This window comes from Thalassospira sp. MCCC 1A02898, assembly GCF_001618185.1.
Lineage (GTDB): Bacteria > Pseudomonadota > Alphaproteobacteria > Rhodospirillales > Thalassospiraceae > Thalassospira > Thalassospira tepidiphila.
This window is the reverse complement of sequence record NZ_LPXK01000012.1, coordinates 1-115,343: the sequence shown is the minus strand read 5'-3', so window position 1 is coordinate 115,343 and position 115,343 is coordinate 1. Positions and strand designations below refer to the sequence as shown.

Below are 115,343 nucleotides of genomic sequence, written 5' to 3'. Positions count from 1 at the left end.
GCATGAACGTCTTCTGGGTCGTTCTGAGCAACGCCGGATCATGATGGTGATTTCCGATGGTGCACCGGTGGATGACTCGACCCTTTCGGTCAATTCCGGAAATTATCTGGAACGCCATCTACGCGAAGTGATCGAATGGATCGAAACCAGATCACCGGTCGAACTTCTGGCGATCGGGATCGGTCATGACGTCACGCGTTATTATCGCCGTGCGGTCACGATTAACGATCCCGAAGAACTCGGTGGCACCATGCTGCGCGAATTGTCCGATCTGTTTGACGAACAGGGCGCGCGTCAACCCAAACGCCCGATGCGCCATGTGCCGGCCGATAACGCTAAGGCCCGCGATCACGCCACAGGCGATCGCGACCGCTGGTAAGGGCAGGGGTGCGTAAAGGATGACCGCGATCACCCGCTTTGCACCAAGCCCGACCGGATATCTTCATCTCGGCCATGCGGCCTCGGCCTTGTTTTCTGCAAAACAGGCCGTGCCGCATGGCCGTTTTCTTTTGCGGATCGAAGATATCGACCAAACCCGGTGCCGCCCGGAATATCTTGAAGCGATCTATAAAGATCTCGCCTGGCTGGGCCTTGAATGGGAAATGCCGGTTCGGGTGCAGTCCGATCACTTTGCTGACTACCAAGCGGTGCTGGATCGCTTGTCGGATATGGAATTGCTTTATCCGTGCTTTTGCACCCGCAAGGATATTCAGGCAGAAATCGCGCGCATTGGCAACGCACCGCATGGCCCGGATGGCGCGCTTTATCCTGGTACCTGCCGGCAGTGTTCGCCAACCGAACGCCAGGATCGCATTGCAGCGGGTGAAAGCTATGCACTTCGTTTTGATATGGCTGCGGCGATCAAACAGGTCGGCAAGGAACTGGCCTGGTTTGATCGTGCGGCGGGCAAACAGATCGCCACCCCGGAAATCTTTGGCGATGTGGTTCTGGCACGCAAGGATACCCCGACCAGCTATCATATCTCGGTCACCCATGATGATGATCTGCAGGGCATAACCCTCGTCACTCGTGGTGAGGACTTGTTTTTTGCCAGCCACCTGCATCGTTTGTTGCAGGAATTGCTGGGCTATGACGTGCCGGAATATCACCATCACGGGCTTCTGACCGGGCCGGATGGCAAACGCTTTGCCAAGCGTGACAAATCCAGGACGCTCAGATCGATGCGCGAAGAAGGGATGTTGCCCGCCGACGTGATCAAACTGGCTGATCAATTCTGATTGACCGGGGCTCGGCGGTGATCTCTTAGTAAGCCGTAATATTTTGTGTTTTTCATATTCCCGTTGTCGTTGATTATTACCTCCGTATAGGATGTTTTGATCGAACGATGATGTCGGGGGCACAAGACCAGATGAAAAAAGATGCTGGCTTGGTTAGGGGAATTGCGAAACGCATTCTCGACCCGGGCATAGAAATGAGTGCCGGGGAAGAGTTGAACGGAAAGGTTCAGCGCGACCTTCTTGATCTGGCCTATCGCAACAATTGGGCAAACATTTTGGTCAACCTTGCTGCGGGTGGCAGTCTGGTTGTGATGCTCTGGCTGCTGGGCGATCTTGCACCGATCACTGTGGTCTGGTTGATGGTCGTGACGGTGGTCTGTTTTGTGCGCTTCTGGGGTGGGTATCTGTACCGGATGGAGCGTGAAAACGTCAGTAACTTGTCCGATGCCTTGCTGCGCAAGTGGCGGTTTCGCTACCAGACTGGTGTGGTTGTAACCGGGCTTCTTTGGTCGATGGTCGGGGTGATCGAAATTCCGACGGTCCATGGTGAAAGCCAGTTTCTCACCATGATTATCATCGCTGGTATGGCCGGCGGGGCCACGGGAATTCTGGCACCCGTCTTTTGGGTCGGGCGCATTTACCTTTGCGCCCTGTTGCTTCCGCCGGCGGTTATTCTATCGCTGATGCCAGAATCGAACTACATCCTGTCGGCATTGGGGCTGGTGTTCCTTATGGTGATGCTGGTGACGCACCGGAACAACCATGCTGTCCTTTTCCGATCCTTTGTCCTGAAGCATCAGAACCATGGGCTGGTCGAAGACCTCAGGCAGAAAAACCGGATTACCGAAAACTGGAATGCCACCCTTGAAGCGCGGGTCGAACAGCGCACGGAGGAGCTGCGCAATCTGGTCGAACACGATGCCCTGACCGGTATCCTTAACCGTGACGGCATTGTCGCTTGGTTCGAACATAAAAAGAGATCGGACGCGCTTCTGGATTACGCCGTGCTGTTTATCGATCTGGACCGGTTCAAACAGATCAATGATGGCCTAAGCCACGCGATTGGTGATGAAGTTCTGCGTGCTGTCAGCATGCGGCTTCGGGAATGTGTTGATGACCGCCATGCGTTGGGGCGTTGGGGCGGGGATGAATTTCTGATCGTTCTGGCCGCCCCGCATGAAGAGCTTCACCCACTGGTCGAAACCACGGTTGAACTGGCCCAGCGCGCTGTTAATCAGCCGATCAATATTGTCGGTCATACATTGCATGTCGGGTTTAGTACCGGCGTTGCCTTTTCATCCGGACGTAATCCGTCGATATCGGAACTGATCCACTGGGCGGATCTGGCCGCGGCCGAGGTCAAGCGATCCGGCCGGGGCAGTGTGCATAACTACGACAAGATGCTGCTGACGGAACAGGAACGTCGCCTGAGTGTGACACAGGCGTTGCGCCGGGCGCTGAGTGCCGATGAGTTTTATATCGAGTACCAGCCGGTCATTGATGCAACCCGTGGCGACATCATCGCCTACGAGGCGCTTTTGCGCTGGAATAGCGCGGTGCTTGGCACTGTGCCACCCGATGAATTCATTCCGATTGCCGAGGAAAGCGCGCTTATTGCTGATATCGGGGAATGGTGCATGCGGCGCGCCTGCCAGACCCTGCATGACAATACCGAGATTCCGGGCACCACGAAAATTGCCATCAATGTCTCGATCCGTCAGATCGTGATGCCGAATTTTCCGGATATGGTTTCGCGCATCCTGACGGAAACCGGTCTTGCATCCAGTCGGTTGGTGCTGGAAGTCACGGAATCGATCTTTGAAAAACGCCAGACGTCGCAGATTTCCGCCGTGCTTGATCATCTGCACGCGATGGAAGTTGGAATTCATATCGATGATTTCGGGACTGGGTATTCATCCTTGTCGCGCCTGCACGAAATTCATGTCGATGCGGTCAAGATCGACAAGTCCTTTGTCTTGTCGATGGATGAAAATGCCCGCGTGGTGATTGAGGCGGCAATCCTGATCGCTCATCGCTTTGGTCTTAAGGTCATTGCCGAGGGGATCGAGACGCCGCAACAGCGTGCGGAGCTTCGCGCGATGGGGGTAGATGCCTATCAGGGATACTTCTTTGCCCGTCCGGGACAACTCCCGTGTCGCGACATTCACTGGCAAACTGATCCGGGTTTGCCGGGCTGACGGTGTTTCTTTGGAGCTGACGCAAAAAAAAACGGCCTGCCGCAAGCGTGGCAAGCCGTTCATAGTCCTGTTCTGCTGGGGGACAGAATCAGCGGCTAAAATCAATCAGAACAAGGAAGCTGACCGGCACAAGCGCCAGCGCGACATAAATCCAGAAGGATGCGATCGGAACGCCGAACGCGGCAAGAACATAACCGGCAAGGTAAAGTGCCAAGCCAATTACAGCGACCAGCAGAATGCCCAAAAGCGGCAGAGAAACTTTGCTATCTGATTTCATGTCCCGTCATGCTCCCGAAACGGATTTCTTAACTCATGGTGTCGAACCTACCATGCTGTGCGCGTAGGCGTTTTGATCCGTATCAATAAACGCGACAGTTTGAATCCAAAGGCCTTTGCAGGCGTGAAGCAGGTACTCTTGTTATATAAAGACAGAGAATCGATTGTTCGCACTGTCTCAGAATGGCGCAATTGCCTGTAAATGGGGTCTTTGTTATTGTCGCCCCGGTTTGGAAAACATCAGATTCTGTGCGGTTGAGTTGGGCAAATACCGGCACAAACCAAGGATTATAGTCAAAACAGCTCTGATAAGCGTTTTTGTCGCGGTTTTCGGTTGATGAAGGCTTGACGGCATGGGTTAGAGGCGGTAATAACCCGCTTCCAAGCGCGGGCCTGCATGTTCAGGCCAAGCGTCCTTTTGCGAATTTATAGACCAGGAGATCAGGTCATGGCACGTCGCTGCCCGGTATCCGGCAAAGGCGTTTTGGTCGGCATGAATGTGAGCCACGCCCACAATCGTACCAAACGTCGTTTCCTCCCGAACCTGCAGCCGACCTCGCTGCTTAGTGAGTCGCTCGGTCGTTCGGTGCGTCTGCGTCTGACCACCAATGCTGTCCGCACCATCGAAAAACGTGGTGGTCTGGATGCGTATCTGCTCAGCACTGCAAATGCAAAGCTGCCGGCAGATTTGGTGAAAATCAAACGCCAGGTCGCCAAAGCTGTTGAAGCAAAAGCTGCCTAATTTAGGCTTCTGCTTTACAGACAGAATTTACGAAGGCTCGCTTTTTAGCGGGCCTTTCGTTTTTTTCGGCTCTGGGCTTTGGTAACCGATGCATCGGTTCGGTGCTCCAGACAGGCTGCCAGACATTGTCGGGCGGCTTTTTTTGCGCCGTGTCGCACTGCAGTTATCCAAGGGTTCCTTAGGCTGCGCAAGGGTGCTGTCTCAATAAACGCGACTCGGCAGAACACGAGCTTTGCGCTTTTGGAAATTTGCTCTATACTTTGCTCTATCAGTGGTTTACGTCGCCGTGTCGCCCGGATTGGTGAAACGTCATGATATGTTCATCAACAGCGATTCCCGGACCTGCTAAATAAGGCAAGCGACTCGGTAAACACGGTGGAGCGGATGGTATGCATTTATCGCCCAATGCGTGTCCGGCACTTGTTCTTAACGCCGATTTTCGGCCGTTGAGCTACTTCCCGCTATCTCTTTGGTCATGGCAGGATACGCTCAAGGCAGTCTTTCTTGAACGCGTCGATGTTCTTTCCGAATACGACCGCGAAGTACGCTCTCCTTCCTTTAAAATGCGCCTGCCTAGCGTCATCTCGCTCAAGGAATATGTCCCGCTTAAAAGCAGCCCGGCCTTTACCCGGTTTAACGTCTTTTTGCGCGATGAATTTTCCTGTCAATATTGCGGTGACCGCCTGCCGACAAATGAACTGACCTTTGATCATGTCATCCCGCGTGCCCGCGGTGGCCGCACCAATTGGGAAAACATCGTCACGGCCTGTTCTGACTGCAACCTGTTTAAAGGCAGTCGATCGGTGCGTGAGGCCGGCCTGCGACTGCGCAGGACGCCGGGACAGCCCTCGATGCACGAACTTCAGACAACAGGACGCCGTTTCCCGCCAAACTATCTTCACGAAAGTTGGCGGGATTTTTTATACTGGGATACCGAACTGGAATACGACTTCTAGTCGACACCAAAACTTTTACAAAGTTCAGCTTGGCAACAAAAAAGCCGACGGCAGGACCGTCGGCTTCATTGTATTCGCTGGTTCAAGAAAACTTACAGATCGAGGGTAAGCTTTAGAAGTGCCGTACGTCCTTCGCCATAGCCGCAGGCCGTGGCCGAACTACAACCTGCGACATATTCCTTGTCAAATAGGTTGCTGACATTGAGGCTGAGGTTCCACTGGTTCTCAACGCCGTAGCCAAGGCCAGCGTCAAACAATGTTGCTGCCGGTACTTCGTATTGGTTGGCCTCGTCCGCATAGGATGCGCCTTGATAGCGTACACCACCACCTAGGCGAAGGCCGCTGAGCGTGCCCTGACGGATGGTGTAATCGAGCCCAAGGGTCGCCATTTCAGTCGGGACGGTGACCGGTTGCTTACCAATCACACTTGCGTCTTCGTCCTTGGTAACTTCAAGGTCGTAGGCAGTTGCGCTAGCGCTGAGCAGAAGGTTCTCAGTGATGTTCGCCTTGGCCTCAAACTCGATACCCTGTGAGTTAACTTCACCAAGCTGACGCTCGTTCTGGAAGGTGCCGGTAATCACGTTCTGACGGGTCAGGTCAAATACAGCAACCGTGAAAAGGCCATCGAAGCTATTGGGGACGTATTTCAGGCCTGCTTCATACTGGCTGCCGGTTTCCGGTTCATACACCCCTTGGGAGCTTGAACCGAGAACCGGGTTAAAGAACGTTGCAGCGCTTACATACGGGGTCAGACCATTGTCGAAGGTATATGCCAAGCCAGCGCGACCGCTCCACTCACCTGTGGTTTCGCTATAGTTGTTGTACCGGGAAATCGGATCGTCGCCATCGGTTTTGACATAATCATAACGACCATTCAGCGTCGTGATCCAGCCGTCACCAAATCGGATTTGATCCTGTGCATATACACCGATCTGGTTCATGACAATGTCCTGATCGAGATAGGCAGATCGTGTGACCTGTGCGGTGCCATGTACGGGATTCAGCGGATCAATATCGGTACCTGCGCCGGAATATTCTTTGCGCGACATATCAAACCGCTTTAGGTCAATGCCACCAAGCAATGTGTGATCAAGTGCACCGGTCTCAAAGCGTTGTTCGAGCTGGTTATCAAGACCGATGGATGTGATCTGGGTGCGGTGTTCGAACCCCCAGCGATCAAGGTCGTAATTGGTGGTTGTTGGTGATGTTCCACCGGTGGCATAGCCACTTGGGTAGTAGTAAATCTCATGAATGTCTGCATGTCCGATCCGCGCATTCTGGCGGAAGGTTAGGTCGTCATTGAGATCGTGTTCAAGTTCGTAACCGACCATAACCTGACGGCGCAGGTTTTTATCAAGGTCGGGTTCAGAGAAGTTCGTTTCCGGATCAATCTTGCCATAAGGCGCATCTTTGGCAGTGCCGAAATAGGGCAGGAAACCAAGGCCACCATTATGCTTGCCGTCCACGAAGGTAAAGCTGCTAAGCAGCGTCAGGCTGGTGTCTTCGTTCGGCGTCCAGGCGAAGCTTGGTGCAACCGTCCCCAGGAAACCTTCATTGTCGTCGGCCTGTTCGTCGCCATTGGTAAAGTTACCGGTCAGGCGGTATGCTGCAACGTTACTAAGCTTGTCGCTAAAATCGATGCCTGTGCCATATTTCCCCGTCTCGGTGACGGAAAACTCAAGACGGCGCAGTGGCACATCGGTCGGGCGTTTGCTGACATAGTTTACCATGCCGCCGGGATTGGTGCTGCCATACAGGACAGAGGCGGCACCGCGAAGAACTTCTACCCGTTCAAGATTGTAATCATTGACCAAGAATGCGCCAAAGCCATAGGCGTAGTTTTGCAAGCCATCAAGATAAGCTCCGCTCTGGGTTGCTTCAAAGCCACGAATGAAGAACCAGTTGGTATCCGTGTCGGAGCCATAAGGCTGGGTGAATACGCCAGCGGTATATCGCAATGCTTCATCGACTTTGTCGACACCGCGGCTGTCCATCTCTTTGCGGCCGATAACGGATACGGATTGCGGGATTTCCTCAATGGCGGTGCCGGTTTTTGAGCCGGTTGCACTGTGTGTAGCAACATATCCGCTTACAGGAGCATGTGCAGGCTCTGCTTCGGACTCAATGATCAGAGGTTTAAGGGTAGTGCTTTCGCCGTCACGTTCTGTCGCGTCATCTGCAGACTGCGCCAGCGCAAAATCGGGTGCGGCAAAAACCAACGCAAGTGCCGTACCCAGCAAAAGGGTCGAAGACAGTTTCTGTCCTGTAAAACGCATTTGGGATTCCCTGTATTGGTTGTCTTTGACGACGACCTGTCGGGCGGGAACCGGCGGGCCATCTATGATGATGGCCTTTTCGATATCACGCGGTGGGGGATAGAATATTGAACCGGATTTCGGCGTATTGAACGGAATTTGGCTTAAGTTACGCGATCTGTTCCTTGCGCCATGCACCCGGCGTGGTGCCAACGATTTTGCGGAACACGCGGGTCAGATGCGCCTGATCGGCAAAGCCGACCCGAAGGGCGACCGAGGCAAGTGGCGTGTTGGCATCTTTAAGCAGGGTTTTGGCGCGCTCCACACGGGCTTTCATCTGCCACTGTTGCGGCGGCATGCCGGTACTTTCGCGAAAGGCCGAGCAGAAATAGGACTGTGAGAGCCCGGTGAGCTGTGCCAGTTCATCAAGGCGGATGGTACGTCCGCAATTCTGTTCAATGTAGTCGACCGATTTGCGCAAATGGTAGGGTGCCAGTTTGCCGCGTTTGCGTTGCGGTTCACTTGCCGCGCGCGGTTGCAGCAGGGCCGCGGTCAGCGCGCTGATCAAACCTTCGCCATAGATTTGCGGGCTTTGATGTTCGCTTTGCAGGTCGTCGGCCAGCAACCGGACCAAGGTATTGATGCGTGGATCGCAAAAACCGATACGCGGTGTTTCCAGGGTCGCGCCGTCAAGTGGCAAGCCCATGCTGTTTTCAAGGGCATCGACATCAAGATGGATATCAAGATGTCGCAGACGGCACGCGCCGAAAACCTCGGATGAGACCTCCATCCCGGCCGGGATATAGGACAGGCATCCTTTGCCGCGACGTTGCTGATCTGCCGCGTCATCTGAGGAGCGGACGTTGATACGCCCATCGCCCACGCAATCAAGGATCGCCACCAGACGCGGGGCTTGCGAAACATAGGTTCCCCCGGCCTCTGCTTCACATTCCACATGCCATAAATCGGAAATGGCGGTGTTCCAGCGACGGAACCGCAGGTCATCAAGAAGAGAAATACCTTCGATGTGGCTGGTCATATGCGGATGGAATGCCATGGCGCTCACGACAATGGGGTCCTTTGTGTGGTCGAAACTTATGGTGCGAATGGGTCTCAATATAACCGGGAATTTTCTGCAAACAATAACAATTCTCATTATCATGCGAAGAATTGTCAGATTCCTGAGCAATTGTTCGCGCAAAAGGTGATCCTCGGAGATGCAAAAACCCGCCTGACGTGTCAGACGGGTTTTGTGAGGATTGGTTTCAGCAGCGTCGAAGGTGTTCGCGGCTACTTTTTCATCCAGCGCGACGGTGCGATCAGGCAGAAAACAGTGAGCGCTGCTGAAAAGAACACGTTGACGGTCGGCATGGTGATGCCAAACAGGGTCCAGTCGATCTTGTCACAGCGAATGATCGGTTGCGCCATAAGCTGCGCCTTGAGGTCTGCCAAGGATGCGGCACCGCTTTGAACACCGCCACACATGGCGGGCCCTTCCCACCACAATTCCTGAACACCAACGTGGTAAAACGCGATTGCTGTCCCGACGGCAAAGGTCGCAGCACACAGATAAACCACCGCCCGTGCGGCGGCAGGAAAGCGGATCAGCAACAGCGCGACGATCGAAAGACCGGCAACCACATAGAACGGCACACGCTGATAAAGACACAGCACACAGGGAAGCAACTTCTGGACATATTGCGCATAAAACGCAAATCCGATGCTGCCCGCTGAAACCAACAGCAGGGCAAGGGGCGGAAAGGCCGGGATGAAGCGTGGGCGCAGCAAATTGAACATCAGTGGGTCCGTTTATTGGCGTGCATCAGAATTTGGTGTCGGGTCAACCATGCGGGATCAGCTTGATCGCGGCAAACCCACCGACAAGAACCACAATAAATATGGTGAAAACGAGGCCCAGTCGACGTTCGATGAAGTCGCGGATGACAGGGCCGAATTTCCAGATCAGGGCGGCAATGACAAAGAACCGCAATCCACGCGCCAGGATCGATGCGAGTGTAAATACAACCGGGTCAAGTGCTGTCACACCCGACAGGATGGTGATCACCTTGTAGGGGAATGGTGTTACACCGGCAATGAACACCGCCCAGGCACCCCATTCATTATAATAGTCGCGGAACTGATCAAACTTGTCGGCATAGCCATATAGCTCCAACACAGGCTGTCCGACCGTTTCAAACAGGAAGAAGCCGATACCGTATCCGACAAGCCCGCCAAGCACCGACCCGACGAGGCAAATCAGTGCATAGCGCCAGGCGCGCGTCGGGGCGGCTATGATCATCGGGATCAGCAGAATGTCAGGCGGGATCGGAAAGACAGAGCTTTCAATTGCTGCAATGAAAAACAGGGCCCAGCCGGCATGGCGGTGGCCGGCAAGGTTCATGGTCCAGTCATAGAGGCTGCGGATCACGGCAATAGCGCCTTGTCATGTTGTCTGCGATTTGGGAGCGGCGCTTGGCCTTGAAAACAGGCCAGATCAAACCGCATTTTGCCGGCAATCGCAATGGCGCAGTTTATCCGCATCTACGCAGACGTATTTTTGCACAAAGCCCCATTGACCCGGCGAAATTTACGGCTATTATCCCGCCCGTTGATGGAGGGTGCGCACACGCACCCGAATTGCCTGCCCCTGTGGCGGAATTGGTAGACGCGGCAGACTCAAAATCTGTTTCACTTAGTGAGTGGGAGTTCGATTCTCCCCGGGGGCACCATCACTTTTCCCAAAAGATAGAATGACAAAAATTGCGAGCTTGGTGAGGCAGGCTGATCGCCTGCATGTTTTGCTGGAGCGATAATCGATCATGTCAGGTGTTCGATTGATCGGTTGCCGCTCAAATTCCTTTTGACGATCGCCGTTTTAAGCCATTTTTTTGTTGGCATTAGAATTGCTGTTCCCTGAGTCCTTATCAACTTAGGGAGGAAAAAATGCAAAAAGCAAAAATGCTTGTCTCTGCATCCATGATGCTTGGTCTTATCGGCGCAATTGGTACCGCTTCGGCCGATGACCGGTTTACATCACCGTTTGGACCTGATGATCAAATCGGGGCAGCGAACTATCTGACTTCGGAAGTAACACTTGCAGCCAGTAAGCTGATTTCCGAAGGCAAGGTCTATTCACTGGGGATGGAAATTTCACGTGATACGCCGGCCTTTGCACCACGTGGTGTCGCTGTGACGGTTTTCTCGCCAGGACAAAGCGGTAACAAAACAATCGGCAGCAATGCAGGAACCTATAACGATGACATGTTCACCGGCTGGCTCGGTGTCGGGACACAGATTGATGGTCTGGGCCATCTGGGTGATCATCATACCTATTATAACAATAACCACGCCGAAGACATGGTCGCAGCCACCGGCCTGACCAAGTTAGGAATCGAACATGTGCCGCCGATGGCAACACGTGGAGTCTTGCTCGACGTTGCTGCGATCAAGGGGACTGACCGTCTTGAAGGTGGCTATGTCATCACCCTTGAGGACATCATGGCGGCTCAAAAAGCTGCGGGTACCGAAATTCGCAAGGGAGATGTGGCTCTGATCCATACCGGATGGCTCGACCTGGTTGGGAAAGACAATGAGCTTTACGGAACGACCGAACCGGGCCTCGGTCTGGAAGCAGCGGAATGGTTGGCAAGTCAGGGTGTTGTGGCCGTTGGTGCCGATACGTGGGGGCTTGAAGCTGTTCCCCATGAAGATCCCAGTGCTTTTTTCCCGGTCCATGTGAAGCTTCTGGCAGAAAACGGTGTCTATATTCTTGAAAATATCGTCACTAGGGACCTGGCCGCAGACCGGGCGCACGAGTTCCTGTTCGTTCTCGGGCAGGCCAAGCTTAAGGGCGCTGTACAGATGATCATCAACCCGGTTGCCATTCGCTAAGCCGGTCTGATCATTTTGAAAACTTTAGAACCGGCGGCCAAGCGACCAAACAGGCCGCCGGTTCTTATGCCACGATACAAACCGAAGTTTGCAGACGGGCAAATTAATAGACGCTGCGGTAAATCGCCTCGATTTCCTTGGCGGTCATGTCGCGCGGATTGCTGTCGATCAGGCGATGGATCTTGGTAAAGACTTCCTCGGCCATTTCCGGCAGGGACTCTTCGGTGACGCCAAGATCGCGCAGGCGGATTTCAAGACCGCTGGCCGGGACCATTTCCTCGATCCGTTTGACGAACGCCTCGGCGGCGGCGTCTTCGCTGTCGAAATCGACCCCTTCGATCAGGCACGGTGCGAGTTCGGCATACAGCTTTTTCGCGGCTGGCAGGTTAAAACGGATCACCTGCGCCATGACCAGCGCATTGGCATGACCATGCGGGATGTGGAAACGTGCGCCCAGCGGATAGGCCAATCCATGAATGGCGGCAACCGATGCATTGGCAAATGCCATCCCGGCAATCAGCGATCCCTGCAACATGGCAGAGCGTGCTTCCTTGTCACCCGGATTTTCAATCACCTTCATCAGGTTCTTGCCAAGCAGCGAAAGGGCAGTGACCGCCATGCCATCGGCAATCGGGTTTTTGCGTGTGCGGCTGGTATAGCCTTCGATCGCATGGACCATGGCATCAAGGCCCGTGGCCGCTGTGACCTTCTGCGGCAGGTCATAGGTCAGTTCCGCATCAAGAAGGGCGATATCGGGCATCAGTTGCGGGGTGTAGACAACCTGTTTGAGGTGGTCGTTATCGGTAATCACCGACACCCATGTAACTTCCGATCCGGTCCCGGCAGTGGTCGGGATCTGGATCAACGGCAGGCGATCACCGGTTGCCTTGTTCACCCCATATATCTCTTCGATGGTCTGATCGCTGTTGGCAAGCAATGCAACCAGCTTGGCGCTATCAAGCGAGCTGCCGCCGCCAAGACCGATTACGCCATCCGCCTTCCAGTCACGTGCACCGGCAATGGCGGCTTCGACGATTTTCTGGGGCGGGTCGGCTTCGACGTCAGAAAAGATCTGAACCGCGATACCGGCGGCCTCAAGTGCATCTTGCGCCGTTTGCGCAAAGCCCAGTTTGACGATGCCCGGATCGCAGACAATGGTGACACGGCTGGCGCCGAGTTCTTTCATCAAGATACCGGTCTTGGCAATGCCACCGGCTTCGCAGACGATGCGCGGCACGCTTCGGAACATGAAACTCATGATGTGTCTCCTTATCCGGGATCAGTTGGCATTCCCGGCGAGACCGCCGAGGCACATATATTTAATCTCGACGAAATCATCGACGCCGTATTTCGACCCTTCGCGGCCGATGCCGGATTCCTTGACCCCGCCAAACGGTGCGGACTCGGTCGAAATGATGCCTTCGTTGATGCCAACGATGCCGTATTCAAGCGCCTCGCCAACCCGCCAGATGCGGCCGATATCGCGGGCATAGAAATAGGCCGCCAGACCAAATGGCGTGTCATTGGCCATGCGAATGGCGTCGTCTTCGCTGCTGAACTTGAACAGTGGTGCAACCGGACCAAAGATTTCCTCGGAGAAAATCCGCATATCCGACGTAACCCCGGTCAGGATGGTCGGGGTAAAGAAGTTGCTGTCGGGCTGAGCGCGATCACCACCCAGAACAGCCTTTGCCCCACGAGAAACGGCGTCTTCGACCAGTGCTTCGACCTTCTCAATCGCCTTGGCATTGATCAGCGGGCCCTGGGTGATGCCTTCCTCGGTGCCCAAACCGACACGCAATTTGCCAACGGCCTCGGCCAGTTTGGCGGCAAAGGCGTCATAGACACCTTCCTGAACCAGAATGCGGTTGGCACAGACACAGGTCTGCCCGGCATTGCGGTATTTCGAGGCAATCGCGCCTGCAACCGCCGCATCCAGATCGGCATCGTCAAAGACAATAAACGGCGCGTTACCGCCAAGCTCCAGGCTGACTTTTTTGACGGTATCAGAACATTGACGCATCAAAAGTTTGCCGACCTGGGTGGAGCCGGTGAAGGACAGCTTGCGCACGATCGGGCTGGCAGTCAGTTCACCACCGATTTCCGCCCCGTGTGATGCGGTGACGATATTGATTACGCCATCTGGGAACCCGGCGCGTTTGGCCAGTTCGACCAGTGCAAGCGCAGTCAGCGGGGTATCTTCTGCCGGTTTGATGACGACCGTGCAACCCGCGGCAAGGGCCGGGGCACATTTGCGCGTGATCATTGCCATCGGGAAGTTCCATGGCGTGATCGCGGCAACAACACCAATCGGCTGTTTGACGGTGATGATGCGTTTATCCGCGCCATGCGACGGGATAACATCGCCATAAATGCGTTTGCCTTCTTCGGCAAACCATTCAAGGAAGGACGCGCCATAGGCCACTTCGCCGGATGCCTCGGCAAGGGGTTTGCCCTGTTCGCGGGTCATCAGCAATGCAAGGTCGGCCTGTGCCGCCATGCAGAGGTCAAACCATTTACGCAACACATTTGCACGTTCCTTGGCGGTTTTGGCCCGCCAAGTTGGAAGGGCGGCATTGGCGGCATCAATCGCACGATTGGTTTCGGCCGCGCCCATATCGGGCACATCGGCAAGATGTTCGCCGGTGGCCGGGTCAACAACAGCAAAGGTCTTGCCGCTGTCGGATGCAACCCATTTGCCGTCGATATGCCCCTGGGTTTGCCAAAGGCCAGTATCATTTAGCTGGATGGTCATGGTGGCTATTCCTTTTCGTTACAGCACGGCGGCGTAGATCGCGCGTGCGGCGTCGAACGTCATTTCACGCGGGTTGTTGATCAAAAGGCGTTCCACCTTCATCGCATCGGTCGCCAGCATATCTAGATCGCTTTCCGCCACGCCGACTTCACGCAAGGTGCGGCTGAATGGCATGCGTTCGACCATGTCGGTCATGAAAGCAATGAAGCGATCACAGGCAGCATCGTCATTTGCGAACTTTTCATCCGGCAGAATGGCGCGGGCAAGTTCGGCATATTGTGATACGGCCGCATCCCGGTTGAATTTCAAAACCTCGATCAGGACCAGCGCATTACTGTGTCCATGCGGGACATGGAAATGCCCGCCCAAAGGATAGGCAAGGGCATGAACAGCCGCGACCGGGGCATTGGCAAAGGCCATTCCGGCCAGCATGGACCCCTGAAGCATGGCTTCACGCGCTTCGCGTGACGGGGTGGCAGAAACCGCATCATCGATATGGGCGGTCATCAACTGCATCGCGCGGATGGCAAGTCCGTCCGACAGGGCATTTTTCTTGTGCTTGGTGGTGTAGGCCTCAATGGCGTGCACCATGGCATCAATGCCGGTCATGCCCGTGATCGGGGCCGGAAGGCCCATGGTCAGCTTGGCATCAAGCAGTGCGATATCGGGATAAAGCAGGCTGGACACCACACCCTTTTTCTCGTGCGTTGGGGTGGTGACGATCGAAATCGGCGTGACTTCCGAACCGGTGCCAGCCGTGGTCGGCACCTGAATTAGCGGCAGGCGCGGGCCCGTCGCCAGACCGATGCCATAGATCTCGTCAAGTTTCTGATCCTTACCACACAGAAGGGCGACCAGTTTTGCGGTATCAAGCGATGAACCGCCGCCAAGGCCGATGACGATATCGGCCTTGAAGTCACAGGCACCCTTGACCGCGGCAAGGATGCTTTCCTCGGGCGGGTCTGCCTGAACATCGGTCCAGAGCAGGGTTTCAATCCCGGCTTCTTTAAGGGCTGCATAAGGGGCGTCGATCAGCCCAACCTTCTGCAAGCCCGGATCGGACAGGAGAACGGCGCGTTTCGCGCCGAACTCCTTGCAAAGGGTGCCGAGTTGCAAGGCACCGTCGAACTCGCAGATGACGCGAGGGGTGGTTTCAAACACAAAGTCTGACATGGGGACCTCGTCTTTTGACATGTCTGTTATCGGGGCTGTCGTCGGGATCAGGCGGTTTCCAGTTCAGCCTTGGAAACGGTGCCACGTTCGATGCGATAACTGCCCGCCACCAGATCGGCGGAGTGGCTGTCATCAGACTCAGAGATCAGAACGCACAGCCCGCTGCTGCCAAGATCGGAAATGACTTCCGACAGGCGGCGTGACAGGACGGGTGCGACCCCTTCGAACGGTTCATCGAGCAACAAAAGATTGCGACCGGGCATCAATGCACGCCCGAGCGAGACCAGTTTCTGCTGACCGCCGGAAAGCTGCAGCGCACGGCGATCCCGGAACTGGGCGATTTCCGGCAGCAGGTCATAGACCCATTTCAACCGTTCCGCGGCGTCCGCAATACCGTTGGTCCAGGCCGGAAGAAGAATGTTTTCCTCGACCGTCAGGGACGGGATCAGACGGCGATCTTCGGGCATATAGCTGATGCCGGCTTTGGCTCGGGCAAAGTCAGCCATCTTGCGCAGGTCCTGCCCATCAAAGGTGATGGTGCCCTGATCTGCGTCCAGAAGGCCCATGATTGCACGCATCAGCGTGGTCTTGCCCGCCCCGTTATGGCCGATCAGGCCAAACATCTTGCCGGACGGCACCGAAAGCGAGACATCGCGCAGGATCGGAATATTACCGATCGATACATCGAGATTACTGATTTCCAGGGTCATGATGCGCCATTCCCTTGTTTGGTTGTGGGACGATGGCCGGTCACAAGATCGCGGACCTGCTGATCGGCGAGAACAGCCGCAGGTTCGCCATCAGCAATGATTTCGCCGCTATAGAATGCCAGAACGCGCGAGACATAGCGTTCGACGACATCCATGTCATGTTCGACAAACAGCACCGTCACGCCATGCTGACGCACGGCATTCATGACCGTATCCATAAGGTCGGTTTTTTCATCCACGCTGACGCCACTGGTCGGTTCATCAAGCAGCAGCATCTGAGGATTGCCGATCAACGCCATGGCGATATCAACCAGTTTACGCGCACCCTGCGGAACGGCGGTTACCAGTGAATCGCGATAGTTTTCGACACCGAATTCCTTAAGGATTTCCTCAGCTCTGGCGATGCGGGCATCGCTGCGAAGGGGGCTTAGGAAACTCGGACGGGCGCTTTCGGCCGCAGCCAGCGCGACAATCAGGTTGTCGAGCACGGTCATTTCCGGGAACAGCTGCGCAACCTGGAAGGAACGCGCCATGCCGGCCCTCGTGATCGCGCGCGGGGAATGGCCCATGATAGACTTGCCGTTAAACAGGATCTCGCCGCGCGTCGGCTTGAGGTAGCCCGTCACCATGTTGATGAAGGTCGTTTTGCCAGCCCCGTTGGAGCCGATCACACCAACGACTTCACCCTTGTTGATCTGAACGTTCAAATCCTTTGCGGCGATGACCGCGCCGAATTCCTTGTTCAGCGAACGTGTTTCAAGAATGCAGGTCATGCCCGTTCTCCTGTTTTTTCACGGCTAACAAGGCTCCACAGCCCTTTGGGCAGGAAGATAATGACCGCAAGCAGCGTGAAACCGAGGATCATCTGCCAGGTATGGGGAACGAATTCGATGGCGTAGGTCCGCACGAACGAGAACACGATGGCCGCAATAAACGGTGCCGCCACGTGGCCCAAACCACCCAAAAGCGCGATGAAGACAAATTCGCCCGATGTGGTCCAATAGGCCATCTCCGGATCAACGTGGCCGGTGGCAAGGGCCGTCAGACCGCCGCCAAGGGCCGATACCGCAGCCGCAGCGACATAGTTGCCATAAAGCAACCAGCGCGGTGACAGACCAAGATATTCAACACGAACTTCATTTTCGCGAACAGCCTCGCAAATGACGCCAATGCCTGCCTTGGTGTACCGATGGATCAGAACAGCAACGATCAGACCAGAGACCACAGTCATGGTAAAGACGGTGTGCTGGCTGCCAGCGCCTGCTTCGGGGGCCCAGCCAAACAGGGTCCAGTCGTGAACGTTAAAGCCGTCCGTGCTGCCCAGTTCCTGACTTTTGACAAGGATGCCAAACAGGATCATCGAAAATGCCAGCGACAGCATGGCGAAGAAGATTTCTCGATAGCGCGTCAGCAACAGACCCAACAGCATGGCAACAACGATTGCGACAAACATGCCAAGTGACAGGGCGGCAATCGCATCATGAATGCCAAAGAACTGGCCACCCATGCCAACGGTGTAACCACCGATGCAATAGAACAGGCCCTGACCAAAGGATACGAGGCCGGAACGCATCTGCATGACGACGCCCTGGACGACAAGTGCCTTGGCCAGTGCGATGGTCAAAAGAAAGATCAGCCAACCCGGCGAAACGAAGCCGAACAGAACGCAGGCAAGCGCCACCAGTCCGAGCGAGATTTCAGTTTTATCAAGACGCATGTCAGATTTTCCTCGCCAAAGTACGGCCAAACAGGCCTTCGGGACGGAACGCCAGAACCAGTGACATCACGCCATAAATGACGAACAGTTCGAATTCGGGGGCATAGTGAACGGCGGCTGCACGGCTTAGCCCGACCAAAAGGGCACCAACAGCGGCCCCCCCGATGCTGCCAAGGCCACCGATAACCACCACGGCAAAGGCCAGAACGATCACCTCGATGCCGATCCCCGGCACGACAGAGATCGCAGGCGCAGTCAGCGCACCGGCAAGTGCGCCCAGTGTGGTGCCCAGAACGAAGGTGATGGTGAACATCAGTTTCACGTTCACGCCCATGGCAACCGCGATTTCGCGGTCATGGATCACTGCACGCAGGACCTTGCCCTGATTGGTGCGTTCAAGCCACGCCCACAGGCCAAGCCCAAGCAATGCGGATACCCCGACCAGGGCGACGTCGTAATTGGAAACCTTAAGCAAGCCGAGCGATGTTCGCCCAAGTTCGGAATAAGGCTGATAGGCAAAATACGGGCTGACACCCCAGACGATTTTCATACCGTCTTCAAGGATCAGAAGAAGGGCATAGGTAATGATCACCATCAGGATTTCGTCGCGGCCATACATGAGGCGCAGCAATCCGCGTTCGACGATCACACCGACAATCAGACCGGCAACCAGCGCGGCACCAACCAGCAACAAATAGCTGACCCATGCCGGGCCCATGCCATTGTTGAAATACCAGCCAACCAGTGACGCTGCCGAATAGGCGCCGATGGCATAAAAGCTGCCATGCGCCATGTTCAGGATGCGCATCACCCCGTAAATCACGGTCAGGCCGGCAGCCACAAGAAACAGCCACGATGCATAGATCGAGCCATCAATCAGGACGGCAAGAAGACTTGTCATCACAAATATCCAGTGTGCAGGGAAAGGGGCGGACACCCCAAGGGAGACGGGATGTCCGCAGGATCAGGAAGCTCTGTGAAACAGAGCGGGCAACTTAGTTACACTTGGCGCCCGGGAAGCCGTCTGCGATCCAGTCCGCAGCAGCAACACCTTCCGGGGGTGTTACGCATTCGCCATCAAACGAAACAGCGTTCTTGATCGAGGCAACGCCGTCTTCGTAGTGGTATTCACCATAGGTGATACCCTGCATGGCCTGATGACCATTGCCGCGTGCCATTTCAACCGTGCCCGAAACCGACTCAAAGGTTGCACCTTTCATCGCAGCAGCAAGTTGCTCTGCCGACGGGATTTCCTTATCGGCGACACCGGCATTCTCGGCGGCATACTTCAGACCTAGGATCGCCTGGGCCATCTTGGTTGCCGGATAGACCGGCTCAAGGTCATAGGCGTTCTGATAGACACCCTCAAACCAGGTGTTCAGTTCGTTGTCCGGGGCAAACTGGCCAAACGGGCCACGTGCACCGATGATCATGCCGTTCGGGGCCTGATCCTTGTAGGTGGCAAAGGATGCTTCACCGCAGGTCAGAAGGCCGGTTGCATCTTCAAGCAGGCCACGGGCATTTGCCTGCAGAACCAAGGCTTCCATGTCACCACCCCAGAAGGAGCTGTGAACGATTTCCGGGCGTTTCACGGACAGGGCAGAGATTTCAGCACCGTACTGGCCCTGATAGATTTTCGGGAACTGTTCTTCGACAACTTCTGCTTCAGGGAGGAGTGCCGATGCAGCGGCGGTGAAGTCAGCCCAGCTGTCCTGACCCCAGGAATAGTTCTGCTGGATGCCGGCAAGACGGGTAACGTCCGGGCGGGTCGCGGCAAGGTAACGAACAGCACCGATGTTATCGACCGATGCATCAAGACCGGTACGGAACATGTAGGCCGCGTCCGGGTTATCAGCAAACAGGCGGGGAGTACCGCAATCATATGCGATGGTGAAGGTTTTCAGTTCTTCGGCAACCGGCGCAATTGCCAGGCAGTCACCCGAAGAGACATAGCCGATGACAGCATCGACTTTCTGACGCTGAACAAGGTTGCGGTATTCTTCAACCTGCTTGGTTGCACCACCGGCTTCGTCGATGATCACGGCTTCGATTTCAGCGCCATTGATGCCGATCTTGTCGTATGGTGCGGGCAGGTTGCCCTTGTTCAGTTCTTCAACAAGAACCTTGGCGGCATTTGCCGACGGAACGCCGAACGGACCAGCTGCCGGACCGGACAGGAAGGTCACGATTCCGACGCGGAATTTGCCGTTTTCAGCAGCCGATGCAGAACCGGCTGCGCCAGCTGCAAGGGCAAGCGCTGCGACGCCCGATACAAGGTATTTGCTGAATTTTGATTTATTGTTCTTCACTATTTCCTCCCTTGGGAAAGGTCATGGAGTTGGCGGTGGAACTGCCTCTGACCCGCCGGCCACGGCATCGCGGCGACGTTTGACCATCTCTTTCGATGGTTTGAGGTCTTCGGCATCGTAGATCGCCCAGTTCCCCACCATCAGTTTCGATGGCGGAAAGTCTTCGTTGTGGACGACCGTGCCCACGGCTTGCGCCTGGACAATCTGGTGAGTTTCGGGATCGATATAGGATGCAAAGCCCGACGGATCTTCGGGCAGGGCCAGTTGCAATCCTTCAAGTGCGGTGATGAGCGCGCGGTCATCGTCAACGCCGCCAGCCTTTTCAATGGCGCGTGCAATGGCGATGATCCCGGTATAGGCGCCTTCGGCAGCATAGGTCGGATAACGCCCGGTCATGTCGTGAAACTGTTTGACGAACCGCTTGTTACGGCCGGTGTCGGGCCAGTTATTGTGATGGCGCGCCGACAGGATCAAACCCGGATAGGGCTGATCACCAAGGGCCATCATCACATCGTAATTTGCACCGGTATCGAAATTGGCCAGACGGGTGGTTTCAAAGAAACGGGTTGATGCCGCCTGTTTGATAAAGGCGATGAAATCCCCGCCCCAAAGGGCGGTTACGACCACGTCGGCCTTTGCTGATTGCAGGGCGTTGATATAGATCGAATAATCCGGCTCATAGAGCTTCGGCCACAAATCGCCGACGGTTTCATATTCAACATCCAGTTCATCAAGGGCGAGTTGCAGATCCGTCCAGGAAACATGGCCGTAATCATAATCCGGTCCGACAAAGGCAAGGCGTTTCCAGCCGGTTTCCTTTTGCAGATCGCGTAAATAACGCGCACCGGCGGCCATCGACGTCCAGCTGTCATTGGTGACGCGGAAGTAATAATCGTGGCCGGCCTCGATGCTGAGCCGCGATGACGCATGATCGGTACCGACCATGATGATCTTTTCGTTCTTGGCGAGATCGCTTACGGCGTGGGCCACACCCGATGACACGATGCCACAGAAGAACTTGGCATTGTCATTGGTGATGAAATCCTGTGCCAGCCGAACTGCATAGGATGCCTTTGATCGCGGGTCATCGGCGATGACCCGCAGATTGGGCACATCCAGGCCGGATTTTGCTTCGGCTTCGAGGTCCTGAAGGGCGATCTTGATGCCGGAAATACTGTCGCGGCCATAGGTGGCCGACCGTCCGGTCATCGGGTACAAACAGCCGATGACAGCATCTGCGTTCTGTGCAGATGCGCCCAGCTCAAAACGTTCTGCCTGTGCGGTATTGGCCGCAAACAGTGCGAACGTGGCTACAATAATGGTGATGCACCCGGAAACCGGGTGTTTGAGCATCTCCATGACTTTCCTCCCTGCGAATGGTTGTTCCATCCGCGTTTGTACCTTTGTCTCGCTATTCCGCAAAGGCTGTGCCAGTTGCGAAATTTCGGCGCAAAGTCAGGAAAGCCGCGCGATTGACCGTTTTGGGCCAAAACCATGGAGCGGTCTTGAGCGCGAATTTGAGCGTTAGGCGCTCAAACAGCAAAACACTCTTGAGCGGAAACCGCTCAAGAGTGCATCGGAAATGCTTCGGTTTGGGGATAAGTTATTGCAGGCCCAGCCTTTGTAGTCGGCGTTTCAGGGCATGACGTGAAATACCAAGTATTTCTGCCGCACGGCCTTTGTGACCGTCGGCCTGATCAAGCGCATCTTGCACCAGATGACGCTCGGTGTTGTCCATGCGGTCCTGCAATTGCGCATTACCATCGGAAAATCCGCCATGCAGATCATCCGGGTTATCATCCGTGACGTGGAATTCAGCCGGTAGCAGGTCCGGCGAAATCTGTTTGGATGGATAAAGAATGGTCAGACGTTCAATCAGGTTTTTAAGTTCGCGCACATTGCCGCGCCAGCGATGGTGGCGCAGCAGATCAAGGGTTGCATCGTCAAAATGGATCGGATGGCATCCTTCGGCCTTGGCCTGATGATCGGCGAAATGGTCGACCAGTTTGATAATGTCCTCGCCGCGGTGGCGCAGTGCTGGAATATCAATGGTGATGACGTTCAGGCGGTAAAACAGGTCTTCACGGAAATTGCCCAGACGGACTTCCTCGGCAAGGTCGCGGTTGGTCGCGGCAATTACGCGGACATCGGCCGATGCTGAATGTTCGCTCCCGACCGGGCGATAGTCGCCGTTTTCAAGGAAGTGCAAAAACTTCGCCTGCAGCGCCAGCGGCAATTCGCCGATTTCATCCAGAAACAGACTGCCACCATCGGCAAGACGGACAAGGCCGGTGCGTTTCTGATGCGCACCGGTGTAGGAGCCCTTTTCGGCGCCAAACAGTTCGCTTTCAATCAGCTGTTCTGGCAGGGCGGCACAGTTGACTTCGATAAAGGCGTTGGAAGCACGCGGGCTTTGGCCGTGAATGGCACGCGCAACCAGCGCCTTGCCGGTCCCGGACTCCCCTTGCAACAGGATGCGGCTGGCACTGCTTTGTGCGACACGGTCGATCGTTGTGCGCAATTCGCGCATCGGCGCGCATTCGCCAATCAGACCGTTGGTCGGGACATTGCGCTTGCGGTGGTAATCAAGCTCAAGCGCGGTGCGGTTCTGATCAAGTGTGGTGTTGATTGTGTGGATCAGCTCATCAAGCTCGAACGGCTTGCTAAGGTAATCGGCGGCACCAAGTTTGACGGCCTTCACCGCCGCACGGGTATCGCCATGGGCCGAAATCATGATGACGGGCACGTCGATATCAAGTTTGCGGATGCTATCAAGGACCTCCATGCCATTGGCACCGGGCAAGCGCAGATCAAGCAAGATGATATCGAACTTGTTTTCACGGACTTGCAAAAACGCATCTTCACCGGAATGGACGCCGGTGACATCCATGCCTTCGGTACGAAGCGCAAAGCTTAGTGATCGGACGAACGATTCCTCATCATCAACGATCAGAATCCTGATCTGGCGGGGCATTTTTCGATGTTTCCTCCTTTGAAGTTTCCGATTTCGTTGCCGGGAACTTCAATGTGATTGTCGTGCCCTCTTGCGGGGCACTTTCAATATTGATTGAACCGTTATTTGACTCGACCAATTGTTGGCTGATTGTCAGGCCAAGTCCGGTTCCTTTGCTTTTCATGGTAAAAAATGGCTGCACGACGTCAAGCAAATGCTCTTTGGGGATGCCCGAACCATCATCGGTGACGCGGATCTCGACCTGATCCTGGTGGCGTTCTGCGCGCAGGCTCACCGTGCCGCCGGGCTGGCAGGCCTGAATGGCATTGATCCCGATATTCAGCAGGATCTGCAGCACCTGATCCGGGTCGACAAAGATCGTCAGGCGGGAATCGCCGCTGGTGTAAAACCGCACCTGGGCCTCTTCGGCGACCGGGATCAGGACGCGTGATGACTGTCGGAACAGATCCCGTATTTCGGTTTCCTGCGGGCAGGCTTCACCGGGTCGGCCATAGGCCAGGAGATCATTCACCACGCGTGACAGCCGATCAATCTGATGGCCCATATCATCCAAAAGTGTTTTGCGCTCGCCATCGGGCTCCTTGCGCACAAGGGCCTGAACGGTGGTTTTCATCGTCGCCAGCGGATTGCGGACCTCATGCGCGACACCGGTGGCAAACTGGCCCAGAACGGCAAGTTTTTCGGCGCGCACTGTTCGATCAATCAGGTCTTTAAGCTGCCATGCCATGGTGTTGAAGGCCTTGGCGACCGTGCTGATTTCATCGCGACGGCGACCTTCGGGCAGGCGGTAATACAGATCGCCCGACGCAATACTGTGTGCCCCCTGAACAAGTGTATCGACCCGTCGACGCAGGCTGCGCGACAGGGCAAAAAAGATCGCCAGAATAACCACAATGATGACGGCGGCTGTCACCGCTAGCCAAAAGCGCGTTTCATCAATCGGTTGCAGGATGGTGCCCGGTCGAACACTCATCACAAGGTTCCATCCCGGAAGGATGCTGGGGCCTTCAATTAGCTCGCTAGTGACCTCGGTCGGGCGCCCGGTCGCATCAAGAACAATACCGCCCGGCGTGCGCAAAAGCGGATCAATCACGCCCGACACCCCGGCACTCGCCAGAAGCTCGGTCAGGGACGCCAGACGCACATGCAGGGCGACAGACGTGTTCTGCCCCAAGCCGGTATCGCGAATGTGTGCGCGCATTAAAATCCAGCCGGAATTGCCATTTTCGGGCAATTTGGGGCCGATAAACTCAATACCTTCGTGCTCTACACGCGGCAGGCCGGAAATATCCCAACCGTTTTTCGACCAATAAGGCGGGCCGGATGCGGCTTGGCCTGCGACCAGTCGATCAAGATTATCGTACCAGTCAAAAAACAGCACGCCATAAAGGTCGGGCGAATCTGCCTCCACCCGAAGCAGCGTCAGGGCCTCTTCAGCCTGCGGGGAATTCGGCGCTTCAATAAAGGCCGGCAGGGCCGGGTGGTTGGACAGCGTAACCAGCTGATAGATGCGCGCATCAAGAAAGGCAGAAAGCTTGTTTGACGTTGCCGCGACCTGCGCGCTGAGCCGTTCACCTGTCAGACGGTCAATCAGTTCATTGGAAAAGCGCTGATAAAAGAAGCTGAGTGCCAGAAGCGCGCACACGACAACACCGACCGATAACAAGGTATATCGGCCCACAAGGCTTAGTCGTTGGTTTCGGGACCAATGAAATCCGGCCACCGGGTGCCTCCCCTAGACGGGAACTTTCAAGACAATTCTAACCGCGGCTTGGCTCTTGTGAAAGCGCTGCTGCTTGTTAAGTTCCTACTTCTTGTTGTGTAGAATTGCCGTAAAAATAGCAAGCTATCAAATAGGCGTCGTCATGACGCGCAACATTGAAGTACGCTTTTCTCACCCCAGCCAATTCGCGGGTGGGGGTGGTTGTATCAGGCTGATTATCTTTCCGGACCTAAATCAAGTCGCGGCAAAGCGCCTGTTGTCCCTATCGATAATGTTGAGAGTTTTCGCTCTGAGCTTTGCAAAGCGCTGTGACTTTAGACGTTGTCACGCGATCTTCAGGCGGGGATTCCGCCCGAAGTCATCACAGAAAAACAGGTTGAACACGATCGGCGAAAATTTATTTTCCTGCCGAAATCGTTGGCTTTGAATGCTTTTCGGGCGAACTAAAAGGTTGAAATATATTTCATGTTGACTCCCGAATTGGGATCAATCCAAATGAATGGTAGATATTTCGATCAATGAAATATCTACCATAAATAACATCGTGCGAACCACACCGTGTCCTGGAAAGCCCGGAAATTGGTTACGCATTAGGGAGGATAACATGAAAATCAAATCAATGCTGCTGGGAACAGCAGCAGCTGCCTTTATGACTCTCACTGCGTCTTCGGCTATGGCGCAGGACACAAAGAAAAGTGCGTTCCAGTGTGAGCCGGGTGAACTTTACGCGATGAATGTCATGGTCAGTGGCGTTGAATACTGGTTCCCGGTCTACGAAATGTTCAAGCAAGCTGCACAGCAGATGGGGTGTGAAACGGTTTATACCGGCACCCCGGAATATGATGTGAACAAGCAGATTGCGACCTTTGAACAGGTCCTGGCGCGTCAACCGGCAGGCATCATGGTCCATCCGATGAACTCCGATCCGTTCATCGCACCGATCAACCGCGCAGTTGAACAGGGCATTGCTGTTGTGACCTTCGCAGCAGATTCTCCGAATTCAAAACGCTCGGCCTACATCACGTCAAATAATGATCGCGAAGGCGCCGCCGCGGCGGATGCCATCGCCGAAGCCATGGGTGGATCTGGCGAATATGCCGTTCTGGAAAACCCGGGGCAGGACAACCACGATCGTCGCGTTTCGGCTTTCATCGCCCGCATGGAAGAAAAATACCCGGATATGAAACTGGTTGCCCGTGCAGCGTCAAACCAGGATCCGACCAAGGCCTATAATGCTGTCCTGACCATGCATCAGGCCCACCCGAACCTTGGCGCGGTCTTCATGCCAGAAGCAAACAGTGCGTTGGGTGCTGCGCAAGCCGCTATTGAAACCAAGGCCGATATCAAGGTCATGACCGCAGACGTCAATGCCAAGATCCTGGATATGATCAAGGCGGGCGAGGTGTTTGGCTCGATCAACCCGAACCAGGGCATTCAGGGATATATGGGCTTTATTTCCCTGTTTCTTGCGGCCCATCCGGATCTGATCGATCCGATGAACGACTACAAGCGCAGCGGCACCAACCCGATGATGGTTCCCTATATCGATAACGGCTATGCGGTGGTGACTGCCGAAAATGCCGATGACTTCTATTGGGAAGCCTATCTCAAGCGTCGCGGTACCAAAGGTATTGAAGAGTAAGGCCATCAAAATCTGGTCGCCATGCCCATGGCGACCAGAGCGCCCTTCCTTTCGATCCTCCCACGTTCAATTGGTCGGAAGGAAGGGATACCCTTCTTTTATCGCAAGGCAGCCGGTTCTATGCAGCCCATTCTAGAAGTCGACGACATTCATAAATCATTCGGTCCGGTGCAGGCATTGCGCGGTGTCAAACTGTCGCTGATGCCCGGTGAAGTCCATGCCCTGATGGGCGAGAACGGTGCCGGGAAATCAACGCTGATGAATATTCTCAGTGGTGTGTTTGCCCCTGACCGGGGACGTATCCATTTCAAGGGGCGCGATATCGTTCTGCCTGATCCGGCAAAGGCACAGGCCCACGGTATCGGGCTGGTGCATCAGGAAATTGCCCTGTGCCCTGATATCTCGGTTGCCGAAAACATTCTGATGGCAGCGACGAATTCGCGGACCGCATTCCTGATGAATGATCGCGAACTGCGTGAACGCGCCAAAAAAATTCTTGCCGATCTGGTGCCGATCCCGGTCGACGAAAAGGTCGGAAACCTGCCGATCGCAAGTCAGCAGATCGTCGAAATCGCCAAGGCGCTGACCCTTGACTGTGATGTCCTGATTTTTGACGAACCGACAGCCGCCCTTACCGATACCGAGGCCGAGGCGCTGTTTCGGATCATTGCCGACCTGAAGGCGCGCAATATCGGCATCATCTATATCAGTCACCGCATGGCTGAAATCTTCGCGATTTCGGACCGCATTACGGTATTTTGGGATGGTACGTTCATCGACACATTGATGACATCTGAAACCAGCCCCGATGAAATCGCGACCAAAATGGTCGGGCGCGAAATCCTTAATCAGTTTCCGGCAAAGAATACCGAACTTCATCATGCGACACCTTCGCTGATGTCAGTGCGGGATCTTTGTGATGACAGCTTCTTGCAAGATGTCAGTTTTGATCTGCGTAAGGGCGAGGTTCTTGGTCTTGCCGGATTGATCGGGGCGGGTCGCAGTGAACTTGCCCATGCGATCTGCGGCCTGAGCCGAAAGAAAAGCGGCACTGTCAGCATGCACGACAAGCTGTTTGACATCAGAAGCTATGCCGAAAGCATTCAAAACGGTCTGGTGTATCTGTCAGAAGATCGCAAAGGATCGGGCGTGTTTCTTGATTTGTCGATTGCGGCAAATATCACGGCCCTTGATCTCAGCCATGTCAGCAGCAGGGGATTTGTACGTCAGCGCGCCGAAGAAAAACGCGCCGAGGAACTGGGGCGTTTGCTTTCGCTACGCTGTGCAAATGTGAACCAGCCGGTCTCTGCCCTGAGCGGCGGCAATCAGCAAAAAGTGGCGATTGCCAAGATGCTTTCCGTGCATCCCGGTATCATCATTTTTGACGAACCGACACGCGGTGTTGATGTCGGCGCAAAAAGCGAAATTTACAGCATCCTGCGCAATCTTGCCGATGACGGGGTCGGGGTTCTGGTCATTTCCTCGGAGATGCCCGAACTGATCGGTCTTTGCGACCGCATCCTTGTTCTGCACGAAGGCAGGATGGCAGGCGAAGTTGCAGGCGACACCATGACCGAAGAAGAAATCATGAAACTGGCATCGGGTATTTCGTGTCAGAAAGCGGTCATGACGAAAGGGGAGGCAGCGTCATGACATTGGTCAAGGCACTGAAATCACAAACCAAATCAAAAGACGAAAACCTGAAAGCGGAGACAACCCAATTGGAAAACGGGGGGCAAAGCCGAATGCTGGGAATCTTCAAGGCCCGTGAAGCCGGGCTTGTTGCCATCATCCTGATCATCTGCATCGCCATGAGCTTTGCCTCACCCTATTTCCTGACCTGGCAGAATTTCCGCGCCATGTTGCTGTCCTTCTCGATCGAGGGGATTGTCGTGGTCGGCATGACCATTCTTCTGATCGTTGGCGGGATTGATCTTTCTGTCGGTTCGGTCGTGTGTCTGGCGATGGTGATTGGCGGCAAGTTGTTCCTGATGGGGTTGGATCCCTGGACGGCCAGTATGATTGCCGTTCTGGTATGCGGTTTCATCGGGTTCCTGATGGGACAATGCGTGACCCGCATCGGGCTTCACTTCTTTATCGTTTCGCTTGCCTTCATGGTGATTGCGCGCGGTCTTTCGCTGCTGATCACCAAGGGGACCCCGCAGTCGCTGTTCAGCCTGCCGCCAAGCTTCAAATTCATCGGACAGGGCGACATTGCCGGGATGCCGTTTGTCATCATTCTGTTCTTTGCACTGGTGGTGTTTTTCGACCTCTTGCTGCGGCATTCCACCATCTTTCGCAAAGTCTATTACACCGGCAGTAATGAAAAAGCCGCGCTGTTCTCAGGGATCAAGACCAAACGGATAAAGATCTTCTGTTCGACCCTTTGCGGGCTTTTGTCCGGTGTGGCCGGGGTTGTCTATATGGCGCGGTTTGGTGCGGCGACCCCGCAATTTGGCATCGGCATGGAACTTAGCGTTATTGCCGCCGCTGTTATCGGAGGGGCCAGCCTGAACGGCGGTTCCGGCACAATCTTCGGGGCGGTGTTGGGGGCGGCACTTTTGTCGCTGGTGACAAGTTCGCTGATCCTTCTGGACGTCCCGGTTTACTGGCAGGACATCATTCGCGGTCTGATCCTTCTGGTCGCGGTATCGGCTGATCATCTGCTTAACCGCCGCAAACGCGGCGCGTCGGCCAAATCGTAATTGCGGCAGGAATAAAAAGAATGACAAACAGCACAGAATTCGAGCGACTACGCCGTTTGCACAAGGTTCTGGTGATGTTCTATCAACAGAATATCTCCCAGGCCAAGATCGCAGAAATGACCGGACTGTCCCACACCACCGTCAATCGACTGGTGAAGGAAGGACAGGAACGTGGTCTGGTTGAAATTACGGTTAAATCGCCATTTGGCAGCATGCTGGATCTTGGCACCCTGATTGCCGAAATGGGGCGGATCGACAATGCGATCGTGGTCCCGGAAGTTTCAACCGATCCCAGAATCACAATCAAATCGACTGCTGATGCAGCAGCGGCTGCCTTGTTTGAGAAACTCGAAGACGGCATGACGATTGCGATTTCGGGCGGTGTTGGCGTCAGCGCAATTGTCGAGGCCATGAAGCCCAAGCGCACCTATGACGTAACCGTTGTTCCCGGAACCGGCGGGGTTCAGGGGAAATATTACACCGACGTCAATCAGGTCTCGATGGCGATGGCAGAAAAGCTTGGCGGGCGGGCACTTCAACTGCATGCACCGATTATTGCCGGATCGCGTGAAGCCCGCGATACCCTGCTTGATGAACGATCCATCCGTGATGTTTTCGACATCGCGCGCAAGGCCGACATTGCGGTGATGGGTATCGGTTCCGTTCGGGCAAGTACATCGACCTACCTTTCACTGGATGACGATATCGATCCGGCAGAAGTCCTTGCCGCCGGGGCGAGCGGTGAATTGCTTGCACATCTGATCAGCAAGGACGGAACTCCCTGTGACTATTCGGGCAATGACCGCGTGGTTGCCCTTACCCTCGAAGAACTGCGTCAGATCCCGCACCGTTTTGCCATTGCCAGTGGGCAACACAAGGCAGAACCGATTGCGGCCATCCTGCGCGGTGATTTCCTGACGACTTTGGCGATAGACGAGCAAACCGCCTATGCGGTCAGCGACATACTAAAAGGAGATGCCTGATGGCACAGCTTATTCGTGAAATTGGAAAATCCGGTGTATCGGCATCCGCAATCGGGCTTGGAACCTGGGCCATGGGGGGCTGGATGTGGGGTGGTCACGATGACGCCAACTCCATCAAGGCCATTCAGGCATCCGTTGATGCCGGTATCACGCTGATTGATACCGCACCGGCCTATGGGCTTGGTCGTGCCGAGGAACTGGTAGGCAAGGCCATTGAAGGCCGCCGTGATCAGGTGGTGATCGCGACCAAATGCGGCATGGTCTGGGATACGGACAAGGGCAACTATTTTGTCGACGAACATGACAAGAAGATCCATCGCTATCTTGGGGCTGAGTCTGTTCGCAGCGAACTTGAAACCAGCCTGAAACGTCTGCGCACCGATTATGTCGACCTTTACATCACCCATTGGCAGGACCCGACAACCCCGATTTCCGAAACCATGGGGGCCCTTCTTGATCTGAAAAAAGAAGGCAAGATCCGCTCGATCGGGATCAGCAACGTGAATGCCGACGAGATGAAGCAGTATCTCGCGGTTGGTCAGCTCGACAGCATTCAGGAATGCTACAACATGCTCGAACGCCAGCTTGAAGATGAGCTGGTCCCGCTATGTGTCGAAAATAACGTCGCGATACTGAGCTACTCATCAATGGCGCTTGGCCTGCTTTCGGGCAAGATCGGCCCAGACCGTGTGTTTGAAGGCGACGATCTTCGTCGGGAAAACCCGAAATTCTCGGTCGAAAACCGCAAACGTGTTGCCGACTTCATGAAGGTTCTGCAGCCGATTGCCGATGCGCACAATGTGCAGCCGGGCCAGATTGTGATTGCCTGGACCATTGCGCAAAAGGGCATAACCTTCTCGCTTTGCGGGGCGCGCAATGCCCAGCAGGCAGCAGAAAATGCAAAGGCGGGTGAAATCGTCCTGGGTGCCGACGAACTGGCCATCATCGATAAGGCCATATCAGCCCATCTTGGCCCTGTTGCGCGCGCCGCCTGATTGATCATGAGATGACACAAAATTCTCAGGATAAAGTCATCCCAAAACGGGCCACTGTCGTGGTGGTCGGGGGCGGGATCAACGGAATAAGTGTGTTCCGTGATCTTGCCCTGCAGGGGGTAGATGTTGTTTTGCTTGAACAGAGGGATTTCTGTTCCGGTGCAAGTGCGGCACTTTCACGCATGGTCCATGGCGGGTTGCGTTATTTGGAAAATGGCGAGTTTCGCCTGGTGCGGCAGTCCTTGCAGGAACGCGACTTCCTGCTGCGCAATGCACCGCATTATGTCTTTCCGCTGCCAACACTTGTACCGATTTTCGATACGGTTCATGGGTCGCTTGCATCGTTGAAGCGCTTCATCGGGTTGCGAAGCGGACCGTCGCGGCGATCGGCAATCATGATCAAGATCGGCCTGATGCTTTATGACTGGTTGTCGCGCAAAAGCCGCACCATGCCAGCGCATCGGTTTGTCTCGCGCAAGCAACTTCAAACCATGGCACCGGATCTTTCACAGGATGCGAAGTTTGGCGCGATCTATTACGACGCCTGGGTGAAGTACCCCGAACGGCTGGGTGTCGAAATGATCCTCGATACCGAGCAGGCCTGCCCGAATGCCAGCGCGCATTCCTATATCGGTGTTGAAAAGGTCGACGGTGGCGAACTCCATTGGCGTGACCGTTTAACCGGCGAAACCGGGACGATTACGCCAGACCTTGTGGTGAATGCCACCGGTGCATGGGTCGATTTCACCAATCTTGCCCTGTCCAGTGGTCAGGAAAACGACACCCCGCGTTTTGTACGCGGGACCAAGGGATCGCATCTGATGATCCGCAATGCACAGCTGGCCAGCGCCCTTGGCGATCAGATGGTCTATTACGAGAATGCGGATGGCCGAATTTGCATTGCCTTTAACTATCTTGGTGTGTCGCTTGTCGGGTCGACCGACATCCTGATCGATGACCCGGAACTTGCCCGCTGTGAGGAAAGTGAAAAGGACTACATGCTTGGCGCATTGCGCTTTGTGTTTCCGGAAATCGAGATCGCGCGCGACGATATTGTTCATGTCTTTACTGGTGTCAGACCGCTTCCTGTCAGTGACGCGGATGCAACCGGCCGGATCAGCCGCGATCATTCACACCGCGAACAGGAAGCCAATGAAAAGCGTGATTTCCCGGTCATCAGCCTGATTGGTGGCAAATGGACCACCTTCCGGGTGTTTGGCGAAGAAATCGCCGATGTTGTTTTACAACGGCTGGGGCGGAAACGCGTTTGCGATACCCGTCGTCTTAAGATCGGCGGTGGGCGAGATTTCCCCAACTCCGAAAGCGATCTAGATGACTGGATCGGTGCAGAACTGATTGATCTTGCGGTTGATCGCCCAACACTTGAACGCCTTGCCGAAAGGTATGGCAGCAGAGCACGCGATATCGCGCTGTTCTGTCAGGCCGAACCGGATGGCCCGCTTGTGGCAGCGGAAACCTATTCGCGCCGCGAGATCGAATTCCTGATCCGCAATGAAAAGGTTCGAAGCCTTTCCGACATCCTGTTGCGCCGCACGGGTATAGGTCTGGAAGGCGGGATCACTCCCAATTTGATCGAGGAAATCGGAACGTTGATGTCCGGCGTTCTGGGCTGGTCAGCAGCTGAACTTGATCATCACACACAATTGCTGCGCGAAGAGCTCGGCAAAAAACACAGCATTGTCTGAAAAAAAATAACCGGAAATGCCGGTCAGAGGAGGAAACATGTATCTATCAAAAAAAGTGCGCCTGAACCGTTTGATGAAAAACGGTCGCTGTCTCGATGTTGCGATTGACCACGGCGTCTGCAATGAGCCGAGCTTTATGGTGGGGCTCGAAGATATCCAGTCAGTCGTCAACACCCTGGTTGATGCCCGTCCCGATGCCATTCAGATGAATTACGGGCAGTCCGATCTTTTGCAAACCCTTCCGGGTGAAAACCGGCCGGCACTGGTGATGCGCGTTGATATGGGTAACCCCTATAACAAGGAACGTCATCGTTCGATGTGGGCGGTGATGCAGAATGAAACCGATCCGATCTTGCCGGCTTTGCGCATGGATGCGGCCTGTGTCGTGGTCAATCTTTTCATGTTGCCAGATGAACCTGATCTTTTCCGTCAATGCGTTAAGAACATTTCGAAGCTTGGCAATGACTGCGAAAAATACGGCATGCCGCTGATGATCGAGCCACTTGTCATGCAGCCAAACAGTGAACGTGGCGGTTATCTGGTCGACGGGGATACCGAAAAGGTCACAACGCTCGTAAGGCTGGCCCGTGAAATGGGGGCCGATATCATCAAGGCCGACCCGACCGATGATCCCGATGATTTCCATCATGTTGTGCAAGCGGCCCGTTGCCCGGTTCTTGTGCGCGGTGGTGGCAAGGCCGATCTCAGAACCGTGTTTGATAATTCAGCGGCCCTGATGGCGCAGGGGGCACATGGCATGGTGTATGGACGCAACATTTATCAGCATGACAATCCAAAGGCGGTTGTTGCGGCCCTGATGGCGATGATCCATGATCAAGCAGACGGCGCCAAAGCATGGGATATCTATCTTGGGCTCAAAGGATAGAACCATGGGACGCTATTTTCTTGGAATTGATGCGGGCAATACGGTCGTCAAAACCGTATTGTTCGATGCCAGCGGGCGGGAAATTGCCCATGCCTCGCGCGAAGCTGTTTCGCGCTGCCCGGCACCGGGATTTGTTGAGCGCGATATTGATCAGATGCGCCATGACCTTTTTGAGGTGGTGGCTAAGGTCATCGACAAATCGGGCGTTGATACCTCCGATGTCGCTGCCATCGGCAGTGCCGGACATGGCAACGGGCTGTATTTGCTTGGTGCCGGTGGCAAGGCCCTTCTGGGAATTCAATCGCTTGATACCCGTGCCAATGTGCTGGTGGATAAGCTTGCGTCCGATGGGGTGGGAGACATCACTTATCCGATTTCCGGGCAACGTCCATGGGTGTCACAAACGCCAACCTTGCTGGCATGGATCAAGCGTGAGCGCCCGGAAATGTACGACGCAACGCAGTCGGTCTTGCTGTGCAAGGATATCGTGACGCATGCGCTGACCAACGAACTGGTGACGGACATTTCCGACATGGGCGGATGTGGCATGCTGCGCATGCCAGAGAACGTTTATGATGACCAACTGCTTGATGCATTCGGCATTCTGGATGCGCGCCAAAAGCTTCCGCGTCTTGCCCATCCAAGCGAGATTGTTGGTCACGTGACAGCCGATGTTGCGGCCAAAACCGGTCTTCGTGCAGGCACGCCGGTTGTTGCCGGCTTCTTTGACGTGATCGCAAGTGCCCTTGGTTCGGGTGTCGCACGGCCGGGACAGGCATCGATGATCGTTGGCACCTGGAGCATCAATCAGATCATTGTCGAAAATGTCGATTTCCAGAACGAGAACGAGATTTTCATGTCCTCGGGCTATGCGGATCGCCGGTTCATGTCGATCGAAAGTTCGGCGACGTCGGCTGTCAATCTGGAATGGCTGGTGCGTGAATATCTTGAACATGATGCCGAAGTGGCAGCGGGAAAATCACCGTTTGATCTTGCCAACGAACTGGTTGCCAAAAGCACCTTTGGTCTCGATGGGCCCTATTACCATCCATATCTTTATGGTGCGCCGTGTAACGGTACTGCCCGTGCCGGCTTTTTTGGCGTTGGTGGATGGCACGGTCGGGCCGATATGTTGCGCGCCATTTACGAAGGTGTGACCTTTGCCCATCTGCAGCATTTGGACAAACTGCGTGCAACCGGGGCGCGGTTTGACAAAATCATTCTGTCCGGCGGTGGGGCGCGGAGCCCAATCTGGCCACAGATCATCGCCGATATTCTTGAATTGCCGCTCAGTGTGGCAAAATGTCAGGAAACCGGTGCATTGGGGGCGGCGATGGCAGCGGCCGTCGGGGTTGGAATGTATCACGGTTATGAACAGGCCGCCGACAACATGGTTTCGATGGATCGCCATTACAGCCCGAACCCGGATGCCAGCGAGATTTATCGCAAACGCTTTGCGATGTGGCATGACCTTGAAAAAGCGATGTTGCCGTTCTGGGCGCGGTTCGCGGCAGTGAATTCTTGATGCTCATTCCCGCGCCCTGTCGTGCGATGGCGTGACAGGGCGCAGGTGACTGATTAACTATCCGCGTGCCTTGCAACAGGCCAGTGTGACACGGCCCCATTCGATTACCTGCGCCAGGCATTTCTCATAGCGGCTGGTTTGATCGACTGAAAGTCGATCCGCCAGTTCCGTCCAAAGTGCCACGCCATAGGTTGCCGCGCTGATCTGCATATAGTCTTGGGCAAACTGATCTGGCGTGTCGCTGGCGATGATTTCTGATGTCATCTGTTGCCAGTATGTCAAAAGCTGCTTTGCCAACTCGGTATCACCGCGGGTGCCCGCAATCAGTTCGCTGATCAGGGCCTCGAACGCCTTGGCACTTGCGCCGTCCTTGTGGCGGGTCAGGCGACCGGCAAGGGTCAGGGCATGAATGCCGTTTGTGCCTTCGTAAATCTGGCAGATGCGCGCATCGCGCAGTGTTTGTTCCACCCGGTATTCGCGCAAATAGCCATAGCCGCCAAGGACCTGTATGCCGATCTGGGCGGCTTCAACCCCGGCATCGGTACAGAAAGATTTGCAAATCGGGGTCAGAAATTCGATCAGGTCGGAATTTGTACCCGTCTCCATCAACGCAAAGGTCTTATAGGCCATCAAGCGGCCGGTCATCGCCAGCATGTCCTGGCGGGCCAGCATGCGCGCAACGTCATGATGCTGATCGATGGAAATCGGTTGGCCGGTTTTTCTGTCGCGGCCCTGCTTGCGCTCCGCGGCATAGCTTTGGGCGATGTGATGGGCACGCGTGGCTTGTGCCACCCCTTGTAAGGCGACATCAAGGCGGGCATGGTTCATCATGGTGAACATGCACATCAACCCCTTGCCAATTGGGCCAATCGGGGTGGCAGTTGCGTCGTCAAACGCCAGTTGGCAGGTGGGTGACGCATGCAAACCCATCTTTTCTTCGATCCGGGTGACCGTGATGGTGTTGCGTTCGTTCTCGCTCGAATGTGACGGACAGAGAAAAAGGGTCAGCCCCCGAACGCCGTCTTCGCGAGTACCGGTCCGCGCCAGAACCAGATGCAGTATTTCATCACTCAGATCCTGATCCCCGCCGGAAATAAAGATCTTCTCCCCGTTCAGAACCCAACTGCCATCTTCTTGCTGGCTTGCGACCGTGCGGATATCCGAAAGGTCTGAGCCTGCTTGCGGTTCGGTCAGGCACATGGTGGCAAGGTGGCTGCCCGATGCCAGTTTGGGAAGCCATGTCTGGCGTTGGTCATCGGTGCCAAATTGGGCAATCAGTCTGGCCGCACCGGGGACTAGTCCGGTGACCATCTGAAAGGAATGACAGGCCCCAGCCAGTATTTCGCTGATCGCGCCACAGACGGTGGGCGGGGCACCCTGACCACCAAATCCCTCAGCCAGTGAAATCGACTGCCATCCCTGTTCGACATAGCTCTGATAGGCGTTGCTGAAACCCGATGGCACCCGGACCCGGCCATTTTCGATCCGGCAGCCTTCCTGATCGCCCGGCTCATCAATCGGGGCGATGACGTCTTCGGCAAAGCGGGCAAAATGATCCAGAATTTCACGGGTGATTTCCGCATCAAAGCCGTGTTCTGCAGCACCGTTTTCATCGCCGGTCACTGACAGGGCAAACAGAATATCGTCAATCGGCGCTTTGAAGGGGATCACGACGGCGTCTCTTAAACTTGCGTTTCCTGATGGAGTGTCAGGCGGATAACCTTGTTTTCTGACAAGGCGGCCTTGACCGCATCGGGCACGGGAACGGCAACCAGACTTGCGGGGTTGTCCGGGTTGGCACGGCCCCAGACGCGGGTTTGCGATCCTTTAAGCAAGGTGGTTTCACCCAGCGTAAAGCGATGGGAAAGGTCGAACGATTTGCCGCCCCAGCGTGATACTTCGACATGATGCACGATCAAATCCCCGACCCGGGCAGGCGCCATAAAGCTGGCATCACCACGCACCAGCGGCGTTCCGCGAAAATCGGCATCCTTTGCGATCATTGTGGCAAGGTCGAACCCGGCAACTGACAGCAAGGCCAGAAGGCCGCCTTCCATCCAGTCATAAAAGTTCGGGTTATAGACAATCCGGGCCGGATCGCAGTGACCCCATTCAACACGGATTTCACGGGACAGTCGCAACATGGAACCTTACCTGATCTAAGCGTTATTTGACCTGCTGAATACGGATCAGCATCTCTACAAGGTGTGCGCGTTCTTCGGGATCAAACCCTTCAAGAAGCTTGTCTTCGTGCTTTTGAACCGCACGGCTGGCCTCAAGGAAAAGCTCGATCCCCTTTGCGGTGGTGCGCAGCGCATAGACACGACGATCGGTTGGCACCTTATTGCGCACGATTAATCCGCGCGCCTGAAGTTCATCGACCATGACGACAATGTTCGACCGTTCCATGGCAAGAGCCCGCGCCAGGTCGGTCTGACTGATGTCGGGGTTTTCATTGATGATGGCGAGCGCACTATAGGTCGTCGGCTTCAGATCAAGATGCGTCAGGCTGGCGACAAAATCGCTATGGATCGACATATAGGCACGCTTGAGGTTATAGCCGACAAAGCCGCGCAGCGGACTGTCGGGCGACAATCCCGCAATACCGGTATCCGTATCGTTTTTCTTCTTTTTGTTTGCTTGCAACGGTGTCTCCATCTTTTTGGACGCGGCTATCCTGTGACGATATCCACCAGCCAGAATGTCAGTACCGGGAACGCGACGATGATCGCGATGCGCAGGCACTCGACCAGCAGGAACGGCACCGCCCCGCGGAAAATCTTGCGGGTCGGAATATCGGGTGCCATCGCCGATATCATAAACAGATTTAGCCCGACCGGGGGTGTGATCATCCCCAGTTCGACAACAATCAGGGTGATGATACCAAACCACAGCGCCTGATGGGTCGGATCCATCCCGAAATCCATCGCCATGAAGGCCGGGAAAAACACCGGCACGGTCAAAAGGATCATCGACAGGCTGTCCATGATGCACCCCATGACGATGTAAAACAGGATCACCACCATCAAAACCGTCATCGGTGCGATCCCGGCCGTGCCGACCCACTCGGCCGCCATGGTCGGCACCCGGGTCAGGGCAAGCGCGACATTGAAAAGATCCGCGCCAAAAATGATGGCAAAGATCATCGCCGTGGTCCCGGCAGTCTCGATCACGCATTCAAAAAGGCCTTTCACCGAAAGGCTGCGCATCAGAAAGCCGGTCAGCGCAATGAGCACCACACCAACAGATGCCCCCTCGGCCGGGGTGAAGACACCGCCATAAATCCCGCCCAGAACGGCAATGAAAACAAGCGCAACATGCCAGATCCCGCCAAGCGACCGGATGCGTTCGCGCATCGGAAGCCCCGCATGGGCCGGGCCTTCTTCGGGGAACAGGCGAACGTAAACGCCAATCGCCAGGATAAAGCCAAGCACGGCCAGAAGCCCCGGAATGGTCGCGGCCAGGAACAGTTTGACGATGTTCTGTTCGGTCAGAAGGGCGTAAATGATCAAAACCACCGACGGCGGGATCAGAATGCCAAGCGTACCACCCGCGGCAAGTGTTCCGGCCCCAAGTGCGCCGGAATATCCGTGGCGCCGCATTTCCGGCAGGGCCACCCGGCCCATGGTGGTTGCGGTCGCAATCGAGGATCCGCAAATCGATCCGAACGCCGCACAGCCGGCAACCGATGCCATGGCAAGTCCGCCCCGCCAATGACCAAGCCAGGCATTGGATGCGGTAAAGATCGCCCGGCTGATACCGGTTCTGGTGGCAATCTGCCCCATCAGGATGAATAGCGGAATGACCGCAAGGTCATAGGAAATGTATTTATCGACAATCGCGGTCTTGAGATAGGCCGACAGCGGCATCCATCCCGACAGGACCACATATCCGCCCGCCCCGACAACGGCCATCGCCAATGCAATCGGCATGCGCAGGAAAATAAGCGCCAGCAGGACGACGACCATAATGATGCTGATTTCAACCGGGCTCATTGTGGGGCATCCGTTTGCGATGGGGTGGTTGGGCGAACAAACTGTTCGATCACGTTCGACAACGCGGTCAGGGCTGAAAGCCCAAGCCCGAACAGTGCGAAGCCGTAGATAATCCAGGTGGGCATTCTCAAAAGCATGCTGCGGTCGTTATAATCAAACATATCAATCAGGCCGTATGCGACCCGCCAGGAAATAATCACCCAGCCACAACAGAACAGGATCTCCCAGAGTTGATCCAGAATGGTGCGGGTGCGTTGGGGGAAGGCCATGCTGAAAATGTCGACCATGACATGGTTGCCCTTGCGTTGGCACAACGGCAAAAACAGAAACGCGGCAATCCCGCATCCCATTTCGACAATTTCAAAGTCACCACGAATGCCGCCAATGCCGATATATCGCATGGTCACGGACAGCGTTACCGTGACGGCGACAGCAAGCATGACGGCACCCGCAACAGTAGCGGATGCAATGCAGGCACGATCAACAAATTGACCAAGAAAATGAATGGGCGCAGCGCGATTGCCGCGCCCATTGTGATCACGGGTGGCTCCTGACATGTCAGGCGGTCTCGGCGTCGATCAGCTGATTAAGGCGATCAATCATCGCCTTGCCATCATGTCCGGCATCATTGAGGGTCTCGATCCACTCATCGACGACCGGCTGGGTGGCAGACTGCCAGCGTTCGATTTCGTCTTTGGGAATCTCGACGAACTTGTTGCCGCGATCGGCACACATTTTGTATCCAACCGATTCAAAGCTATCGAACTGTTTGCCGATCTGGCGTGACAGATCGATACCGGAATTGGCGTCAATCACCGCTTTCAGATCATCGGGCATACTGTCATAGGCATTGCCCGCCATCAAAAGCGCAAACGAGTTGGCATAAAGACCACGTCCGCCTTCTGCCGGGGCGCAATGCACCGATGTCAGTTCATGCAGTTTGAAGGCCGGAACCACTTCATAAGGCAGGCAGGTGCCATCAATCACGCCATTAGCAAGGCCGACGGCCATTTCCGTAACCGGGAAGAAGACCGGCTCAGCACCCAGAATGGACAGGGCTTTACCGACATTCTGGTTTGGGGCGCGGATTTGCAGGCCGTCAAGATCCGCCTGATTTTCAATCGCCTTGTCGCGCATGTGGAACTTGCCACCGGCATGAACATGATAGGCCAATGGCTTCATGCCACGGTATTCGTCCTGACCAAATTCATCCATGAACTTGTGCATGGCAACCGATGTTGCCTCGGCGGTTGTCACCATGAAGGGCAGGCTCAGCGTTTCGGAAATCGGATAGCGACCCGGTGTGTACACGGTCAAGGTCCAGGCGATATCAACAACGTTGTTTGCCACCTGTTCGGCAAGCTGCGGCGGTTTGCCACCAAGCTGCATGGCCGGGAAAATCTGAATATCGATACGGCCATCGGACTGTTCGCGGATGGTCTTGGACCACGGTTCGAAGAACGCCTTGTGCATCGGGGCAACCGGCGGCAACATATGATGCAGACGAAGGGTGACTTCGGCTGCACGTGCCTTGCCAATGATTGCAGGGGCTGCAAGTGCGCCGCCCATGATGCCGAGCATCTGGCGGCGATTAACGGAAAATCCTGACATCGAACGTCTCCTCACATTATGGGCTCACCGGTTTTGGTCGGGCGGCCCTGTTCCTTCCTGATTGTTCTGGCGTCCGCTTTGTGCGGTTTCTTGCCGATCCTTGATCTTATGTTATGCGATCTGATGGCCGCAATTATCTGCGGCTCTGTTATAGGCGGTTACTTGAAATTAGGTGCACGTTTTTCAAGGAACGCCTTCAATCCTTCCTGTGCATCTTCGCTGGTTTGCGTCAGGGCGGCACACAGGCTTTCAGTAAACAGGCCATCGGTTTTTGCCATGTCTTCGATCCGTGACAGGGCCTGGATCATGACATAGTTCGAAAGCTGCGCATTTTCGGCAACTGTATTGGCAAGCTCGATGGCCTTTGCTTCGGCGGCTTCCTCGCTGTCACAGACATAATGCGTCAGGCCAAGGCGAAGGCCGTCTTCGGCGTTGTATTTGCGCCCGGTCAGCATCATCTCGATCATGCGATCCGCGCCTAGAATACGGCCGACCCGGACCGATGCGCCGCCGCCAACGAAAATGCCACGGCGCCCTTCGGGAAGCTGGAAAAAGGCGGTCTCATCGGCAATACGAATATGGGTCGCACTGGCCAGTTCAAGGCCGCCACCGATGACCGCCCCCTTAAGCAAGGAAATCACCGGCAATCCACCATACTGGATCATATCCATGATGCGGTGCCAGTTGCGTGAATGGCGCATGGTATCGGCCGCATTGCGCGCAACATGCTCGGCCAAATCAAGCCCGGCTGAAAAATGCCCGCCTTCACCAGCCAGAATAACAACCCGCACCCCTTCGGGCGGATTGGCAAAAAACGCCTCAAGTGCTGCCATCAAAGTATCGCTGACCGCGTTACGCTTTTCAGGTCGCGTGATGGTCAAACGGGCAATCGATCCGTTGATTGCGACGTTCAATACGTCATTCGCGCCGTTGGTCATGTTCTTGTTCCTTACGTAAAGCAATCTGGTCTTTATTTTGCCTGCAGGCGAACCGCGCCGTCGATCCGGACGACGGTGCCATTCAGCATGGTATTTTCGACGATATGGCGGGCAAGGTCGGCATATTCCTGTGCCTTGCCCAGCCGCTTGGGAAACGGAATGTTGGCTTCAATCGCCTGACGGGCTTCTTCAGGCAGGGTGTCGGTCATTGCGGTGGAAAAGAGTCCCGGCGCAATCGCCATCACCCGCACACCGATCCGCGCCAACTCGCGCGCGGCTGGCAAGGTCATTGACGCAATCCCGCCCTTTGATGCCGCATAGGCGCACTGGCCGATCTGCCCGTCTTCATACCCGACCGATGATGTATTGATGATCACGCCGCGTTCGCCATCGTCATTTACCGGGGTTGCTTCCGAAAGCAACTGCGCGGCATAGCTCATGGTGATGTAGCTGCCGGTCAGATTGACGTTCAGTGTTTTGATAAAATCATCAATCGGAAGGCTGCCATCGCGCGGCAAAATGCGATTGGCGGTGCCAATACCGGCGCAATTCACAAGGATGCGCGGCAGGCCAAGATTTTGTTTCACGGTCTTGAATGCAGCTTCGACCGAGCTTCGGTCAGAGACGTCGACTTCCAGGCCAATTCCGCCGGTTTCACTGGCGACTCGTTTGGCGGCGTCACCGTTGCGATCAAACACCGCGACCTTCGCGCCCGCAACCGCAAATGTGCGTGCGGTGGCGGCACCAAGGCCGCTGCCGCCGCCGGTAATGATGGCGGGAACCTGATTGAGCTGCATTTCCTTACCCAAAGTTTGTTATGTTTTATAACAATTATGTTTACACAGTAAAAGAGCGGCGTCAATCGTCATTAGTCAACTGAAATCGCATCGAAATTCGCACCTCTCGCGCGCGAGCATAAATATACTCAAGGTCAAATTGTTGGGTCCGCGTACACGCATAAAGATATTGCGCTTGATGTGATGAATTATGATTGTTATGAATTATAACAAATAAGAAAATGAAAACTGGAGGTTTCGTCTCATGCCTATGATTGCTGAACCCGGACTCCGTCCGGTTCGCATGGGAGATACGCGTGTCTCGATGTCCAAAAAGGACAACGGCACGATCTATATCCGATCAACGGAAACGCCGGATGACTATCCGCGCGCCATCACCGACAAGCTTGACCATTGGGCGAAACAAACACCCGATCATCTGTTTCTGGCCGACCGTGACAAGACCGGCGGCTGGCAAAAACGAAGCTTCCTTGAAACCCGAAACGAGGTCCGCAGTCTTGCGCAATACCTCATCAAACAGGACCTGTCCGAAGATCGCCCGGTCCTGATCCTGTCGGGCAACAGTCTTGAACACGGGCTTCTTGCACTGGCGTCGATGTATGCCGGTATTCCCTATGCGCCGGTCTCACCGGCCTATTCGCTGGTGTCGTCCGATTTTGCCAAGCTGCGCCATATCTGTGATCTTTTGAACCCCGGTCTGATCTTTGTGGATGATGGTGCCAAATATGCCAAGGCACTGGCCGCCGTCATGCCAAAGGATGCCCGTCTGCTGGTTCTGGAAAACCCGTTATCGCAATATGATTGCGATGTTTTCAAAGATGTTCGTCAGACCACACCGACCGATGCGGTCGATGCCGCCAATGGCAAAATCACCGAGGACACAATTGCCAAATTCCTGTTCACGTCCGGCTCCACCGGGATGCCGAAGGCTGTGATCAATACCCAGCGGATGCTGTGCTTTAACCAGATGATGCTGCGTCACGCGCTGGCGTTTTTGCAGGATGAACCACCGGTGATGGTCGACTGGCTGCCATGGAACCACACCGCAGGCGGCAACCATAATTTCGGCATCGCGCTTTATAACGGCGGCAGTTTCTATATCGATCAGGGCAAACCGACCCCGGACGGTATTCATGAAACCGTGCGCAATCTTTGCGAAGTATCGCCCAACATCTATTTCAACGTTCCCAAGGGGTACGAGGCACTTGTCCATCATCTGCGCGAAAACAAAACACTCCGCGAGATGTTCTTTGCCAAGCTCAAACTGATGCAATATGCCGGTGCCGGTTTGTCGCAATATGTCTGGGACAATCTGGAAAAGATCGCCGAGGACACGGTTGGCGAAAAGATCGTCATCGTCACCGGTTATGGCTCCACCGAAACAGCCCCCTTTGCCTTTACCACCACCTGGGCGGTTGATCAGGCGGGCAGTGTCGGTCTTCCGGCCGTCGGGCTTGATATCAAACTGGTGCCCAATGCCGAAAAGCTCGAAGTCCGCCTTAAGGGACCGAGCATTACACCCGGCTATTGGAAGCAACCTGATAAAACCAGCGAGTCTTTTGATGATGAAGGCTATTACCTGATTGGTGATGCCCTGAAATTTGTGGATCCGGATAATATCGAACGGGGCTTCCTGTTTGATGGTCGGGTCTGCGAAGATTTCAAACTCTCGACCGGCACATGGGTGCATGTTGCGGCCATCCGCACCGCCATTGCCCAGACCTTTGCGCCTTATGTGCGGGATGCCGTGCTGACCGGTTTGAACGAAGGCTATGTCGGTGCGCTGATCTTTGCAGATTTCACCGCCTGCAAAAAACTGTGCCCGGACCTGCCCGCCAACGCGTCCGAGCGTGACATCGCAACCCATCCGGCCGTGCAGGCGCATTTTCAGAAATGCCTCAATGAGCTGGCGACCAAATCGACCGGCAGTTCGAACTTTGTCGCGCGCGCGATCCTGCTGGAAAGTTCGCCGGAACTTGATGCGCACGAAGTCACCGACAAGGGCTCGATCAATCAGCGCGCGGTTCTGACCAAACGCGCTGACAAGGTCGCCGAACTTTATACCGACCCGTCACCCGCCGGGGTCATGATTGCCAAAAAGGGATAAGCAGAATGACTGCGAACGCCAAAGGTCTTCGGACCGAATTTGAAGATGTCTGGCTGCTGGGCGGAAAACGCACACCGTTTGTCGATTATACCGGTGCCTTCGGGCTGGTCTCCCCGATTGATCTTGGCATCAAGGCGGCCCGCGCGGCAATCGAGGATGCCGGGGTGAGCACCGCTGATATCGATTTCACCGTCGCCGGTTCCATGGCCCAGGCATCCTATGATGCCTATATGACGCCGCGCCATATCGGGATTTACGCCGGTGTGCCGGTGGATCGCCCAGCACACCTTGTGCAGCGTATTTGTGGTACCGGGATCGAAGTCATCCTGCAGGCCGCCGATCATATTTCACTCGGTCGTGGGGATCTTGCCCTTTGTGTCGGCACTGAATCCATGAGCCGCAACCCGATTGCCGCCTACACCCATCGCAGTGGTTTTCGCATGGGGCAGGTCGAATTCAAGGACTTCCTGTGGGAAGCGCTTCTGGATCCGGCGGTCAGTTGCACCATGGGCGACACGGCGGAAAACCTTGCCAAGAAATACAACATCACCCGTGAAGAAGTGGATCGCTTTGCCGAACGCAGTTTTGCCCGTGCCGTCGCTGCGCACGAAAACGGCTTCTTGGCCGGTGAAATTGCGACCGTGACCAACGAAACCTTTGAATTTGCCGACGGCAATCCACGGTCCATCCGCCTGCCGCGCAAGATCGATCAGGTCGACCGCGACAGCCACATCCGGCCATCGCCCTATGACATTCTGGCCAAACTGCGCCCGGCCTTTGGCGGGGTGCAGACGGGCGGCAATTCATCAGCCGTAGTGGATGGCGCCGCCGGCGTTGTTCTGGGCAGTTCCGATTATGCCCGCAAACACGGCCTGACACCGCGTGCCCGCATCATCGCAGGCGCCGCTGTCGGTGTGCCGCCGGAAATCATGGGCATTGGCCCGGTCCCGGCCATCAAGGCCGTTCTTGATCAAACCGGTATGACCCTTGATCAGATTGACCGGATCGAAATCAACGAAGCCTTTGGTGCGCAGATCCTGGCCTGCATCCGCGAACTTGGTCTTGATGAAGACAAGGTCAACGTTAATGGCGGCGCGATTGCCATTGGTCATCCGCTGGGCGCAACCGGGGTTCGGATCACCAATACACTGGCGCGCGAACTGGTCAAATCCGGTCAGCGTTATGGCATCGCATCGGCCTGCATTGGTGGCGGACAGGGCATTGCTGTTCTGATCGAAAACACGAAATTGGCATAGGAACGATCCAGGGTGCGATCAGCTGCGCCGGGTCGCGACAAACGGAGACGTTATTTTTGACCGGGACATTGGTTTTGGGCCCGGTTTGGCGATCAGCCCAACCCTTGGGGCAAAGGCTTCCAAGGGTGGTCTGATCAAATCGAGTTACCGACAGACAAGGCAACAAAAACAAAATTGCCGGTGTCGGTTTTCTCAGGGAGGAAACAATGAAACGACTTAAACTTGGTTCAGTGATTGCCTTGGCGTCAGTTGCCGCCATGTCTGTCATTTCTGGTGCGTCTGCCCAGGAAGTGAATTTCCGTCTGGCCCACTGGCTGCCGCCAACCCATCCGGTTCAAACCATGGGGCTTGAAGAATGGACAAACTCCATCCGCGAGGCATCCGGCGGCAAAATCGACTTCACGATTTTCCCGGCCCAACAGCTGGGCTCCGCACCTGATCACTATGATATGACCCGCGATGGCATTGCCGATATCGGCTATATCAATCCGGGTTATCAAGCCGGGCGTTTCCCGATCTATGGCCTGACCGAGGTGCCGTTCAATGTGAAGGATGCGGTCAATGGGTCGGTCGCCCTTCACAAGTGGTATGCGAACTACGCCGAACAGGAAATGCCGGAAGTCAAACTCTGTCTGGTCAACCCGCATGACCCCGGCACCATCCATTCAAAAATGCCGGTCCGCGTGCCAGAAGACATAAACGGCCATGCGGTACGTCCGGCCCATGCGACCATGGCACGTTTTGTAAACCTGCTGGGTGGGGCCAGTGTTCAGGTCCCAGCCCCCGAGGCCCGCGAAGCCATCGCCAAGGGCACGGCAGATGCGATCACCTTCCCGTGGAACTCGATCTATATCTTCGGGATTGATCAGGAAACCAAATATCACCTTGATATGCCGTTCTATGTCTCCTCGCAGATCCTTGTGATCAATCGCGGTGTCTATGACGGATTGTCAGCCGAAAACCGCAAGGTGATGGATGATCACTGCACGCCGGAATGGTCAGGTCGTTTTTCCAAGGGCTGGGCCGAGAACGAGGCATCTGGTCGCTACAAGATGATGGCATCGGGCGATCATGAACTGTATCAGCCGACCGCCGATGAACTGCAACAATGGCGCGATGCCGCCGAACCGCTTGTTGCCCAATGGCGCGAAAGCGTTACGGCCAAGGGCGGTGACGCCGATGCCATTTACAAGGCCTTCATTGACGCGCTCGAAGCCGAGAACGCCAAGTATTGATGACACTCCCTGTATCGGCGGCATCGCATGTCGGTGCTGCCGATACCTCTGAAAGTGCATAAATCATGCGGGTCCTTCATCGCTCCCTGACATATCTCGAAGCCTTTTCGCGCAAGGTGGAAATGGTCTCGGCCATTTTGCTTGCGGTGATCACGTTGCTGGTTCTGGCATCCGCAATTGGTCGTTACCTGTTTGCATGGCCGATCCCGGATGCATTTGATTTTTCGCGCCTGTTTCTGGGGGTGGTCATCATGTGGGGCTTTGCCTGTGTGGGCTATCGTGGATCGCACATCAAGGTCGATCTGTTTGCCCTGATGCTGCCCGCGCGTGTTCGTCGATGGACGGATTTCTTTGCCTGGATGGTCTTGCTGGGTTTCACCGGCTTGCTGTGCTGGAAGATGCTGGCGCGTGTCACCAGCGCCTATAACAGCGGCGAGACGACATTTGATCTGCAAGTACCCGTCTGGCCGGTCATGGGGCTGATCTGGCTTGGCGTTGCGGTCAGCATGCTGACCATTCTGGCGCGTGCCTTGATGATCGCGCTGACCAATGCCGGTCTGGATGATTTTGAACCCGCCGAGTCAGAGCCGCATATTGCCTCCGACCCGAAAAAACAAAAGCAAACTGGTGGTTCGGGGGGAACTGATGACTGAAGCCGATTTTGTCGCACTGGGCGGGTTTGTTGCGCTGTTTGCCCTGATGCTGCTTCGGGTTCCGATTGGCATTGCCATGGGGATTGTTGGGGTCGGTGGATTTGCCGCAATTGTTGGTCCGACGCCTGCACTCAACCTTCTGGCGCAATCGCCGATCCGCACCATCACCGACTTTAACCTTAGCCTCATTCCGTTCTTTATTCTGATGGGTGTTCTTGCCACCAATTCCGGCATGTCGCGCGAACTGTTTCGCGCGGGGCAGGCGTGGCTGGGATCATTTCGGGGCGGCATGGCACTTTCGACCATTGCATCCTGTGCCGGGTTTGCCGCTATATCGGGTTCATCGGTCGCAACGGCGGCAACCATGACCAAGGTCGCTTTGCCGGAAATGCAGCGCAGTGGTTATCGCGATCATGTCGCGACCGGCGTGATTGCCGCTGGCGGAACGCTTGGCATTCTGATCCCGCCGTCGGTTGTTCTGGCGGTGTATGGCTTTATCACCGAACAGGATGTCGGCAAGCTTTTCATTGCCGGTATCATTCCGGGCCTTCTGGCGATTGTGATGTATATGCTGGCCTTTCGGGTGACCTATGCCCGTGGGTTGCCAGCGGGCGAACCGTTTGATTTGCGCAACGCCATTCGATCCTTGCGTGATGTCTGGGCGGTCCTGGCCCTGTTCATCGCGATTATCGGCAGTATCTATCTGGGTGTTGTTACGGCAACAGAGGCCGCGGCGGTTGGTTCTGTCCTGACCGCCCTGATCGGGGTGATCCGCGGTCGGCTTGGCTGGCGCAGCATTCTTGATAGCCTGGTCGAGGCCCTGCGCACCTCGGTTGCGATCTATACCATTCTGATCGGTGCGATCCTGTTTGGCTATTTTCTGGCCATCACCCAGACCCCGCAAAAGATCACAGCGTGGCTGGTCGGGCTTGATATCGGGGCCTATCCGACGCTTGCGCTGATCCTTGTGTTTTTCCTGTTGCTGGGCTGCATCCTTGATGCCATGGCGATGATCATTCTTCTGGTGCCCATCGTGTTTCCCGTGGTTACCCAGTTGGGGTTCGATCCGATCTGGTTTGGCATCATCGTTGTCATGACGGTCGAGCTTGGCCTGATCACACCGCCTGTCGGGATGAATGTGTTTGTCATCAACTCAATTGCCCGCGAAGTGCCCCTGCAAAAGGTGTTTCAGGGTGTCATCCCGTTTGTCGCGGTCGACATTATTCGCCTGATCCTGCTGGTGTTGGTGCCATCCATCGTTCTTTTCCTGCCGACGACCATGAACTAAAGAGGCCGATATGAAGCTTGAACTTGAACATTTTTGCGATCTGACGGTCGAGCTGGAAGCCCCGATGGAGCTGGGCAACTCAATGCGCGGCACACGCCGGATCATTCCGATCATTGGCGGTCATGTCGAAGGCAAATCGTTGAATGGTCGCGTTCTGGCATTGGGCGCTGACTGGCAAACCGTTTTTGAAAACGGTGTGGCCGAACTTGATACCCGATATTGTATCGAAACCCATGACGGGGCACTGATTGACATCCGTAATTTCGGCTTTCGGCATGGTCCGAAGGATGTTCTGGACGCGCTTGCACGCGGCGAACATGTCGACCCATCGAAATATTACATGCGCACCCAGCCCCGCTTTGAAACCGGCGATGAACGCTATAGCTGGCTTAATCACCGGATCTTTGTCGGATCCGGGCAGCGCGAAAAAAGCACGGTCTATGTGTCGGTCTATGAAGTCCTTTGACAGCCGCTTTGGCCATGACGCAAATAAAAACGCCCCCAGAAATCGGGGGCGTTTTTTCATTTTCAGTTCTTTGCCTAGAACACCACGCTTGGCAGCCAGTTGGCCAGTGACGGCCACAGCCAGATCACGAAAATACCAAACAGCTGAAGCGCGATAAACGGCACCACACCCTGATAAATCTGGCCGGTGGTGATTTCCGGCGGGGCGGCACTGCGCAGGTAAAACAGCGAGAAGCCAAATGGTGGCGTTAAGAACGATGTCTGCAGGTTGATCGCAATCAGGATCGCCAGCCACACCGGATCGTGGCCCATCATGATCAGGCCCGGCGCAATCAGCGGCAGCAGGATCACCGTGATTTCCACGAAATCAAGGAAGAAGCCCAGCACAAAGATCAACGCCATGCAGAAGATCAGCGCCCCTGTCGGACCACCCGGCATCGATTCAAGAATTTCCTCGACATGGTCTTCACCGCCCAGCCCGATAAACACCAGCGAGAACATGCTGGCTGTCAGAATGGTGGCAAAGATCATCGAGCTGACCGTCATGGTCGACGTCAGGGCCGATTTCAGAATGTCGGCTTTCCATGCCTGACGCAGGCAGGCGAGGATCGCGATAATCCCGACAACAGCCAGCGCCACATAACCAGCACCCAATGCATAATCAATACCGGTCAGGTCACTGCGCTGGAAACGCACCGGCGCGACACCGGCCATGATCGCCAGGATCAAAAGGGCCACAGTCCCGGTCAGAACCAGATTGCGGTTCGCCCCCTGACGGACGCCCGCCATCAGGATCGCGCCAATCGCACCCACCGATGCCGCCTCGGTCGGGGTGGCGACCCCGCCCAGAATGGCACCCAGCACGGCAATGATCAGAAGCACAGGCGGCAGAACCGCCCCCACCACTTCGCCCGCGCTGGGGCGGCCATCATCACTTTGAACCGGCGGCATATCGGCCGGACGTATCAGCCCGCGCAGCAGGATATAGATGATATAAATCGCAACCAGCGTCAGACCCGGGATCAGCGCACCGGCAAAAATCTGCCCGACCGAAATGGTTTCGATGGTGAACTTGCCCTGTTCATATTGCGCCTGCTGATAGGCCGACGACATCACGTCCGACAGAATGATCAAAAGCGTCGAGGGCGGGATAATCTGGCCCAATGTGCCTGCGGTGCAAACAAGGCCCGATGCCATTTTCGGGTTATAGCCAGTGCGCAACATGGTCGGAAGCGCGATCATGCCCATGGCAATCACGGTGGCCCCGACAATCCCGGTTGAGGCCGCAAGCAACGCCCCCACCAGCACCACCGAAATACCCAAACCGCCGCGCAACTGTCCAAACAGTCGGCCCATGGTATGGAGCAAATCTTCGGCAATGCGGGATCGTTCAAGGACGACACCCATAACGACAAACAGCGGAATGGCGATCAGGACATCATTGGTCAGCGTGCCAAACACGCGCTGCCCGAACGCCCCCATCAGGCCGATATTCATCGTGTCGGTGACCCAGCCGAGATAGCCAAAAATCACCGCCGTTCCGGCGATTGAGAACGACACCGGAAAGCCCAAAAGGATGCAGCCCATCAGGGCGGCAAACATCAAAAGATCAAGATATTCCATCACTTCGCACCGCCTTGATCTTCAACATTGCCGCGCAGCAAAACCACCTGCCTGAGCAAGCAGGCGACGGACTGGATAATCAACAGAATGCAAAAGGCCGGGATCAGGGATTTCAAAAACCACACGGCCGGAATGCCCCCTACCGAAATTGCCCCTTCCATCATCGAGATCGAATTGATCACTGATGGCCAGGTCCAATACAGCAGGGCTGCCATCGACGGGATTGCCAGAACCACATAGCCAAACGCATCGATCCGCGCCTTGGTCTTGTCGGTGGCTGCGGCATAAAAAATGTCCACCCGGACATGGCCATCAACCAACAGCGTATAGCCCGCCCCCAACATGAACAAAGCGGCATGCAGATACAGAACGCTTTCATTCAGCGCGATTGAACTGAACCCAAAAACATAGCGCAGCAAGACCACGGTAAACTGCAACAGAACCATCAAAAGTGCGAACCAGCGCACAGTCATCCCGGTCCAGTGGTTTATCTGGTCAAGTGCATCAGCAAGGCGTTGCATGACATCTCCCCGTGAAAGGCACGCCTGAAAGAAAAACCGACGCTGGACGTGCCAGCGTCGGTTTCAGTGTTTATCAGAAGCCAAGCGCTTTGGCGCGTGCATTCATCTGACCGTTATCGGCATAGGTCATGTAACCACCGATCAGGTCACGATAGGCAACAAAGCTTTCGGTGACTTTTTTGGTCAGTGCATCGTCGCTTTCGCGAAGCTCCGCAATCACCTCGGCACCGGCTTTGGCCATGGCTTCAACAACTTCGTCCGGAAGCTTGCGAACCTGAACACCCTGTTCTGCAACAAGCTGTTTCAGGGCCATGGCATGCTTGGTCTCGTACTCGGTCCAGACTTCGTTATAAAGGCTGTCTGCCGCGAACTTGACGACGGCTTTCAGATCATCAGGAAGATCGGCATAAGCCTTGGCGTTCACCGCACATTCCTCGGCCGAGGACGGCTCGCCAACACCCGGCCAGTAGTAGTTCTTGGCAACCTGATAGAAGCCAAGCGCACTGTCGCTCCACGGGCCGATGAACTCACCGGCATCAAGCGCACCAGACTGAAGTGCCTGGAACATGTCACGACCGCCCATGGCCTGAACCGCCATGCCAAGCTTCGAGCACATCTCCGATGCCAGACCGGTGGTGCGGAACTTAAGCCCCTTGAGGTCATCGACCGAGTTGATTTCGTTACGGAACCAACCTGCCCACTGCGGGCCGGAGTTACCGCACAGGAACGGCTTCAGACCAAACTGACCATAGATTTCGTCATACAGTTCCTGACCGCCACCATAGTTCAGCCAGCCAACCTGTTCATCGGCACGCAGGCCAAACGGCTGCGACCCGAACAGAAGGATGCCTTTAGATTTCGAACCCCAGTATGCCGGAACCGCGTGATAGATCTCGGCGGTGCCTTCGGCAACGGCATCAAACACACCATTGCCCGGAACCAGTTCGCCCGCGGCATGAAGTTTGACTTCAAGACGACCACCCGAAAGTGTGGTGATACGGTCTGCCAGTTTCTGCGCAGCCACACCCGGCCCAGGCAGGTTTTTCGGCCATGCGGTGACCATGTTCCACTGGCGCTTGTCCTGTGCGATGGCAGGGGTTGCGAATGTTGCAGCGGCCGCTGCACCTGCGCCGGCAACACCGGCGGTCAGAAATTCACGTCTTTTCATGTTAAGAAGCCTCCTTGATTGTACCCTGATTGGGCGATGCAGGGGCAGTCGTCACTGCCCCCACGTGTGAGTTTTAATTACTTGCCGAGAATCCCGGGCAGGTTCAGCCCGTGTTCCCGGGCGCAATCCAGTGCGATGTCATATCCTGCATCCGCATGACGCATCACACCGGTTGCCGGATCGTTCCAAAGGACGCGTTCGACCCTGCGTGCGGCATCTTCTGTGCCGTCACAACAAATCACCATGCCGGAATGCTGCGAGAAGCCCATTCCAACACCGCCGCCATGATGCAGCGATACCCAGGTCGCCCCGGACGCCGTATTGAGCAGCGCATTAAGCAACGGCCAGTCACTGACCGCATCCGAGCCATCTTTCATGGCTTCGGTTTCGCGGTTCGGGCTTGCGACCGAACCACTGTCAAGATGGTCACGCCCGATGACGACCGGGGCTTTCAGTTCACCATTCTTGACCATTTCGTTGAACGCCATACCCAGGCGATGGCGCTGTCCCAGACCGACCCAGCAAATACGTGCCGGCAGGCCCTGGAACGAAATGCGCTCGCGCGCCATGTCCAGCCAGTTATGCAGGTGCGGATCATCGGGGATCAGTTCCTTGACCTTCTGGTCGGTCTTGTAGATGTCCTCGGGGTCACCCGAAAGGGCCGCCCAGCGGAACGGACCGATGCCCTTGCAGAACAGCGGGCGGATATAGGCCGGAACAAACCCCGGGAAGGCGAATGCGTTTTCGAACCCTTCTTCAAGCGCCATCTGACGGATGTTGTTGCCGTAATCGACCGTCGGGACGCCCGCCTCGTGGAAGGCAACCATGGCCTCGACCTGAACGCGCATCGATGCACGTGCGGCCTTGGAAACAGCCTTGGGATCAGATTCCTGTTTTTCGCGCCATTCGGCAACGGTCCAACCCTGCGGAAGGTATCCATGCACCGGATCATGTGCTGATGTCTGATCAGTCACGATATCCGGGCGAACGCCGCGCTTGACCAGTTCCGGGAAGACATCGGCCGCATTGCCGATCAGGGCAACGGACTTGGCTTCGCCTGCCTTGGTCCAACGCTCGATCATTTCAAGCGCTTCATCAAGCGAATGGGTTTTCTCGTCGACATAACGGGTCCGCAGGCGGAAGTCCGCACGGGTTTCATCGCACTCGACCGCCAAACAGCACGCACCGGCCATCACAGCGGCCAACGGCTGTGCGCCACCCATGCCGCCAAGGCCACCGGTCAGGATCCACTTGCCGGTAAGGTTGCCGTCATAATGCTGGCGACCTGCCTCGACAAAGGTTTCATAGGTGCCCTGAACGATGCCCTGTGACCCGATATAGATCCACGAACCCGCCGTCATCTGGCCATACATCGCCAGACCTTTTTTATCGAGTTCGTTGAAATGGTCCCAGTTGGCCCAATGCGGCACAAGATTGGAGTTCGCGATCAGAACGCGCGGCGCATCCTTGTGGGTGCGGAACACACCAACCGGCTTGCCCGACTGCACCAGAAGGGTCTGGTCATCTTCAAGTTCCTTCAGGCTGGCAACGATCTGATCGAAATCCTTCCAGGTACGCGCAGCCCGGCCAATGCCGCCATAAACAACCAGCTCATGCGGGTTTTCGGCAACATCGGGATGCAGGTTGTTCATCAACATGCGCATTGGCGCTTCGGTCAGCCAGCTTTTGGCTGTGATTTCGCTTCCGGTATCGGGATAGATATCACGCTGGTTGTGACGCGGATTGTTGGTCATGACTTGCCTCTTAGTGCTGGGGCCAAATCGGCCAGTGTCTTCAGGATTTCTGTAAGATGCGTGCGCAATTTTGCTGCACGGCTTTCGTCATAGGACCAAGGGGCTTCCTCGGCCGTCAGATAGGTGGATTGCGCCAGTTCCATCTGGATGGCGTGTTGATTGATCTCCGGGCGGCCATAATGGCGGGTGGTCCAGCCACCCTTGAAACGACCGTTCAGAACCGCACTGTATCCTTGGGCCTGCGAACAGATTTCTGATGTCAGCGTCTCGATCATCGGATCGCATGTCGCGCCCAGATTGGTACCGATATTGAAATCGCGCAGGGTCCCGTCAAACAGGAACGGAATGTTTGAGCGGATCGAATGGCAATCATAAAGGATCGCCACACCGTGTTTGGCGCGCACGCGCTCAAGCTCGGCGGCCAGTGCCTGATGATAGGGCGCGTGGAAGGTTGCCGCCCGATAGGCAATATCATCCTCGGTCGGTGCAACGTCCCAGATATCTTCGCCGTCAAAATCGGTCAGCGGCACAAGGGTGGTGGTGTTCTGACCGGGATAAAGGCTGACCCCTTCGGGATCGCGGTTGGCATCAATCACATAACGATGAAACGTCGCGCGCACCGTCGTCACACCATCGAGCAACCCGTCATAAAGGGTATGGATATGCCAGTCGGTATCAGCCAGTTCACGGCCACGATCATTCAGTTTCTCGGCAATGTCATCGGGCACATAAGTGCCCGTATGGGGAAGTCCCAGAACAATCGGGCCATCACCGCGTTTGATTTCAACCGGATCGGTCATGGTTATGCTGCCTCCCCGACGACAAAGCCCGAAAGCTTGGCGGCATTTACAAGTGTACCGCCAGTGACAAGTTCGGCGGCCTTCGCCAGATCCGGCGCCATGTAACGGTCTTCCTTGACGGTCGGGATGTCGGCACGAACGGATTTCAAAACATTGAGCAGCCCCGGGCTGGTCTTAAGCGGGGCACGGAATTCAACACCCTGTGCCGCACAGATCAGCTCGACCCCAAGAATGTAGGAAAGGTTGGCATTCATCCGCGCTAGTCGCCGCGCGCCGTGGGCCGCCATCGAAACATGGTCTTCCTGATTGGCACTGGTCGGCGTGCTGTCGGTCGAACACGGGTTGGCCAGATGTTTGTTTTCACTCATGAGTGCGGCAGTGGTGACCTCGGCAATCATCAGACCGGAATTCAGGCCCGGCTCCGGCGTCAGGAACGGCGGCAAATCGTGCGACAGGGTCGGATCGACCATCAATGCAACACGGCGTTGGGCAATCGCCCCGATCTCGGCAACCGCAAGGGCGATCTGATCTGCGGCAAACGCCACCGGCTCGGCGTGGAAGTTCCCGCCCGAAACAATGCGGCCGTCTTCTTTCAGAACCAGCGGGTTATCGGTCACGGCATTGGCTTCGATCTCAAGCGTCTGACCGGCAAAGCGTAGCAAATCCATCGCCGCCCCGGTGACTTGCGGTTGGCAACGGATGCAATAGGGGTCCTGAACGCGGGTATCGCCTTCGCGGTGGCTTTCGCGGATTTCCGATCCGGTCATCAGATCGCGCATTGCACGTGCGACATTGATCTGGCCCGGATGCCCGCGAAGCGTATGGATTTCATCGACCAGCGGGGCGGTCGAACCCATGATCGCATCGGTCGAAAGCGACGATGTCACAATCGAACTCGCAGCATTGCGCCAGGCCGAAAACAGCCCGACCAGTGCGCAAGCAGTTGAAAACTGGGTGCCGTTAATCAGCGCCAAGCCCTCTTTCGGGCCCAGCACCACCGGTGTCAGGCCGGCCTTGGCAAGTGCCTCGCCACCCGGCAGGGTCGTACCGTCATAGATGGCTTCGCCCGCACCGATCATGACGGCTGCCATGTGCGCCAGCGGGGCCAGATCGCCCGATGCGCCAACCGATCCTTGCGACGGGACGACGGGGGTAACACCCTTGGCCAGCATGCCCTCGATCAGTTCGATCAGATCCCAACGCACACCTGATGCGCCGCGCCCGAGTGAGAGCAACTTCAAGGCCATCATCAAACGGGTGGTCGCGATATCAAGCGGCTCACCCACGCCGCAGCAATGGCTGAGGATCAGGTTGCGTTGCAGGGTTTCGGTATCTTCCGGGGCAATCTTGACCGAGGCCAGTTTGCCAAAGCCGGTATTCACGCCATACACCGCATCGCTGCCGTCGGCAGCCTTGCGCACCATTGCGTGCGCCGCTTCAACACCGTCGCGGGCTGCGGGGTCGAGTTTGACTGCGACCTGATCACGCCAGATGCGTTCAAGCTCTGCCAGTTTGACCGAAGCGGGGATAAGGGTGACAGTCATAATCTATCCTTAAGGTCACATGTTGATGCGGTGGCGCAGTTATCTTTGGGCTCAGGCGGCGGTGCTTTCACCGCCAACAATGCGTTCGAACAGCGGGTTGAACCCGATGCGGTATGCAAGCTCGGCCGGGTGTTTGGCATTCCAGATGGCAAGATCAGCCCGCAGGCCTACTTTGATCCGCCCGGTATCCGACAGGCCAAGGGCGCGCGCCGCATGGGCGGTCGCGCCAACAAGTGCCTCTTCCGGCGTCAGGCGGAACAGCGTGCAGGACATGTTCATGGTCAAAAGGATTGATGCCAGCGGTGATGAACCGGGATTGCAGTCGGTCGCAATCGCCATCTGCACGCCGTGCTTGCGGAATGCGTCAATGGGCGGTAACTGGGTTTCATGCAGGGTATAAAACGCACCGGGCAGAAGTACCGCGACGGAGCCAGCCTTGGCCATCGCCATCGCGTCTTCCTCGGTGGCGTATTCAATATGATCGACGGAAATTGCCCCATATTCGGCGGCCAGTTTGGTGCCGCCGATGTTTGATAGCTGCTCTGCATGAAGCTTGACCGGAATGCCAAGCTCGCGGGCAACGTCAAACACGCGTTTGATCTGATCGGCATTGAACGCAATGCCTTCGCAGAACCCATCAACGGCGTCGATCAAACCTTCGGTGTGGGCGGCCTTCAGGGTCGGGATACAGACCTCATCAATATAGCCATCCGGGTTGTCTTTATATTCAACCGGCACCGCATGGGCGCCAAGGAAGGTGGTCTTGATCCGCACATTACGATGATCGCTAATCATACGGGCTGCGCGCAGCATATTAAGCTCGGTCTCGCGATCAAGGCCATAGCCCGACTTGACCTCGATCACCGACACACCCTCTGCCAGCAGCGCATCCACGCGCGGCAGGGCGGATGTCAGAAGATCCTCAATTGATGCTTCGCGGGTCGCCTTCACGGTCGAAACAATGCCGCCGCCAGCCCGCGCGACTTCTTCATAACTTGCACCCTTCAGGCGCATTTCAAACTCAACCGCACGGTCGCCGCCATGGACAACATGGGTGTGGCAATCAATCAGGGCCGGGGTGATCAGGCGACCTTCAAGGTCCCGCGCTGGACCGTCAAGATATTCGGCCGGGATGGCGTCATCTGCACCGACCCAATCGATCAGGCCGTCCTTGATGGCAATCGCGCCGCACTCGATCAGGCCATAACTGTCCTGATCCTCAATCGTGACGATTTTTGCGTTTCGAAGCAGCATCGCGAAGCATCACCCCTTGATAAGTTTGTTATTAAAGATAATATGTACGTACATAATATTTCTGTCAAGACGGGTAGAAGCAATGAAGGTTCTTTGGGCAAATCAGGCACTTACGACATCAGGCTGGCAGCGCAATGTCCGGATCGAGATTGACGAGAATGGCAGAATTGCTGCGATTCAGGCCGATTCCGAAGCCGCGTCAGATGTCACAAGCAAAACCGATATCCTTCTTCCGGCGATTTCAAACCTGCATAGCCACGCGTTTCAGCGCTCCATGGCCGGCCTGACCGAAAGGCGCGGCCCTGATCCGCGCGACACCTTCTGGACCTGGCGGCAATTGATGTTCCGCTTCCTTGATCAGCTGACGCCAGATCATGTCGAGGCCATCGCAGCCTTCGTTCAGATGGAAATGCTGGAAGCCGGGTATGCCAACAATACAGAGTTCCATTACCTACATCACCGCCCCGGCGGACATTTGTATGACAATATCGCCGAGATGGCCGAACGTATTGCCGCCGCGACCGAAATCACCGGCATCGGCCTGACGCTTCTGCCCGTGCATTATCAATATGGTGGCTGTGACAAGCGCCCGCTCGGTCCCGGTCAAATCCGGTTTGGTAACGATCCCGACCAGTTCACCAAATTGTATGAGGAATCTGTTCGCGCCATCAAAAACCTGCCCGCGGATACGGTGATGGGTGTCGCGCCACATTCCTTGCGTGCGGTGGGCCGTGAAGATCTGCTTGCGACCAGTCTTCTTTCCAAGGACGGACCGATCCACATGCATCTGGCCGAACAACTGGCCGAGGTGGATGAAGTTCGTGAAAGCTGGGGCAAGCGCCCGACCGAATGGCTGCTTGAAAATGCCGATGTGAATGCGAACTGGTGTTTGATCCACTGTACACAGATGGAAGAACACGAAACGCTTGAGCTGGCCAAAACCGGTGCTGTGGCGGGTCTGTGCCCAATCACCGAAAGCAGTCTGGGCGATGGTATCTTTGATGGCGTTCGTTATCTCAATGCCGGTGGCGTAATTGGTGTGGGATCGGATTCCAATATCCGTATTTCGCTGTCGGAAGAATTGCGGACCCTGGAATACAGCCAGCGCCTGCGCGATAATTCCCGCGCGGCTTTGGCAACCGAACAAAAATCGACTGCACGTCGCATTTATGACGCAGCGGCCAAGGGCGGCGCACAGGCCGCCGGGCGCGATGCAGGCCGGATCGAAGTTGGTGCACTGGCCGATTTGATGGCGCTGGATGGTTCGGCGGTTGACCTGATCGGCCGGACAGGCGATACGATCCTCGATACATATATCTTTGCCGGAGATGATCGCATGGTGCGTGATGTCTGGTCGGCCGGTCGCCATGTCGTGACCGAGGGCCGCCACATCGCCCATGACGCGATCACCAACCGGTATCGCAAGGTGATGGAACAACTCAAGGAAGCAGTGTGAACAGCCTGGAACAGCAAAGCTGGCAATCCGTCCATGACGAGGTTTTGCGCCGCATTCATACCCGTGAGTGGAAGCCCGGCGACCTGATCCCCAAGGAAGTCGAACTTGCCGAGCAACTTGGCTGTGCGCGTGCCACGGTGAACCGTGCACTGCGTGAACTGGCATCCGAAGGGTTCCTCGATCGCAGGCGTAAGGCGGGTACGCGGGTCGCGGCCCACCCGGTGCGGCGCGCCAAGCTTGATATTCCGGTCATCCGGCTTGAGATTGAAGGGCGCGGGCAGAAATATGCCTATGGCCTTTTATTTAGCGAACGGCGCACACCGCCGCCGGAAATCTGCGCCAATCTGGGTGTCACGGCCGATAGCGATATGCTGCATATCACGTCGCTCCATCTGGCCGATGGCAAGCCGTTCATGTTCGAAGATCGCTGGGTGTCGATTGCCGCAACGCCGACGATCCTTGATGCCGATCTTGAAAAAATCAGCGCCAATGAATGGCTGGTGTTGCATGCGCCCTATACCCGCGGCGATATCTATTTTTCCGCGGTCAATGCCAGCGCGGCAGAGTCCAAGGTACTGCGCACCGATCCCGGCACATCGCTTTTCTTAATGGAACGTACCACCTGGGAAAATCAGACCGGCATCACATCGGCCAGACTTCTGTTCGCGCCGGGCTATCGCAAGCATTCTGCGATCTGATTTTCAATCCAAAAAGGGCGAGCCGGGTTGTCGTGAAACACGTCCGGCTAGCCCTTTTATGCAGATTAAAGGCAAAATGCTTTAGGACAGGTACTTGTTGAACCAGTCAATGGTGCGTTGCCATGCCAGTTCGGCTGCGTCCTTGTCATAACGTGGCGTGGAATCGTTATGGAAGCCATGGTTGGCGCCCGGATAGATATAGGCCTCATAGACCTTGTCATTGGCCTTTAATGCCTCTTCGTAGGCAGGCCACCCGGCATTAATACGCTCATCAAGTTCACCGTATTGCAACAGGATTGGTGCCTGAATACGGGGGACATCCTCGACCGCGGGCTGACGGCCATAGAACGGAACGGCGGCCCCCAATTCCGGATAGGCAACCGCGGCGGCATTGGCGACACCGCCACCATAGCAGAAACCAGTGATGCCTGTTTTTTCCGTGGTGGCCTCGTGGGCGGTGAGGAATTCGATAGCGGCAAAAAAGTCGTTCATCAGCTTGGTTGGGTCGACTGTGCGTTGCAATTCGCGGCCCTTGTCGTCATTGCCGGGGTAGCCTCCAACCGATGTCAATCCATCCGGGGCAAGTGCGACAAAGCCTGCCTTGGCCACACGCCGCGCGACATCTTCGATATAGGGGTTCAGACCCCGGTTCTCATGCACGACCACAACACCGGGTACCTTGCTGGTCACATTGGCCGGTTTGACCAGATAGCCACGCACTTCACCGTGACCGTTGGGCGACGGGTACATGATGTATTCAGCAACAATATCGGGATCGGTAAAGTCGACCTGATGAGCCATGGCATAGTTTGGGCTCATGGCATTAAGGATCGCAAGGGCGGTCATTCCACCAACCGCATATCGGCCCGCACGATCAAGAAACTCACGGCGATCAATCATGCCGTGGGCATAGAAATCATAAAGTTCGAGAAGCTCCGGAGAAAAATCCTTGGCAGTCAAACGTTCCATCATGCGATCCTTGTGAAATTACACATCAGATTTTGGGGCTTGCTGGTGACGAATATCTGATTATCCGGATTGAACTGTCAGCCTGAATCAGGGGGGCTGAATGTCGCGCTGCATCCTGATTTCCATCTGATTTCCATTTTCGACGAAGTTGGAGAATTCGCAAATCACAAACGTGCTACCTGCGAGATTGGCGTTACCAGGATCACATATGTCGCCGTCTTTCCAAGTCATCTCTCGGGCGTCTGGCGGTGGCTGGTTTTGCCATGTCATCGAGCCCCTTTGAACTTGGAAAATTGTTAAATGCGCTTCTTAAGGCGCGATAACCCGCATCGGTTTGCCGCTGTGCCAGGCCAAAATGGCCTCGACCGTCTGGCCGTAAAACACGTTCCAAGTGTTGCGGGTGACATAGCCAAGATGCGGGCTTAGCAACAGGCCATCACAATGACGCAGGGGATGTGATACGGGCAGTGGTTCCTTGTCGTAAACATCCAGTGCAGCACCGGCAATCTCGCCGTTGTTGAGCGCGTCAATCAGGGCAGTATCATCAACGATCGGGCCGCGTGATGTGTTGATCAGATAGGCGGTTGGCTTCATTTGTTTGAGCTCATTCGTGCCGATCAGGCCATGGGTGCGATCAGACAGGCGTTGATGGATGGTGACGAAATCCGACGTGCGCAGCAAATCTTCCTTGGTTGCCATATGGGGCACGCCAAGTTCGTCGCAGCGTTCCTGCGTCAGGTTGGCACTCCAGGCGCAGACATGCATGTCAAAGACCTGCGCCATTTTCGCGACCTTTGCGCCCAACCGCCCAAGCCCGATAATCCCCAAGGTCGAACCTGCAAGGTCCTGACCGATCCCGACTTGCCATCCGCCGGCGCGCATCGATGCGTTTTCCGCCATGAGATTGCGGGCAAGTGCCAGCATCAGGGCAAAGGTCAGTTCCGGCGTTGCCGTGGATGGGGATTCTGTGCCGCAAACCGTAATGCCCAGTTCACTTGCGCTTGCGACATCAATGGCGTCATTGCGCTTGCCGGTGGTCACGATCAGCCGAAGGTTCGGAAGCGCACGCAAAATGTCACCTGTAAGAGCTGTGCGTTCACGCATGACACACAGGACGTCAAACGGCTCAAGGCGGCTGATCAGGTCGCCTGTATTGCAAACATGATCGTTAAATACGGTGATCTCGCCGTGATTTTGGACGTCTGTCCAATCGGCCGACTGCAGGGCGATGTTTTGATAGTCATCAAGAATGGCAATACGCATCTGGGCTGTGTTTCCAATGGGGCAGGGCTGGGGTTCTGTCGCGTCAGTCTGCGATATGAAGGGCAAGAAATTCGGCTGTGCGGGCATGCGCAACTTCGGCCGCCGCTTCGACATAGGCGGATGGACGTGCTTCGTTGGCAAAGGCATGCCCGGCTTCATACATATGCACTTCCATGCCGGGCAGGGCTGCCTTGGCGTCTTCGATCATCTCAATCGGGACGTGACCATCAGACAGGCCGAAATGTGCCAGAAATGGCCTGTGCAGCGGCTTATCGAGATATTGGTCGATACGCGTGCCATAAAATGAAACACCTGCCGCGATATCAAGACATTGGGCGCTGCGCAGGGCCAATCCACCGCCCCAGCAAAACCCGATCACGCCAACCTTGCCGCCCTTGGCAGACAGGGCGCGGGCGGCAGCATCAATGTCGGTCAGGGTGTTTGACAACTCGGACGCCATCATCAGCGCACGCGCCCGATCAAAGTCGTTAAAGTCCACAACCGCACCACGCTCCACCCGGTCAAACAGGGCAGGGATGGCGACCTCATAGCCAAGGGCGGCATATTTGCGCGCAACTCCCTTGAGCTGCTCGGTGACGCCAAAGATTTCCTGCAGGATTACAATCGCGCCGCGTCTTGTACCAACGGGTGGTTCAAACCAACAATCAAGCTTGTGCCCGTCAGCTGCGGTAATGGTCTCCATCATGTCCTGTCGTTTCCTTTCTCGGCGCAATGGTCTTTTCGGTGATGATATCGAATTACCGGGCGAGAACAATCATCATGGTCACAGCGGATAATGTATCCTCAATTGGCTTGCCCTTTGGGATCATGATGTGACATCACTAAGGTATGAGGAATAAATCGTTCTTTTTGCAGGACTTGGCTTGTGCAGGACGCAAAAAGAACCCGCGTGACGATATCAGGAGAGAGAATTCATGAAGCTTTTGCGCTATGGCCCGGTCGGGGCGGAGAAACCGGGGCTTTGTGATGCGGATGGCGTCATCCGCGATCTTTCCAGCGTGATTGATGATCTTGATCCAACCACGATTTCCGATGAAACCTTTGCCCGTATTGCAGCACTTGATCCGGAAAGCCTGCCGGTCGTGTCGGGTGATCCGCGTATTGGCGCCTGTGTCGGGCGGCCGGGCAAATTTATCTGCATCGGTTTGAACTATTCTGACCATGCGCAAGAAGCCGGTATGGAACTGCCGCCAGAACCGATCATTTTCCTTAAGGCAACTTCGGCCGTTTGTGGCCCGAATGACACGATCGAAATTCCACGCGGCTCGACCAAAACCGATTGGGAAGTCGAACTGGGCGTGGTGATTGGCAAGCACACCAAATATGTCGACGAGGCCGATGCGCTTGATCATGTCGCAGGTTACTGCCTGATCAATGATGTTTCCGAGCGCGCGTTTCAGCTCGAACATTCCGGCCAGTGGGTGAAGGGCAAAAGTGCCGATACCTTCGGCCCGATTGGTCCGTGGCTTGTCACCCGTGATCAGGTTGCCGATCCACAAAACCTTTCCATGTGGCTCGATGTGAATGGCAAGCGTTATCAGGACGGTAGCACCAAAACCATGGCCTATGGCGTCGCGTTCGTCGTCAGCTATCTGTCGCGTTTCATGAGCCTGCAACCCGGTGATATCATCTCGACCGGCACCCCGCCGGGTGTGGGTATGGGGCAAAACCCGCCGGTGTACCTCAAACCCGGCGACGTGATGGAACTGGGAATCGACGGTTTGGGCGCGCAGCGTCAGGAAGTCGTTCAGGGCTAGGCAACGCTGCCATGCAAATATCGGGATGCAGCAATCCAGATCACGTCACAGCAATGTGATCTTGGCTGCACGCCGTTGTTAAATAACGATTTCTCGCGATGATCTGCGTGATCTGGCGGATCGTCACGCCAATATTTCAGAAATTTTTGCCGACAGACTTGCGCTTTGCCCGATTCAGGACATTTTTGTCAGGACAAAGTGCATTGACGTTCTTCTGTGATGTGCGATAAATGACTAGTAGTCATTATTGTTCAGTGCTTAAGCAATGTGAAATGCGTGTCCAAGGGGTATGGGGATACCGTGCGCATAAAGCGCCCTTACAGGATTGGTGATGCACATGTCTAATCTGGCGATCAAAGTGAACGAGTCTTGGCCGGTTTCGGTCAATCCGATGGATGTTTCAGTTGATGAGGCTGGCCCTGTGTCTCGGACTTCAAAGGCACAGGATGGTGTCGGTAGCTTTGCGTTTGCAGATATCTATTTGCGCGGCGCGCCTTGCTTTCTCAAGGGGATGATGCTGCAAGCCCGTGGCGAAGACGTCAAGGGCACCCTGCGCAAACCCGATGCTGGTGTACTGGCATTTGAAAATGGTGCGTGCGAACTGACGGCGACGCCGCTGTTTCTGACAGTTGCGATGTCGGCGACCGATGAACACAGCCTTGCGGACATGCAGGCTTATTTCGAAAACAAGCTTCGGACCCTCTCGCCGCAGACCAAGATCGAAATTGACTGGCGAAATAAATGACCATTTGTCACTTTTTAGTGATCAAAAAGCCCGTTCAGGATTGAGCGGGCTTTTGTTTTGTTTGCCTGGTCGCAACGGGAATGTGATCGCGATCCGCTTTGCGCATTCAGGCCCTTGCCGTTGATTGTAATTGTGTGTTCTCAGCTCATGATAAACCGATCACGAGCCCCACGTACGACGCGCGTTATATGATCGACAATGGCCGCGACACTGCGCGTATCCTTGGTGTCCGGGTGCTGGAGCATCCAGTAATTGCGGGTGAAGCGGATTTCAGGCAGCAGGCGGACGAGGTCGGGGATGCCTTCGGTGGCATAGTCATGCAGGATGCCGATACCATATCCGTTGCGCACCGCCTCCATCTGGGCCACCACGCTGCCGCATTCAAATCGGCGTTTCATCAGCTTGCCAAGGCGGGCGGCGTAATCCAGCGCGCGGCTGTAAATCAGGTCTTCGATATGGGTGACAAACAGGCGGTCTGTCAGATCGGCCTCGGTTTTGACCGCACCAAAACGTTCGATGTAGGATTTGCTGGCATAGACACTGAGTGTGTAGTCGGTGAGTTTACTGATCACCAGGCGCCCTTGCTTGGGGCGATCCAGCGTGATGGCGATATCGGCTTCGCGTTGCGATAGCGAGAATGTGCGCGGCAGCGGGACAAGCTGGATCACAAGATCAGGATGATTGGAGGCAAAGTGAGCCAACTCACTTGCCAGAAAATAGTTGCCCAATCCATCGGGGACGCCAACGCGGACGGTGCCACTGATCAGTTCTGACTGGTTGGAAACGGCGGTGCCAGCGCGTAAAAAAGCCGACTCTGCTGCCTCTGCTGCCTGCATCAATTCCTGTCCGGCCGGGGTCAGGTCCGATCCAGTGGTGCGCCGTTCGATCAGTTTGGTGCCAAGTTCCTGCTCAAGCGCGGTCAGTTGGCGGCCCACCGTTGCGTGGTTCAGGCCAAGCTGCCGGGCAGCGGCAAGGATTTGGCCTTGGCGGGCAACAGCCAGAAAGATGCGGAAGCGATCCCAATCCATGGTGGGTGTGATCCTGTCATGACTTCAATTTTTGCACATCGAATTTGCGGAAATGATAATTGATGTGCATCCCTGTGCATAGTCATAATGGGTGCAGGTTATTAAGGGGGAAGACCCCCACTTATATTAAGATCGTCCCACTGATCATCAGGTTTATCGGGAGAAACCCAATGGCAACCCAACTTACCCATTACATCAACGGCAAACGCGTTGCCGGTAACTCCGGCCGCTCAGTACCGGTTTTCAATCCGGCGACAGGCGCACAGAGTGCAACGGTTGATCTGGCATCGAAGGCCGAGGTCCGCGCCGCTGTTGAATCCGCGTCCGCCGTTGCCGCCGAATGGGCCGCAACCACGCCGCTGCGCCGTGCGCGTATTCTCAACAAGTTCCTTGGCATCCTCGAAGAGCGTTCCGAAGAACTGGCTGCCGCCATCACGGCCGAGCATGGCAAGGTTCTGTCCGATGCGCTGGGTGAAGTCACCCGCGGGATCGAGGTTGTAGAGTTTGCCACCGGCGCGCCGCAGCTGCTTAAGGGTGAGTTCACCGAAAATGTCGGCACCAAGGTGGATAGCCATTCCATCCGTCAGCCGCTGGGCATCGTTGCCGGTATCACGCCGTTCAACTTCCCGGCCATGGTGCCGATGTGGATGTTCCCGGTCGCCCTTGCGTGCGGTAACTGCTTTATCCTGAAACCGTCGGAACGTGATCCGTCTGCCTCCCTTCTGCTGGCCGAATGGCTGACCGAAGCCGGTCTTCCCGATGGCGTGTTCAACGTTGTTCAGGGCGACAAGGAAGCAGTGGATGCGCTTTTGTTTGATCCGGATGTTTCGGCCATCAGCTTTGTTGGATCGACCCCGATTGCCAAATACATCTATGAAACCGCAACCGCGCAGGGCAAACGTTGTCAGGCCCTTGGTGGGGCGAAAAACCACATGATCATCATGCCCGATGCCGATATGGATCAGGCGGTCGATGCCCTGATGGGGGCGGCGTACGGTTCGGCCGGCGAGCGTTGCATGGCAATCTCGGTTGCTGTGCCGGTCGGCAAGGAAACCGCCGATACCCTGATCGAAAAACTGGTTCCGCGCATCAATGAACTGCGCGTGGCACCGGGTATTGATCCGGCGGCCGAAATGGGCCCGCTTGTGACCGCAGCGCACCGTGACAAGGTTGTCGACTATATCAACAAGGGTGTCGAAGAAGGTGCCAAGCTGGTGGTTGATGGCCGTGACATCAAGCTTCAGGGCTATGAAGATGGCTACTTCGTCGGTGGTACGCTGTTTGATGACGTCACCCCGGATATGAGCATCTACAAGGAAGAGATCTTTGGCCCGGTTCTGTCGGTTGTGCGTACCGATGATTTCGAAACCGCTGCCAACCTTGTTGATGACCACGAATATGGCAATGGTACCGCGATCTTCACCCGCGATGGTGATACCGCCCGTGAATTTGCCGCACGCACACAGACCGGTATGGTTGGCATCAACGTGCCGATCCCGGTCCCGATGGCCTTCCATTCGTTCGGTGGCTGGAAAGCATCGCTGTTTGGCGACCATCACATGCATGGCCCGGAAGGTGTTCGCTTCTATACCAAGCTTAAAACCATCACCACCCGCTGGCCGACCGGCATTCGCAAGGGTGCTGAGTTCGTCATGCCGACCATGAAATAAGTATTGCGATCATCGTAATACCAAAGGGCGCGCAAGGATTGCTTTGCGCGCCCTTTTTGTGTCTGAAGGAATTTGTATTAGCTGCCAAAGGATGCCGGTTTGGCGGGCTTGATGGCCTCCATGATGGTGCCGGGGATGAAAACGCGGAACGTTGCCCCGCGTCCCGCAGGGCTTTCGGCCCATATCTTGCCCTGACAATGTTCGACAACATGCTTGGCGATTGCGAGGCCAAGGCCAGAGCCGGATGGCTTGGGTTTGTCATCGGCGTATTTGCCGCCGCGCGAAAACTTGTCAAAGATGATTTCAAGCTCGTTCGGGGCAACGCCCTTGCCGTTATCGGTGATCGAAACCAGATAGCCGCCATCCATGGCTTCCCCGCGCACCGATACTTCGGGGTGATCAGGGGCAGAGAACTTGGCGGCGTTCGATAGCAGATTGATGAAGACCTGCGTCAGGCGATCGCGGTCAACATGCAACAAAGCCGAATTGCGCGAATATTCCTTGGTCAGAACAACACCCTTGGCATCAAACAGGCCTTTGACCGCATCAATGCTTTCATCAAGCACCGTGCGCGGATCAACTTCGACCGCGCGCCAATCGGAATGACCGGCTTCAAGACGGGCAAGGTCAAGATGATCATCAATCAGGCGGGTCAGGCGTTCGCTTTCCCGGACAATGATTTCAAGGAAGTGATCGGCTTGTTTCGGATCAAGGTTCGGGGAGTCGACCAGAATTTCGGAAAACGAACGGATCGAGGTCAGTGGCGTTCTGAATTCATGACTGACCATGGTCAGGAATTCATCCTTGAGCCGGTCCAGTTCCTTGAGCCGTTCGTTGGCCGCACGCAGTTCCGCCGCAGCTTTTTCAAGTTCGCGCGACTTGGTTTCAAGGCGCTGGGAATATTCGATGACGTGTGAGGTTTCTTCGAGAATCTCAAGCACTTCATCAAGGCTGACCATTTCGCCCTTGGCGACAGATGATACCATCACACGGGCCGATGCCGCCCCGATTGAGCCTGCCAGAAGCCGTTCGGTAAAGGCAATCATGTCGGCATCGGCTTCGCCCTTGCCCCGCCAGGATGGATCAATGCTTTGATCAAACTGGCGGAACGACTGATAGGCACGATCCCGGCCCAAAAACCGTTCGACCAGTTCATAGAGATCATTGGCCGAGGCCGATGACCGCCAGATCACGGTGTCCTGCCCCTTGCGGGAAAAGGCATCGACAAACAGGGTGGCCTGAATGCGTTCAAGTGCGCTTGGTTCGGTAAACAGACTGATCAGAACATAGGCCGCTGTATTGAGTGAAATCGACCAGATCAGCGCATGGGTCAGGGGTGCAAAATCCGTCAAACCAAACAGGCTTTCGGGGCGCAACCACGGATGGCCAAACGCACCGTTCAGAATAAGCGACGGATCCATCCAGCCACTATCGGCAAGCGATGGCAGCAAAAGGGTATAGCCCCAAACGGCAAAGCCGAGGGTCAGTGCCACCTGCGCGCCGGTGCGCGTGCCACCCTTCCAGTAAAGCCCGCCAATCATGATCGGGATGAACTGGGCAATGGCGGCAAAGGAAATCAGACCAATTTCGGCCAGTGCATCACTGGCCCCGGCGGACCGGTAATAGGCAAAGCCCATAAACACCACGACGACGATGGACGCACGCCGGATAAAGATCAGAAGCCCGGTCAGATCATCGCGTTCGGTCAGACGCAGCGGGCGAATGCGCAAAAGTGCGGGCACAATCAGGTCGTTACAAACCATGGTCGAAAGCGCGATGGTGGCAACAATCACCATGCTGGTACTGGCCGACAGGCCACCGACATAGGCGAGTAACGCCAGCATCGATTGGTCTTCAAACAGCGGCACGGAAATTACAAAGAAGTCCGGGTCCGACCAGACCGGAAGGGCACCCAGCCCCGCCAGTGCAATCGGCAGAACAAAAAGGTTCATCGCCAGCAAATAAAGCGGGAAGGCCCAGCTTGCGGTGGCAAGGTGACGTTCATCGACATTTTCAACAATGATCACCTGAAACTGGCGCGGCAGGCACAGGATGGCCGCCATCGAAAGCATCATAAGCGTCAGCCAGCGCGAACTGCCCCCTTCGGGCAGCATCAGAAGCTTTGCCGTATCGGCGTTTTCGGCAGATTGGGCAAACAGGTCGCCAAGCCCGTCATACATCACAAACGAGACAAAGAAACCGACGGCCAAAAGGGCAAACAGCTTGACCAGACTTTCAAAGGCGATGGCGGCCACCATGCCTTCGTGATGTTCGTCAGCATCAATGAAGCGCGTGCCAAATAGAATGCCAAACAGGGTCAGGCCAACCGCGGCCCAAAAGCCGCTATCGGAAAAGATGCTGACTGTTTCGCGGACCGGTTCGACCATGCCAAATTCCCAGCCGGTCAGCACGGTGTAACTGGTGGCAATCGCCTTGAGCTGAAGTGCGATATAGGGCGTGGTGCCGATCACCGCGATCAGGGTCACAAGGACCGAAAGCTGCGTGCTTTTGCCATAGCGTGACGAGATAAAGTCAGCAATCGAGGTAATGCGATGGGCCTTGGAAATGCGCAGCATCTTGCGCAACAAAAACCACCAGCCGAGAAAGATCACGGTCGGGCCCAGATAAATCGTCAGATACTCAAGCCCGTTGCGCGCGGCTGTTCCGACCGCGCCATAAAACGTCCATGACGTGCAATATACCGCGATGGACAAGGTATAGACCGTCGGGTTGCGGACCCAGGAATGGCCATCTCGCGCACGTTTGTCGCCCCACCATGCAATCGCATACAGCAGGCCGACATAAATCAGGGACACAAGGATGACCAGTTCCGAGGAAAGCATGGGCTATTTCCTCTCGATCTGGGCGGCACTGCGAAGCGCACGTGTCAGAACGGCACACAGCGCAATCAGGATAGCCCATCCGGCAAAGAAATAGACAAACAGGATCGGCAGGCCAAGGATCGTGCCATCAAGCGAAAACATCCCCACAATCGGCGGCAGCCAGATAAACAGCGCCACCAGCATCAGAACAAGGGCGCGCTCGGTAAGTTTGCGTGGTGGTGTGATGGGGGCCTCCTGCGCATTGATTGGGAACGCAAACGCGCCTGTCAGTTTTCCGCACGTTCCAGCAGGGCTTTGACCCGGGACACAACATCGCGTGTGGAAAACGGCTTGGTGACAAAGTCATCCACGCCAAGTTCAAGCCCCTTGCGGCGGTCCACTTCTCGGGTTTTGGCAGTCAGCATCATGATGGGCATTTGTCGGGTGTTGGGGTCGTTACGCGCTGCGCGCACGACTTCAAACCCGTCGCAAACGGGCATCATGACATCAAGTAAAACCATGTCCGGAATATCGCGCGCAATCATCGAAATCGCCGTACGGCCATCCGTTGCGACACTGACGTCATAGCCTTCCTTTTCCATCAGAAAGCTGAGTGATTCGACAATGGTTTCCTCGTCTTCGGCAATCAAGACCTTTGGTCTCTCATTCAAGGACGTTCTCCCCGATTTTTTGGATTTTTATATTCCCAATCCTAACGACTTACGGGCTGAATGATAATGCTACTTTGGGGTGGTATAGATAAGACGTTGCTTGAAAGCTCTCATCGGATCATTTTTTGGCGGTTTTCGGCGTGCCATCGGCCATTTCATAGGCTCGCTGTGCGCAATCATCGCGCGGGCACTGGCGGCATGAAATCCCGACCGGCACCGCAGATTCAGGACGATCAAGCGATAATCGGTCGCCATAAACCACATCATTTGAAAAGGCGGTGTCGCAGCCGATCATCACCGAATGAACCGAGCGCGGAACACCATATCCCCCCGCCCCGGACCGCAAGGCACGCGCGACAAACAGAAATTCACTGCCATCGGGCAGGCGGACAAATTGCGGAATGACCCGTTCGGGCGCGGTATAGGCTTCATGCACCACCCAACGCGGGCAGGCCCCGCCATAACGCGGCAATTGCAGGCCCGATGCCGAGAACCGTTTGGAAATGTTTCCGGCGATGTCGGTGCGCACCAAGTGGAACGGAATGCCCTCGGCCCCCGGGCGGCGCAGGGTCGTCAGGCGGTGGCAGATCTGTTCCCAGCTTGCCGCGTAGCGTTGCTGCAAAAGTTCGATGTCATGGCGCATCCTGCGCGCATCATCCAAAAACAGGTCATAGGGAAACAGCAGTGCGGCGGCGGTATAGGATATCAATGCCTCGGATGCGCGCACCCGTCCGGCTTTGCTGCCAATCTGGGCGCGATCCAATATCTCATTGATCGCGTCGGCGGCCTCAAGCCGGCAAATGGTGCGCGCCGCCTGAAAACGCGCCGAGGTGATCGGAAGGGCGCGGGAAATGCGCAAGGTATTACTCTTGGCATCCCACTGATAGCCGCTTGTCAGGAAGTCCTCGGATGGACGGCGTTCGATCCGGGTGTTGTGGGTGTCTTCCAGATAATTGATCAGATCGGTCAGATAAAGCCCGCCATCAGGATCAATCACCGGGCGCATCGTGTTGGCGTGGTCTTCAAGGGCAGGGAAGTGGTTGGCATTGTCATACAGCAGATCATCAACTTCCTCGGCCGGGCTGGCGGCCGGGCGACCGGCCTCGCCACGTTCAAGAAAGTTGAAAATCTCGGTCGCGGATTCGGCAAGGCGCTGGGATTCGCGCACCAGTGTCGCGTTAAAGCGTGCCCGCTGGTCGCGTGACAGATCATCATAATCATCGAAAATCTCGGCCACTGTTCGTATCGAGGTAATCCGGGTCAGGATCGAATGGCTTGCCTCGGTCAGGAAAGGGTCATGGCTGAGCCGTTCGGACAGCGCGTCAATATCATCAAGACCACTGCGATAGGCGCGATACAGCGACAAGAATGCGGTGATCATGCCCGGTGAAGCCGCAATCATGGCGGGGAATTCGCGGCTTTCGACCGGGGTGGTGCGAAAGACCGGGTCGGATGCGACTTCGGCCAGATCCGAAAGCAACCGGCTTTCCTCGGACCCTGACAGGCTATGAGGATGAATTTCCAGTGCCTCGGCAATCCGCATCAACAACCCGCCACCAATCGAGCGGCGGTTATGTTCGATCAGATTAAGGTAGGACGCCGAGATACCCGCAGCCTTCGCCAGGGCATTCTGGGTCATCCCGATGTCTTTTCGCCGTCCGCGAATGCGGTGTCCGATGGGGGCCTGACGCGCCATACTAAAGTCTTACCTGTTGACAGAATTTACTAATTTTCACAAAGCTCATCTATATATTTACAAAAAAGTTCTTTTATATCAACTAGGTGTTGATTCATTTTCAGATGATCCTCATTGTTTTGTCAGGTCGATAAAAAAACGAACCAAAAAACAGGCCTCAGATTTCTCTGAAACAGATCCCAAGACATTGGGGAGGAAAACCATGTCGGAGACTAAGCTTATCGGAAATGTATCTCGTCGTACGATCCTGAAGGGATCCGCGGCAACCACGGGTGCAGCCCTCATCGGCGGCACTTTCCCGATGCATTTTATCAAGAACGCGCATGCCCAGACCTTCCGGGGTGATCCGGGCAGTGCTGCCAGCGTCAAACTCGGTTTCAACGTGCCGCAGACCGGCCCGTATGCCGATGAGGGTGCTGACGAATTGCGTGCCTATCAGCTTGCGGTCAAGCACATCAACGGCGAAGGCGACGGCGGTATGCTCAATACCATCAAGCCGCTTGAGCTCAAGGGTAACGGCATCCTCGGCAAGAAAGTCGAGTTCGTGACCGGTGATACCCAGACCAAGTCCGATGCTGCGCGTGCTTCTGCCAAGCGTATGATTGAAAAAGACAATGTGGCGATGGTCACCGGTGGTTCGTCCTCTGGTGTGGCGATTGCCGTGCAGGGTCTTTGCCAGGAAATGGGCGTCATCTTCATGGCGGGTCTGACCCACTCGAACGACACCACCGGTAAAGACAAAAAGCGTTATGGCTTCCGCCACTTCTTCAACGCTTACATGTCCGGTCAGGCGATCGCGCCGGTTCTGCTCGACGAGTATGGCGCAGAACGCCGCGCCTATCACCTGACGGCCGATTACACCTGGGGCTGGACCCAGGAAGAATCGATCAAGGCCGCGACCGAGAATATCGGTTGGGAAACCGTCAACACGGTGCGCACCCCGGTTGGTGCGGGTGACTTCTCCCAGTACATCACCCCGGTTCTGAACTCTGGCGCAGATGTCCTGATCCTGAACCACTATGGTAAGGACATGGTCAACTCCCTGACCCAGGCCGTTCAGTTCGGTCTGCGTGACAAGCAGGTGAATGGCAAGAACTTCGAAATCGTTGTTCCGCTTTATTCTCGCCTGATGGCGCAGGGTGCTGGCGAAGCTGCAAAAGGTATCCTTGGGACCACCAACTGGCACTGGTCGCTTCAGGATGCCGGTTCGCAGGCCTTCGTGAAATCGTTCGGTCAGGAATACGGCTTCCCGCCGTCCCAGGCTGCACATACCTGCTACGTCCAGACGCTGCTTTATGCAAACGCCTGCGAAATGGCCGGTACGTTCGCACCTTGGGAAGTCATCAAACAGCTCGAAGGCTTCGAGTTCGATGGCGCGGGCAATGGCCCGACCCTGTACCGTGCAGAAGACCATCAGTGCTTCAAGGATGTTCTGGTCGTGCGTGGTAAAGAAAACCCGCAGTCCAACTTCGACCTTCTTGAAGTCGTCAAGGAAGTGCCGCGGTCACAGGTCGAGTATCCGGCCGACATGTTCGGCGGTGAACTGGGTCCGTATCAAGTCTGATGCACCCAAATTGATGCAAGCAGGGCCGGCCATCTCCCAATGGTCGGCCCGTTTGCCCTCTGGCCTCGGCCTGTACGACTTTTGACTAAGTCCCTTACGAATACGCGGCGGATATCTGATGGACGCTATATTTCTTCAAATCCTGAATGGTCTGGACAAGGGCGGTGCTTATGCACTGATTGCGCTTGGCCTGACCCTGGTGTTCGGCACGCTTGGCGTGGTGAACTTCGCGCATGGTGCCATCTTCATGATGGGCGCATTTTGCGCGGTAACTCTCGAAAAACTTTTGACCCTTTCGGTCAAGGTCAAGGATGAGTCGGTTACCTTCTTTGACGCCTACAAGGAAACGCCCTACCTCGAACTGTGGTTTGGCGATACCGGCACGGCGATCATTGACTGGTCGGTACCGTTATCGATCATTCTGGCAATACCGGTGATGTTGCTCATCGGCATTGTCATGGAACGCTCCCTCATCCGGCATTTCTACAAGCGTCCTCACGCCGAACAGATTCTTGTGACCTTTGGTCTGGCCATCGTGCTTCAGGAATTGGTCAAGGCCGCCTTTGGCGCAAACCCGATCCCGCAGGGCGCACCGGATATCGTTTCCGGATCTGCTGCCGTTGGTGCGATCTTTGGTCTGGGCGAAGCGGTGGTTTATCCGTGGTGGCGTCTGATTTATCTGGCGTTCTCGCTGATCACCATTGGTCTTGTGTTCTCGTTCCTGCATTTCACCACCTACGGGATGGTGGTGCGCGCCGGGATGGCCGACCGCGAAACGGTCGAACTTCTGGGCATCAATATTGAACGTCGCTTTACGATTGTGTTTGGCATCGCGGCCGTGGTCGCGGGTCTGGCAGGCGTGATGTACACGCCGGTTCTGCCCCCGGATTACCATCTGGGCATGGACTTCCTGGTACTGTCATTTGTCGTGGTTGTTGTGGGTGGCATGGGCTCCTTGCCCGGTGCGGTGGCCGCTGGCTTCCTGCTGGGGATCTTGCAGTCCTTCTCGTCCATGACCGAGGTAAAAGACATCTTCCCGGGCATTGACCAGATCATCATCTACCTTGTTGCCGTCGTCATTCTGCTGACCCGTCCGCGTGGTCTGTTGGGACGCCGGGGCGTGATGGAGAGCTAATAATGTCAAATACAAAAATCGTCTCGCCCAAGAAAGATATGATCTTTATGGCCATCCTGTCGGTCGTGGTCCTGACCATGCCGATCTGGTTGCAACCCTTCGGGGCGGCCTATCCTGACCTGATGCAGAAGTTCATGATCTTTGGCATCTTTGCCATCGGCTATAACATCCTGTTTGGCCTGACCGGCTATCTGTCCTTTGGTCACGCAGCCTTTCTGGGTGTGGGGTCTTACACCGCCGTCTGGTCGTTCAAGCTGCTGTCGATGAACGTTATTCCGGCCATGATCTTTGGCACGGTGCTGTCGGGGCTGTTTGCGCTCGCGATCGGCTTTGTGTCGTTGCGTCGTTCGGGGATTTACTTCTCGATCCTGACACTGGCCTTTGCGCAGATGTCCTATAACCTCGCCTATTCGGTTCTGACCCCGATCACCAATGGTGAAACCGGGCTTCAGCTTGAACAGGCCGACCCGCGCGTTCTGGATCGGATGTCGGGCATCGTCGATGACGGATCGCTTCCGACCCCGAACCTGTTCGGGATCGAGGGGATCGGTTATTCCGGCTTCTATATCTGTGCCGCCCTGATGCTGATTTCGTTCTTCATTTATCTGCGCATCTTCCGCTCACCGTTCGGGCTTAAGCTGCGTGCGATCAAGTCGAACCAGAACCGTATGGGCTATACCGGGTTCAGTACCCGTCCATACCTGATGACTGCCTTCGTCATTTCGGGGATGTATGCGGGTCTTGCCGGTTCGCTTCTGGCGGTAACCGATCCGCTGGCCGGGGCCGAGCGCATGCAATGGACCGCATCGGGCGAGGTCGTTCTGATCACGATCCTTGGCGGTGTCGGTACGCTGATTGGTCCGCTTCTGGGCGCTGGTATCATCAAGTATTTCGAGAACATCTTCTCGGCCTTTAACGATACCGTGTTGCTGAATGCGTTTTCCTTCCTGCCCGATTGGCTGGCCCATCCGGTGGCATCGGTGGTCGGTCTGTTTGTCGGCGAAGGTTGGCACCTGACCCTTGGTCTTGTCTTCATGCTGATCGTGATCTTCCTGCCCGGTGGCATCATGGAAGGTATCACGCGCCTGACGCGCCTGGTTACCAAACGTGACAAGGCCGAGCCGAAGTCCGAAGCCCACGAAACCAAAGAAAAAGAACAAACATCGGCGGGGGAGGTCTGATCCATGTCCGAATACATTCTTGACGTCACCGACGTCGACAAGAACTTTGGCGGTCTGCAGGCGCTTTCCGATATCAACCTTCGGGTCAAGGAAGGCACCGTGCACGCGATCATCGGGCCAAACGGGGCTGGCAAATCGACATTGCTGAACGTGATTGTTGGGCGCTTGGCACCAAGCCGCGGTCGTGTGTTGCTTGGCGATCAGGTTCTGACCGGCAAGGAACCGCACGAGATCAACCAGCTTGGTGTCGCGCGTGTTTTCCAGACGCCGGAAATCTTCCCGGAACTGTCGCTTTTGCAAAACGTGATGGTTCCGGCCTTTGCCAAGCGCGAAGGCATTTTCAAGATGAACTTCCTCAGCAGCCTGTTTGCGGAAAAAGAAGTCCGCGAACATGCCGAACACCTTCTTGAAGATGTCGGCTTGCTTCAGCACAAGGATCATCTTGCCGGTTCGATGTCGCGTGGTGACAAACGTCGTCTTGAACTTGCCATGTGTCTTGGCCAGCAGCCGAAACTATTCCTGCTGGATGAACCGACCGCTGGCATGTCGCGCCATGACACCAACCGCACGATTGATTTGCTCAAACGGATCAAGGAGCGCGGCATGACCAAGGTGATCATTGAACACGACATGCATGTTGTCTTCAGTCTTGCCGATCGCATCAGCGTCTTGGCCCAGGGTGCCATCATTTGTGAAGGCACGCCGGAAGAAGTACGTAACGACCCACGGGTCAAGGAAGCCTATCTCGGAGGGGAAACGGTATGAACGCTTTGCCAAAACAGGAACCCGTCCGTAAACAGGGTGGAGATCCGGCGTTTTTCTCGGTCTATGACATCCACGCCTATTACGGCGAAAGCTATATCGTTCAGGGGCTTTCCTTTGACGTCCGCGAGGGCGAAATTCTGGCCCTTCTCGGTCGTAACGGGGCGGGCAAGACATCGACACTCCGCACGCTCGCCCGCATGGGTGACCCGGAACTCAAGCATGGTGAAATCTGGCTTGATCACCAGCCATTGCATGAAATGAAGGCATGGCAGGCCGCCCGTCTGGGTCTGCAACTTGTGCCCGAAGATCGGCGCATCATTCCGGGCATGACGGTTCAGCAGAACCTTGAACTGGCTCAGATTGCCGAACCGCATGGCTGGTCGATCCAGCGCATCTATGAACTGTTCCCGCGCCTTGGTGAAAGGGCGGAACAGGAAGCCATCACCCTTTCCGGTGGCGAACAGCAGATGCTGGCGATCGGGCGTGCACTGGCCCGTGACATCAAGCTTTTGCTGCTCGATGAACCGTATGAAGGCCTGGCACCGGTCATTGTTCAGGAAATTGAAAAGACCCTGCAAAACGTCAAGAAGCTCGGCATTACGACGATTATTGTCGAGCAGAATGCAATTGCAGCCCTGAAACTGGCCGACCGCGCGATTATAATGGATAGCGGCGAGATCGTCTTTGACGGCACCGCGCAGGCTGTTCTCGATAACGAGGAACTGCGCGATCAGTACCTTGCCATCTAGTTTCTGATACAGGGGGGCGTCACCGAAACTTTTTTGTAAGGGGAGTTTCGGGACAGGTAAGGCCGTGCCTTCGGGGCGCGGTCTTTTCCCTTTTTATGGCTTGAACGTGACGCAGTCTAAAGATCCGGATCGACGGCAAGCCCCTCGAAATCCTTCAGCACATTCAGAACAATCGATGTCTTCACATGCTGGACCGAGTCATGGGGCAACAGCACCTCATTGACGAAATGCGAAAGTGCGGCCAGATCCTTGGTCGCGACCTTAAGGTGGTAATCCATCTCCCCGGTCAGCGAAAACGCCTCCAACACTTCGGGCAGATCGGCCAACAGTCTGGCAAACCGTTTGGCATTGTCGCGGTTATGGGTGGCAAGTGTCACCGAAATTACCACCAGCAAACCCATGCCCATCTTTTGCCGGTCAATATCGGCACGGTATCCGCGAATGACCTTGTCGTCTTCAAGGCGCGCACGGCGGCGCGAACATTGTGATGCCGAAAGGCCGATGCGTTCTGACAAATCATTGTTTGTCAGACGACCATCCTTTTGCAGTTCCGCCAACAGTTTAAGGTCCAGTCGGTCCAGTTGCATGTTTCACGCGCCAAATGATTATTTAATGCATGATGTATGCAAAGAATTCCGAAAAGCAAGCGTAAATGCACGCACGTTGCACGCGGTTTGGCGCACGATTGGGACATAACAAGAATTCGAATAATTCCAATCATTCGAATGTGCCAATCAAAGGAGACTTCCGATGGGTCCGTTCCCGCATGATGCCCCGCGCGCAACCATTAGCGATGAAAACCCGGCCGGAACCGACGGGTTCGAGTTCGTCGAATTCGCCCATGAAGACGCCGACAAACTGGAAACCCTGTTTACCCGCATGGGATACAGCCCGGTTGCCAAACACAAAACCAAAAACATCACCGTCTGGCGCCAGGGCGATATCAACTACATCCTCAATGCCGAGCCATCCTCGCATGGCATGAAATTCGTTGAGAAACATGGCCCTTGTGCACCGTCCATGGCATGGCGCGTTGTGGATGCCAAGCATGCCTTTGATCATGCGGTGTCAAAGGGGGCAGAACCCTATGAGGGTGATGACAAGACGCTTGATGTCCCGGCCATCGTCGGCATTGGCGGGTCGTTGCTGTATTTCGTCGATAAATATGGTGAAACCGGTTCGGCCTATGACGCGGAATTTGACTGGCTGGGCGAACGCGATCCGAAACCCGAAGGGGTTGGTTTCTATTACCTCGATCACCTGACCCATAACGTTTATCGCGGCAATATGGATAAATGGTGGGACTTCTATCGCGACCTGTTTGGTTTCAAGCAAATCCACTTCTTTGACATTGCCGGTAAAATCACTGGTCTGGTCAGCCGCGCGATCACATCCCCCTGTGGCAAGATCCGCATTCCGCTCAATGAATCGACCGACGACAAAAGCCAGATCGAAGAATACCTGCGCAAATACAAGGGCGAGGGCATTCAGCATATCGCGGTCGGCACGGATGGCATCTATGACGCCACCGACAAGCTTGCCGCCAATGACCTGAAATTCATGCCCGGCCCGCCGGAAACCTATTACGAGAAATCGCATGAACGCGTGCACGGCCATAATGAGCCGATTGAACGCATGAAAACCCACGGCATCCTGATCGATGGCGAAGGTGTGGTTGACGGTGGCACGACCAAGATTTTGCTTCAGATCTTCTCGAAAACCGTGATCGGCCCGATCTTCTTTGAGTTTATTCAGCGCAAAGGCGACGAAGGCTTTGGCGAGGGCAACTTCCGCGCCCTGTTTGAAAGCATCGAAGAAGACCAGATCCGCCGCGGCGTGTTGAAGGTTGATGCCGCCGAATAATGATTGGCGATGGATTTTGCAAAAGCCCGGATGACATCACTCCGGGCTTTTGCTTTTGGTGCCGCTAGGCCGACAGCGTCTTTTCAAAATAAACCCGCTTGAAGCCGTCTTCCGTGCGTCGGTCTGTTTCGACATAACCAAGATGCGAGTAAATCGATAAATTCGCCGACATTTTTTCATTGGTATAAAGACGGACACACGAAAACCCTTGCTGCCGTGCGGTGTCCTCGCAGACGGCCATCAGGCGTTTGCCAATACCACGCCCATTTAGCGCGGGCGTAACCGCGATGTTTTCAAGCATCATGGTCGTGTCATCATCCGGGTAAAAAACAACAAAACCAACCGGCCGGTCGTCGTCATCGGTTGCGACATGAATGTGTCCGGCACTTATTTGTGCCGCAAAATCGGCGGTCATTGGGGCCGGCTTTCGCCCGATCACAGCAACATATTGCTGATAAGCCGAGATGGCGCACTCGCGGATGGCGGTTTCATCACTGGGTTTTGCGGGGCGGATCATGTGCTTTCCAATCAGTTACGCCACCATAATTTCTTATGGTGGCGTTTGGGAATCAATGTGTTTTGATCGTTTCAGCTTGCTGTCCTGAAATCAAGATGCCGTCGCTAGTAGGCACCAAATCCCAGCATATGCGGCAACCACAAAACCAGCCCCGGGATTGCGATCATCAGGATCACCCGCACAAAGTCAGCCGCCAGAAATGGCAGGATACCGCGCGCAAGCGTCGTGATCTTCATGTCCGGTGAAACGCCCTGAATGATAAACAGGTTCATGCCAATTGGCGGGGTGATCAGGCCGATTTCGACAACCGATACCAGAACAACACCAAACCAGATCGGGTCATAGCCAACCCCGGTAATCACGCCATAGGCCGGAACCACGGTCAGAAGGATCATGGACAGGCTATCCATGAAGCACCCCAGCACGACATAAAACACCAGAAGGGCGATCAAAACGACAAGTGGCGAATAGCCCTGTGTGGTAATCCAGTCGACCAAGGTCTGGGTCAGTCCGCTGGTTTCAATGAAGAAATTGAAAAGTGCTGCCCCCACCAGAATAAGGAAAATCATCCCGGTCATGCCGGCCGTTTCGCGAATACCGGTGCGCAAAACGCTCCAGGTAAGGCGTTTGCGCATAAAGGCAAACAGCAACGCCGCCCCCGCACCAACGGCCGCGGCCTCGGTCGGGGAAAACAGGCCGGCATAAATCCCGCCAATCACCAAGGCGATCAAAAGGACCGCATCCCACATTTGCAACAACGCGCCCCAGCGTTGCGACCAAGGCACATAGGTGCTGACCGGCGCAAGCGACGGATCGCGCATCACCTGAATACGGATGGAGGCAATGTAAAGAACCGTCGCCAACAGACCCGGGATCATCGCACCGGCAAACAGCGCGCCAATCGATTGTTCGGTCATCAGCGCGTAAATCACCAGCAGGATCGATGGCGGAATGAGAACGCCCAGTGTACCGCCCGCCGCAATCGATGCCCCGGCAAGGCTTTTGGCATAGCCGCGTTGACGCATTTCAGGAAGTGCTACCCGCCCCATGGTCGCACAGGTCGCAAGCGACGATCCGCAAATGGCGCCAAACACCGCACTGGCCCCGATGCTTGATGCGGCAAGTCCGCCTGGACGATGTCCGGAAAAGGCCGTAATGCCGCGAAACAGGTTGCTTGAAAGGCCGGAGTGTGAGGCGAACACGCCCATGAAAATAAACAGTGGCACCACCGAAAGGCCATAGGGGAAGATCGCCTCAAACGGCAGGCTTGCCATGACATAGCTTGCCGACATCCAGTCGGTCAAAAGCAGCGTTCCGACAATACCAACCACCGCCATCGCAACAGCAACCGGTACACGCAACAGGGCCAGTGCCAGTGCAGCAACAAACCCGATCAATCCCGCCCATTCCGTCGCCATCAGTTATTCTCGTTCGTTAAAAGCATTTTCAGAAAATGGACAAGACAGACCACTGTCGATATCGCCATGCCGCTGAGAAGGAAGGCCCAGAACAGGATCATCGGGATCTCAAGGTTCTGCGACACGTCGCCATAGCTCCATTGTTCCATCGCGCGTCCCCATGACAGGTAAAACAGGAACGCCATCAACCCGGCACACAGAAGCGGGATCAGGGTGTCGATGATGCGAAACAGGAAGCGAAGATGGTTCTTGCCGACCAGGTCGACCGTGACATGGGCATGGGCGCTAAACGCATAGGGGATCGCCCAGGATGCCGCCGCCATGACACAAAACTGGGTCAGGTCAACCGCACCCACCATCGATTGGCCGCCAATGCGGCGCCAGATGATGTCGACAACCACAATGGCAATCGCACCGATCAGGGCGGCCATGCCGACAAACGCCAGAATGTCGGTCAGTTTGTTCATAAAGCGGTCAGTGCGGTGAACCGCGGCATAAAGCCGCGATCCACCGAAGTTTTCAGTCGGTTGGGTCATTTGTCGCCAGCGTGATATTTGGCATCAAATTCCGCGATAAGTTCCTGCGCGCGCGCATAGATGGCTTCGGGGTCTGAGACGCCTTTTTCCTTCAGGCTGGCAAGGTATTCCTTGATCATCGGCTGGGATGCTTCCTGCCATTCCGCACGGGTGGCGTCATCAATCGTGATGATTTCATTGCCGTGTTTTTCCGCATCAGCCCTGCCAACGGCTTCCCATTTATCCCACCAGTCGCCGAATTTCCCGACAAGGACATCGCCGGAAATTTCGTCAATTGCGGCCTGCACGTCGTCGGGCAGGTTGTCATATTTTTTCTGGTTCATGACGAAATAGAAGCCGGCGGTATAGGCCGCGGCATCGGTGTGATATTTCAAAAGTTCATTGGCCTTGACCGCATTGACCAGATCCCAGCTGGCAACCAGACCTTCGATATTGCCTTTTTCAAGGTTTTCGTAGATGGCCGAGGGCGGCAGGCCGACCGGGGATGCCCCAAAGGATTCCAGCATTGCCGAAATCGCCGGGCTTGGTGTGCGAAGGCGCAGGCCCTTGAGGTCATCAAGCGATCTGACCGGTGTATCAAGGGTGTGGATCAGGCCACCCGGATGGGTAAACAGGCCAAGGACCTTGAAGTCCTGATAGTCACTGCCAAGAAGGCCTTCCTTGTAAAGCTGCCACAGGGTTTCCGACCCGGAATCGGCATATTTCACCAAAAACGGCAGTTCAATCACCGAGGCAGCCGGATAACGGTCACGCGGAATGCCATTCAGGCCCACGGCCATATCCATAACGCCCGCGCGTACCTGATCGGCCTGACGGTCGATTTTGCCAAAGGCCGACGTGGCGTCATAGATCTCGACTTCGACTTTGCCGCCGGTTTTTTCCGACAGTTGCTGTCCCCAGCTTTCAAGGAAGTCTTTCTGGAAGCCATGGCTTGGCGGCAGATAGTGACTGACTTTAAGGGTGATGTCGGCCGCATGCGCGATACCGGCACCGGCCAGAATGGTTGCGCCGGTCATAAGACCAAGCAGCGTTTTACGAAGATTAGGATGTTTCACGGATGTCTCCCTATTTTTTTAAGTCGTTCATTTGATCTTGCGTCTGACCAGCTTCGGGCCAAGCGATTGCTGTGCAGTTGCCATCAGCCTGTGCGTGTCTGGGATGGCAGTCTGGGATCGCGCCTGGAATGCTGTTTTTTCTTTGAATTGGAATTATGATATATATAATCAATTACGCAATATGAAATTTATGCAGGTAAATTTTGACCAAAGCCTCGCCCAAAAATATCCCGGATAGCGAAACCGAACATGACGTCGCCGACGTGGTTGATGCCGCTGACAAGCGTAAAGGCATCCAGTCGGTCGAGGTCAGTGGCGTCATTATTGCCGCCTTGTGCGATTTCAAATTCCCGGTTCCGCTAAAGGACCTTGCAGACGCGGTTTCTATGCCCGCGGCAAAGGTGCATCGCTATCTTGCCAGTCTGGTACGCATCGGCCTTGCCTGGCAGGATGACCAGACGGGACTGTATGGTCTTGGCCCGATGGCGTTGCGCATGGGTGTTTCGGCGATTGAACGCAATGATGTGGTGATGCGCGCCGGTCGGTTGTTACGCAATCTGGCGATTGATTTGCGATCATCGGGGCATCTGGCGATCTGGGGGGAACGTGGCCCGGTTTTGATCCGCACCGAACATGGTGGCCCGCCGATCATATCGACCATGGGGCTTGGCACGGTGATGCCGCTTTTGCGCTCTGCAACCGGGCAGGCCTTTTTGGCCAGTATGCCGCGCAGCGCAATCGAACATGTCATTTCGGCCGAACAGGATATCCTGCATTGGGATGATGCCACGGTGGACCGGTTGATTGCCGACACCAAACAACGTGGGGCGGCTGTGATCGAAGGCGATATCGTGCCCGGTTTATCGGCAATCAGTGCGCCGGTTTATAATCTTGACGGGGCGGTGGCCTGTTGCGTCACGCTGATGAACCCCAACGCCAATTACTTCCAGCCCGGCCAGGCGGCGTTCGATGTGTTTACCCGTGCCATTGCCGATTTCACGCAAAGTTGGGGTGGCACGCCGCGCACGGAATCTGATCAGGCTTAGGGTGCCGGGATCACAGGTCGTTAAACCGTTTCAGGAGGTCTGAAAGACGTTTGAATTCATCTTCGCCCAGAAAATCGCGCACTTTCCGGTTATAGGCGACGCCCGCCTCACACAGTGACGTGAAGGCCGATTTTCCCTGCGCAGTCAGGTCAAGGCGATGCACACGGCGATCATTTTCATCCTGAAAACGTTTCAGCCAACGCCGTTTTTCGATGGAAAAGACAGCCCGTGAAACCTTGGTTTTATGCAGTCCGGTATGGGTCGCGATTTCGGTCGCGGTTAAGGCGCCATACTGGCCGAGTGTCGCCAGAACCCGCCATTCGGACCGCGTCATCCGGTATCGGTCGCGATAGATATCGCGAAAGCCAAGGCTGAGCTTTTCGCTGGCATGATGCATCAGAAATGGCAGGAAACTGTGAAGATCGAATTCGGATTTCATTGGCTTCAAAAGGCTGTTTGATAGTTACAAAAATTACAGTTACGAATGTAACTATATCAAAGATTGGGAGGAAAAAGGCAATGACGGATCATAATGAGCCGACCAAAAATGCCAAAAAAGGTGGTGCCAACGATCTGCGTTACATGCCCGGTTTCGGCAATGATTTTGAAACCGAAAGTCTTCCGGGTGCGTTGCCCCAAGGGCAAAACAGCCCGCAAAAATGCGCCTATGGGCTTTATGCCGAACAGCTTTCAGGATCGCCTTTCACCGCGCCCCGCGGCACCAATGAACGGTCCTGGCTGTATCGCATTCGCCCCAGTGTGAAACATAACGGGCGCTTTGCCGCCCTTGATCGACCGCTTTGGAAAACTGCCCCGTGCCTGAATGATCACAGCCTTGCGCTGGGTCAGTTGCGCTGGGATCCGGTGCCGATGCCAAAGGATGCGGTTGATTTCATTTCGGGCATGCGCACGGTCACGACCGCGGGCGATGCCATGACCCAGACCGGCATGGCGAGCCATGTCTATGTTTGCAACACCGACATGGTCGATGACTATTTCTTCAATGCCGATGGCGAACTTCTGATCGTGCCCGAAAGTGGCACGCTTCGCATTTTTACCGAACTTGGCATGATGGATGTCGCCCCGCTTGAAATCGCACTTATTCCACGCGGCATGCTGTTTAAGGTCAGCATCCTTGAGGCCGGGATTGATGGCGGTGCACGTGGTTATGTCTGTGAAAACTATGGCGCCAAATTCACCCTGCCCGAACGCGGTCCGATCGGGGCCAACTGCCTTGCCAATCCGCGTGACTTCAAAACACCTGTCGCCGCCTATGAGGACAAGGAAACCCCGTGTCGGGTGTTGGTCAAATGGTGCGGGCAGTTCCACGTGACCGAAATCGGCCATTCGCCGCTTGATGTTGTGGCATGGCATGGCAACTACACACCGTTCAAATATGATCTTCGGACCTTCTCGCCAGTCGGTGCGATCCTGTTTGATCATCCCGATCCGTCGATCTTTACCGTGCTGACCGCACCGACGGACGAGGCCGGCACCGCCAATGTTGATTTCGTGATCTTCCCGCCGCGCTGGATGGTGGCTGAAAATACCTTCCGCCCGCCCTGGTATCACCGCAACATTATGTCGGAATTCATGGGCCTGATTTGCGGCCAGTATGACGCCAAGGAAGAGGGCTTTGTCCCCGGCGGCATGAGCCTGCATAACATGATGCTGGCCCACGGGCCGGATGCCCACGGGTTTGACAAGGCATCGAACGCCGAACTCGGGCCGCAAAAACTTGATGGCACCATGGCCTTCATGTTCGAGACCCGCTATCCGCAGCAACTGACGAAATTCGCAGCCGAACTGGAAACGCTTCAGGACGATTATCTTGATTGCTGGTCGGGGCTGGAACGCAAGTTCGATGGCACGCCAGAAGGTCGCCCGTAACCGCGACCCCAAAAAGAAATCACTCAGGACTTAACGAAAAGAATGCCGGAGGCACAAAACCAATGAAACTCGCCACCCTTAAAAATGGTACCCGCGACGGCCAGCTTGTGCTGGTTTCCAAGGACCTGTCGGAATATGTCGATGCCAGCGCGATTGCGCCAACCCTTCAGGCTGCACTTGATAACTGGGCCGATATTGCACCGCGTCTTCAGGATCTGGCAGGCGATGTCGAAGCCGGATCAGGTCCGGCCAAACGCGTTGCATTTGATCAGACCAAGGCACATTCACCCTTGCCGCGCGCGTTCCAGTGGGCCGATGGATCGGCCTATGTCAATCACGTTGAACTGGTTCGCAAGGCCCGCGGTGCCGAAATGCCGCAAAGCTTCTGGACCGATCCGCTGATGTATCAGGGCGGGTCTGACAGCTTCCTTGGCCCGCGGGATGATATCCTGATGGGCGACACCGCCTGGGGCATCGACATGGAAGGCGAAATTGCCGTCATCACCGATGATGTGCCGATGGGGGCCACCCTTGATCAGGCGCGTGATGCCATCCGTTTGATCATGCTGGTCAATGATGTGTCGCTGCGTGGTTTGATCCCCGGCGAACTGGCCAAAGGATTTGGCTTTTTCCAGTCCAAACCATCTTCGGCATTCTCCCCGGTTGCTGTGACCCCGGATGAATTGGGCGATGCCTGGGATGGTGGTAAACTTCATTTGCCGCTTTGTGTCGATCTTAATGGCAAGCCGTTCGGGCGCGCCAATGCCGGGATCGATATGACCTTTGATTTTGCCCAGCTTGTGGCCCACGCCGCACGCACCCGTCCGCTCTGCGCCGGATCGATCATCGGGTCGGGCACGGTATCAAACAAGCTGGATGGTGGACCGGGTAAACCGGTTGCCGCGGGTGGTGCGGGCTATTCCTGCATTGCTGAAATCCGCATGATTGAAACCATCGAAAATGGTTCGGCGGTAACGCCCTTCCTGCAATTTGGCGACAGCGTCAAAATCGAAATGCTTGATGCCAAAGGCCAGTCGATCTTTGGTGCGATTGAACAAACTGTCCGCCAATACAAACCATAAGGCCCCCACCATGAGCGAGATCGTTTTATATGACTATTGGCGATCCTCGGCCAGTTATCGCGTGCGGATTGCGCTGGGGTTGCTCAACCTTCCCTACCGGACGGTGCCGGTTGACCTGCTGGCTGGCAGCCACAAAATCGGCGAACACTTGGTGCGCAATCCGCAAGGCCTCGTCCCCGCCCTTGAAATCGATGGGGTCATGATGACCCAGTCGGTGTCGATTATCGAATATCTTGATGAAACCCGGCCGGGGCAGGGGCTTTTGCCGAGCGAAACGCTTGCCCGCCAACGGGTACGTGCACTTTCGCATGCGATTGCCATGGATACCCATCCGGTCTGTAATCTGGGTGTGGTGCGCCATGTGATGGATATTGCCGAGGCCCATGGTGATGACGCCGATGCCGCACGACAGGAATGGATGGCGAAATATATCGGATCGGGCTTGGCCGGGTTTGAAGCCATGCTTGCCGGTGACGGGGGCGGCAACCATGGCGATTTCTGCCACGGAGACCGCCCGTCCATGGCCGATATCTGCCTGATCCCGCAGCTTTATAACGCCCGCCGCTGGAATGTGAGCTTTGCTCACCTTCCGCGAATTTGCGCCATAGAACAACGCTGTAACGCCATTGCGGCCTTCGCCAACGCCCACCCGGATCAGTGCCCGCGCTAGGTCAAGCGAACGAAGACTCTAAACGCCAATCGCCTTTCCGTCACTGCGTGGATCATGCGCACCTTCGACAAAGCCATCCTCGTCAATGCGAATGATCCCTGCCTGACCGGCCAGCGCACTTTGCGGTTCAATGGCGCGCAGGACATGACCGCGCGCGGCGAGTTCGTCAAACACCTCATCCCCGGCATCGACTTCAAGTTTCAGGCTGTCATTGGTGTCTGAAAATGTCTTGCCCAGCAGGAAGCGCGGTTTGGCGAGTGCGTCCGTCGGCGACAGGCCGAAATCAAGCAGTCGGGTGAGCAGCATGGCAAGGGTTTGCGGCTGTCCATCGGCTCCTTGCGTGCCATACAGCAAATGCGGTTTGCCACCCTTAAGCGCCATACCGGGATTAAGCGTATAGAACGGAAGCTTGCCCGGTGCGAAGGCATTCGGGTGGGCCTGATCGGTGCTGAATGCCGCCCCGCGGTTTTGCCAGACAATGCCGGTATCGCCCGCGACAACCCCGCTGCCCCAATCGAAGTAGGTGCTTTGCAAAACACTGGCGCAATTGCCATTGGCATCCTTGGCGGCCAGAAATACCGTATCGCCATGGCGGAAGGGATGCGGCCAATCAAGCGCCTTGGTGGGCGAGATGTCCTTGGCGTCTGCGGCCAGACTGGTGTGATCCAGAAGGGCCGTAAAATCAGTGCTGGTAAAATCGGGATCGGCGATCTGATCGCGTTTCAGGAATGCGCGTTTGATGGCCTCGACCACCAGATGGTAATGATCCGCCGTTCCCTCGGCCCAGTCCTTTTGCCCCAGTTCGCGCAAGACACCCATGGTCATCAGGGTTGCCAAACCTTGCGTCGGGGCGGGTGGGGCGAACAGGGTGACATCTCCATAATCAAGCGATACTGCATCGACTGTCCGGGTGCGGGTTTTCGCCATATCCGCCTTGGTGATCGGGGAGCCGACAGCAGACAGTCCTTTGACAATCTGGTCGGCCAGATCGCCTTCGTAAAAGTCGCGCGCACCAAATTCGGCAATGCGCTTAAGGCTGCTGGCCAGTTGTGGTTGACGGAAGATTTCACCGGCATGGGGCATGCGCGCATTCGGGGTGAAAATCTCCATGAAGCCCGGCCAGTTGGCGATTTCTTCCTTGCGGAAATCAAGCCAGAAGCATTGCGACGGGCTTATGGCAAAGCCGTGTTCCGCCAGATCAATCGCCGGAGTAATCAGCTCTGCCAAGCTTTTGCGCCCACCCCAGTGTTTTGCGGAGTGATCGAGCGCATGCTGCCAGGAACCCACCGTGCAGGCGGTCGTCAGGGTCGAGCCCGGACCGCGTAGCGGGATCGGTTTGTTGGCGGTAAAGGTCTCCGCACCGTTTTCAGCCGCCTGACCGATGCCGAGGAAAGATTGCACCTTGCCGCTTTTATCGGAAACCATCCAGACCGCATCGCCGCCAATGCCGCAGAAATGCGGATAGGTCACCGCCAGAACCGAGGCGGTGGCAACCACGGCCTCGATCGCGGTGCCGCCATCGCGCAGGACCTTGGCCCCGGCTTCGCTGGCTGCGGTGCTCGGGCTTGTGACCATGGCGCGGTATTTTGAGGCAGTCTGGTCTTCGGTCATCGGTATGGGTCTTTCAGCCAGGATGGTTGATTTCAAATGGTTTAGGGCTTTGCATGCATCGGTTGTGGCGAAATTGCATGCAATCCTTTATACAAGCGCAAGAGATAAACGGATCCAAACAAGAAACTCGGCGGGCAGGGATGAAAGCAGCGGACAAGGCAAAACATCGCACAGACATGATCAGTTCGGCATTGCGTTCGGCAATTCTCGAACGTGTTCTGATGCCCGGCATGAAGCTGCCCGAAGATTCCCTTGGCGAGCGTTTTGGCGTCAGCCGAACCCTTATTCGCCAGTCGCTTGAACGGCTTGCCGCCGAAGGGCTGGTCGAGTTGCGTCGAAACAAGGGCGCGATGGTCGCCAGACCCAGCCTTGAAGAAGCCCGCGATCTGTTTGAGCTCCGCACCCAGATCGAAGACCTTGTGATCAGCCGGGTGGTCAAGAATATGAGCCCGGAAATTCTTGGCGAGCTTGAAGCCCATCTGGCCAAGGAAGTCGAAGCCGAACACGCGTCCGAACCGATTTCGATCCGGCTTGCCACCGAATTCCACATCCTGCTGGCCCGCCTTGCCGGAAGCCCGGTTCTGCTGCGCTATGTCGAGGAAATCGGTTATCGCTGTGGTCTGACTCTGTCGCTTTATGCCCGCCCGCATTCGACCGATTGTGGCATTCAGGAACATCGCCAGATTATCGATGCCCTGGCCAAGGGGGACGAGGACACCGCGCGCAAATTGATGCGTCATCACCTGACCGCAGTTGCCGACCGGGCCTTGTTCCGGACCGAAGAAGGCGGGCCGCTTTTGTATCTTGATGCGCTTGAACCCTATGCCAAAAAGGTGCGCGACGGCGGGGCCTGAGGCAGGCCCCGCATCACGCGCAGTTTGACCCCCACGCAGATTAAGGACGGTGCGCGTCATAAAGTGATGCCGGGCGCGTTGTCCTGACTGCATGGTTCGGGTTCCTGCGGAAATCAGGCCTTGATGCCCTTGCGGATCAGAATGCGTTCCGCACTTTCGTTCCAGACATCCATTTTGACGATCTTGCCGTTTTCAATCACGAAACGGTCGATGTAACGGTTGCCTTCAAACGGGGTGCCGTCCGGCCATTCGCCGTACAGCCAGCCGGTGCTGTAAACAACGGTCTGGCCGTTGGTGTGGGCGACATCAAACTGACCGAACTTCTTTTTCACCCATTTATAGCGCGCGGCATTGAATGCCGTGGTGCCCGACGGGTGGTCGTATTTCTGACCATCGGTGAAGGTGATGACAACATCATCGGACATGAAGGTCGCCGCCAGTTCCGGGTCGGGCTTCATGGATGCATCAAGAAAATCACGCACGGTTTGGGCCTCGGGCGGCAAGGTGTCGAGCACATTTTCCGTGGTTTGGTCGGTCATTTCGAAGGCCTCTGTTTTCGGGAATTGATCTGACATCAGCATAAACGCTGTGCAGAAATTTTGCATGCACTAATTTTATGCAAAAATTGCATGCAATCTGCGTATACATGAGGCAATTCTGTTTTCCGAAGCGGTGGGAAAACGCCTAAGTCCCTGATTTTGAATGATTGTGATTCTTGGCATGTCGCTTGCTGCAATGCGGTGACGATTTGGTGCGCATGCCCAATTTGCGACGCCGGACGACGCAGACACATAATCAGGGAGTCTCACATGCCTATTTCTTCGCCTTTCCGGAAAATAACGCGGCGTGCCGCCCTTCTCGGGGCTGCTGCTGCGCTGATGTTCGCCACCACCTTGCCGGCCCATGATGCCCGTGCAGAAGACACTGTGAAGCTCGGCCTTGTTGCCGCACTCAGCGGTCAGTCGGCCAAATCGGGCGAAGCCATTACGCGCGGCATCACCCTTGCGATTGACAAGATCAATGCCGAGGGCGGTGTTCTTGGCAAGCCGCTTGAACTTGTTTCGCGTGATGATGAAAGCAACCCGGGCAAGGGTCTGGTCGCGGCCCGTGAACTGGCCCAGCGCGAAGGCGTTGCCGCACTTATCGGTGGTCTTGATACGCCGGTATCCTTTGCCATCGTACCCTATGTGAACCAGCAGAAAATCCCGTTCATCGGCCCGTGGGCTGCCGGAACCGGGATCACCAAAAACGGTGCCGAGGAAAACTATGTCTTCCGCGTTTCGGCCGTTGATGAATATGTCGACGAAGCCATCACGGAATATCTTATCGCCAATTACGGTGCGAAGAAGCCGGGTATGATCCTGATCAACAACCCGTGGGGGGAGTCCAACGAGAAGGGCTTGCTCAAGGCGCTTGAAAAGCGTGGCATGGAACATGCCGGGATCGAAAAGTTTGAATCAAACGATGTCGATGTTGTCCCGCAGCTGACCCGTCTTAAGGAAAACGGCGCAGATTCCCTGTTTGTCGTTGCCAACGTTGCCCCGACCGCACAGGTGATCAAGTCGCTTGATCGTATGGGCTGGGATGTTCCGATTTCATCGCATTGGGGGCCGGCCGGTGGCCGCTTCACCGAGCTTGCTGGCAAGTCGGGTGAAAAAGTCCACTTCATCCAGACCTATCTGTTCACCGATCCGGCCAACCCGATGTTTGTCAAACTTCAGGAAAAATTCCCGGAAATTGAAACCCTTGCCGACGTGACCCCGGCAACGGGCATTGCCAACGCATATGACGCGACCCTTCTGATTGCAGCGGCGATTGAAAAAGCCGGTTCGACCGAAGGTCCGGCCATCCGCGAAGCGATGTACGAAATCAGTGGTGTCGAAGGCATGATCAAAACCTATGACACGCCGTTCACCCCGGACGATCAGGATGCGCTTGGTCCGGAAGATTACACCTTCGCGCATTTCGTCGAAGGTCAGATCATTCCGATCAAATAAGCGATCTATCCAACCCGAATGGCGTGTTCCCAATGCGCGCCATTCGGGGATTTATCCATTTTAATGATGCACTTACGTGCACGGCATAAGCAGGCAACGGGCAATGACGTTATTTATCGCAGCTCTGATTACCGGGATCGGTCTGGGCAGTATGTACGGGCTGATCGCGCTTGGTTTCCAGATCACCTATTCGGTGTCCTCCAAGGTCAATTTCGCGCAAGGATCGATGGTGATGCTGGGCGCTGTTCTGGGCTTTGTGTTCTGCGAACGATACGGTTTTCCCGTCATTGTCGGGTATCCGCTGGCCATTTTATGCTGCGGGCTTGCCGGCATTTTGGTTGAATTTTTCCTTGTCCGCCCCTTTGCCATTCGCAATTCCGAGGCCTGGCTGATGGCGACGGTTGCGGGCGGCATTTTGCTTGATAACGCAGTGCTGTTTACCTTTGGTAATGAGCCGCGCACCCTGCCATCCGCTCTGGTTGGCGAAAGCTGGAATGTGTTTGGCACCGGTGTCTATCCGCAACAAATCCTGATCCCGGTTGCCGCCATTGGTGTGGCACTCGCACTTCATGCGCTGTTCCGTCATACCCGTCAGGGGCGTGCGCTTCTGGCGGTGGTGCAGAACCTTCAGGCGGCCAAGCTGATGGGGATCAACACCACCTTGATGGTGACCGGATCCTTTGCCATCTCATCAATGCTGGCCGGCTGTGCCGGACTTTTGATTGCGCCGCTGTTTTCGGTGCATTCCGATATGGGCACGCTTTTCGGGCTTAAGGCCTTTGCGGTTGCCATTCTGGGCGGCATGACATCGGCCTATAGCGTCATGTTGGCAGGCTTTATCTATGGTCTGGTTGAGGCCGGTGTGACCACCTATCTCGGATCTTCCTACACCTTCATCGTCGTCTTCGCGCTTGTGATCGCGGTTCTGACCGTCAAACCAAGCGGCCTGTTTGGCCGTGCTGCGATCAAGAAGGTCTGATGATGAAACGCGATATGAAATTCAAAAATCCGATGCCCAAACTCAATAAACCCGTCGCCCTTGATGGCGTGATCTTGGCGGCCATCATTGCCGGTTTGATCGGTGTGACGATGACGGGCGGTTATACGCAGTTCGTCATCGGCCTTGTCGCCATCACCACGGTTTTGTGTGTGGGGCTGAATGTTTTGTATGGCCTGACCGGGCTGGTATCGCTGGGGCAGGTCGGGTTCTTTGCCATCGGGGCCTATGCCAGTGCGATCCTGACTTTGGCCGGGCTCAATTTCTGGATGGCGCTGATTGCATCGACCGTGATCGCCGGGTTGGCGGGGTGTGTCCTGGCACTTTCGGCTGTGCGCATGGCCGGGCCGTTCCTTGCCATGGTGACGATTGCCTTTGCCTTTATTGTCGAACATGGCGCGATTGAATGGCGGGCACTGACCGGCGGGCAAAACGGGCTGATGGGTTTCCCGATGCCCGACTTGTTTGGCTATATGTTTAGCGAACGCGATCTTGTGATGCTGTGCGTTGTTCTGGCCGGGGTCGCGCTTTTTGCCTTCCGTCGTCTGGCGACAAGTGGCTGGGGCATGGCAATGACCAGCATGCGCGATGCGGAAATTGCCGCAAGTTCGCTTGGCTATAACGCCTTTGCCGTCAAGGCATCCGGCTTTGCCATTGCGGCTGCCATGGCGGGGCTTGCCGGGGCGTTGTTTGCGCCGCTCATGATGTTTATCGCACCGTCAAACTTCCCGCTTAGCCAGTCGATCCTGTACCTGTTTGCTGTCATTCTGGGCGGGGCGGGTACGGTTCTGGGGCCGCTGGTCGGCGCATCGGTTTCGGTGTTGTTGCCCGAACTGCTGGCCGACTTTGCCGAATATCGCCTGCTGATTTTTGGCGGACTTCTGATTGTCGTTCTCCTGATTGCCCCGCGTGGCATCGTTGGCGTGATCGAACGCTTCATTCCGCTGACCAAGCGCGGTGTCACCGCCACCCCGGCGCACGAGATCGAGGCAGGCCTTAAGGATTACGCCAAGTCCGATGGTCTGGTGGTTGAAAACCTGTCCATCGCCTTTGGCGGGGTGAAGGCGGTCAATGCCGTTTCCTTCACCGCCAAGCCGGGCGATGTCACATCCATCATCGGGCCGAACGGGGCGGGTAAAACCACGCTTTTGAACATCATCAGCGGGTTTTACAAACCGACAGAAGGAACTGTGCGCATCGGGGATCAGGATATTGCGGGCAAGCCAACCGATTTCGCAGCGCGTAATGGCATTGCGCGCACCTATCAGGCGACCCGTCTGTTTGAAAACATGTCGGTGATCGACAACGTCATTGCCGGTCTTCCGGTCGGTCGCTTTGGCAAGCCGTTCAGTGCGATTGCATCGGATGCCAACCGCAACCATGCCGCCGGGCTTCTGGCCTTTTGTGGCTATCATGGCGATATCGATGCCCGTGCCGGTGATCTGCCGCATGTGGATCGCAGGCTGGTTGAAATTGCCCGGTCGCTTGCGACCAAACCCGGTGTGTTGTTGCTCGATGAACCGGCTGCGGGCCTGATGCATGCTGACAAGGTGTCACTGGCGAAATTGTTGCGCCAACTGGCCGATGCCGGAATTACCGTGGTGCTGGTCGAACATGACATGGAAATGGTCATGGGCATTTCTGATCAGATTTTGGCGGTTGATGCCGGAACCCCGATCATCTTTGACACTCCGCAGGCCGTGCAAAACGACCCGCAGGTCATCGCGGCCTATCTTGGCGACGGCGAAATGAAGGCCCGCCCACGCCCGATCCCGTTTGAGGCCGGGGACTCTCCGGTGATTGAAACCCTGCGTTTAACTGCTGGCTATGGCGCCGCACCGGTTCTGCATTCCATTGATCTTAAGGTCCGTCAGGGCGAAATGGTTGCACTTCTGGGTGCAAACGGTGCGGGCAAGTCGACCTTCCTGACCGCACTGGCCGGGTTGCTGCGCCCGGTGGATGGCAAGATCGTTCTCAATAACGAATACATCCATGATCTTGCCCCGCATCAGATCGTGGAACAGGGCTTGGTTCTGGTGCCCGAAGGCCGTCAGGTCTTCCCGGAACTGACCGTGCGCGAAAACATCGAACTGGGGGCTTATAAGCAACCCAAACCCGTTAGTTCCGATGAACTTGAAGCCATCCTGAACCGCTTCCCGCGTCTGCGCGATCGCATCAACAGCCCGGCTGGTCTTTTGTCAGGTGGCGAACAGCAAATGATGGCAATTGCCCGTGGTCTGGTCGCCAAGCCAAAGGCGCTGTTGCTTGATGAGCCATCGCTTGGTCTGGCCCCGGCCATGGTCGAGGAACTCTATGCCATTCTGGGCGAATTGCGTGACGAAGGGGTCACCATCCTTCTGGTCGATCAGATGGCGACCATGGCGCTTTCGGTCGCCGATTATGCCTATGTTCTTGAACAGGGGCAGGTGGTTGCCAAAGGCAAGGCATCCGAGCTGAGAGAAGATGAACGCCTGATTGCCGCCTATTTGGGTGGTGCCGAACAGGGCGATAAAGCCCCCAACGATAAAAACCCGGAACTGGAAACACACGAGAATGCTTGATTATCTGGTGAGGAACGCCTGCCTGACTGGTGAGAATACGCTTGTCGATCTTGCCGTGGCGGATGGAAAAATTGTCGAGATCGCCCAATCAATTGCCGGCGATGGACCAAGCTTTGATGCAGCGGGCCAGCTGATCAGTTGCGGCTTTGTTGAAAGCCACATTCACCTTGATAAGGCCTGCATTCTTGACCGGGCCAAAAACGAAACCGGCACGTTAAAGGGCGCGATCAGTGCCGTCGCCAACGCCAAAAGCGGCTTTACCGAGGATGACATTTACGCCCGCGGTGCCCGCGTGATTGAAAAGGCAATTACAGAGGGCACCAATGCGGTCCGCACCCATGTCGAAATTGATCCGGGCATCGGCTTGGCAGGCTTTAACGCCATCAAGCGGCTTAAGGCCGACTATGCCTGGGCAATGGATATCGAGATTTGCGTCTTCCCGCAGGAAGGCCTGTTTAACTATCCCGGGACCGAGGAACTGTTGCGCGCAGCATTGGATAGTGGTGCCGATTTGCTGGGCGGTTGTCCCTATATGGATACCGATCCACATGGCCAGATCCTGCGTCTTTTTGAAATGGCGCGCGACTATGATGTCGATCTGGATTTCCATCTGGATTTCGATCTGGATGCCAGTTGGCGGCACTTGGATGAAGTGGCAAAACAATCCATCGCCTTTGGCTGGCAGGGCCGGGTGATGATCGGGCATGTGACCAAACTGTCGGTCTTGCCCAAACCCGAACTCGACGACACGATTGCCATCATGCGTGATGCCGGGATCGGCCTAACCGTGTTGCCCGCAACCGACCTTTTCCTGACCGGGCGCGATCATGATCATTCCGTACCCTGTGGTGTCGCACCCGCGCACAAGCTTGCTTCCCATGGTGTGTGTTGCACGATTGCGACCAACAATGTGCTGAACCCGTTTACGCCTTATGGCGATTGTTCGCTGTCGCGCATGGCAAATCTGTATGCCAATGTCAGTCAGCTCGCGACCGAGGCCGAACTTGAAAACTGCTTTGCCATGGTGTCCGACGCCCCGGCAAAACTTCTGGGCCGATCCAGCAAGATCGCGGTCGGCGAAGCCGCAAGCTTCATCGTCCTGCCCGCCCAAAGCCGGGCACAAGTGGTTTCCGAAATCAGTCGCCCGATCTGGGGTATGAAGGATGGTCGGGTAACGTTTGAACATCCGGCGGCAAGGCTGTTTCGGCCATAAGTCAGACAAATAAAAAGGGGCAGCGAATGTGCTGCCCCTTTTGTGTGAGGATCAGTTTTCAACCAGTTCGGGTTTGCGCTCAACCCGCGTTTCGGCGCCGGGATCGAGGCAAACCGACATGCCGCCATTGGGCAGATGCGTAAGCGTGCAGGTCCAGTCAAGACGTTCACAAATGCGCCGGACGAGTTGCAGGCCAATGCCTTCGCCCTGTGGCATTGTGCATTGTCCATTGCAGGTCAGGATGGCGTTCTCGACACAGATCTGTGTGCCGGAAAGCGTGATCTTGACCTCGCCCTTTGGGGTGTGCTGGAACGCATTTCGGATCAGGTTGGACACCACAATCATCAATGCCGCGCGCGAGGTCGCGATCTCGGTTTCGCGGCTGTCAGGTTCAAATGTGCAGGTAACGTGTTTGCCCTCCATCAGATAGGAAAGATCACTGATTTCCTGTTCGATGAAGGCGCTGATATTAATCGTTTCGGTTTGACCAAGCGGTGCATTGTCACGGCCCAGCCACAACAGGGTTTCAAGCAATTGCTGCATGTTGCGGTTGGCCCGTTTGATTCGGGCCATAACGCGTGCCTGCGTTGCGTTGAGCGGGCTTTTTTCCAGAAGTTCGACATTGCCCGAAACGATGGTAACAGGTGTGCGCAGCTCGTGGCTGGCCTGACGGAGGAATTCACGTTCGCGGGCAACGAATTTGTCGATCTGATCAACCGATCGATGCAGTTCGTGGGCAACGTCATTAAGCTCTTCAAACCCGAAATCCGGGATCGGTTCGCGCAGGTTGTCTGCCGTCAGATTGTTGGCCCAGTTCTGAAGGTTCTCGGATGGCTTGGTCAGGCGTTTGCCAATCACCCACAGGAACCAGGCAAAGATGCCGACCACCGCCATGGCAAAAGGGATCGACAGCAGGGCCAGCTTGTGCAGGCGCACGAAATAGATGCTGTCTTCATCCCCGGCGTGATAGGTCTGCAGGATCAGGATGTCATCCCCATTGCGCAGCTGATAGGGGAAGACCAGAAAGACCGGGTTTTCGGGGTTTTCTTCGGCGGCGTATTTGTCGGTGTTGATATAGAAAAGCTCGCCAATCTCAAGATCGTCCGGCGTTGCGTGCGCGCGCAATTCTGCCGGCAGCCGATCAAACCCGGTGAAGGTTTCAATATTGAAACCCTTGGGCAAGGGGGCTTCGGGGTTTTCGGCCAGTTCATTGTCATATTGTTCGGCAATGACCTGAAGCTGGAAGGACGCCACCATCCACTTGCCATACAGCATGTAGAAATTGACGACCACCGTATAAAGCACGAGCGTAATCACCAGACCCAGCAGCACGTAATTGCGCACAAAGCGGGAAAAGGATCGGGTCTTGGGTGCGCAACATGTGCTCATAGCGGCTACTCGCGAAGGGCCACGCCCTGGCCCGGAATGGTGTGAATCAGATTTTGCTCAAACGGTTTGTCGATCCGATGACGCAGTTTGTAAAGATGAGTCTTCAGCGCATTGGTATCAGGTGGATCGCCTTGCCAGAGTGCCATCGACAAACGAGAACGGGTTACAACCTGCGGACTGTTTTGCGCGAGAACTTCCAAAATGGTCCAACCCGTTGGCGATACACTGATATTCTGGCCAGCCCGCACCACGGAACGGTTTTCAAAATCAATAAGCAGGTCACCAAGCGAGAAACGCCTGACCTCGCCACTGCGCCGACGCGACAAAACCCGCGTGCGCAAAAGAAGCTCTTCAAGCTCAAACGGTTTGACCAGATAATCATCCGCCCCGGCGTGGAAACCTTCAATCTTGTCATCAAGTGTATCGCGCGCGGTCAGCATAAGAACCGGGGTGTCCACCCCTTCGTCACGCAGCGCCTTGCAGATGCTGATGCCATCACGGAATGGCAACATCAGATCAAGCAGGATGACGTCATACTCGCCGGTCAGCGCCATCTGATAGGCGGTTTCACCATCATAGGCATGGTCGCATTCAACGCCTTCAATCGTCAGATAGTCACTGACGGTAGCGGCGATATCCATGTTGTCCTCAACCAAAAGGACCATGATGTGGGCGGTTGCTTTCATTCACGTCATCTCGTTTTCAAGACATGCAAGCATGCCGCAATTCAGCCGACGGGTCAGCAGGAAACACCCTGCTATCCGGTTTTGCAAATAAGGCCGGTTAGCCTGTCACTTGCTTCAGATCATCTTGGGTATCGATATCAAGTGCGGCATTTGCAAGTGATACGGCCGTCACCTTATCGGTATGTCTGTCGATGATTTTGCGCGCGCCAATCGGCCCGGCAAGGCTTTGCAAATCATCAAAGACAGACTTTGGGAAAATGGCGGGCACGCCCAGCCCATCTTGATGTCGGGTTGCGACAATCTGTTTGCCGTCAAAGGCTGTGATCAATCGGGTGTAATCCTCGCTGGTCAGATTGACCTGATCACACAGGGCAATCAAAACACCATCATACCCGCCGTTGGTCGCGATTTTCGTCATGCCGCACGCAATGGAGCTTCCCATTCCCGTGGCCCAATTGTCATTGGTGATAAGGATCACGCCGTTATCAAGGCGCGGCGCGATTTCATCGCCATAGGCACCAAGAACCACAAAGGTGTCAGATGTTGGCATCCCCGACAGGGCATCAAGGGCATGTTCGATCATGGGTTTGCCATTGATATCGGCAAGCTGCTTACGCCCGCCGAAGCGCGCACTTTCCCCGGCCGCCAGAAGAAGCGTGGCCAGTTTCGGTTTCGGGATGTCTGCGCGTGGTGTCATCATCAAGGTCGCATTATTCGGCGGCTTGCGCCAGGGCCGGGGCCGCTGATTGCTTGAACAGGGCGGCATGAATGCCTGACAACATCGAAAGAGCAATGCTTTCAGGAAGTTGCCCACCGATGTCGAGACCCGCGGGACTTGAAATATCAAATGCCAGATCATTCCGCGAAATGCCAGCTTCGTTCAAAACATCGCGAAACCGATGGCGTGGACCAAGGGCGGACAGATGTTTGATCGGTGCATCACAAAGCACCGCAAGGGCCGCGGCATCGATGCTGACACTATGGGCCATCAGAATAACCGCATCGACTTTGTGATCGGTCACATAGGTCGCCAAATCACCATCAATCTTGCGCAGAATTTTGCCTGCCGCCTGGAAATGTTCAGCCCGCGCATTTGCCGGGCGTGGATCGACCAGCGTTGTTTGCCAGCCCATCTGATGGGCAATGCCAATCACCGGGCGGGCATCAAGGCCACCGCCCACGACAAGAACATGGGGTTCAGGCTGGATCGGTGTCACCAGCCAATTGCCGTCTTCGCGGTTTTCAATATGGGCGGGGCGTTGCCCATAAAGCGCGCCAGCCTCGAAATAGCCTTCGACCGCGTCAATTTTCTGGAAATAGAGGCCGCTTTGACGTTTTTGCAGGGCTTCATACAAATCGCCAAGGCCCAGATCATTCGCGGAGCCAAGTGGCTGGAGCATGATATAGACCGTGCCGCCACATCCCACGCCAAGTTTGAATGACAGATCATCTTCGTCAGTGCCGTCATAGGTCAACATGACAGGCTTGCCGGTCACCATGGCCCGGCGCGCATTGCGGATAATGTCGGCCTCAAGACAGCCGCCACTGAGTAGTCCGAACTGTTGCCCGTGACCGTTGATCAGCATCATGGCACCGGCCTTGCGATAAGCAGATCCCTCGGTGCGATAAACCGTTCCCAGCACCCATTCAGTGCTGTCACGGTTTTCCTGCCAGGTGCCAAGCATTGCAGAAAGTTGATTGGTCATATTCCTCGCCCTTTCAGCAAAAGGGTAACTGCCCGGGAAACCACGGGGTGGGGGATGGGGGAAAAATGATTTCCCGAGCAGTTATCTCTTACACGAAGTCGAAACCGGCCTTGGTCATGGGAAGATCCAGGATCCGCTTGCCGGTTTGCGCAAAGATCGCATTGGCAACGGCCGGCCCGGTCGGGGGCAGACCCGGTTCGCCAACACCGGTCGGTGCACCGTTCGATGGAACGATGGCGACCTCGACTTCGGGCATTTCGGGATTACGAAGCAATTCGTAATCCGGGAAGTTGTACTGATCGACTTCACCGTCGGTCAGGGTGATCTGATTGCGCAAGATCGCTGTCAGGCCGTAGCCTGCGCCGCCTTCCATCTGCGCACGAATGACATCGGGGTTTACAGCCACACCGCATTCAACCGCCATGAACAGCTTGTTGACATGCACGCTGGTGTCATCGACCGAGACGTCCGCGACAACCGCGACGCAGGTATTGAACGAGAAGTGGCAGGCAAAGCCGCGCTTGTCGCCTTCTTTCCATCCGGAAATCTCACGTACGTGCTTGATGGCTTCAATCATGCGGGCCTGGTTGGGCTGCGCTGCGTCCAGCATCGACAGACGTAGTTCGATCGGGTCCTGACCGCTTTCGGCTGCAACCATATCCATCAGGGTTTCCATGGCATAGGCGGTGTGGGTATGTCCCACCGAACGCCACCAAAGAACCGGCACCGGGTTATGGAAATCCGTCAGGCCGATGGCCTGGTTCGGGATGGCATAAAGGCTTTCGGAAACGCCTTCGACAGAGGTCGCATCAACCCCGTCACGGACCATCATTCCTTCAAAGCTTGTGCCTTTCATGATCGACTTGATCGCAAGGCGATGGTCCCATCCGACGATCTTGCCATCCGCATCAAGGCCAATCTTTGCCCGATGTGCCGACATGGCGCGGTAATAGCCGCCCTTCATGTCGTCTTCGCGGCTCCAGACCAGTTTGACCGGGACTTTTTTGCCCGAAACGGCGAAGGCCATGGCGGCCTCGGCATTGTAATCGGCGGTCGGGTTGGCGCGACGGCCAAACGAACCACCGGCATACAGCGTCTTGATTTCGACCTGTTCGGGCTTAAGCACAAGGATCGCCGCAACCGTCGGCCGCGTGATGGTCGGGAACTGACAACCGTCATGGACACGCACACCAAAATCAGTTGGTTCAATCGTGCAGTTCAGCGATTCCATTGACGCATGCGCCAGATACGGGAAGGTGAAGTCAGCCTCGATGGTTTTTGACGCACCTTCGATCAAGGGTGCGACATTCTCGGTCGTAATTTCGTGGCCGATTTCGAATTCCGGCTTTTCATCAAGCAGGGCCTGATGGGCCGCGATCAGGGCATCGGTGCTGCGGGTTTCAGCAACGCTGAAGTCCCATTCAACCGAAAGCGCATCACGCGCCTGGAATGCCGACCAGGTGTTTTTGCCAAAGGCAACCACACCCGCCTTGTTTGGCAGGACCTGTGCGGCGATGAAACCACCGACATCCTTTGCCGCGCTGTCATCGAAGGATACAACAGTGCCACCGAATTTCGGGCTGTGCATGATCGCGGCATAGATCATGCCGGGCAGATTGACATCCATGGCAAAGATCGCGGTTCCGGTGGTCTTGCCGTGATTGTCCTTGCGGTGGAGCTTTTCGTTGCCGATCAGCTTGAACTGATCCGGGGTCTTGATTGTCGGCTTTTCAACGGCTTCAAGGGTTGCTGCAATCGCAACAAATTCGCCAAAGTGCCCGGAATTGCCCCCCGATGAAATGATGCCGTTCTCAACAGAGATGGTCGATGCATCAACACCCCAGCTTTGGGCCGCGGCACGGACAAGCAGATCACGCGCGGCAGCACCAGCTTCGCGGTACTGCATGAATGAATTGGCAATCGAGGTCGAACCACCGGTCCCCTGCGCGCCAAAGAACAGGTTCTTGTAGCGGACATCATCGGCCGGTGCGAAATCGGTTTTGACACTGTCCCAGTTGGCATCGATTTCTTCGGCGACCAGGGTGGTCAGGCCGGTGGTCGTGCCCTGACCCATTTCGAAATGTTTGATGATGACGGTGACAACGCCATCGGCATCAATTTTGACGAACGGGTTCAGATCGGTATTTGCCGCAGCCGAGCTTCCGGCAGCCAGAACACCCTTGGCATTCACACCGACGAAAAGGGCTGTGGCGCCAGCGGCCGATCCCTTAAGGAAGCCGCGACGGGATACACTGATGTTCATGGCTTAGGCCTCCAGCTTTTCAGATGCGAGCTTGATGGCTTCGTTGATGCGGACATAGGTCACACAGCGGCAGGCATTGCCGTACATGTAATCCTTGATTTCCTCATCGGTCGGATTGGGGTTTTCGGTCAGAAGGCCGATGGCCGACATGATCTGACCGGACTGACACCAGCCGCACTGCACGACATCTTTTTCCTGCCATGCGGCCTGAACCGCCTTGGCGACCTTGTCGGTCGCACCTTCGATGGTGGTGATTTCGCTATCGACCGCATCCTCGACAAAGGTCTGGCAGGAACGGGTCGGGTAACCATCCACATGGACAGTGCAGGCACCACAATAGGCAACGCCGCAGCCAAATTTGGTGCCGGTAAGTTCCAGTTCGTCGCGCAGAACCCAAAGCAGCGGGGTGCCCGGTTCGACATCAACGGTACGGGATTCTCCATTGATCTTAAGCTGATATTGCATGACCGCCTCATCTCTCTTTTGGCTTGTTATGCCTGATCATCGCGTGGGGGCAGGTAACCAAGCGGTAAACGCCCGGAATGCACGGTCTGGTAACGATGTGATGGCGATCTCCGGGCCGGTCGGAGGGCAATACCGGCAGTCTGCCAAGGGATTTAAGGACGATGGTGGGGGACGTCGTGGGCGAGAAAGCGATCAAGACAAAAAGCCCGCCAGTGCATGGGACACCGACAGGCTTTTAAAGCTGGTCCGTCAGGTGGGGCGCCTGATGACCGTTATTGAGGGAGGTCGTTATCTCGGCAGGTGGCCGTGTTCGCAGACGAACGCAACGTCATTACGGGCAATGCCGATGTCTTCAAGCACTTCGCGCGGGGCATTGCGAAGCATTTCCGCATCACGGGCAACCTTGTAGGCCAGTGCCCATTTGCGCGGGAAAAGGACGAGCCAGCGCCAGATGGTTACGCCTGATACCGGCGCGACATTGGTGGTGGCGACGAGGGATCCATTTGTAAACTGTGCTGGCATGATGCTGGCTCGCTAGTTTGTTTGCTAATAAGGGGACAAAGTTTCCTTCGGACCCACAAACAATTTACGTCTGGATTATGTGAAACGGCGCGCAAAGTTCGCAAATCCGTGCGAGATTTTCGCAAAGAATCTGTAAAAACGATTTTCTTTCGCGGGCTGCTTCGGTCATGTTTATCCGAAGGATGTTACAGCGTCGTTTGGGATATTGGACCTTGGCGGAACTCGATAAATTTGACTATCGCCTGCTGGAATTGTTGCAGGAAAACAGTCGCTTAACAGGTAATGAGCTGTCCGCGAAAGTTGGTCTTTCATCGGCGGCCTGTTTGCGCCGGGTGCAGCGCCTGCGTGAAACCGGGGTGATTGAGCGCGACGTTGCGATCGTGTCGCCCAAGGTATTTGGCAAGAAGATGATGGTGATCGTGCTTCTGACCATGGAGCGCGACCGCCCGGATCGGTACATGCTGATGCGTGAAGAATTCGGCAGAATGCCTGAGGTTGTACAGTGTCATCATGTGACAGGGGCGCATGATTTTGTGCTGCGTATTCAGGTCAGCGACATGGAAGAATACAGCGCCTTTGTCGACCGTGTTTTTCATGAACCCTATATCAAACGCTATGAAAGTCTGGCGGTTTTGGGGTCGCTGAAATAGCGCAAAAAGGGGCTTTTGGGGTGTTCACTTAAAATGAATAACCAAGCCCATTATTCAATATTGGTGAAAAATCTGACAGCAGATCCAAAGCCCGATATTGGACGTCATTTTAATCCTCATACAATTAAAATGACGTCCAAATCGAAAACCCGGCATGCGCGTTTGGTCATGCCGGAATGGTTTTTTCCGATGCGTCGAACAGATGCACATCGCCGGAAGCGAAATGCAATCCGACCATGTCGCCTTCCTTGGCGTCGGAATGACCGACAATGCGCACGGTGAACAGGCCAACGTCGGGGACATTGACATAGGCGAAGCTGTCGGAGCCGAGATGTTCCATGACATCGATTTGACCGGTCAGGATGGCCTTTGAGGCATCACCGGCATCGCCCGCGTCACAAAGCGCCATATGTTCGGGGCGAATGCCCATCTTGGTGGCGCCATTGGTGTTCCGCGCGATATCGGACGTGTTGCCATTACCAAAGGTAAGCTGCGTGCCCTTGCCCGTGCAGTCGACCACATTCATTTTTGGTGAGCCGATGAACTGGGCGACAAACAGGTTGCCCGGATGGCGATAGAGATCAAGCGGGGTGCCGATCTGTTCGATCTGGCCGGCCTGCAGAACGACGATCTTGTCGGCAAGCGTCATGGCCTCGACCTGATCATGGGTGACATAGACCATGGTGGCCCCGAGTTTCTGATGCAGGCGGGCGATTTCAAGACGCATTTCAACGCGCAAAGCCGCATCAAGGTTTGACAGCGGTTCATCAAACAGAAAGGCGCGCGGTTCGCGGACAATCGCACGACCGATTGCGACGCGTTGACGTTGGCCGCCTGACAGTGCCTTGGGCTTGCGATCCAGATAGTCTTCGAGTTTGAGCGTTGCGGCGGCCTCATCGACCTTTTGGGTGATTTCGGCCTTTGGCATGCCAGCAACGGTCAGGGCAAAGCCCATATTTTCGCGCACGGATTTATGCGGATAGAGGGCATAGGACTGAAACACCATCGAAAGCTCGCGCTCCGCCGGGGGCTTGCCGGTGACGTCATCGCCATCAATCAGGATCTGGCCATCGGATGCTTCGACAAGGCCGGAAATCAGGCGCAGCAACGTCGATTTGCCACAGCCGGACGGGCCGACAAAAATCACCAGTTCACCTTCATCGATCTGAAGATCGATGCCCTTGATGACATCAATGCCGCCAAATGATTTGCGGATGCCTTTAAGTTCGATCTGGCCCATTTTATGTGTTCTCCTGATCTGCGGTAGCCGTTGGTGCGGTCGATGGGGACAGGCGGGACGCGGTTGGCAAGGCTTCGGGACGGGCCGCCCAATAAAGCGACATCGATGCCGTCCACGAAAAATCCGTGCCCCCGCCACCACGGCCGGTCACCGGGCAGAAATATTCACGAAAATCGGATTGGTCGATAAGGGACTGCGTGTCACGCCGGATGCGATCGGCAAGATCGGTTTCGCCATGTTCGATCAATCCGGTGGCGATCATCCAGTTGACCATGGCCCAAACCGGGCCGCGCCAATAACGGATGGAGTCAAACAGTTCATGAGCGGGATCGAAGCTGGGAACCCCGTGTTTGACCTGTGATAGCCAGTGGGTCAGGGTTGCCGCCATGTTGCCCGCGCGCGCCGGTTCGACAGGCCCGGCAAACAGGGCAAGCCAGCTTCCTGATGTCAGGCCGGTGGCGTGTTCATCACGACGCAAATCAAGCGTGACATAGCCGCCAACTGTCTCAGACCAGAGTTGGTCAAACCCGGCATCAAGACGGGCGAGGCGGGCGGTGGCACGGGCGGCGATATCATCCTGCCCCAGAAGCGTTGCCATATTGATCAGATCGCGTTCGGCCCGGCGCAAGATGGCATTCATGCCCGGTTCGGCGACCCAGAACGGACAATCGCGGGCAATGATTTCTGTATCCCAATTGCAATCGCGACCAAACCTGACCAGCGCCATATAGTGATCGTAGTCGTTGTTTTTCGGACGTTCGTCCTGATTGACGATATCGGTGTCGCGGCGGTGATAGGTGCCAACCCCGGTGGTGTCGATGAAGGACAATGGGCGATCCCAGTCGGGCAGATTATCGCGGCCACTTTCCCACGGATGCATGATGGCAACCACGCCACGGCCATCCGGATCACGGGCATCAAGGAACCATTGATGCCAGCGATCAAGTTTGGGCAGAAGTTTTGCCGCGCGATCGCGATGGGCATCAATGTCTTCGGCCAGCAGCCGTTCGATCACGGTTGCCGCCACCGGGGGCTGGGTGATGCCCGATGTTGGCGGGCTTTTGGCAATATCGGTCGTGCCCCACTGTTCCGGTCCGGGGAAGTAGCTTTTTTCCTCTTTCCAGAAAATGATGTGCGGCACCATGCCGTTGTCCCATTGTGCGGAAAGCAGGCTTTCGACTTCCTGCCAGGCGCGATCGGGATCAAACACAGAAAAGCCAAGGGCAACCAGCGCACTATCCCAGTTCCACTGGAACGGATAGAGCTTGGCACTTGGCACGGTATAGCCGCCGCGATCATTGCCCAGCAGGATGTCGGCCGCACGTCTGTTGGTGCCGGTAAGCTGATCGAGTGAAAGGCGCATCTGGCTCATCTGTCTCATCCTTTGACACTCCCGGCGGTGAGACCCTGAACGAGGAAGCGTTCAAACCACAGGAAAATGACCAGGATCGGAACCGTTGCGATCACCGCACCGGCCATCAGATGTTGGCGCGGGACCTCGGATGAATTGAGCGACACCACCCCGCGCGACAGGGTGAAGATGTCGGGATCATCGAGGAACATGAAGGCAAACAGGAATTCGTTCCAGGCGATCATGAAGACATAAAGCGACACCGATGCCAGGGCCGGCAAGGCAAGGGGCAGGGTGATTTTCCAGATGACGCCAAAGCGCGACAAACCATCCATCAGACCGGCTTCTTCCAGTTCGGCGGGAAGGCCGCGGAAGTATCCCTGCAGCATGTAAAGCGCTACCGGGACCGTGGTGGCCGGATAGACGATCAGAAGGCCAACCACCGTATTGCGCAGGCCAAGCTGGCTGAAGACGGCATAAAGCGGGATGACCAGAACGATCATCGGCACGAGATAGATCAGCAGGATGGAGCTTGAAAGCACCGTCTGTCCGGGGAATTTCAAACGTGCCACCGCATAGGCGCCGGGGATCGAAAAGGCCAGCGTGATCAAAACGGTGCAGACCGACACGATGGTCGAAATCAGAAGGAAGCGGCCAAAATTGAACTTGGTGAACAGTTCGACATAGCTGTCAAACAGGCTGGCAGCGCCCTGTGTCAGGTCAATCGACAGATCCAGCGGGTTCAGGAACAGATCCTGCTGGTTCTTCAGGCTGGTCATCACCATCACATAGAAGGGCAGGATGACAATGACGCTAAAGAATACAAAGCCAAAGCCCTTGAGCGTTCGGACAATCACCAGATCAATCGCATAGCGTTTGAGCATGCCCGACTGAATGTCGATCAGGACCGCCCGGTTGGCAAAGGTCACGGCAAGCGCGATCAGCCCGACGCCAAATGCCTGAATAAGCGAACTTTCCGAGAAGGCCAGACTGAACGGTGCGCCAAAGGAGACCAGCATCATCGAGACGATCACGCCAGCAAAGGCGACAAGGTAAAGCCCCGGTGTGCGATCCGCAGGCGCGCGCAGCATGATGATGGCGGCATTGACCGCCCCGCCAAGCGCACCTGCCGATATGATCGGTGTGGCCGGAAGGCCGGTGATCAGGGTCAATGAAATGCCGGTGAGGGCAACCGCAATTGTGCCCCAAAGCAAGCCGGTCAGAAGACCCAGAAGAAGACCCGTACCGATACGCATTACGAATCCTCCCGATGGACGAATTTGAAATAGAACACGGCAAAGACCAGAAGCAGGATGAAGATCGCAACCGCCACCGCCGCCCCGGCCCCAAGATTGGAGAGGGCAAAGCCCTGTTCATAGACATCGACTGTGAGTGTGCGCGTACCTGCCGCCCCGCCGGTCAGCAGGAAGATGTCGTCAAACTTGTTGAACGTCCAAATGAAGCGCAGCAGGAACAGGGTGGACAGGATCCCCAGAAGTTGTGGCAGGGAAATGTGCCAGAACTGTTGCAAGGGCGTGGCGCCATCGACCTCGGCGGCCTCGTACATGTCTGATGAAATCGATTGCATGCGGGCCAGAATGAACAGGAAGGACAGCGGGAAATAGCGCCAGGCTTCAAAGGCAATCACCGTTGCCAAGGCCAGCGGGAAATCGATGGTGAGCCCAAAAACATCAATGGGAATGTCGCGCTGACCAAAGAAGTTTACACCCTCGTCGGCAAGGTTCATCCGTTGCAAGATGGCATTGAAGGTGCCGTTGAAGGGATCAAGCAGGATCACCCAGGTGAAGGCAACGGCAATGACCGGCGCGACATAGGGAAACAGGAAAAGCCCGCGAATGATCGACCGCCCGGCAAAGGGCTTGTTGAGCATTTGTGCGGCAAACAGGCCCAAAACCAATGCGCCCAGCGTGCCAAAGACCGTATAGGTAATCGTCACCCACAGCACCGACCAGAATTCGTGGGAATCAAAAATCCGCGCGAAGTTATCAAGGGTGAATTCACTGTTGGTCAGGATGTTGTCGGACGTGCCGGTAACGGTGGGTTCGCTATCGCGCGGAGAAACCGGGTTGGCGGCAAAGCTTTCATCTGAAACCGCCGTCATTTTAAGCCGGGTGCGTTCGCCAGCCGGAAGGCCATCAAGCGCACAGCGGACCTCGGCCCCCGTGACCGTACAGACATCGCCCAGATCAATGACCGTAATGCCCGCGGGTAATGTATCGGTCAGGACGACGTCGGTAATATCGCCGTCGCGCGATGAATTGCGCAGGCGATACTGGATTTCAAATTCCTGCCCGGCGATGTCAAAATCGCCCCGGACCCGTTCGGACACCACCGGGGTTGGCGGGCGCAGATCCGATAGTGTGACCGGCTTGACCGAAATCCAGAAATTGGCCAGCAACGGAAACAGGACAATGCCAATGACAATCAGAAATGTCGGGGCCAGCATCCAAAGGGCAAGCCGTGCTTCGCGCCGGGCCATCGGGCCCAGTTTGCCTTTGCGCGGCGGCGTGGTGGTTGCCGGGGGTTGAGCGGTTGAGTTGGAAGGGGCCATCGTCTTGAAATCCGTTGTGAAAATCGGAAATCCGGGGCGCGGTGATAATCTGCGCCCCGGATCAAGATCGCTTATTCGATGTTGCTGACTTCTTCGTTGATCAGATCAGCAGTTGCATCGGCATTACGTTCGCCATCGATAAATTCGCGCACACGGCGGTTGATGACCTGACTGTTGATGATGCGCGATGCCTTGGCCAACTGACCTTCGGCAACACCCCAACGGTTTGCGGTCTCAAGACCGGAAACGATATCGGTGATGACGGCCGGGTCATACAGCTCTGACAGCGGCTTTTTGCGATCCACACCGACCGGAAGCGTAGCCCATGCCTTGACAAATTCATCGGGATTTTCGGCGGTGCCATGACGGACCGGGAATTTTCCTTCGGGGGCGATGGAAAGGGTGCTGGTGTAACCTTCACCGAGCGAGAATTTGACAAATTCCTCTGCCGGGTCGGTATCGGCATCGTTGGTGATACCGAAATAACGAATGTCACCCCATGCAGCGCCATTCGGGTTGGACGGGCCCATCAGACGGGTGACAACACCAGTTTTTGAGGCAAGCTCGCCCGAGGTCGGGTCGTTATTGATCGTGGGCGGGGCGCTGTCACGCAGGCCTGCCAGTTCATCAAGGATGAAGGGCGACCAGATGATCATCGCTGCTTTGCCCGCGAAGTAAACCTCGCGCGACTGTTTCCAGTACAGATCACCGGGGGGCGATGCGTCGGCGAGTTTTTTATAAAACTCAAGCGCCTCGACGAGCTTCGCCTTGTCAAAGCCGACCGAGCCATCGGCGGCCACCGGGGTTGCGCCGTTTGCCAGGAAGACATGCTCAAGCACCTGGCTCATGAAGTTTTCATCGATCTTGGTCGCAGCGACAAAGCCGTACATTTCAGGCGGGTTGTGCAGGGCTTCGATGGCCTTGACGATATTGGCGTAGGTGTTGGGGGCCTCAAGACCGGCTTCGTCAAACAGGTCCTTGCGATAAAGCACCATCTGGGTCCAGCCATCAGAGGGCACGGCGGCAACTTCGCCGTCGAAATCAGCCATGCTGAGTGCGGCCGGGGCGAAGGTATCCTTGCCCAGCTGGTTGACGACTTCGTTATTGGCTTCGGTATCAAGGATGCCGGCCTCGGACCAGGGCAGGACATATTGCAGCGTCAGGTAAATGACGTCTGGCAAGTCACCGGCGGCGTAGGCGGCGGTGGCACGCGTGCCAAGTTCGGTTTCCGTGACCGGAATGACTTCCACAGAGGTGCCGGTTTTGGCTTCGAACTCCTTGGCCATTTCTTCTTGTTTGGCCAGGCGTTCGGGTTGTTCTTCGGTGGTCCAGAACCGCAGTTGCGCACTGGCGATGCTGGTGGAAACCAGCAGACCAGCGGCAGCAAGCGTTAAAGCACGCGTAAACCTTGTTTTCATGAGATGCCTCCCTTGGCATTTGCGGCCAGCTTCAATGCTGGCGGGTTGGCTGACCCACGGACGGTCAGCGATGCTTCCCACAGAATTTGGGAAAATTCGGATGCAGGCGAATTTGCCTTGTTTGCCTGCGCAACAACGATCCGGCCGACTTCACGGCCGATCTGATAGCTGGCCTGGCTCATGGTGGTCAGGCCGGGATGGATGGCCTCGCCCATCGGCAGGCCATCAAAACCAATCACGGACATTTCCGATCCGACGTCGATACCGGCATGGGCCAGCGCATGGATGGCGCCGATGGCAACCGCATCGGTGACGCACAAAATGGCGGTCGGATGATCGGGGAGTTTGAGAATTTCCAAAACGGCCTCGCGGGCGGCCAGTTCGTTGGTGATGCCGTCATGCATGTAGCCCGGCGCGATATCGCAGCCATTGGCCTTGGTCGCGGCAAGATATCCCGCACGCCGTTGCCAGGCGTAATTAAGTTCGGGATCGCCACCGAGATAGGCGATTTTGCGATGGCCAAGGCCGACAAGGTAATTCACCGCATCGACAAAGGCCTTTTCATTGTCGATATCAAGCCATGCGTAATCGTCACAGTTTTCGGTGCGGCCTTGGGCCACAAACGGGATATGGGATGTGCGCAGGAAATCGATGCGTGGATCATGGCGTTTGGTGCGGGCGACAACAAAGCCGCCGACCTTGGCTGAGCGGATCAAGCGGTCCATGACTTCGACCTCGTCATGACCATCGGGGACGGCGGAGACCAGCAAGTCCCAGTCAGACAGGGCAAGTTCGGTGGCAAGCCCATCGAGAATTTCGGCCAGAAACGGATCAATCTGATGACCGTCACGCGCAGGCAGGACAAAGCCGATGGTTTCGACCACGCCACGGGCAAGACGCCGTGCGGTGGTTGACGGGCGATAGCCCAGCTCATCGGCGGCCTTGCGGACACGGGCGACGGTCTTTTCGGCGATATCGGGATAATTGTTGAGCGCGCGCGAAACGGTTCCCTCGGACAAACCAAGATGTTTGGCCAGCCGGGCAATCGACATGGTTTCGTTTTGCTTCCGAACGCGCGGCACGGAACCTCCCTGAGTGTCTTCGTTAGAGCCTGTTGCATCAAATTTGCCTCACTTTGCCGAGGACATCCTTCTGTCCGGCAAAGAAAGGTCCGCTGTGCGTAGCGGGGCTACGGTTCAAGGACCTTGACGCTGCGGGGCGGAAGAATGTCCCGGCCCACAGGGTTCGTTTTTGGCGGCGTTTCGCGGCGTTACACCGTTTGACCGATGCGCCGCATCGCTCTGCACGCTGTGCCTTGCCAAACGACACGCCAAAAACAAACAAAGCGAAGCAAATTTAATGCAACAGGCTCTACTGCTTTTCACCGCCTTTTTGACGGTGTTTGGTGCTCCGAAACCGCTTTCGGAACAGGGAAACGCTATCCGAAACCGCTTTCGGTTGTCAAATAGTTGATTTTGAACGGTTTATTTTGCGGCGCGGTAGCAGGTTTGGGCTGTTCGTAAGGGTGGGGAGTTTTCAGAAAAATTTGGCGCTACCAGTCTGTCGTGAGGCGCCTTTATCCAATGGTATTGTTTTTGGGCGCCGGTTGTTTTGTGCGACGCACTATGCGGGGTGGGATGTGCCCAAGGCGTCATTTCCTGACCTTGTGGTCAGGACTCGACAACATTCATGATCAGGTGCCGGAACATTGAAGAAGGGGGGGAGGACTCCTTCGCTGATTATTCACAAACCCCAGAGCCCTCAAGCGTCGTCATTCCGGGCGGAGCGAAGCGCAGACCCGGAATCCACAGCGGTTCGAATGGCGGAGGATTCCCGCCTTCGCGGGAATGACTATCTCCGAAAGGGGATTGTCCCCTTTTTGCTTTTATCATTTGAGGCAAGCCTTGAAGTCAGGGCTGGTTTTTATCTGCTAAGTATCGAATTGCCTTGCCTAAAACAGGGCAAATCATATCACATGGCATGATGACTGACCAAAATGCCGAGATTAATCCGAATGCCATTGCGCAAGTAAAGGTTCTGGCCTTGCTTGGCGCGGTGTTGCTTGTCGGGTCGAATTCGTTTGTTTTAAGCCCGATCCTTTCAGAAGTGGCAAGCGGGCTTTCGACACAAACCTATCATGTGGCTTGGGCGATTTCGGCGTTCGGGGCGGCGACGGCGCTATCGGCGCTGACCCTGGCGGGGATGATTGACCGGATGTCGGTCGGGCGTGTTTTGGGCGGTGCGGCACTTCTTTTGGCGGTGGCGCAGGTTTCAAGCGGGCTCAGTCAGCATTGGATGTGGCTTTGTCTGTCGCAGGCGCTGGCCGGGGTGGCGGTTGGCGTGTTGTTGCCGGGATCCTATGCCACGGTCACCGCGACAGCCCCCAAGGGGCGCGAGGCCGCGCGGCTTGGTGTGGTTCTGACCGGGTGGGCGTTATCGTTGGTGGTGGCAGTCCCCGCCGCAGCGTTCATTACCGAGCAATTTGGCTGGCGGATGGTTTATTTCCTGATGGCCGGGTTGTCGGTGCTGGTGGCCGGTATTCTGGTGATGTTGTTGTCGGATGTGCGCGGCGGGATGAGCACACGGACATCGCCCTTGCGGGCATTTCGGCTGCCAGGTGTGTGGCAGTTGCTGGCGGTGATGCTGGTTTATATGACCGCGTTTTACGGCTGTTTTGCGTTTTTCGGGGTGGGCGTGCGCACGGCCTTTGACCTGTCAGCGCAGGGCAGCGGGATGTTTGTTATGGCCTATGGCGTGGGGTTTGGCGTCATGGGATTTGTTTTGGGGGTGATATCGCCCAAAATTACCCGGGGGTATTTGTGTCTGGTGTTGATCGCGATTGCGACAAGCTATGCCACCTGGGGATTGACCCTGCAAAGTCAGATCAGCGCATTGGCGGGCACTGCCATCTGGGGGATGCTTAATCAGCTTGGTCTGAATGCGATGGTGGTGTCGCTTAACCGTCAGGCGTCTGATGCGCGCGGGGCGGTGATGGGGCTGAATAGTGCGGTGACCTATTCGGCGGTGTTTGCCGGGCCGATGATCATGGGACCGATTTATGCCGGATTTGGCTTTGCCGCCGTGGCCGGGTTTGGAGCCGTTCTGGTGATGTGTGGTGTGATTGTCAGTTGGCGACGCGCCTGAGATCTGGAATCCATAGCTGTTCGAATGACGGTCTGATCAAAAACGCAAAATGGCGGGTCGAGACCCGCC

Annotated in this window: 102 protein-coding genes and 1 tRNA gene (1 of these 103 running past the window's edge); 43 read left to right on the top strand and 60 right to left on the bottom strand. The window is 55.8% G+C overall.

The window, feature by feature from the left end:
- From cobT to AUQ41_RS14955, 3 genes are all read left to right on the top strand, one after another.
- Positions 1-379, top strand: partial view of a cobaltochelatase subunit CobT gene (gene cobT, locus AUQ41_RS14965; RefSeq protein ID WP_063089125.1) — the end only. 1,547 nt of this gene lie to the left of the window's left edge; 379 of the gene's 1,926 nt are visible here — the last part of the coding sequence; the start codon falls outside the window, past its left edge; it ends in the stop codon at positions 377-379.
- Between the two features lie 19 nt (positions 380-398).
- On the top strand, positions 399-1,238 hold the full coding sequence (gluQRS, locus tag AUQ41_RS14960; protein WP_063089124.1) for a tRNA glutamyl-Q(34) synthetase GluQRS: 840 nt from the start codon (positions 399-401) through the stop codon (positions 1,236-1,238).
- A 194-nt stretch (positions 1,239-1,432) separates the two neighbouring features.
- On the top strand, positions 1,433-3,436 hold the full coding sequence (locus tag AUQ41_RS14955) for a bifunctional diguanylate cyclase/phosphodiesterase (protein ID WP_232308408.1): 2,004 nt from the start codon (positions 1,433-1,435) through the stop codon (positions 3,434-3,436).
- 88 nt (positions 3,437-3,524) lie between these two features.
- On the opposite strand, the gene AUQ41_RS14950 is transcribed toward AUQ41_RS14955, so the two are convergent.
- Positions 3,525-3,713 carry a hypothetical protein gene (locus AUQ41_RS14950; RefSeq protein ID WP_008889908.1) on the bottom strand — a complete coding sequence of 63 codons (189 nt, stop codon included), beginning with the start codon at positions 3,711-3,713 and terminating at the stop codon, positions 3,525-3,527.
- Positions 3,714-4,160: 447 nt separating this feature from the next.
- Here AUQ41_RS14950 and rpmB point away from each other — a divergent pair, with 447 nt between their 5' ends.
- Positions 4,161-4,454 (top strand): 50S ribosomal protein L28, encoded by a 294-nt coding sequence (gene rpmB, locus AUQ41_RS14945; RefSeq protein WP_008889909.1) that lies wholly within the window; start codon positions 4,161-4,163, stop codon positions 4,452-4,454.
- Between the two features lie 389 nt (positions 4,455-4,843).
- Entirely contained in the window at positions 4,844-5,410 is a 567-nt protein-coding gene (locus AUQ41_RS14940; RefSeq protein ID WP_008889910.1) for an HNH endonuclease, read from the top strand.
- A 92-nt stretch (positions 5,411-5,502) separates the two neighbouring features.
- Here the strand turns inward: AUQ41_RS14940 and AUQ41_RS14935 are convergent, their stop codons facing one another.
- From AUQ41_RS14935 to AUQ41_RS14920, 4 genes are all read right to left on the bottom strand, one after another.
- Positions 5,503-7,686: a TonB-dependent siderophore receptor gene (locus AUQ41_RS14935; protein ID WP_063089122.1), complete on the bottom strand. Its 2,184-nt coding sequence runs from the start codon at positions 7,684-7,686 to the stop codon at positions 5,503-5,505.
- Between the two features lie 148 nt (positions 7,687-7,834).
- On the bottom strand, positions 7,835-8,722 hold the full coding sequence (locus tag AUQ41_RS14930) for an AraC family transcriptional regulator (protein WP_063089121.1): 888 nt from the start codon (positions 8,720-8,722) through the stop codon (positions 7,835-7,837).
- Positions 8,723-8,955: 233 nt separating this feature from the next.
- Positions 8,956-9,462, bottom strand: a complete 507-nt coding sequence (locus AUQ41_RS14925; RefSeq protein WP_063089120.1) for a disulfide bond formation protein B — start codon at positions 9,460-9,462, stop codon at positions 8,956-8,958.
- Positions 9,463-9,505: 43 nt separating this feature from the next.
- Positions 9,506-10,093 carry a YqaA family protein gene (locus AUQ41_RS14920; RefSeq protein ID WP_008889914.1) on the bottom strand — a complete coding sequence of 196 codons (588 nt, stop codon included), beginning with the start codon at positions 10,091-10,093 and terminating at the stop codon, positions 9,506-9,508.
- Between the two features lie 215 nt (positions 10,094-10,308).
- Here AUQ41_RS14920 and AUQ41_RS14915 point away from each other — a divergent pair.
- Positions 10,309-10,394, top strand: a tRNA-Leu gene (locus AUQ41_RS14915).
- A gap of 214 nt (positions 10,395-10,608) precedes the next feature.
- Positions 10,609-11,556 (top strand): cyclase family protein, encoded by a 948-nt coding sequence (locus tag AUQ41_RS14910; RefSeq protein WP_063089119.1) that lies wholly within the window; start codon positions 10,609-10,611, stop codon positions 11,554-11,556.
- Positions 11,557-11,659: 103 nt separating this feature from the next.
- Here AUQ41_RS14910 and AUQ41_RS14905 read toward each other — a convergent pair whose 3' ends face one another.
- From AUQ41_RS14905 to AUQ41_RS14855, 11 genes are all read right to left on the bottom strand, one after another.
- Entirely contained in the window at positions 11,660-12,814 is a 1,155-nt protein-coding gene (locus AUQ41_RS14905) for an iron-containing alcohol dehydrogenase (RefSeq protein WP_063089118.1), read from the bottom strand.
- Positions 12,815-12,835: 21 nt separating this feature from the next.
- Positions 12,836-14,311, bottom strand: coding sequence for an NAD-dependent succinate-semialdehyde dehydrogenase (locus tag AUQ41_RS14900; RefSeq protein WP_168173428.1), 1,476 nt, complete (start codon positions 14,309-14,311; stop codon positions 12,836-12,838).
- Positions 14,312-14,329: 18 nt separating this feature from the next.
- Positions 14,330-15,484, bottom strand: a complete 1,155-nt coding sequence (locus AUQ41_RS14895) for an iron-containing alcohol dehydrogenase (protein ID WP_063089117.1) — start codon at positions 15,482-15,484, stop codon at positions 14,330-14,332.
- Positions 15,485-15,531: 47 nt separating this feature from the next.
- Positions 15,532-16,194, bottom strand: coding sequence for an ABC transporter ATP-binding protein (locus AUQ41_RS14890; protein ID WP_063089116.1), 663 nt, complete (start codon positions 16,192-16,194; stop codon positions 15,532-15,534).
- The gene (locus AUQ41_RS14885; RefSeq protein ID WP_063089115.1) at positions 16,191-16,967 is read right to left on the bottom strand and encodes an ABC transporter ATP-binding protein; all 777 of its coding nucleotides are present in this window, start codon (positions 16,965-16,967) and stop codon (positions 16,191-16,193) included. Before AUQ41_RS14885 ends, AUQ41_RS14890 begins: the two co-directional genes overlap by 4 nt.
- Positions 16,964-17,911, bottom strand: a complete 948-nt coding sequence (locus AUQ41_RS14880) for a branched-chain amino acid ABC transporter permease (RefSeq protein ID WP_063089114.1) — start codon at positions 17,909-17,911, stop codon at positions 16,964-16,966. Before AUQ41_RS14880 ends, AUQ41_RS14885 begins: the two co-directional genes overlap by 4 nt.
- A 1-nt stretch (position 17,912) precedes the next feature.
- Positions 17,913-18,812 (bottom strand): branched-chain amino acid ABC transporter permease, encoded by a 900-nt coding sequence (locus AUQ41_RS14875; protein ID WP_008889930.1) that lies wholly within the window; start codon positions 18,810-18,812, stop codon positions 17,913-17,915.
- Positions 18,813-18,906: 94 nt separating this feature from the next.
- Positions 18,907-20,220, bottom strand: coding sequence for an ABC transporter substrate-binding protein (locus AUQ41_RS14870; protein WP_063089113.1), 1,314 nt, complete (start codon positions 20,218-20,220; stop codon positions 18,907-18,909).
- A 21-nt stretch (positions 20,221-20,241) separates the two neighbouring features.
- Positions 20,242-21,579, bottom strand: a complete 1,338-nt coding sequence (locus AUQ41_RS14865) for an ABC transporter substrate-binding protein (protein ID WP_063089112.1) — start codon at positions 21,577-21,579, stop codon at positions 20,242-20,244.
- 244 nt (positions 21,580-21,823) lie between these two features.
- Positions 21,824-23,194 carry a sigma-54 dependent transcriptional regulator gene (locus tag AUQ41_RS14860; protein ID WP_063089111.1) on the bottom strand — a complete coding sequence of 457 codons (1,371 nt, stop codon included), beginning with the start codon at positions 23,192-23,194 and terminating at the stop codon, positions 21,824-21,826.
- Positions 23,163-24,917, bottom strand: coding sequence for a PAS domain-containing sensor histidine kinase (locus AUQ41_RS14855; protein ID WP_063089110.1), 1,755 nt, complete (start codon positions 24,915-24,917; stop codon positions 23,163-23,165). The genes AUQ41_RS14860 and AUQ41_RS14855 overlap by 32 nt, the downstream gene beginning before the upstream one ends.
- Positions 24,918-25,521: 604 nt before the next feature.
- Here AUQ41_RS14855 and AUQ41_RS14850 point away from each other — a divergent pair.
- From AUQ41_RS14850 to AUQ41_RS14815, 8 genes are all read left to right on the top strand, one after another.
- Positions 25,522-26,559, top strand: coding sequence for a substrate-binding domain-containing protein (locus tag AUQ41_RS14850; RefSeq protein ID WP_063089109.1), 1,038 nt, complete (start codon positions 25,522-25,524; stop codon positions 26,557-26,559).
- Positions 26,560-26,679: 120 nt separating this feature from the next.
- Positions 26,680-28,212 carry a sugar ABC transporter ATP-binding protein gene (locus tag AUQ41_RS14845; protein WP_063089108.1) on the top strand — a complete coding sequence of 511 codons (1,533 nt, stop codon included), beginning with the start codon at positions 26,680-26,682 and terminating at the stop codon, positions 28,210-28,212.
- 92 nt (positions 28,213-28,304) lie between these two features.
- Positions 28,305-29,264: an ABC transporter permease gene (locus tag AUQ41_RS14840; protein ID WP_063089353.1), complete on the top strand. Its 960-nt coding sequence runs from the start codon at positions 28,305-28,307 to the stop codon at positions 29,262-29,264.
- A gap of 20 nt (positions 29,265-29,284) precedes the next feature.
- On the top strand, positions 29,285-30,247 hold the full coding sequence (locus AUQ41_RS14835) for a sugar-binding transcriptional regulator (protein ID WP_063089107.1): 963 nt from the start codon (positions 29,285-29,287) through the stop codon (positions 30,245-30,247).
- The gene (locus AUQ41_RS14830; protein WP_063089106.1) at positions 30,247-31,242 is read left to right on the top strand and encodes an aldo/keto reductase; all 996 of its coding nucleotides are present in this window, start codon (positions 30,247-30,249) and stop codon (positions 31,240-31,242) included. Before AUQ41_RS14835 ends, AUQ41_RS14830 begins: the two co-directional genes overlap by 1 nt.
- A gap of 11 nt (positions 31,243-31,253) precedes the next feature.
- Positions 31,254-32,948, top strand: coding sequence for a glycerol-3-phosphate dehydrogenase/oxidase (locus AUQ41_RS14825; protein ID WP_143588758.1), 1,695 nt, complete (start codon positions 31,254-31,256; stop codon positions 32,946-32,948).
- Positions 32,949-32,985: 37 nt separating this feature from the next.
- Positions 32,986-33,834, top strand: a complete 849-nt coding sequence (locus AUQ41_RS14820) for a class I fructose-bisphosphate aldolase (protein WP_063089104.1) — start codon at positions 32,986-32,988, stop codon at positions 33,832-33,834.
- A 4-nt stretch (positions 33,835-33,838) separates the two neighbouring features.
- Positions 33,839-35,359, top strand: a complete 1,521-nt coding sequence (locus AUQ41_RS14815) for an FGGY-family carbohydrate kinase (RefSeq protein WP_063089103.1) — start codon at positions 33,839-33,841, stop codon at positions 35,357-35,359.
- Between the two features lie 57 nt (positions 35,360-35,416).
- On the opposite strand, the gene AUQ41_RS14810 is transcribed toward AUQ41_RS14815, so the two are convergent.
- The 8 genes from AUQ41_RS14810 to AUQ41_RS14775 all read right to left on the bottom strand — a co-directional run bounded on the left by AUQ41_RS14810 (position 35,417) and on the right by AUQ41_RS14775 (position 42,700).
- Entirely contained in the window at positions 35,417-37,030 is a 1,614-nt protein-coding gene (locus tag AUQ41_RS14810; RefSeq protein WP_063089102.1) for an acyl-CoA dehydrogenase family protein, read from the bottom strand.
- An 11-nt stretch (positions 37,031-37,041) separates the two neighbouring features.
- Entirely contained in the window at positions 37,042-37,503 is a 462-nt protein-coding gene (locus tag AUQ41_RS14805) for a thioesterase family protein (RefSeq protein WP_063089101.1), read from the bottom strand.
- A 22-nt stretch (positions 37,504-37,525) separates the two neighbouring features.
- Positions 37,526-38,005, bottom strand: a complete 480-nt coding sequence (locus tag AUQ41_RS14800) for a MarR family winged helix-turn-helix transcriptional regulator (RefSeq protein WP_158586134.1) — start codon at positions 38,003-38,005, stop codon at positions 37,526-37,528.
- Positions 38,006-38,031: 26 nt separating this feature from the next.
- Positions 38,032-39,354, bottom strand: coding sequence for a TRAP transporter large permease (locus AUQ41_RS14795; protein WP_063089100.1), 1,323 nt, complete (start codon positions 39,352-39,354; stop codon positions 38,032-38,034).
- On the bottom strand, positions 39,351-39,911 hold the full coding sequence (locus AUQ41_RS14790; protein ID WP_063089099.1) for a TRAP transporter small permease: 561 nt from the start codon (positions 39,909-39,911) through the stop codon (positions 39,351-39,353). Before AUQ41_RS14790 ends, AUQ41_RS14795 begins: the two co-directional genes overlap by 4 nt.
- Position 39,912: 1 nt before the next feature.
- Positions 39,913-40,965, bottom strand: a complete 1,053-nt coding sequence (locus tag AUQ41_RS14785) for a TRAP transporter substrate-binding protein (RefSeq protein ID WP_063089098.1) — start codon at positions 40,963-40,965, stop codon at positions 39,913-39,915.
- Between the two features lie 158 nt (positions 40,966-41,123).
- The gene (locus AUQ41_RS14780; protein WP_008889941.1) at positions 41,124-41,903 is read right to left on the bottom strand and encodes a crotonase/enoyl-CoA hydratase family protein; all 780 of its coding nucleotides are present in this window, start codon (positions 41,901-41,903) and stop codon (positions 41,124-41,126) included.
- A 32-nt stretch (positions 41,904-41,935) separates the two neighbouring features.
- Positions 41,936-42,700: an SDR family NAD(P)-dependent oxidoreductase gene (locus tag AUQ41_RS14775; protein ID WP_063089097.1), complete on the bottom strand. Its 765-nt coding sequence runs from the start codon at positions 42,698-42,700 to the stop codon at positions 41,936-41,938.
- Positions 42,701-42,944: 244 nt separating this feature from the next.
- Between AUQ41_RS14775 and AUQ41_RS14770 the strand changes: the two genes are divergently transcribed.
- The 6 genes from AUQ41_RS14770 to AUQ41_RS14745 all read left to right on the top strand — a co-directional run bounded on the left by AUQ41_RS14770 (position 42,945) and on the right by AUQ41_RS14745 (position 49,705).
- A complete protein-coding gene (locus AUQ41_RS14770; protein ID WP_232308407.1) occupies positions 42,945-44,807 on the top strand; it encodes a feruloyl-CoA synthase in 1,863 nt (620 codons plus the stop codon).
- Positions 44,808-44,812: 5 nt separating this feature from the next.
- Positions 44,813-46,063: a thiolase family protein gene (locus AUQ41_RS14765; protein ID WP_063089095.1), complete on the top strand. Its 1,251-nt coding sequence runs from the start codon at positions 44,813-44,815 to the stop codon at positions 46,061-46,063.
- A gap of 206 nt (positions 46,064-46,269) precedes the next feature.
- Entirely contained in the window at positions 46,270-47,298 is a 1,029-nt protein-coding gene (locus AUQ41_RS14760; RefSeq protein ID WP_063089094.1) for a TRAP transporter substrate-binding protein, read from the top strand.
- A gap of 65 nt (positions 47,299-47,363) precedes the next feature.
- Entirely contained in the window at positions 47,364-47,951 is a 588-nt protein-coding gene (locus AUQ41_RS14755; protein WP_063089093.1) for a TRAP transporter small permease, read from the top strand.
- A complete protein-coding gene (locus tag AUQ41_RS14750) occupies positions 47,944-49,239 on the top strand; it encodes a TRAP transporter large permease (RefSeq protein ID WP_063089092.1) in 1,296 nt (431 codons plus the stop codon). The genes AUQ41_RS14755 and AUQ41_RS14750 overlap by 8 nt, the downstream gene beginning before the upstream one ends.
- A gap of 10 nt (positions 49,240-49,249) precedes the next feature.
- Entirely contained in the window at positions 49,250-49,705 is a 456-nt protein-coding gene (locus tag AUQ41_RS14745; protein WP_063089091.1) for a DUF3237 domain-containing protein, read from the top strand.
- Positions 49,706-49,779: 74 nt separating this feature from the next.
- On the opposite strand, the gene AUQ41_RS14740 is transcribed toward AUQ41_RS14745, so the two are convergent.
- The 7 genes from AUQ41_RS14740 to hutI all read right to left on the bottom strand — a co-directional run bounded on the left by AUQ41_RS14740 (position 49,780) and on the right by hutI (position 58,368).
- Complete coding sequence (locus tag AUQ41_RS14740) at positions 49,780-51,327, bottom strand: TRAP transporter large permease subunit (RefSeq protein ID WP_063089090.1); 1,548 nt, start codon at positions 51,325-51,327, stop codon at positions 49,780-49,782.
- Positions 51,327-51,848, bottom strand: a complete 522-nt coding sequence (locus AUQ41_RS14735) for a TRAP transporter small permease subunit (RefSeq protein ID WP_008889950.1) — start codon at positions 51,846-51,848, stop codon at positions 51,327-51,329. Before AUQ41_RS14735 ends, AUQ41_RS14740 begins: the two co-directional genes overlap by 1 nt.
- A gap of 73 nt (positions 51,849-51,921) precedes the next feature.
- Entirely contained in the window at positions 51,922-53,016 is a 1,095-nt protein-coding gene (locus tag AUQ41_RS14730; RefSeq protein WP_063089089.1) for a TRAP transporter substrate-binding protein, read from the bottom strand.
- A 77-nt stretch (positions 53,017-53,093) separates the two neighbouring features.
- Positions 53,094-54,770: a urocanate hydratase gene (gene hutU / locus AUQ41_RS14725; protein WP_063089088.1), complete on the bottom strand. Its 1,677-nt coding sequence runs from the start codon at positions 54,768-54,770 to the stop codon at positions 53,094-53,096.
- The gene (gene hutG, locus AUQ41_RS14720; RefSeq protein ID WP_063089087.1) at positions 54,767-55,570 is read right to left on the bottom strand and encodes an N-formylglutamate deformylase; all 804 of its coding nucleotides are present in this window, start codon (positions 55,568-55,570) and stop codon (positions 54,767-54,769) included. The genes hutU and hutG overlap by 4 nt, the downstream gene beginning before the upstream one ends.
- Positions 55,571-55,572: 2 nt before the next feature.
- Entirely contained in the window at positions 55,573-57,114 is a 1,542-nt protein-coding gene (gene hutH / locus AUQ41_RS14715) for a histidine ammonia-lyase (protein WP_063089086.1), read from the bottom strand.
- Between the two features lie 51 nt (positions 57,115-57,165).
- Positions 57,166-58,368, bottom strand: coding sequence for an imidazolonepropionase (gene hutI, locus AUQ41_RS14710; RefSeq protein WP_063089085.1), 1,203 nt, complete (start codon positions 58,366-58,368; stop codon positions 57,166-57,168).
- An 82-nt stretch (positions 58,369-58,450) separates the two neighbouring features.
- Here hutI and AUQ41_RS14705 point away from each other — a divergent pair, with 82 nt between their 5' ends.
- Positions 58,451-59,824 (top strand): formimidoylglutamate deiminase, encoded by a 1,374-nt coding sequence (locus AUQ41_RS14705; protein ID WP_063089084.1) that lies wholly within the window; start codon positions 58,451-58,453, stop codon positions 59,822-59,824.
- Entirely contained in the window at positions 59,821-60,522 is a 702-nt protein-coding gene (locus AUQ41_RS14700) for a GntR family transcriptional regulator (protein WP_063089083.1), read from the top strand. The genes AUQ41_RS14705 and AUQ41_RS14700 overlap by 4 nt, the downstream gene beginning before the upstream one ends.
- An 81-nt stretch (positions 60,523-60,603) precedes the next feature.
- Here the strand turns inward: AUQ41_RS14700 and yghX are convergent, their stop codons facing one another.
- The 3 genes from yghX to AUQ41_RS14680 all read right to left on the bottom strand — a co-directional run bounded on the left by yghX (position 60,604) and on the right by AUQ41_RS14680 (position 63,460).
- Complete coding sequence (gene yghX / locus AUQ41_RS14695; protein ID WP_063089082.1) at positions 60,604-61,491, bottom strand: YghX family hydrolase; 888 nt, start codon at positions 61,489-61,491, stop codon at positions 60,604-60,606.
- 309 nt (positions 61,492-61,800) lie between these two features.
- The gene (locus AUQ41_RS14685; RefSeq protein ID WP_063089080.1) at positions 61,801-62,754 is read right to left on the bottom strand and encodes a D-2-hydroxyacid dehydrogenase family protein; all 954 of its coding nucleotides are present in this window, start codon (positions 62,752-62,754) and stop codon (positions 61,801-61,803) included.
- A gap of 43 nt (positions 62,755-62,797) precedes the next feature.
- Entirely contained in the window at positions 62,798-63,460 is a 663-nt protein-coding gene (locus tag AUQ41_RS14680; RefSeq protein ID WP_063089079.1) for a dienelactone hydrolase family protein, read from the bottom strand.
- 229 nt (positions 63,461-63,689) lie between these two features.
- On the opposite strand from AUQ41_RS14680, the gene AUQ41_RS14675 reads away from it, so the two are divergent.
- Together AUQ41_RS14675 and AUQ41_RS14670 are read left to right on the top strand one after the other, a co-directional pair.
- Positions 63,690-64,532, top strand: a complete 843-nt coding sequence (locus tag AUQ41_RS14675) for a fumarylacetoacetate hydrolase family protein (protein WP_008889967.1) — start codon at positions 63,690-63,692, stop codon at positions 64,530-64,532.
- 337 nt (positions 64,533-64,869) lie between these two features.
- Positions 64,870-65,277 carry a DUF2218 domain-containing protein gene (locus AUQ41_RS14670; RefSeq protein WP_008889968.1) on the top strand — a complete coding sequence of 136 codons (408 nt, stop codon included), beginning with the start codon at positions 64,870-64,872 and terminating at the stop codon, positions 65,275-65,277.
- Positions 65,278-65,417: 140 nt separating this feature from the next.
- Here AUQ41_RS14670 and AUQ41_RS14665 read toward each other — a convergent pair whose 3' ends face one another.
- Positions 65,418-66,305, bottom strand: coding sequence for a LysR family transcriptional regulator (locus AUQ41_RS14665; protein WP_063089078.1), 888 nt, complete (start codon positions 66,303-66,305; stop codon positions 65,418-65,420).
- Between the two features lie 170 nt (positions 66,306-66,475).
- On the opposite strand from AUQ41_RS14665, the gene AUQ41_RS14660 reads away from it, so the two are divergent.
- Positions 66,476-67,975: a CoA-acylating methylmalonate-semialdehyde dehydrogenase gene (locus AUQ41_RS14660; RefSeq protein ID WP_063089077.1), complete on the top strand. Its 1,500-nt coding sequence runs from the start codon at positions 66,476-66,478 to the stop codon at positions 67,973-67,975.
- A gap of 77 nt (positions 67,976-68,052) precedes the next feature.
- Here the strand turns inward: AUQ41_RS14660 and AUQ41_RS14655 are convergent, their stop codons facing one another.
- The 4 genes from AUQ41_RS14655 to AUQ41_RS14640 form a co-directional block, all read right to left on the bottom strand.
- A complete protein-coding gene (locus tag AUQ41_RS14655) occupies positions 68,053-70,818 on the bottom strand; it encodes a sensor histidine kinase (protein ID WP_063089076.1) in 2,766 nt (921 codons plus the stop codon).
- Positions 70,819-70,821: 3 nt separating this feature from the next.
- On the bottom strand, positions 70,822-71,001 hold the full coding sequence (locus tag AUQ41_RS14650) for a hypothetical protein (RefSeq protein ID WP_063089075.1): 180 nt from the start codon (positions 70,999-71,001) through the stop codon (positions 70,822-70,824).
- 83 nt (positions 71,002-71,084) lie between these two features.
- A complete protein-coding gene (locus tag AUQ41_RS14645; RefSeq protein WP_040823096.1) occupies positions 71,085-71,468 on the bottom strand; it encodes a response regulator transcription factor in 384 nt (127 codons plus the stop codon).
- Positions 71,469-71,586: 118 nt separating this feature from the next.
- A complete protein-coding gene (locus tag AUQ41_RS14640; RefSeq protein WP_063089074.1) occupies positions 71,587-73,164 on the bottom strand; it encodes a helix-turn-helix domain-containing protein in 1,578 nt (525 codons plus the stop codon).
- A 202-nt stretch (positions 73,165-73,366) separates the two neighbouring features.
- On the opposite strand from AUQ41_RS14640, the gene AUQ41_RS14635 reads away from it, so the two are divergent.
- The 5 genes from AUQ41_RS14635 to AUQ41_RS14615 all read left to right on the top strand — a co-directional run bounded on the left by AUQ41_RS14635 (position 73,367) and on the right by AUQ41_RS14615 (position 78,558).
- On the top strand, positions 73,367-74,728 hold the full coding sequence (locus tag AUQ41_RS14635; RefSeq protein WP_082923636.1) for an ABC transporter substrate-binding protein: 1,362 nt from the start codon (positions 73,367-73,369) through the stop codon (positions 74,726-74,728).
- 118 nt (positions 74,729-74,846) lie between these two features.
- On the top strand, positions 74,847-75,863 hold the full coding sequence (locus AUQ41_RS14630; RefSeq protein ID WP_008889976.1) for a branched-chain amino acid ABC transporter permease: 1,017 nt from the start codon (positions 74,847-74,849) through the stop codon (positions 75,861-75,863).
- A 2-nt stretch (positions 75,864-75,865) separates the two neighbouring features.
- The gene (locus AUQ41_RS14625; protein ID WP_063089073.1) at positions 75,866-77,044 is read left to right on the top strand and encodes a branched-chain amino acid ABC transporter permease; all 1,179 of its coding nucleotides are present in this window, start codon (positions 75,866-75,868) and stop codon (positions 77,042-77,044) included.
- A 3-nt stretch (positions 77,045-77,047) separates the two neighbouring features.
- A complete protein-coding gene (locus AUQ41_RS14620; RefSeq protein WP_063089072.1) occupies positions 77,048-77,809 on the top strand; it encodes an ABC transporter ATP-binding protein in 762 nt (253 codons plus the stop codon).
- Complete coding sequence (locus AUQ41_RS14615) at positions 77,806-78,558, top strand: ABC transporter ATP-binding protein (RefSeq protein WP_008889979.1); 753 nt, start codon at positions 77,806-77,808, stop codon at positions 78,556-78,558. The genes AUQ41_RS14620 and AUQ41_RS14615 overlap by 4 nt, the downstream gene beginning before the upstream one ends.
- Positions 78,559-78,674: 116 nt before the next feature.
- On the opposite strand, the gene AUQ41_RS14610 is transcribed toward AUQ41_RS14615, so the two are convergent.
- On the bottom strand, positions 78,675-79,145 hold the full coding sequence (locus AUQ41_RS14610) for an Lrp/AsnC family transcriptional regulator (protein ID WP_008889980.1): 471 nt from the start codon (positions 79,143-79,145) through the stop codon (positions 78,675-78,677).
- Positions 79,146-79,308: 163 nt separating this feature from the next.
- On the opposite strand from AUQ41_RS14610, the gene hppD reads away from it, so the two are divergent.
- Positions 79,309-80,421 carry a 4-hydroxyphenylpyruvate dioxygenase gene (gene hppD / locus AUQ41_RS14605; RefSeq protein WP_063089071.1) on the top strand — a complete coding sequence of 371 codons (1,113 nt, stop codon included), beginning with the start codon at positions 79,309-79,311 and terminating at the stop codon, positions 80,419-80,421.
- A gap of 64 nt (positions 80,422-80,485) precedes the next feature.
- On the opposite strand, the gene AUQ41_RS14600 is transcribed toward hppD, so the two are convergent.
- The 4 genes from AUQ41_RS14600 to AUQ41_RS14585 all read right to left on the bottom strand — a co-directional run bounded on the left by AUQ41_RS14600 (position 80,486) and on the right by AUQ41_RS14585 (position 83,947).
- Positions 80,486-80,938 (bottom strand): GNAT family N-acetyltransferase, encoded by a 453-nt coding sequence (locus AUQ41_RS14600; protein WP_198155641.1) that lies wholly within the window; start codon positions 80,936-80,938, stop codon positions 80,486-80,488.
- 104 nt (positions 80,939-81,042) lie between these two features.
- Positions 81,043-82,356: a TRAP transporter large permease gene (locus AUQ41_RS14595; RefSeq protein ID WP_063089069.1), complete on the bottom strand. Its 1,314-nt coding sequence runs from the start codon at positions 82,354-82,356 to the stop codon at positions 81,043-81,045.
- Entirely contained in the window at positions 82,356-82,892 is a 537-nt protein-coding gene (locus AUQ41_RS14590) for a TRAP transporter small permease (protein ID WP_063089068.1), read from the bottom strand. Before AUQ41_RS14590 ends, AUQ41_RS14595 begins: the two co-directional genes overlap by 1 nt.
- Positions 82,889-83,947, bottom strand: a complete 1,059-nt coding sequence (locus AUQ41_RS14585; RefSeq protein WP_063089067.1) for a TRAP transporter substrate-binding protein — start codon at positions 83,945-83,947, stop codon at positions 82,889-82,891. The genes AUQ41_RS14590 and AUQ41_RS14585 overlap by 4 nt, the downstream gene beginning before the upstream one ends.
- 203 nt (positions 83,948-84,150) lie before the next feature.
- Between AUQ41_RS14585 and AUQ41_RS14580 the strand changes: the two genes are divergently transcribed.
- Positions 84,151-84,993: an IclR family transcriptional regulator gene (locus tag AUQ41_RS14580; protein ID WP_063089066.1), complete on the top strand. Its 843-nt coding sequence runs from the start codon at positions 84,151-84,153 to the stop codon at positions 84,991-84,993.
- A gap of 10 nt (positions 84,994-85,003) precedes the next feature.
- On the opposite strand, the gene AUQ41_RS14575 is transcribed toward AUQ41_RS14580, so the two are convergent.
- Entirely contained in the window at positions 85,004-85,432 is a 429-nt protein-coding gene (locus tag AUQ41_RS14575; RefSeq protein WP_063089065.1) for a MarR family winged helix-turn-helix transcriptional regulator, read from the bottom strand.
- Between the two features lie 80 nt (positions 85,433-85,512).
- Between AUQ41_RS14575 and hmgA the strand changes: the two genes are divergently transcribed.
- From hmgA to maiA, 3 genes are all read left to right on the top strand, one after another.
- Complete coding sequence (gene hmgA, locus AUQ41_RS14570; protein ID WP_063089064.1) at positions 85,513-86,883, top strand: homogentisate 1,2-dioxygenase; 1,371 nt, start codon at positions 85,513-85,515, stop codon at positions 86,881-86,883.
- A 62-nt stretch (positions 86,884-86,945) separates the two neighbouring features.
- Complete coding sequence (locus tag AUQ41_RS14565) at positions 86,946-87,965, top strand: fumarylacetoacetate hydrolase family protein (protein WP_063089063.1); 1,020 nt, start codon at positions 86,946-86,948, stop codon at positions 87,963-87,965.
- 10 nt (positions 87,966-87,975) lie between these two features.
- On the top strand, positions 87,976-88,635 hold the full coding sequence (maiA, locus tag AUQ41_RS14560; RefSeq protein WP_063089062.1) for a maleylacetoacetate isomerase: 660 nt from the start codon (positions 87,976-87,978) through the stop codon (positions 88,633-88,635).
- An 18-nt stretch (positions 88,636-88,653) separates the two neighbouring features.
- On the opposite strand, the gene AUQ41_RS14555 is transcribed toward maiA, so the two are convergent.
- The gene (locus AUQ41_RS14555; protein ID WP_083952870.1) at positions 88,654-90,246 is read right to left on the bottom strand and encodes a gamma-glutamyltransferase family protein; all 1,593 of its coding nucleotides are present in this window, start codon (positions 90,244-90,246) and stop codon (positions 88,654-88,656) included.
- 140 nt (positions 90,247-90,386) lie between these two features.
- Here AUQ41_RS14555 and AUQ41_RS14550 point away from each other — a divergent pair, with 140 nt between their 5' ends.
- A complete protein-coding gene (locus AUQ41_RS14550) occupies positions 90,387-91,100 on the top strand; it encodes a GntR family transcriptional regulator (protein WP_063089061.1) in 714 nt (237 codons plus the stop codon).
- Between the two features lie 113 nt (positions 91,101-91,213).
- Here the strand turns inward: AUQ41_RS14550 and AUQ41_RS14545 are convergent, their stop codons facing one another.
- Positions 91,214-91,639 (bottom strand): nuclear transport factor 2 family protein, encoded by a 426-nt coding sequence (locus AUQ41_RS14545; protein ID WP_044827079.1) that lies wholly within the window; start codon positions 91,637-91,639, stop codon positions 91,214-91,216.
- Between the two features lie 270 nt (positions 91,640-91,909).
- Between AUQ41_RS14545 and AUQ41_RS14540 the strand changes: the two genes are divergently transcribed.
- From AUQ41_RS14540 to AUQ41_RS14525, 4 genes are all read left to right on the top strand, one after another.
- On the top strand, positions 91,910-93,097 hold the full coding sequence (locus AUQ41_RS14540; protein WP_063089060.1) for an ABC transporter substrate-binding protein: 1,188 nt from the start codon (positions 91,910-91,912) through the stop codon (positions 93,095-93,097).
- Positions 93,098-93,200: 103 nt separating this feature from the next.
- Positions 93,201-94,076 (top strand): branched-chain amino acid ABC transporter permease, encoded by an 876-nt coding sequence (locus tag AUQ41_RS14535; protein ID WP_044827078.1) that lies wholly within the window; start codon positions 93,201-93,203, stop codon positions 94,074-94,076.
- The gene (locus AUQ41_RS14530; RefSeq protein ID WP_063089059.1) at positions 94,076-96,655 is read left to right on the top strand and encodes a branched-chain amino acid ABC transporter ATP-binding protein/permease; all 2,580 of its coding nucleotides are present in this window, start codon (positions 94,076-94,078) and stop codon (positions 96,653-96,655) included. The genes AUQ41_RS14535 and AUQ41_RS14530 overlap by 1 nt, the downstream gene beginning before the upstream one ends.
- A complete protein-coding gene (locus AUQ41_RS14525) occupies positions 96,648-97,868 on the top strand; it encodes an amidohydrolase family protein (protein ID WP_063089058.1) in 1,221 nt (406 codons plus the stop codon). Before AUQ41_RS14530 ends, AUQ41_RS14525 begins: the two co-directional genes overlap by 8 nt.
- Positions 97,869-97,919: 51 nt before the next feature.
- On the opposite strand, the gene AUQ41_RS14520 is transcribed toward AUQ41_RS14525, so the two are convergent.
- From AUQ41_RS14520 to AUQ41_RS14490, 7 genes are all read right to left on the bottom strand, one after another.
- Positions 97,920-99,257: a HAMP domain-containing sensor histidine kinase gene (locus AUQ41_RS14520; RefSeq protein ID WP_063089057.1), complete on the bottom strand. Its 1,338-nt coding sequence runs from the start codon at positions 99,255-99,257 to the stop codon at positions 97,920-97,922.
- Positions 99,258-99,262: 5 nt separating this feature from the next.
- A complete protein-coding gene (locus tag AUQ41_RS14515) occupies positions 99,263-99,943 on the bottom strand; it encodes a response regulator transcription factor (protein ID WP_008889999.1) in 681 nt (226 codons plus the stop codon).
- Positions 99,944-100,040: 97 nt separating this feature from the next.
- Positions 100,041-100,643, bottom strand: coding sequence for an NTP transferase domain-containing protein (locus AUQ41_RS14510; protein WP_063089056.1), 603 nt, complete (start codon positions 100,641-100,643; stop codon positions 100,041-100,043).
- A 10-nt stretch (positions 100,644-100,653) separates the two neighbouring features.
- Positions 100,654-101,649 carry an XdhC family protein gene (locus tag AUQ41_RS14505; RefSeq protein WP_063089055.1) on the bottom strand — a complete coding sequence of 332 codons (996 nt, stop codon included), beginning with the start codon at positions 101,647-101,649 and terminating at the stop codon, positions 100,654-100,656.
- Positions 101,650-101,737: 88 nt separating this feature from the next.
- On the bottom strand, positions 101,738-103,912 hold the full coding sequence (locus AUQ41_RS14500) for a xanthine dehydrogenase family protein molybdopterin-binding subunit (RefSeq protein ID WP_063089054.1): 2,175 nt from the start codon (positions 103,910-103,912) through the stop codon (positions 101,738-101,740).
- A 3-nt stretch (positions 103,913-103,915) separates the two neighbouring features.
- On the bottom strand, positions 103,916-104,377 hold the full coding sequence (locus tag AUQ41_RS14495; protein WP_008890003.1) for a (2Fe-2S)-binding protein: 462 nt from the start codon (positions 104,375-104,377) through the stop codon (positions 103,916-103,918).
- A gap of 288 nt (positions 104,378-104,665) precedes the next feature.
- Positions 104,666-104,899 carry a hypothetical protein gene (locus AUQ41_RS14490; RefSeq protein WP_063089053.1) on the bottom strand — a complete coding sequence of 78 codons (234 nt, stop codon included), beginning with the start codon at positions 104,897-104,899 and terminating at the stop codon, positions 104,666-104,668.
- Positions 104,900-105,111: 212 nt separating this feature from the next.
- Between AUQ41_RS14490 and AUQ41_RS14485 the strand changes: the two genes are divergently transcribed.
- On the top strand, positions 105,112-105,549 hold the full coding sequence (locus tag AUQ41_RS14485; protein ID WP_062955801.1) for an Lrp/AsnC family transcriptional regulator: 438 nt from the start codon (positions 105,112-105,114) through the stop codon (positions 105,547-105,549).
- Between the two features lie 166 nt (positions 105,550-105,715).
- Here AUQ41_RS14485 and AUQ41_RS14480 read toward each other — a convergent pair whose 3' ends face one another.
- The 6 genes from AUQ41_RS14480 to AUQ41_RS14455 form a co-directional block, all read right to left on the bottom strand.
- Positions 105,716-106,789 carry an ABC transporter ATP-binding protein gene (locus AUQ41_RS14480; RefSeq protein ID WP_063089052.1) on the bottom strand — a complete coding sequence of 358 codons (1,074 nt, stop codon included), beginning with the start codon at positions 106,787-106,789 and terminating at the stop codon, positions 105,716-105,718.
- Between the two features lies 1 nt (position 106,790).
- A complete protein-coding gene (locus tag AUQ41_RS14475; RefSeq protein WP_232308404.1) occupies positions 106,791-108,161 on the bottom strand; it encodes a trehalase family glycosidase in 1,371 nt (456 codons plus the stop codon).
- Between the two features lie 5 nt (positions 108,162-108,166).
- Positions 108,167-109,396, bottom strand: coding sequence for a carbohydrate ABC transporter permease (locus AUQ41_RS14470; protein ID WP_063089050.1), 1,230 nt, complete (start codon positions 109,394-109,396; stop codon positions 108,167-108,169).
- Entirely contained in the window at positions 109,396-110,712 is a 1,317-nt protein-coding gene (locus AUQ41_RS14465) for a sugar ABC transporter permease (protein WP_063089049.1), read from the bottom strand. The genes AUQ41_RS14470 and AUQ41_RS14465 overlap by 1 nt, the downstream gene beginning before the upstream one ends.
- A 71-nt stretch (positions 110,713-110,783) precedes the next feature.
- The gene (locus AUQ41_RS14460; protein WP_008890010.1) at positions 110,784-112,130 is read right to left on the bottom strand and encodes an ABC transporter substrate-binding protein; all 1,347 of its coding nucleotides are present in this window, start codon (positions 112,128-112,130) and stop codon (positions 110,784-110,786) included.
- Complete coding sequence (locus tag AUQ41_RS14455; protein ID WP_063089048.1) at positions 112,127-113,212, bottom strand: substrate-binding domain-containing protein; 1,086 nt, start codon at positions 113,210-113,212, stop codon at positions 112,127-112,129. The genes AUQ41_RS14460 and AUQ41_RS14455 overlap by 4 nt, the downstream gene beginning before the upstream one ends.
- Positions 113,213-114,110: 898 nt before the next feature.
- Here AUQ41_RS14455 and AUQ41_RS14445 point away from each other — a divergent pair.
- On the top strand, positions 114,111-115,274 hold the full coding sequence (locus tag AUQ41_RS14445; RefSeq protein ID WP_063089046.1) for an MFS transporter: 1,164 nt from the start codon (positions 114,111-114,113) through the stop codon (positions 115,272-115,274).
- Positions 115,275-115,343: the final 69 nt, after the last annotated feature.

Excerpts from the sequence above, each read along its gene's own strand:
- AUQ41_RS14625 (WP_063089073.1), top strand. The coding sequence starts at position 75,866 with ATGTCAAATACAAAAATCGTCTCGCCCAAGAAAGATATGATCTTTATG.
- AUQ41_RS14465 (WP_063089049.1), bottom strand. The coding sequence starts at position 110,712 with ATGGCCCCTTCCAACTCAACCGCTCAACCCCCGGCAACCACCACGCCG.
- AUQ41_RS14925 (WP_063089120.1), bottom strand. The coding sequence starts at position 9,462 with ATGTTCAATTTGCTGCGCCCACGCTTCATCCCGGCCTTTCCGCCCCTT.
- AUQ41_RS14680 (WP_063089079.1), bottom strand. The coding sequence starts at position 63,460 with ATGATGGAGACCATTACCGCAGCTGACGGGCACAAGCTTGATTGTTGG.
- AUQ41_RS14885 (WP_063089115.1), bottom strand. The coding sequence starts at position 16,967 with ATGACCTGCATTCTTGAAACACGTTCGCTGAACAAGGAATTCGGCGCG.
- hppD (WP_063089071.1), top strand. The coding sequence starts at position 79,309 with ATGGGTCCGTTCCCGCATGATGCCCCGCGCGCAACCATTAGCGATGAA.
- AUQ41_RS14740 (WP_063089090.1), bottom strand. The coding sequence starts at position 51,327 with ATGGAATATCTTGATCTTTTGATGTTTGCCGCCCTGATGGGCTGCATC.
- AUQ41_RS14620 (WP_063089072.1), top strand. The coding sequence starts at position 77,048 with ATGTCCGAATACATTCTTGACGTCACCGACGTCGACAAGAACTTTGGC.
- AUQ41_RS14865 (WP_063089112.1), bottom strand. The coding sequence starts at position 21,579 with ATGGAGATGCTCAAACACCCGGTTTCCGGGTGCATCACCATTATTGTA.
- AUQ41_RS14805 (WP_063089101.1), bottom strand. The coding sequence starts at position 37,503 with ATGTTGCGACTGTCCCGTGAAATCCGTGTTGAATGGGGTCACTGCGAT.
- AUQ41_RS14790 (WP_063089099.1), bottom strand. The coding sequence starts at position 39,911 with ATGTCAGGAGCCACCCGTGATCACAATGGGCGCGGCAATCGCGCTGCG.
- AUQ41_RS14550 (WP_063089061.1), top strand. The coding sequence starts at position 90,387 with ATGAAAGCAGCGGACAAGGCAAAACATCGCACAGACATGATCAGTTCG.
- hutI (WP_063089085.1), bottom strand. The coding sequence starts at position 58,368 with ATGCTGCTTCGAAACGCAAAAATCGTCACGATTGAGGATCAGGACAGT.
- AUQ41_RS14935 (WP_063089122.1), bottom strand. The coding sequence starts at position 7,686 with ATGCGTTTTACAGGACAGAAACTGTCTTCGACCCTTTTGCTGGGTACG.
- AUQ41_RS14840 (WP_063089353.1), top strand. The coding sequence starts at position 28,305 with ATGCTGGGAATCTTCAAGGCCCGTGAAGCCGGGCTTGTTGCCATCATC.
- AUQ41_RS14515 (WP_008889999.1), bottom strand. The coding sequence starts at position 99,943 with ATGAAAGCAACCGCCCACATCATGGTCCTTTTGGTTGAGGACAACATG.
- AUQ41_RS14755 (WP_063089093.1), top strand. The coding sequence starts at position 47,364 with ATGCGGGTCCTTCATCGCTCCCTGACATATCTCGAAGCCTTTTCGCGC.
- AUQ41_RS14495 (WP_008890003.1), bottom strand. The coding sequence starts at position 104,377 with ATGCAATATCAGCTTAAGATCAATGGAGAATCCCGTACCGTTGATGTC.
- AUQ41_RS14505 (WP_063089055.1), bottom strand. The coding sequence starts at position 101,649 with ATGACCAATCAACTTTCTGCAATGCTTGGCACCTGGCAGGAAAACCGT.
- AUQ41_RS14930 (WP_063089121.1), bottom strand. The coding sequence starts at position 8,722 with ATGGCATTCCATCCGCATATGACCAGCCACATCGAAGGTATTTCTCTT.
- yghX (WP_063089082.1), bottom strand. The coding sequence starts at position 61,491 with ATGGAACGTTTGACTGCCAAGGATTTTTCTCCGGAGCTTCTCGAACTT.
- AUQ41_RS14835 (WP_063089107.1), top strand. The coding sequence starts at position 29,285 with ATGACAAACAGCACAGAATTCGAGCGACTACGCCGTTTGCACAAGGTT.
- maiA (WP_063089062.1), top strand. The coding sequence starts at position 87,976 with ATGAGCGAGATCGTTTTATATGACTATTGGCGATCCTCGGCCAGTTAT.
- AUQ41_RS14545 (WP_044827079.1), bottom strand. The coding sequence starts at position 91,639 with ATGACCGACCAAACCACGGAAAATGTGCTCGACACCTTGCCGCCCGAG.
- AUQ41_RS14955 (WP_232308408.1), top strand. The coding sequence starts at position 1,433 with ATGAGTGCCGGGGAAGAGTTGAACGGAAAGGTTCAGCGCGACCTTCTT.
- AUQ41_RS14665 (WP_063089078.1), bottom strand. The coding sequence starts at position 66,305 with ATGGATTGGGATCGCTTCCGCATCTTTCTGGCTGTTGCCCGCCAAGGC.
- gluQRS (WP_063089124.1), top strand. The coding sequence starts at position 399 with ATGACCGCGATCACCCGCTTTGCACCAAGCCCGACCGGATATCTTCAT.
- AUQ41_RS14510 (WP_063089056.1), bottom strand. The coding sequence starts at position 100,643 with ATGATGACACCACGCGCAGACATCCCGAAACCGAAACTGGCCACGCTT.
- AUQ41_RS14525 (WP_063089058.1), top strand. The coding sequence starts at position 96,648 with ATGCTTGATTATCTGGTGAGGAACGCCTGCCTGACTGGTGAGAATACG.
- AUQ41_RS14635 (WP_082923636.1), top strand. The coding sequence starts at position 73,367 with ATGTCGGAGACTAAGCTTATCGGAAATGTATCTCGTCGTACGATCCTG.
- AUQ41_RS14600 (WP_198155641.1), bottom strand. The coding sequence starts at position 80,938 with ATGATCCGCCCCGCAAAACCCAGTGATGAAACCGCCATCCGCGAGTGC.
- AUQ41_RS14940 (WP_008889910.1), top strand. The coding sequence starts at position 4,844 with ATGCATTTATCGCCCAATGCGTGTCCGGCACTTGTTCTTAACGCCGAT.
- AUQ41_RS14765 (WP_063089095.1), top strand. The coding sequence starts at position 44,813 with ATGACTGCGAACGCCAAAGGTCTTCGGACCGAATTTGAAGATGTCTGG.
- AUQ41_RS14860 (WP_063089111.1), bottom strand. The coding sequence starts at position 23,194 with ATGCCCCGCCAGATCAGGATTCTGATCGTTGATGATGAGGAATCGTTC.
- AUQ41_RS14530 (WP_063089059.1), top strand. The coding sequence starts at position 94,076 with ATGATGAAACGCGATATGAAATTCAAAAATCCGATGCCCAAACTCAAT.
- AUQ41_RS14445 (WP_063089046.1), top strand. The coding sequence starts at position 114,111 with ATGATGACTGACCAAAATGCCGAGATTAATCCGAATGCCATTGCGCAA.
- AUQ41_RS14705 (WP_063089084.1), top strand. The coding sequence starts at position 58,451 with ATGAAGGTTCTTTGGGCAAATCAGGCACTTACGACATCAGGCTGGCAG.
- AUQ41_RS14825 (WP_143588758.1), top strand. The coding sequence starts at position 31,254 with ATGACACAAAATTCTCAGGATAAAGTCATCCCAAAACGGGCCACTGTC.
- AUQ41_RS14900 (WP_168173428.1), bottom strand. The coding sequence starts at position 14,311 with ATGACCATCCAGCTAAATGATACTGGCCTTTGGCAAACCCAGGGGCAT.
- AUQ41_RS14490 (WP_063089053.1), bottom strand. The coding sequence starts at position 104,899 with ATGCCAGCACAGTTTACAAATGGATCCCTCGTCGCCACCACCAATGTC.
- AUQ41_RS14730 (WP_063089089.1), bottom strand. The coding sequence starts at position 53,016 with ATGAAAAGACGTGAATTTCTGACCGCCGGTGTTGCCGGCGCAGGTGCA.
- rpmB (WP_008889909.1), top strand. The coding sequence starts at position 4,161 with ATGGCACGTCGCTGCCCGGTATCCGGCAAAGGCGTTTTGGTCGGCATG.
- AUQ41_RS14770 (WP_232308407.1), top strand. The coding sequence starts at position 42,945 with ATGCCTATGATTGCTGAACCCGGACTCCGTCCGGTTCGCATGGGAGAT.
- AUQ41_RS14830 (WP_063089106.1), top strand. The coding sequence starts at position 30,247 with ATGGCACAGCTTATTCGTGAAATTGGAAAATCCGGTGTATCGGCATCC.
- AUQ41_RS14555 (WP_083952870.1), bottom strand. The coding sequence starts at position 90,246 with ATGACCGAAGACCAGACTGCCTCAAAATACCGCGCCATGGTCACAAGC.
- AUQ41_RS14880 (WP_063089114.1), bottom strand. The coding sequence starts at position 17,911 with ATGCGTCTTGATAAAACTGAAATCTCGCTCGGACTGGTGGCGCTTGCC.
- AUQ41_RS14675 (WP_008889967.1), top strand. The coding sequence starts at position 63,690 with ATGAAGCTTTTGCGCTATGGCCCGGTCGGGGCGGAGAAACCGGGGCTT.
- AUQ41_RS14685 (WP_063089080.1), bottom strand. The coding sequence starts at position 62,754 with ATGCGTATTGCCATTCTTGATGACTATCAAAACATCGCCCTGCAGTCG.
- AUQ41_RS14895 (WP_063089117.1), bottom strand. The coding sequence starts at position 15,484 with ATGTCAGACTTTGTGTTTGAAACCACCCCTCGCGTCATCTGCGAGTTC.
- AUQ41_RS14610 (WP_008889980.1), bottom strand. The coding sequence starts at position 79,145 with ATGCAACTGGACCGACTGGACCTTAAACTGTTGGCGGAACTGCAAAAG.
- AUQ41_RS14950 (WP_008889908.1), bottom strand. The coding sequence starts at position 3,713 with ATGAAATCAGATAGCAAAGTTTCTCTGCCGCTTTTGGGCATTCTGCTG.
- AUQ41_RS14875 (WP_008889930.1), bottom strand. The coding sequence starts at position 18,812 with ATGACAAGTCTTCTTGCCGTCCTGATTGATGGCTCGATCTATGCATCG.
- AUQ41_RS14540 (WP_063089060.1), top strand. The coding sequence starts at position 91,910 with ATGCCTATTTCTTCGCCTTTCCGGAAAATAACGCGGCGTGCCGCCCTT.
- hutG (WP_063089087.1), bottom strand. The coding sequence starts at position 55,570 with ATGACCGATCCGGTTGAAATCAAACGCGGTGATGGCCCGATTGTTCTG.
- AUQ41_RS14460 (WP_008890010.1), bottom strand. The coding sequence starts at position 112,130 with ATGAAAACAAGGTTTACGCGTGCTTTAACGCTTGCTGCCGCTGGTCTG.
- AUQ41_RS14760 (WP_063089094.1), top strand. The coding sequence starts at position 46,270 with ATGAAACGACTTAAACTTGGTTCAGTGATTGCCTTGGCGTCAGTTGCC.
- AUQ41_RS14670 (WP_008889968.1), top strand. The coding sequence starts at position 64,870 with ATGTCTAATCTGGCGATCAAAGTGAACGAGTCTTGGCCGGTTTCGGTC.
- AUQ41_RS14795 (WP_063089100.1), bottom strand. The coding sequence starts at position 39,354 with ATGAGCCCGGTTGAAATCAGCATCATTATGGTCGTCGTCCTGCTGGCG.
- hutU (WP_063089088.1), bottom strand. The coding sequence starts at position 54,770 with ATGACCAACAATCCGCGTCACAACCAGCGTGATATCTATCCCGATACC.
- AUQ41_RS14735 (WP_008889950.1), bottom strand. The coding sequence starts at position 51,848 with ATGCAACGCCTTGCTGATGCACTTGACCAGATAAACCACTGGACCGGG.
- AUQ41_RS14815 (WP_063089103.1), top strand. The coding sequence starts at position 33,839 with ATGGGACGCTATTTTCTTGGAATTGATGCGGGCAATACGGTCGTCAAA.
- AUQ41_RS14575 (WP_063089065.1), bottom strand. The coding sequence starts at position 85,432 with ATGAAATCCGAATTCGATCTTCACAGTTTCCTGCCATTTCTGATGCAT.
- AUQ41_RS14535 (WP_044827078.1), top strand. The coding sequence starts at position 93,201 with ATGACGTTATTTATCGCAGCTCTGATTACCGGGATCGGTCTGGGCAGT.
- AUQ41_RS14595 (WP_063089069.1), bottom strand. The coding sequence starts at position 82,356 with ATGGCGACGGAATGGGCGGGATTGATCGGGTTTGTTGCTGCACTGGCA.
- AUQ41_RS14500 (WP_063089054.1), bottom strand. The coding sequence starts at position 103,912 with ATGAACATCAGTGTATCCCGTCGCGGCTTCCTTAAGGGATCGGCCGCT.
- AUQ41_RS14650 (WP_063089075.1), bottom strand. The coding sequence starts at position 71,001 with ATGCTGGTGGCGCTGTTTATCTGGCTGCCGCCGATTGTGGGGATGTTT.
- AUQ41_RS14630 (WP_008889976.1), top strand. The coding sequence starts at position 74,847 with ATGGACGCTATATTTCTTCAAATCCTGAATGGTCTGGACAAGGGCGGT.
- hutH (WP_063089086.1), bottom strand. The coding sequence starts at position 57,114 with ATGACTGTCACCCTTATCCCCGCTTCGGTCAAACTGGCAGAGCTTGAA.
- AUQ41_RS14640 (WP_063089074.1), bottom strand. The coding sequence starts at position 73,164 with ATGGCGCGTCAGGCCCCCATCGGACACCGCATTCGCGGACGGCGAAAA.
- AUQ41_RS14750 (WP_063089092.1), top strand. The coding sequence starts at position 47,944 with ATGACTGAAGCCGATTTTGTCGCACTGGGCGGGTTTGTTGCGCTGTTT.
- AUQ41_RS14480 (WP_063089052.1), bottom strand. The coding sequence starts at position 106,789 with ATGGGCCAGATCGAACTTAAAGGCATCCGCAAATCATTTGGCGGCATT.
- hmgA (WP_063089064.1), top strand. The coding sequence starts at position 85,513 with ATGACGGATCATAATGAGCCGACCAAAAATGCCAAAAAAGGTGGTGCC.
- AUQ41_RS14470 (WP_063089050.1), bottom strand. The coding sequence starts at position 109,396 with ATGCGTATCGGTACGGGTCTTCTTCTGGGTCTTCTGACCGGCTTGCTT.
- AUQ41_RS14890 (WP_063089116.1), bottom strand. The coding sequence starts at position 16,194 with ATGACCCTGGAAATCAGTAATCTCGATGTATCGATCGGTAATATTCCG.
- AUQ41_RS14615 (WP_008889979.1), top strand. The coding sequence starts at position 77,806 with ATGAACGCTTTGCCAAAACAGGAACCCGTCCGTAAACAGGGTGGAGAT.
- AUQ41_RS14775 (WP_063089097.1), bottom strand. The coding sequence starts at position 42,700 with ATGCAGCTCAATCAGGTTCCCGCCATCATTACCGGCGGCGGCAGCGGC.
- AUQ41_RS14780 (WP_008889941.1), bottom strand. The coding sequence starts at position 41,903 with ATGACCAACGGCGCGAATGACGTATTGAACGTCGCAATCAACGGATCG.
- AUQ41_RS14910 (WP_063089119.1), top strand. The coding sequence starts at position 10,609 with ATGCAAAAAGCAAAAATGCTTGTCTCTGCATCCATGATGCTTGGTCTT.
- AUQ41_RS14520 (WP_063089057.1), bottom strand. The coding sequence starts at position 99,257 with ATGAGCACATGTTGCGCACCCAAGACCCGATCCTTTTCCCGCTTTGTG.
- AUQ41_RS14660 (WP_063089077.1), top strand. The coding sequence starts at position 66,476 with ATGGCAACCCAACTTACCCATTACATCAACGGCAAACGCGTTGCCGGT.
- AUQ41_RS14565 (WP_063089063.1), top strand. The coding sequence starts at position 86,946 with ATGAAACTCGCCACCCTTAAAAATGGTACCCGCGACGGCCAGCTTGTG.
- AUQ41_RS14590 (WP_063089068.1), bottom strand. The coding sequence starts at position 82,892 with ATGACCCAACCGACTGAAAACTTCGGTGGATCGCGGCTTTATGCCGCG.
- AUQ41_RS14655 (WP_063089076.1), bottom strand. The coding sequence starts at position 70,818 with ATGCTTTCCTCGGAACTGGTCATCCTTGTGTCCCTGATTTATGTCGGC.
- AUQ41_RS14905 (WP_063089118.1), bottom strand. The coding sequence starts at position 12,814 with ATGAGTTTCATGTTCCGAAGCGTGCCGCGCATCGTCTGCGAAGCCGGT.
- AUQ41_RS14850 (WP_063089109.1), top strand. The coding sequence starts at position 25,522 with ATGAAAATCAAATCAATGCTGCTGGGAACAGCAGCAGCTGCCTTTATG.
- AUQ41_RS14820 (WP_063089104.1), top strand. The coding sequence starts at position 32,986 with ATGTATCTATCAAAAAAAGTGCGCCTGAACCGTTTGATGAAAAACGGT.
- AUQ41_RS14745 (WP_063089091.1), top strand. The coding sequence starts at position 49,250 with ATGAAGCTTGAACTTGAACATTTTTGCGATCTGACGGTCGAGCTGGAA.
- AUQ41_RS14845 (WP_063089108.1), top strand. The coding sequence starts at position 26,680 with ATGCAGCCCATTCTAGAAGTCGACGACATTCATAAATCATTCGGTCCG.
- AUQ41_RS14475 (WP_232308404.1), bottom strand. The coding sequence starts at position 108,161 with ATGAGCCAGATGCGCCTTTCACTCGATCAGCTTACCGGCACCAACAGA.
- AUQ41_RS14785 (WP_063089098.1), bottom strand. The coding sequence starts at position 40,965 with ATGTCAGGATTTTCCGTTAATCGCCGCCAGATGCTCGGCATCATGGGC.